The sequence below is a fragment of the Clostridium sp. cel8 genome (assembly GCF_014050525.1).
Taxonomy (GTDB): Bacteria; Bacillota; Clostridia; order Clostridiales; family Clostridiaceae; genus Clostridium_B.
Genome location: NZ_JACGAG010000003.1, coordinates 115,343 through 230,685, shown reverse-complemented (window position 1 = coordinate 230,685; position 115,343 = coordinate 115,343). Strand labels below are relative to the sequence as shown.

Sequence of the window (115,343 nt, the reverse complement as noted above, 5' to 3'; positions counted from 1 at the left end):
TCTTTTGCTGGAATGGCACCTTCTAGTAATCCTAAGATAACGCTTCTTGTGTCAATAGATGAGCCGGACCCTTCAAATTACTATGCAGCCCAGACAGCTGCTCCTGCAGCAAGAAAATTGTTTATGGATATATTTAATTATCTTGCTATGAAAAGCGATGCAAGTTCTGATAAAGTAGAAAATGATATGTTAAAAAATATTGTAATACCAGATGTTCGTGGAATGAAAGTTACAGATGCAGAAGAAATGCTTAAAAAGATGAATTTGGCACCTGAATCAGATAAAAAAGGTGATTATGTAGTAGATATGAGCCCTAAACCTGGTTATACTATTAAAGAAGGAAGTAAAGTAATTTTATATACATCTAAAAGTAAAGACTACAACAAGGTTGTAACAGTTCCAGATGTTAGTGGAATGAATAAAGATGATGTAATAAGTGCATTTAATAGTTTGGGCCTTAAAGCACAGTTTGATGGCAATGGAATAGCGGATACTCAAAGTGTGAAACCAGGTAGTGAAGTTGAAAAGGGAACAACTGTAGATATTCATACTGAGATACTTGGAGATTAAATTTAGGCATGCAGTGACACTAAAAGGTGTATTGCATGCCAATAACTTTAAATCTGTTTGATTTGTACCAATATATGTGTATAATAATTATGGTTGAATATAACAGGTAAATTGAGGAGTGATTGTTTTGAAATTAAGTGATATATTTTTTGGTGTAGATTATGAAGTTATTAAAGGAAATGAGAATATTGATGTAGGGGAAATTCAGTATGATTCAAGAAAAGTAAAAAATGGAGATCTATTTGTGTGCATTAAAGGGTATAAAACTGATGGTCATAAGTATGTTGAAAGTGCCTACAAAAATGGTGCGGCTGTAATAGTATGTAGTGAAAATTTAAAAAATTTACCTGATTGTACAGTTATAAAAGTAAAAGATAGTAGAAAGGCACTATCTGTGATGTCTTCAAATTATTATGGCAATCCTTCATCTAAAATGAAAGTTATAGGTGTTACTGGAACTAATGGGAAAACTACATGTACATTTATGATAAAATCTATTTTGGAAGAAGCAGGATATAAAGTTGGAATTGTAGGAACTATTGCAAATTACATAGGAGATAGAAAACTTCATTCTGATAGAACTACTCCTGAATCTTTGGAGCTTCAAAAATTGTTTAAAGATATGGTGGATTCTAAAGTTGACTACTGTGTAATGGAAACATCATCACATTCTCTATATCTTGATAGAGTGTATGGCGTAAAGTTTTCTGAGGCAGTTTTTACAAATCTTACTCGTGATCACCTTGATTTTCATAAGACTTTTGAAAATTACTACAAGGCAAAACTTATTTTATTTCAAAATACATTGAATTCAATAGTGAATATAGATGATACTTATGGTAGTAGAATTTATGAGGATGCAAAGGGAAATAAAATAACTTATGCAATAGAGAAAAGTGCAGATTTAAAAGCAAGTAATTTGAATATGCACTCTAGAGGAGTTGATTTTGATTTAACATATAAAGGAGAAAAGAAGCATATAAATTTAAATATACCAGGAAAATATAATGTTATGAATGCGCTTGGAAGTATAGGAGCCTGTATAAATGAAGGTATAAGCATGGATACTATAAAATCAGGACTTGAAAAGATGCTTTCTGTACCTGGAAGATGTGAAATAGTTACACAGAAATACAATTTGGGATATGAAGTTATAGTTGATTATGCTCATACACCAGATGGACTCGAAAATATACTTAAAACTGTAAGAGAGTTTACAAAGGGAAGACTTATAGCTGTATATGGATGTGGAGGTGACAGAGATAATACAAAGAGGCCTATAATGGGAAATATTGGCACAAAACTTTCTGATTTTGCAATAATCACATCTGATAATCCAAGGACTGAAGATCCTATGCATATAATAGATGAAGTAGTATCTGGAATTAAAACGGATAATTATATTGTAATTGAAAATAGAAGAGAAGCAATAAAGAAAGCTATGGAGATTGCAAAACAAGGGGATGTAATAGTAATAGCAGGAAAGGGGCATGAAGATTATCAAATACTAAAAGATAGAACAATACATTTTGATGAAAGAGAAATAGTAGATGATATTGTTAAAGAACTTAAAAATGAGAAAAAGGGAGTGTAATCCTTGGAATACATGAGTTTTGAAGAAATTGTAAATGCAGTAAATGGCAAGGTAATACTTAAAGGAATTTATAATGGTTTTAACAAAGTTAATTCTGATACTAGAGAAATAGAAGAAAAGGATATATTTATTGCTCTTAAAGGTGAAAAATTCAATGGGAACAACTATGTAAAGCAAGCAAGTGAAAAAGGCGCTTCAATATGTATAGTAGATGAAGTGAAGTATGTTGAAAGTGAAATAAAGAATACTACTACTATAATTCAAGTTGAAAATACAAGAAAGGCTCTTCTTGATCTTGCAGAGTTTTATAGAAGTATACTTGATTTAAAAGTAATAGGAATTACAGGGTCAGTTGGTAAAACATCTACAAAGGATTTAGTAGCAGCTGCACTTAGTTCCAAATTCAAGGTGTTTAAAACAGAAGGAAATTTTAATAATGAAATAGGACTTCCTAAAATGATATTTAAACTGGACAATAGTTATGATATTGCAGTTCTTGAAATGGGAATGAATGGACTTGGAGAGATACATAATATGGCAAAGGCTGCAAGGCCAGATATTGCAATTATAACTAATGTAGGTACTGCACATATTGGAAAATTAAAATCAAGGGAAAATATATTGAAAGCAAAGATGGAGATAACTGATTTTTTTTCAGAAAAGAATACTCTTATTATAAATATAGACAATGATATGCTATCTAAAGTAACAAGTGATTCCTATAAGATAAGGAAGGTTTCTATTAAAGAAAAATCAAATATTTCAGCTTTTAATATAAAACTTATGGAGGATTCAGTTGAATTCTATATAAAAGAAAACAACAGGATAACAGAAGAAAAGATAACAGCTCAAGTTCCAGGAAAGCACAGTGTTTTAAATTGTCTATTTGCAGTAATGGCTGGAAGAATTTTTAATATGAGCTATGATGAAATAAGAAGAGGACTTTTAAATTTAAAAACTACTAAGATGAGGCTTGAAACTATAAAAGGTAAAAGATTTACTATAATAAATGATTCATACAATGCAAATCCAGATTCTATGATTGCTGCAATTGATGTGCTTGCAAATTTAAAGGGAAAAAAGAAAATAGCAATACTTGGAACAATGAATGAACTTGGAGAAAATTCAGGTGAATTTCATAGGAAAGTTGGGAGATATGCATGTGAAAAAAATGTGGACTTTCTGGTTGCTCTTGGAAAATATACAGAAGATTATAAGGCTGGATTTGAAAGCTTTCATACATCAAAAAATAGAGGTAAGGTTTTGACATTTAAAGACTACGATAGTGCAGTAGATTTTCTTTTGAAAAATTGCCTTTCTAAAGGTGATGTAGTCCTTGTGAAAGCTTCAAGATCTATGAAATTTGAGGATATAGTTTCAAAATTGAAAGAGAGCATAAATAATTAGGAGGTGAAACTACTCTTTTAAAAGAGTACATATATGTATATATTAATTTATCCCGTATTGATGTCGTTTTTTATTACAATTCTACTTGGAAAGATACTCATTCCAGTATTGCATAGATTAAAATTTGGACAAAGTGAAAGAGAAGAAGGACCAAAGAGCCATAAGAAAAAAGCAGGTACTCCAACTATGGGAGGAATAATGTTTATCCTGGCATCTATTATAACAATGCTTGTAATAGTAAAAAGCCCAACTAATGAAGCGATGATAGCTTTATATGCTTTTGTAGGTTTTGGAATAATAGGTGCACTAGATGATGGACTTAAGATATACAAAAAGAACAACTTAGGATTAAGGGCTTATCAGAAGATGATTATGTTAATTGTTTTAGCTGTTCCATTTGCATACTATTGCATGGAAAATCCAAATATAGGTACAAGTATAATAATTCCATTTGCTAATAGAAGTATAGATTTAGGAATGATGTACATACCTTTTATAGTGTTTTTCTTTGCAGCAGTTACAAATGCTGTTAATCTAACAGATGGATTAGATGGACTTGTCAGTTCTGTTACATTGCCTGTAGTAACATTTTTTGCAATTGTAAGTTTTGCTATGGCACATGGTACTCTTTCAATATTTTGTGCGGTTATAGCAGGTTCACTACTTGGATTTTTGAGATATAATGTATTTCCCGCACAAGTATTTATGGGGGATACAGGTTCACTTGCTCTTGGAGGGGCAATTGCATTTATAGCAATGGTATTAAAATTGGAATTATTGGTTATAATAGTTGGTGGAATATATGTTTTGGAAACACTATCCGTAATAATTCAGGTTGCGAGTTTCAAACTTACTGGTAGGAGGGTATTTAAAATGAGTCCAATACATCATCATTTTGAACTTTCAGGCTGGCATGAAACAAAGGTGGTTTCCATGTTTTGTATAATTACGGTTATACTTTGTTTGCTAGGATTTCTATCACTTTAGAGGGTTTGTGGTAGTAATTGTTTCTGCATTTCATATGTGCCCACTGTAGTAATAGGGTAGGAGGATTATATGTATGTATAAATTAAATAAGAAAGTGGAGCCTAAAGGGTCAATAGATTTTATACTATTTTCAACTATAATGTTGCTTATAGCCATTGGTGTTGTTATGGTATATAGTGCTAGTTCATATATGTGTTTTTTTGATAAGAACATACAAGATAGTATGTATTATTTAAAAAGACAGGGATTATGGGCAATACTTGGAACAATTCTTATGTTTTTTGCAATAAAATTTGATTATCACAGAATAAAAAAACCAACAAAGTATCTTATGATGGGTAGTATAATACTTTTACTTATAGTATTCGCTTTTCCGGCTACAAATGGCGCACAGAGATGGATACAATTTGGCCCTATAGGGCTTCAACCTTCGGAAATAGCAAAATATATAATTGTGCTTTATATGGCAAAGAGTATAGAAACAAAAGGTGGCAGAAAAATAGAAAGTTTTTTATATGGTGTACTTCCCTATCTCCTCGTATCAGGATTTTATGCAGCACTTGTATTGGCGGAGAAAAACTTAAGTATAGCTGCTATAATTATGATAGTTACACTTATTGTACTATATGCTTCAGGAGCTAAAATTACTCACATAATTGGAGTTATGATGTTCGTATTTATAGGAGGAGTTGCAGGAATAATTTTTGAACCATATAGAATGAAGAGATTTACTAGCTTTTTGAATCCGTGGGCCGATCCAAAAGGAAGTGGATATCAACTTATACAGTCCCTTTTAGCAATGGGGTCAGGCGGGATATGGGGAGTAGGTCTTGGAAGGTCAAGGCAAAAGTGTTACTACATACCAGAGCCTCATACTGATTTTATATTTTCTATAATAGGAGAGGAACTTGGACTTATAGGATGTGTTATAATAATATCACTTTTTATAATTCTAATATGGCGAGGAATTGTAACTGCAATAAAAGCGAAAGATGTTTATGGTACTATTTTAGCTACAGGAATAACTTCTGTAATAGCAATTCAAGCTATAATAAATATAGCAGTTGTAACAGGATCAATGCCTGTAACGGGAGTTCCACTTCCATTTATAAGTTATGGAGGATCTTCACTACTTTTCAATATGATTGCTATGGGTGTTCTCCTAAATATTTCTCGGCAAAATAAAAGTTACTCAATTTAAAATAAATTGGTTTATTCTATAAACTTCATGTATTTTGAAAGTAACACTGCAAATTTATGCAGTGTTATTTGTGATTTCAGTTAATAAACGCGTAATAAAAAATATACATAAAATTAATGTTAAATTTGATGAAATTAATTTTATTAAGTGTTAATATAGATAGTGTTAAAAGATGATACTGATAAATTTATTATGAGTTGGTGTATATATGAGTAGTAAGTTAGCTAAAACAGACAATGAACTAATACTAAGAAGAAGAAAGAGAAATAGAATAAAAAAGGGAAGCTTATTTTTTATATTCCTTTTAGCTGTTCTTTGCATATTAGCTGTAAAGCTTCCTTACTTTAATATTAATAAAATTGTAGTTTATGGCAATAAAAATATACAAGATAGTGAAATTAAGAGTATTTCTAAAATATACAAGGGAAACAATATATTTTACATAAATTTAAATGAATCAAAAAGCTCAATAATGGAAAATCCATATGTTGAAAGTGTGACAATTGAGAGAAAACTTCCCTCTACTATAGTTATAAATATAAAAGAGAGAAATGCCGTATATTATATAAAATCTGACGACTTATTTTGCATAATAGATAAGAATGCAGTATTGCTTGAGAAGAAAAAAAGCATATCTAATATGAAACTAGTACAGTTAAAGGGTATAGATATTGGAAACTGCAAAATTGGAGATACAATAAAAAATGTTGACACAAAGAAAGTTACGGCAATTAAGGAGATTGGTAATTTAATTGAACAAAGCAGCACTTCTTTTGGTATCAATTTAGTAGATGTTTCAAATTCACTTGATATAAAGGCATATAAAAATAAAATGTATATAAAGCTTGGCAGTTATGATAATATGAGAGATAAACTAAATAAAGCTTTGAACATAATAGAACAGGAAAAGTTAAACAATGCAGAAGGTTATGTAGATGTCAGATTCAAAAGTAATCCTGTATTTTTTATTGATAGTAAGTAGGAGGTTAACGGTATGCACAAGATTAGTGCTCATATAAGTGTTTTTATAGTATGCCTGATTTTAGGATTTATGGTTGCCTATCAATTTAAAGTACTTATGAAACAAGATAGTACTTTAAGTTTGATTGGAAGCAATAATGATACAGATATTACTGTTGAAATACAAAGATATGAAAAAGAAAAAACTGAACTTGAAAATAAGATAAATGATCTTCAGTCGAAGATAAAGAGCTATGAAGATTCGGCAGCTAGTAAGAGTGTTGCTACAAAAAATTTATTAAATGAGCTTGAAGAAACTAGAATGCTTACTGGTGAAACTGATGTTGAAGGGCCTGGAATAGTTATAAATATTACCCCTAATAACAAAACATTTGGTAATGATTTAACAAGTAATGTATCTGATACAATAACTGATAAACATCTTGTGTATTTAGTAAATGAATTGAGATTTGCAGGTGCAGAAGCAATATCTATAAACGATATAAGAATTGTTGGTAGAACTGGAATAAGAACAGCGGGAAATTATATATTTATAAATGATGATGAAAAAATTTCACCAACTAGAGAAATTGTAATTAAAGCCATAGGAGATGAAAATCTTCTCTATAGCGATATGAGTTTTCCAGAAGTTTTTGCTGATTTTAAGAATTTAGCTGATATAAAATTTGAAAAACAGGACGATATATACATAAAGAAGTATCAAAAGACATATGATTTCAAATATGCTGAGCCAGTTGAAGATTAATTTTAGGAGTGATTGTATAAATGATAGGATTTATAGGACTTATATTGGGAATAATTGTTGGTGTGGTTTGGAATGTGAGTATTCCGGATAAATTTTCGCCATATATGTCTGTGGCTATTTTGGCATGTTTGGACTCAGTGTTTGGGGCCATTAGAGCTAGTCTTTCTAAGAATTTTAAAGCGGATATTTTTATATCTGGTTTTTTTGGAAATGCAGTTTTAGCAGTAGCGCTTGCATATTTAGGAGATAAACTTGGAGTTCCAATATATTTAGCAGCAGTTGTAGTTTTTGGAGGAAGAATATTTGATAATTTTGCTATAATAAGGCGTCTGTTGCTTGAAAAGGCAAAATCGCACAAGCAATGAGGTGTAATTAATGAGGAATAATGAAGCAAATATATTTATATTTATAGCATTTTGCACAATTGGAATACTTATTTCTATGAATATATCGATTTTTAAAGGTAGCGATAGTGATAAAAAAAATGTTTTTTTAAATTGGGAACAATACCAAAAAGCCTATAGTTATAAAAATAAGCTTCGAAATGATATATTAGAGGATATGGAACAATATAAAGATTACTCCGAAAAATTAAAAAAATATGAAAATAATGATAAAAATGAAGTTCAAGTAAAGGCAAATATAAATAAAGAATTGGAACAAAACAAGATTATACTTGGTAAAACTGCTGTACATGGTCAGGGATTGAAAATAACATTAAGTGATGGAAAAATAACTGACTCTATGGATTTTTTTTTAAAACAGATGAGAATTGTTCACAATACGGATATAATTCAGATTATAAATGACTTAAACAATGCAGGCGCTGAAGCTATATCTATAAATGGACATAGAATAGTTGACACATCTGAGGTATATTGTAGTGGACCATTTCTCAGAGTGAATGAAGTTAAAATAGCATCTCCATTTTTAATTTATGCTATAGGAAATAAAGAAGTGCTTTATAATTATATGATGTCTGATGAGAATTATTTAAAGATTATGATAACTAGAAAGACAGTAGTAAATGTAGAGATGATGGAAGACATAAAAATATCTGCTTATAATGGAAATTATAATATTAAGTTTATGAAAGAAATCAATTAATATATAATTATCTATTTTTTTATTAAATTTATCTAAAAATGAAGGATTTTTAATTTTAATGAAGAATAATTAATAGTAAGTTCATAGTGCTTTGATATAAATATTTATGCTTTTATAGGAATTTATCTCATTATAGTTTAGAGTGTGTCATATGAAGGAGACGATACTATTGTCAATAAAAGAAAATATAGATAATATAGTCAAAAATTTAAAAGATAATGTTACTTTATTAGCTGTATCTAAAACTAAACCTATAGAGGATATAAAAGAAGCTTATGATTTTGGAATAAGAGATTTTGGGGAAAATAAAGTTCAAGAGTTAATAAAAAAACAACCTGAGCTTCCAAATGACATAAGATGGCATTTAATAGGACATCTCCAAAGAAATAAAGTAAAGTATATTGTGGGAAAAGTCTATTTAATTCAGTCACTTGACAGTGTAAGACTTCTTAATGAAATAGAAAAACGCTATAGTTCAAAAAATTTAATTGCAAATACTTTAATACAGATAAATATAGGAGAAGAAGAAAGTAAGACAGGTATATATCTTAGAGATTTAGATAATTTGATAGAAGCTTGTGAAAAATGTCATAATGTTAAGGTTAAGGGGATTATGGCTGTAATTCCAAAAGGTAATGAAGAAAGTTCAAGATATTACTTCAAAAAACTAAATTCTATTTTTAATGATTTGAAAAAAAGAGATTTTAAGAATATAAAAATGGATATATTGTCTATGGGGATGACTCATGATTATAACATAGCTATTCAAGAGGGATCAAATTTGGTTAGAATTGGTGAAGGAATATTTGGAAAGAGAAATTATTCTACTTTGAAATAATAATTTTTTTATTAATGATAAAAATAAGAACATTAAACATAGGAGGGATTTCAAATGGCCGGTAAAATGTTAAATAAAATGATGGGATTTTTAGGTCTTGAAGATGATCTAGAAGATGAAATTGAAGAAACAGATGAGCTTGACAATAATAAAGTTGTAAATGAATTTTCAGAGGCTGAACCTGTAATAAGTTCAAAAAGACAAAATAAAGTTGTAAGTATACATACAACCATTGCAGCTAAAGTAAAAATAGTTAAGCCAACTAGCTATGAAGAAGCAGCCGATATATGCGATGAATTGAAAAGTAGGAAAATTGTAGTTATAAATACTACGGGTCTTGAAAATAGAATAGCACAAAGGTTGCTAGATTTTATGGGTGGTGCTAGTTACTCACTTGGAGGTAGTCTTGAAGAAATAGAAAAGGGAGTTTATATATTGTCTCCAGCTAATGTTGAAGTAAGTAATGATTTAAAAAGTGAACTTTCAGGAAAAGGACTGTTTAGTTGGAAATAAAGTATATTGGAGGAAGAGATGATAGTCAGTACTTTAAGAATTGCTATAGATTTGCTCTTTAGATTTTTAGAAGGAGCTATACTGTTAGATGTAATATTGTCATGGATTCCTAGTGGAATAGGATCGAGTGGATTTGTGGAACTTCTTCATATAATTACTGATCCCCTTATGAAACCAGGAAGAATAATTCAAGAAAAGCTAATGCCAGGACTTATGATAGATTTTTCACCTATAGTTGCCTTGGTCTTATTAGACATAATTAGAGGAATTGTATTTTCTATATTATAGTTATGAATAAGAGGGAATTTATAAAAGAATTTAGTTTTGCAAATGAAAATATGATATCTAACATATACGATAAAATGACTATTGCAAAAAAGACAGGTAAAAATGTATACACACAAGAATTCTATACTCCAAATATATGGAGTAAAATTGAAAATATGACACAGAAAATTGGACTTAAAGTGGTAAGCTATGGAATATTTGAAAATGCAGATAGAAGATGTGTTATGTTTTCTGAAAACTATGAGGAACAGAAGGATTTTCCTGTTGATTTAATAAAAATAAGTGCTAAATCTAAGTTTTCAAAACTTAAGCATAAAGATTATTTAGGTGCACTTATGTCACTTGGATTGAGAAGGGAAAAATTTGGAGATCTTTTAGTAAAAGGAGGAGAAGTATGTTATCTTGCATGTATGCGGGATATAAGTGAATATATAAAACTTAATTTTAATAAAGTTGGAAATTCAAATTGTTCTGTAGATATTTTAGATTTAAAATCACAAAATATACCAGATTATGAGTTTAAGTCTTTTACACAAGTGGTTTCTTCTATGAGGCTTGATTGTATAGTTAGTTCTATATGTAAAGTATCCAGAAATGACAGTGATATGCTTATAAAAAAAGGTAAGGTACAAGTTAATTATTTTGAATGTAAAAAGAAAAATATGATTTTAGATTGCAAATCTACTATAACTGTAAGGGGATATGGAAAGTTTAAGTTGATAGATATAAGTGGATTTACGGCAAGAGGAAGGATAAAACTTCTTGTAGAAAAATTTAGTTAATTTGAGGTGTTTGCAATATGTCAATAACAGCTACGGATTTGGCCAATAAGGAGTTTAAAAGATCACTTAGAGGTTATAATATGGATGAGGTAGATGACTTCCTATACAAGGTTTCAAGAGATTATGAAGAGATTTTAAGAGAAAATTCAAATCTAAAAGATAAAATAAAAACCTTAGAAGAAAGATTGAGTCATTACGATAAAATGGAAAAAACTATAAAAGATACACTTTTACTTGCACAGAATGCTTCTGAGCAGGCTAAAGAGAATGCTAAAAAGGAAAGTGAACTTATAATAAAAAATGCTAATCAAACTTCAAAAAAGATAATAGATAAGGCTCACGGAGATGTTATTCAGATAAATGATGAATTTGAAAAGGTAAAGCAAGAATTTAACAAATTTAGAGCTAGATATAGAAACTTTATGGAGTCTCAGCTTGAGTTATTTGATGATATGGAAAAAAACTTCGTAAAAAATTATAATATAGGTTTTGAGAAAAATGAAGTTTCAAAGGAAGAAGAATTTCCTGTAAAGGAAAAGGAAATTGAAGTGATGTCCAAGCAAGACCAAAATGATAGTGAAAACAATATGCAATTTGAGGGAAATACTGAAGATGAAATTTCAACTAATGATCAGGAGCTAGAAGAAATTAAAAATTTCTTTGTGAAAGGATAAAAAGTCCACTCTTAAGAGTGGATTTTTTACTAGAGATATTATAGTAAAATTTTAATATTTTAAGAGGTGAGATTTTGAAAGAGATAGATATAAATTTAAAAAACGATAGTTATAAAGTTTATATAGAAAGTGATCTTAAAGAGTTATATAATTTATTAAAAAAATATAAAGAAAATCATAATATGTTTTTGATTACAGATGATATAGTAGGTAGCATTTACTCTGATATTATAGATAATTTAGAGAATAATTTAGAATGTAAAGTTTTTAAGTTCAATCATGGGGAAGAAAATAAGAGTATAGATACTGTAAAGAATATATATGACTTTCTCCTTAAAAATGGTGCAAATAGAAATAGTATATTAATAGGACTTGGAGGTGGACTTGTAGGAGATATAGTTGGCTTTGCAGCTTCAACTTATATGCGGGGAATTAAATTCATAAATATACCAACTACAATGTTGTCTCAAATTGATAGTTGTATTGGAGGAAAAGTTGGATACAATTATGATGATATAAAAAATTTAATAGGAAGTTTTTTTAATCCTGAATTTGTATATGTTTGTCCAAGTTTTTTGAAAAGTTTAAATGATATGCTGTTTAGAGATGGACTTGGAGAACTTGTTAAATACTGTTTGATAGATTCAAAGGAATTTTTAAATTATGTAAATGATAACTTTGAAGACATACTTAAACGAGATGAAGGTGTGCTCATATATATAATAGAAAGATGTTTGAATATAAAAAAGGATGTAGTTACTAAAGATTTTAAAGATACAGGACTTAGAAACATACTTAATTTTGGACATACAATAGGACACGGAATAGAGATATGTTCAAATTTCAATATATCACATGGGGAAGCAGTTGGACTAGGAAGTTTGGCAGCTTTAAAGTTATCTGAATATAAATTTAATATGAGAAAGGATATATATCCTTTTGTAAAGGAACTTATTAAAAAGTTAGGTCTTCCAATAAGTTATAAGATAGAAGATTATGAAGCATTTTTATATGCAGTAAGCCATGATAAGAAAAATGATTCAAGCATAAGATTTGTATTGCTTCAGGATATAGGTAATTATAAAATAAAAGTAGACACAAAAAAGGACGAAATTGTAAAGGCAATCAGAGAATCTATTGACCTTTAAAGAATTGAATATTTTAAGATTCAGGTAATGAAAAGAAAGGATGATCATTTTATGACAATTGGAATTATTGCTGCTATGAATGAAGAATTAGAAATCTTGATTTCAAAAATGGATGTTCAAAATGTATCTAAAAAAGCAAATATGGAATTTAATTTTGGAAAGTTAGAGGGAAAAGATGTAGTGGCGGTTGTATGTGGTATTGGTAAAGTAAATGCAGCTATTTGTGCACAAATACTTATAGATGATTTCAAAGTGGATAGAATAATAAATGTTGGTATAGCTGGTGGATTAGCTGATAATGTATATCCTGGAGATATAGTGATTGCATCTAATTTGGTACAATATGATATGGATACAACAGCTTTTGGAGATAAGTTGGGACAGATTCCAAGACTTGATACATATGCATTTAAATGTGACGAAGAAATGATATGTAAAGCAAAGAAAGCATGTGATTTATTTGATGATAGGCACAGTTTTGTAGGTAGAATAGTTACAGGAGATCAATTTGTATCAAATAAAGATAAGACAAATTGGCTTTTAGAGAAATTTGATGCACTTGCATGTGAAATGGAAGGCGGAAGCATTGCACAGGTATGTTATTTAAACAATATACCATTTTTAGTTATAAGATCTATATCAGATAATGCTAACAATGGAGCACATATGGAATATGAAAAGTTTGCACCTATTGCAATAAAAAATTCTACTGAAATATTGAGATATATGCTTAAAAACTAAGATCTATTTTTTCAAATTAGGAGGAACTAAATGACAATACTCATAATAGCAGTTGGGCTCATATTTGATAGAATGACTAAAGTGTGGGCTGTAGGGACACTTTCTAAGACTTCAGAGATTCCTGTAATAAAAAATCTTTTTTCCCTTTTATATGCTGAAAATAATGGAGCAGCTTTTAGCATTTTTCAAGGTAAGACTATGCTTATAACTATAGCTACTGTGATTATAATGTTTTTTATAATATTGTATTTCATAAAATACAAACCGAAAGGAAGACTTATGAGGATAAGTTTAGCCCTTATAATAAGCGGGGCGCTTGGAAATTTAATAGATAGAATAAAATATAAATATGTAGTTGATTTTATATCAATCCACTATAAAAATATCTATTATTTTCCAATATTTAATTTGGCAGATGTTATGGTTGTAACAGGAACTTTTATTCTTATATTCTGCTTATTAAGGGATGAAAAATATGAAAATTAAGGAATTTTTATTTGAAGAAAATGAAAGTATGAGACTTGATGTGTTTTTGCATTATAAATTTAGGGAAAAATCTAGATCTTATATACAAAAATTAATAGAGAATGGATTTGTAGTTGTAAATAATAAGGTAAAAAAAAGTAATTATAAGCTTAGACTACAAGATAGAGTCTGTATAACTTTGAAAGATCCTGTAAAATTGGATATAGAACCAGAAGATATAAGTCTTGATATAGTTTATGAGGATTCTTATATTATAGTTGTAAATAAACCTCAAGGTATGGTTGTTCACCCAGCTGCCGGTGTAAGAAATGGAACCCTTGTAAATGCACTTTTAAGTCATTGCAAAGATCTATCTGGCATAAATGGAGTGGAGCGTCCTGGAATAGTACATAGAATAGACAAGGATACTTCAGGTATACTTGTAGTAGCTAAAAATGATTTTGCTCACAATAAACTGGCAGAACAGTTAAAGAATCATTCTATGACAAGAGAATACATAGCTTTAGTAGAGGGAGTATTAAAAGATGACTCAGGAGTTGTAGATCAGCCAATTGCAAGACATCCAAAAGATAAGATAAAAATGGCAGTAGTTAGAGGTGGAAAAAGAGCAGTTACCCACTATGAAGTATTAGATAGATTTAAAAACAATACACTTATAAAGTGTGTACTTGAAACAGGAAGGACACATCAAATAAGGGTTCATATGGCATATATAAGGCATCCACTTGTAGGTGATCCTGTTTATGGATATAAAAAGCAGAGATTTAATTTAAATGGACAGCTTTTACATGCAAAAAAGCTTGGATTTATTCACCCTAAAACTGGGGAATACATTGAATTTGAATCCGATATACCAGATTATTTTAAAAGAATAATAAATATTGTAAAAAATCAGAAATAAGAGAAACAGCCTGAAATGATTTACTTAATTTCAGGCTGGTTCTCTATATTAACCATAATTGGACAGTGATCAGAACCCATTACATCTGTAAGTATCTTTGCATCTTTTACATAAGGTAAAAGATTATTTGATACAAAGTGGTAATCTATTCTCCATCCAGCATTTCTCTCTCTTGCTTTGAATCTGTAACTCCACCAAGAATATTCTATTTTATCAGGATTTATATATCGATATGTATCGGTATATTTGTTTTCTATAAATTTATCTATCCAAGCTCGCTCAACAGGCAAAAATCCAGATCTCTTTGAGTTGGCTTTTGCATTTTTTATATCCATTTCAGTGTGAGCTGTATTATAATCTCCACATATTATTAGTTTTTTACTCTCAGCTACGAGGTTATTGCAAAAATCTAAAATTGCATCATAGAATTCAAGTTTGAAGTTAAGTCTTTCCTCATTCATTTGACCATTTGGAAAGTATATATTGAGTATTGTAAAAAAATCAAATTCTAGTATGAGTACTCTACCTTCAGCATCAAACTTTGGAATACCTAATGATGTTTTTACTGAGATTGGTTTTAATTTAGAGTATACTGAAACTCCGCTGTAACCTTTTTTCTGGGCAAAACTAAAATAGGAATAGTAACCTGGTATATTTTTTAATTTTTCATTAAGATTATTTTCTTGAAGTTTAGTTTCCTGTATGCACAATATATCAGGCTTTTCTTCATCTATCCAACTAAAGAAGTTTTTTTTAGAAATTGCCCTCAATCCATTTACATTCCAAGAGTATATTCTCATAAAAGTTCCTCCTGTGTTAAGCTCCCTTTTTCATATCATTAACTGATTCTGCTGCGCTGTTTTCAGGAAGTATAAGATTTAATATTATACCTATTATTGTTGCAAGAGCTACTCCGGATATTTCTACAGGTGAGCTTCCTACATTGAATTTTAGTGAAGCTCCACCAATTCCAACTACTATTATTACTGAAGCCAATATTAGGTTTCTGTTTTTACTAAAATCTATTTTTTCTTCTACAAATATTCTAAAACCTGAAGAAGCTATTATTCCAAACAGTAGAATACTTACACCGCCTATAACTGGCATTGGCATATTTTCAATTAATACAGCAACAGGTCCTATGAAAGATAAAATTATTGCAATTATTGCAGCACCACCTATAACCCAAACGCTGTATACTTTAGTTATTGCCATGACTCCAATGTTTTCACCATAAGTTGTAGTTGGAGGACCACCTGTAAATCCTGCAAAAATTGTGGCTACTCCATCACCTAGGATTGATCTATGAAGTCCTGGAACCTTAGTAAAATCTCTTCCTACAACATTGTTTGTTACATAAATATGTCCTATGTGTTCTGCAAGAGTTACAAATGAAATTGGTGCCATAAGAAGCATTGCATTTGTATTAAAAGTTGGAGTTACAAATGCTGGTAGTTTAAAAATGCTAGTATTTAGTATATTATTTATTGCCTGTTTAGGTACAACACCTAAAACTAAGGCTGATATGTATCCTACAATTATTGCGATTAATATTGGAATTACTCCAAAAAATCCTTTAAAAAACATGCTGCCAAGTACTCCTATACCTAAGGTTATTATAGCTACTGATATCCATGCCCATCTTGGAATACTTTGCATCTGTTCTGTTGTATAAGCTGGATTTAGGCCAGACCAATTTATAGCAGTGGCTGCAAGTCCAAGACCTATTACAATTACAATTGAACCTACAACTACTGGTGGAAGGGCTTTATTTAACCAATCTACACCGCAAAACTTTATTACAATTGATACAATTACATATACAAGTCCTGCGGCTATAACACCAGATAACATAGCAGATGTTCCATAATTATTTGAAGCTATGAGTATAGGGCTTATAAAAGCAAAGGAAGAACCTAAGTAAGCAGGAAGTTTTGCTCTAGTACACAGTATATATAAAAGTGTACCAACACCGCTACAGAAAAGGGCTATGGATGGGTTCATCCCTGTAAGTATTGGAACAAGTATAGTTGAACCTACCATTGCAAATAAGTGTTGAAAACTAAGTGGTATAGTTTTTAATATAGGCAATTTTTCTTCTACATCTATAAAATTTTTCATATATAAAACGCTCCTTTTAGTCTCTCTGGACTATTTTAAAGTTTTAGATTTCATAAATTTTTACTGAATCATTTTTATCTATCTCTTTAATTTCAACAGAAACCATTTCACTTTTAGAAGTAGGAATATTTTTACCAACATAATCTGCTCTTATTGGAAGTTCTCTGTGGCCTCTGTCTACAAGTACTGCAAGTTGTATGAGCTTTGGTCTACCAGAATGAATAATGGCATCTATTGCAGCTCTTGCAGTTCTGCCTGTATAGATTACATCATCAACTAATATTATCTTTTTATTTTCCACATTCATTAAGTCAGCTTGTTTTATAAGAGGACTTTCTGAAATATGAGTTAAGTCATCTCTATATAAACTTATATCAACAGACTCTACATTCAAATCAATTCCCTCTATATTTTTGATATTTTTTGCTATCCTTTTTGCAAGTGGATATCCTCTTCGCTTTATTCCCACTAATACTATATCTTCTATTCCTTTATTTTTCTCAATTATCTCATGAGATATTCTTGTTAAAGTTCTTTTTATAGCTTTTTCATCTAGTATAAGTGCTTTTAGCTTCAAAATTATCACCACCCTTCCCTGTAAATTATGCTTAAAAATATCTACAAAATTGCAAATTAAAAGCCCTTCTCAGTGAAGGGCATAGCAATCTCTCAATGTATGTTACCTTGCTGACCTCACTGGATCACTTAAAGGGTATTAATTTTATTACATTATAGACTATATATTTATAAATTGCAAGTTTTTTAATAAATGCTTTATTGAAGTCTTTTTATATTAGGTTCTTTAGGAGATATATATACTGTTTTATTTGTATAATAAATTACCATTCCAGGTTTTGAACCATTTGGTTTGTGTACATTTTTAACTTGGGTGTAATCTACTGCAACTTTTGAAGAATTGCGTGATTTGCTGTAATAAGCTGCAAGAGATGCTGCTTCTTCAAGAGTTCTGTCAGGAATTTCACCAAAGTTTTTGATTATAACATGTGAACCAGGAATATTTTTTGTATGAAGCCATATATCATGTTTTGAGGCAAATTTTAAAGTTAGATGATCATTTTGAAGGTTATTTTTACCTACATATATTTCTATTCCATCACTAGATATAAATTTCATAGGTTTTGAATTTTTTGGAGTTTTAGATTTTTTATATTTTTTGAATTTTATATAACCACACTCCATAAGTTCTCTTTTAATCTCTTCTATGTCTTCATAGCTATCTGCATTTTTTATATTTGAAAGCACGGAGTTTAAATACTCAATTTCTTCATTTGTAATTTTTAGCTGATTTAAAGATGCAGATTCTGTTTTCTTTAATTTATTGTATTTATTGAAATATTTTTGAATATTATCTGAAGGAGTTTTATTTTTATCAAGTGAAATATCTACATATTCCATATTACTGCTGTAAAAATTTTGAACAGATATGTGTGAATCTCCTTTTTTAATCTTGTAGATATTTGAAGTTAGTAATTCTCCAAGTATTCTGTATTTATCTTTACTTTTGGCATCTTCAAGGTTCTTATTTAAAATCTTTATTTTTTTCTTACACCTATCTAAATTTATATTTATCAATTTTTGGAGATCAGAGCTTCTGTTATTTAATCTGTCTGCTTTGTCTTTTTCAAAGTAGAATTCTTCTAGTAGCTTTGAAGGAGAAGTATATACTTTATATTCTTTCTCATATACATTAGATAATTTAAGGCAATAAAAGTCTTTTATTTTGCCATTTTTAAGATATGAGCTAAAGTGAAATTTTCTATCTTTAATTTTATTGAACACTTCAGTTGAGAAGTGAAATATATTTTCAGGTGAAATACTATCTTCTGTTTTATATTTTTTAGTAAACCTTAAATAGAGTTCTTTTGAAAATACTTTGCTCACTCCTGTAAATATGTTTGAAAAAAATCTTTCATCAAATTTTAGAGATTTGTTTGATAAATATATCTCTATATCTTTTAAGTTAAATGAAAAGGGATTTAATTTTGTAGAACAAGGAGGTAATTTGTATTCTATTCCTGGATATATTGATCTAACAGTATTTACTTCTTGTGTTAAATGTTTAATGCTGTCCATTATAATATTATCTCTTTTTCTAACAAGAGTTATATTGCTGTGCCTTCCCATAATTTCTACAATTAAAGTATACATACTTTGAAATCCCATTTCATCCGAGCTTTCAAAATCTAAAAATATTACTCTATCTGTATCCAATTGATGGATTCCTATTAATTTACTGGAATTTAAATGTTTTCTAAGCACCATGCAGAACATAGGAGCTTTTTGCGGATTCAATTTATTTATTTCTGTTATATGTATTTTTGGATAAACTGAACTTGCACTTATAGATAGCTTGAAATGTTTTCTATTCTTTTTTATTGTAAGAATTATTTCATCTTTTTCCGGTTGATTTACTTTTTCAACTCTACCGTCAAGTATATTTTCTGTCAATTCATTTAATATGCTACTTATAAAAATGCCGTCTAAAGCCATATAATCAATCCTCTCGTAAGCCTTTATATTTATAAATTATATCATTTTAAAATTTTAAAATAAAGTTTTATCATACTTGTTGATAAAAGGTTATCCAGGTAGTAAACTTAAAACAAATAATACTTTGTGAGAGGATGAAAATTGAAAATATGAAATTTACTAAGATTCATGGCAATGGAAATGATTTTATTTTAATAGACGATAGAAAGGGTGAACTTATAAAAAAAGAGTCTGATTATGCAATAAGGCTTTGTGATAGACATTTTGGAATAGGTGCAGATGGAATTATTCTCGTTAGAAATAGTGAAATTGCATCTATAAAAATGGAAATAATAAATTCTGATGGATCCTATGCTGCTATGTGTGGAAATGGAATAAGGTGTTTTGCAAAATACGTTTTTGAAAATAAATTTGTAGTAGAAAATCCACTTAAAATAGAAACAGGGGATGGGGTAAAGATAGCTTTTTTGAATATTGAAAATGGTATTGTGAAAAGTGTGACTATAAATATGGGTAAACCATCGTTTGAGTTAGATAAAATACCTGCAAAGTATGATAGAGAAATATTGAATGAAAAGTTTTATATAAATAATAGAGAATATAAACTGACTACTATGCTTATGGGAGTGCCTCATACAGTCATATTTGGAGCTTTAGATGATTACGATATATCTGAAGGAGAAAAAATTGAAAAGTATAGTATTTTCCCTCAGGGAACAAATGTAAATTTTTGTGAAGTAATAGATGCATTTCATATTAAAGTAAAGACTTGGGAAAGAGGAGCAGGTGCAACTCTTGCTTGTGGTACAGGGTGTTGTGCATCTGTAGTTGCTTCAAACAGGCTTGGATTTACAGGTAATAAAGTTGAAGTTAGTGCACCAGGTGGAAAATTATTTATAGAAATAAAGGAAGATGGAGTTTTTATGACAGGTCCTGCAGTTATTTCTTTTAAAGGAGAATGCGAAATTTAATGAAATACTTTTGCAGAGGTATCTTTTTTGTAATGATATTTTTTGTAATTAGCGTTTTTACGGGATGTGGAGAAGAAAAAAAGGAAGTAACAGCCACATTGATACCTTCATATTCTGACGCAATTGTAGTTGAAGAGAGTAACAAAGAAAGCCGAGTTTTCAATTTAAAAAATAATGTTTTAAAAGAAAGCGGAAAACTTCAAGGAGTTTCGGAAATAGTTTATAATTCTAAAAAACCTGTATATGTTTATTTGACTAAGAAAAATGAAAGTAGTTCAAGTAATGAGAATAAAATTGATATATTCTATAATAATTCTAAACTGGAGTTAAGCGATTTTTACTATGCAAGCGATATAAAGATGAATCCTTCTGGTGATAAAATAGCATTTAGAAGCTATAAGTCAAATTCTATAAGTAGCGCTGAAGGTATGAGGATATATGACATAAAAAATAAAGAGTATATTGACTTAAAGTCAAATGTTATGGTTTCTGGAAATTTATATAGTTGGATTGATGAAAATAAAATTTTGTATTATGGAACTATTCAGGGAAAGGCTAATTCAAGTAAGATATATGAATATGATATAAGTACAGGTAGAGAAAGTTTATATTTAACCAATATAAATGGATATTGTATGTATTTTTTGAATATAAATCACAATATTATGTATATATCTGGTATTGGAGATGATTTATCATTATACTATTATAATTCAGAAGATAATACAACTGAGATATTGAATAACAATATATTGAAAATATACAAATATGTAGATGATAAGCGAGATGGAAGTATATTTTTTACAGCAGTTCAGAAAAATAATATTTCAGCTGTGTATAAGTTTTCTTATAAAAATAATAATTTAAATAGAATTACTTATGATTTTCCAAAATCTATAGAAGTATCTTCAGGAATTACAGAAGATGAAAATGGAAATATCTATTTTGTAGGTGATGATATAGAAGATGATAAAAACAGTAATGATAGCATGGACGTATTTGTATATAATACGAAAGACACATCTATAAGTATGCTGTCTTCTCATAAAGGTAAATATAAAGTATATGGAAGTGAATAATTCATATTAATATTGTTGAAATAACCTTGAGCAAACTGTAAATAGAGTTTGTTCAAGGTTATTTAATTTATATATGATTATATATGAAAAAAATCTTTATTTATCTGTTTAAAAAGGGAAATTATGCTAATAATTTTAAATAGATACATTTGATAAGGAGGAAAGTTATTGGATGAAATAGACTTAAAAAAGGTATTGATTGATAGGAGTTTAGTTAATGTAATACCCGAAGACATAGCAAGAGAAAATTGCTTGACTGCTTTTAGAAAATTCAATGGGAAAATCTATATAGCTATAGATAATGTTCCTAATTTTCAGCTGAGAGAAAAACTAAAATTTGTAGTTAAAATGGACATAAGTTTTTTTAAGGCAGATAGAAAAGAAATATTTAGATTTATAGACAGTCTTTATTCTAGAGAAAAGTTAGATTGTGCTGTAAATGACATTGATATTGAAGATGTAAAAGTTGAAAGAGAAGATTCATCAAAATTTATTAATTCTCCTGTAGTTAAGGCAGTAAACTATATAATTGAAAGAGCAGTAAATGAGAGAGCAAGTGACATTCACATAGAGCCTTTTGAAAATGATGTAAATATAAGATTTAGAATAGATGGATCTATTTTAAATTACACTAGAATACCAAAGAGAATATATTCATCTATATGTACAAGAATAAAGATAATGGGAGATATGAATATAGCTGAGAAGAGAATACCACAAGATGGAAAAATATCTTTTTCAATAGGTAGAAAAAACTATGATATAAGGGTATCTATACTGCCTACTGTTTATGGTGAGAAGATAGTTCTTAGAATATTATACAAAGATAAGAAGATATTGAATCTTGAAAAGCTTGGATTTTTAAGTCAAGATGCAGATAAAATAATTGAAATGGCATCTAGGCCTAGTGGAATAATTTTAGTAGTAGGACCTACAGGAAGTGGTAAATCAACTACAATTTATTCATTATTAAATAACATGGATAAAGAGAGAAAGAATATAGTTAGCATTGAAGATCCTGTTGAATATACTATTGAAGGAGTTAATCAGGTAAATGTAAATAATAAGGTAGGTGTGAATTTTGCATCAGGACTTAGGGCTATTTTGCGTCAAGATCCAGATGTAATTATGGTTGGAGAAATAAGGGATGAAGAAACTGCAAGCATAGCTGTTAAAGCTGCAATAACAGGACATTTGGTATTGAGTACACTTCATACAAAGAATGCAAAAGAAGCAGTTTTAAGACTTGAAAGTATGGGAGTGCCATCCTATTTTATAAAAGATGCATTAATAGGTGTAATATCCCAAAGGCTTGTAAAAAAATTATGTATGAATTGTAGAAAAATGTGTAAAAACAATAGTAAAAATATATTTAATAAGGATGTAAATGATATTGTATACAAAAATGAAGGGTGTTCCAAATGCAATTATACAGGATATATTGGTAGAACGGTTTTGTACGAAATAAGTTTCATAGATCATGGAAATATTGATATAAATACAATTAGAAATAATTCAGAAAACTTGATAAATAATGGTATTACGAGCATTGATGAGATAAATAAATTCAGAGTATAAGATGGTGTATTATATGAAAATTATAAAATATTTAGGGAAGGATCTTAATGGAAAATCCTTTAGCGGAACTTGTAAATATGATGAATTAGATAAAATTAAAAAAGAATTTTCTGAAAAGGGATTATACATATATAAGATATCTAGAAAAATATTTTGGAAAAAAGTATTTTATGTAAAACCTAATTTATTGGATATAAGTATTATGTGTAGTAAATTAAATATAATGCTCAGTTCAGGTATATCAATATCAAAGGCATTTATGAGCCTTGAAAGTCAGAGTCAAAATAAATTATTGAAATATACAATTTCTGATATAATAGGTCAATTGATGCAAGGAAGAAGTCTTTATTTAAGTATTAAAAAATTCAAAACTATATTTCCTGATTATATGATAGAAATGATAGGTGTCGGGGAAGAAAGTGGGAATCTTGAAGGTGTATTAAAAGAATTGTCAGAGTATTATGAAAGAGAGTATAAAATACATTCTGATTTAAAATCTGCACTTGTATATCCAGCATTGACTTTTATAATATCAATATGTATTGTGATATATCTTACAAGTAGTATAATTCCCAAATTTATAGATATTATGAACTTTAGTAATATAAAGATACCACTAATAACTTCTTTTATTATAAGTGCATTTAAATTTTTAAATATATACTTTTTTTATATAATTTCAATAGTTTTTGCATTTATAACTATATTGTATAAATTTTTAAAAAGTAAAGTTGGAAAATATATTTTAGATAGTATGAAAATGAAATTACCATACTTTAATAAAATATATAGTGAAATTTTGATGTTAAAGATTGTATCTTCTATGAGAATATTAAGCCTTTCAGGAGTAAATATTTTAAGAGCACTTTATGTAACTTCTAAAACTATAGGAAATAATGTTATAGAGCAGAGAATGAACGATTCAATTAGTGAAATAAAAAGGGGAAAAAGTATTCATAATGCATTTAAAAAATGCAAAATAGGAAATGATCTTTTTCTATATATGATAAAAACTGGCGAGGAATCTGGAAACTTAGATTTTATATTTCATAAATTACAAATTATATTTGCAAGCGATGTACAAAGAAATTTAAAAGTTTTGGTAAAGGTTGTGGAACCTATTATTATAATATTTTTGTCATTTTTTATTGGAATTTTTATAGTGGCAGCTATTATGCCTATATTTAATATAATGGATTCAATTTCTTAATAGAATGGAGAGTATATTTATGAAAAGGAAGAAAAACTTAACTATGAAAGGATTTACTTTAATAGAGCTCTTGGTCGTTATCTCAATAATATTAATCCTTATGGGATTTGTAGTGCCTAAATTTTCAGGTTATCAAGATAAAGCAAAAACAACTAAAGCAATTAATGCAGGAAAGCAGATTGAAACTGCAGCAATGGCAAGTTATGGAGAAAATGAAGGACAATTTTTAGAAGATAATGTAGAAGAGTGCATTGAAGAGCTTACTACTGCAGAAAATCCTGAAGTAACTGCAATAGGATCAGACGGTAAATCTGTAAATATAACATATACTAGCGATGATAAAAATTATCAGATTAAAATAGATGCAGATAATGACAATTATTTAATAAGAGAATTTGATGAAGATAGTTCACATAAAATAATATTTTCTAATACACCTTAATTTGGGGCTGTTTTTATGAAATTTATTTTATTAAGCAAGAGAGGATTTACGCTTATTGAATTGCTTTTGGTGTTAAGCATAATTTCAATTGTATTTAGTTATAGTTTTATAAATTTAAGTTCATTTGGAAATTTTAAAAATCAAATAGATGTAGATGTGTTTGAAAATGAATTTCTTCATTTTACAAATATGACTAAGGCATATTGTAGAGATAGAAATATTGATGGCTATATACGATTTGATCCCAATAATAATATTATTACATTTAATAGCAATGTAAAAACTATTTTTGTAATTAAAATTCCAAGAGGTTTTGAACTAAAATTAAATGTAGATCATAACAGAATAGATATAAGTAGTAAAGGAGTATTAGAAGATGCTTGTAGCATAAATTTTATAGATAGAAAGGAAAATATTCATTGTATAACAATCTGTGTGGGAACTTTTTATGAAGATATTAAATATTAAAAATATTAAAAAAGAAAAAGGATTTACACTAATAGAAGTTTTATGTAGCATGGCAATATTTGCAATATTGTTTAGTTTGGCACTTCAGATACAACTTGATTCTCGTAATATAAAAAGATATAACCATAAATTGAAAAGCTATACTTATGAATTTAGCTATATAAAAGATAGTATAATTTATAATTTAAGTTATAATGATGTAATCAAACTTTGGGATGAAAATAAAAGATATGTAAATTTAACAGATGATTTTATAGATAAAAGTGTCCCTAAAAGTGCTAAAGAACTTTTTTTAGATAGAAATTCTACTAAAAATTATATAGAAATAGAAGTTGAAAAAGGAGAGATATTAAAAATATATTTGAAAATGAATGTAAATGTGTATGGAATTATGAAATCAAAGGAGTGTGAATTTTATAAAGGAAATTTTCAAAGATAAGATTAAACCTGGATTTACAATTATAGAAATACTCATAGTAATAGCTATGATATCAACAATTGTTTCAATTCAAGTCACTGTAATACTTAAATATATGAAAGTTAGTAAAGAAGAAATTTATTTTAGTAGAGATAATTTTTATGTTAATGAAGCTTTTGCAATAATTAAGTCTGAGATAGACAAAGCTAAGTATATAAATATTTCAAATAATATGATAGCTTTAAAAAGACATGACAATGGAGAATGGGATTATATAAAGCTAAGCGTAAATTCAAATATAGTTTTAGCATATGGAGGTCCAGGATTTAAAACTACTAATAATGTGCTTAAAAATGTTTCTGAGTTTACTGTTTTAAAGAGATATAACATGTGCTTTTTAACTATAAAGACTAAAAGAGGTAATGTATATAGAAAATGTTTTGGAATAAGTGCAGAACGTGTAAAAGAGGATTCATAATGATATATGTATTAATTATAGGACTTATAACTATGATGATTTCAATAGAATGTTATCATATGGAGAGCCTCCTTAAAAGTGATGTAGTTTATGGATATAAAGATATATTTAAAATTGAAAAAATTCAAAAGGATAGAGAAGTTCTAATTACAAGATTAAATTCTTTTATTGAAAAAAATGTTGATTATGTTGATGAAGATGATATATCTAAATATTTTTCGAATATAGAAGATTTTAGAATATATTATGGAAATAGTTATGTATATTATGACAGGAAAAGTGATCTATTTAAATTGGAATATGTTTTGGATAATAAGTATTATAAAGAGGAGTGTTATGAATATGCAATTAAAAATGGCAATATTAGATATGGATGTATAAACTATTCATTTTGATAGTTATTTTAGAGAGGTGTGAAGAATGTTTAAGACAGCACTTTTAGAAGTGGTAGATGGAAAGGTTATGTATTTGCAAAAGTCAAAAAATATATTGTCTAAAAATATGAAAAAATCTTTAAATGTTAGGGATATTCGCAATATAAATGTTAATTTAAAATATAGGAATATAACAGTATTAATACATGGGGAAGAGATATATATAGAAAATATGATTATACCAAAGGTGAGAAAAAAATATATATATAATTTAGTTGAAGATAGATTAAGAGAGAAATTTAAAGATATTAATAATATTATGTTTTCTTATGAAATAGTAAATAGCAGTAGAGTTAAGTTGGATATAAGAGTTATGTGTATAAATTCAGATTGTACACATTTAATTAAAAAATTTACAGAGAATAATATTGATATTAATGGTATAGTTCCTGTGCAATTGTATGTATTAAATAAATATAAAAATAAGATAAATAGTGATAATTATATATTTGTAACGGAGATTAGAAATTTAACCTATTTTATAGCATGCTCTAAAGATAAAGTTCTATTTAATGAGATATTTCATGTTGACTCTGGAGATGATTTTTTGTATTGTCTTGATGAATTCAAATTAAAGTTAAATCTACTAATACCAAATATAGATTTTAAACATATGGAGTTTTTAAATTTTCCCTACAAAGATGTAATTAAAAATATATCATGCAAATGTAGTTGTAATGATCTTGGAGAGATAGTTATATGAAATATGAAATGTATTTTTTACCTAAATGGTATGTAAAGTCAAGAAAAATAAAAGCAGGTAAAAGATTGAAACCAATAATTGGAATAATATTGATAGTAAATATAATAGTAACTAACTTTGTAGTATTAAATTACAATAAGCTTAATTTTTTAGAAAGAAAAATAAAAGAAAATACAGCTAGATATAGAGAAGAAAGTGAAGTAAATAGTAAAAATAAAATGATAGATTCTAAAATAGTTTTATATGATTTAATTGATAACTTTCATAATTATGGAGAATTCAAAGATATAGATGTAAATAGTAAAAATGTAACTTTTGAATTTATAGGTGAAAGTGGTTCATTTTTAAGTTTTATAGAGGCAATTGAAAAAAGTAGGAAATTCAACATATCCAACATATCCTATTTAAGTGATGTATATGAAAACAATGGAAGTAAAAATAATGGTAAGGTCAACATGGGAGAATGGAAAATAGTGCTTATGCATGTATAAAAAATGTATATATTAAAAAGGTTTAGGAGAAAAAATGGAGTATCTAAAGTATAGTATTTTTAATAATTTAAAGTATAAATTTTTAATAGTGATTCTCATTGTATGGTGCAGTTGTAGTGCTTTTATAAATTTGTCTTTAATTAAAAGTATAGATTATGCTAAAGTGAAAATAGATAAATTAAATAAACAAACAGATAGTTGTAAGATTGTTCATAGGATAGAAAACAGCGATATAATTAATAATTTGAAACAAATAGAAGGAATTAATATATTGAATTTTCAAAATACTTCCTCTAAAAATAAGATAATTGTAACTATTGAGGCCAATGGAAATGAAAAAAACCTTATAAATGTTATAAATAAAATTGAAAATATAAATGGATTTTATAATCTAGATAATATAAAAATCAGCAATTATAATGATAAAAAATTTACAACTTTATTTTATGTTAGTTTTATAAAATATATAAAGGAGTGATATCAAGGACTAATATTTGCAAATAGCTATAAGTTTTGATAAAATAACATTGTTTAGCATATAATAACTTGCTTTATATATCTAAGAATAATAAAATATGAATTGGATAGTATAGATATTGTAGAGGTCTGTTAAACTGATAGGAGGATTCTTTGTGTTTGAAGATAGAATTGAAAAGTTAAGAAGATCAATGAAAAGTAAAGATTTAGATGGTGTCTTATTAGTTGGAGATTCAAATAGAAATTATTTAAGCGGTTTTACAGGAGATGAAAGTTATTCTTTAATCACTAAAAACAAATTGTTTTTTATAACGGATTCAAGATTTACAGAACAGGCAAAGCAACAAGTTAAAGATTATGAAGTCCTTGAATATGGTAAAAGTAATCCATTTGTAGATTTTTTATCAAATTTAATAGATAAGGAAAATGTAAAAAAGCTTGGGTTTGAAGAAAATATAGTAACTTATAGTCAATATGAAAGCTATAATAATAAACTTAAATGTGAGCTTGTTCCAATGAATGGTATGGTTGAAGATATCAGGACAATTAAAGATGATGAAGAATTAAGTGTTATAAAGAGTGCAGCTGAAATTGCAGATAAGGCCTTTAGTCATATGCTAGATTACATAAAGGTAGGAATGACTGAAAGACAGGTAGGTCTTGAACTTGAGTTTTGCATGAAAAAACTAGGTGCATCTGATTTATCATTTCCATCTATAGTTGCATCTGGAAAGAGATCAAGTCTTCCTCATGGGCAGGCTACTGATAAAGTGCTAGATGAAGGGGATTTTTTAACATTGGATTTTGGATGTATATACAAAGGATATTGTTCAGATATGACAAGAACAATTGTAATTGGAAAACCATCTGATAAAATGGTTGAAATATATAATACAGTGTTAGAGGCTCAAGAAAAAGCACTAAAGGAATACAGACCAGGAGTAAAGGCTGCAGATGTTGATTCAGTTGCTAGAAATTATATTGCTGAAAAGGGATATGGAGAATATTTTGGACACAGTTTAGGGCATGGTGTTGGAATGGATATTCATGAATCACCAGTTATTGGCTATAAAAATAGTGAAGAATTAAAAGAGAATATGGTGGTTACTGATGAACCTGGCATATATATACCAGACTTTGGAGGAGTAAGAATAGAGGATCTTCTTATAGTTACAGAAAATGGAGGAGAAGTTTTATCAAAATCTCCTAAACAATTGATAAGTATTAAGTGAAATTGATATAATTTATTTTGGCTTTAATTTATTTATAAATTTTATAAATAAAAAGCGATTACATAATTATAATGTTTACTAAATTAAATATTAAACTAAATAGGTCAAATAATAAAGAGAAAGGGGTAAAAGCCGTTTTTATCAACATTTCACTTATGTTATGTTGATTCTAGGGTGTAAACCATCCGAATTTAAGCCCCTGGAGTGTGGGACCAATTAAAAGTAACATTAAAAATGTGAAATTATGCACTATGAATGGGGAAGCAAACTTGTTAGTTTGCAAGACGGCATATTATATGATATCAGCAGGAGATTTAAGAAAAGGAACAACTTTTGAGCATGATGGACAAGTGTATACAGTAGTTGATTTTTTACATGTAAAACCAGGTAAAGGAGCTGCATTTGTAAGAACTAAGCTTAGGAATGTAATAACAGGAGCAGTTACAGAAACTACTTTTAATCCTACAGCTAAACTTCAGGAAGCAGTTATAGAGAGAAAAGAGATGCAATATCTCTATTCTGATGGAGAACTTTACTACTTTATGGATCAAGAAACATTTGAGCAAATTCCATTAGAGCATGAAAAGGTTGCAGATGCAATAAAATTTTTGAAGGAAAATATGTTTGCTACTATCAAGTTCTATAAGGGAGAAGCGTTTTCTGTAGAAGCACCTAACTTTGTTGAACTTCAGGTAACACATACTGAACCAGGAGTTAAGGGAAATACAGCTACAAATGTTTTAAAACCAGCTACTTTGGAAACAGGAGCAGTTGTTCAAGTACCTATATTTGTAAATGAAGGTGAAATTATAAGAGTTGATACTAGAACTGGAGAGTATATGGAAAGAGTACAATAGAGAATATATCTTTAAGATTTGTGATATACTATAAGGAAAAGTTAAAATAATTTTAAGGATGTGTAATATTATGAGCTCTATAAATTCAAGAGTAGCGTACCTTAAAGGACTAGTTAATGGACTTAATATAGACAAAAGCACTAAAGAAGGCAGAGTACTTTTAGAAATTATAAATATACTCTATGATATTTCTGAAGAGGTTTCTAATTTATCTGAGGATCAAAAGGCTCTGCATAAGTATGTGGACGAAATTGATGAAGAAGTGACTGATTTGTTTGATTCTATAATGTGCGATGACTATGAATCTTTAGAAGATAGTTATGATAATTTTAAAGAGGTAAAATGTCCTAATTGTAGTGAATCAATTTACATAGATAAAGATATGTTTGGACAAAGAGAAGATATAACTTGTCCTAACTGTCATAAAAAGGTATCACTAATTCTTAAAGATAATGATATTGATTAAAATTTAATAGAGAATATTTTAATTGTATGGAAAATAACTATTTAAATAAAAATTTAAATAGTTATTTTTTTTATGGAATAATTTTAGAAAAATAGAAATAGAAATTAATATAAAGAGAGGAGATGAAAAATATGTGTACTAAAGAAATATTAAATATACTACCGGAAACAATTAAAAAGGTAGTTTTGAATTTTGTAAATTCAAGTGATTTACAAGAGATAAGGATAAAAATAAATAAACCACTGATACTTCAATTAGGAGATAGAGAAATACTTTGCAGGTATGTTTCAAGCAAAGAAGATCTAAATACCATAGTCAGAAGAATAAGTAATTATTCAATTTATGCTTTTGAAGAAGAAATAAGACGTGGATATATAACTATAAATGGTGGTCACAGGGTGGGGATTTGCGGAAGATGTGTAATTGAAAATAATGAAGTAAAGACGATAAAGGATATATCATCAGTAAATATCAGAATATGCAGGGAAATTATAGGATGTTCACAGGATATTATGAAGTATATAAAAGATGAAGAAACTGTATTAAATACTATAATAATTTCACCTCCTAAATGTGGCAAGACAACACTTATAAGGGATATAGCAAGAAACTTATCAAATGGAATGAAATCTCTCAAATTTAAAGGTATAAAAGTTTGCGTAATAGATGAGCGAAGTGAGATTGGTGCATGCTCCAGAGGAGTTCCACAGCTTGATGTAGGTGTAAGGACTGATGTGCTAGATGGATGTCTTAAAAGTGAAGGAATAATTATGGCAATAAGGAGCATGTCACCAGACGTTATTATATGTGATGAAATTGGCAGTTATAAAGATATGGAAAGCATAATTACTGCTTTAAATTCAGGAGTATATCTTATTACAACTATACATGGATATGGAATAGATGATTTATATAACAGACCTGTTTTTAAAGATATTGTGGAAAATAAGGTGTTTAAAAGGGCAGTAGTTTTAAGCAACAGAAAAGGGGCAGGAACTGTAGAATATATATATGATTTTGAAAAAAACAGCAAAATTTTAGGTGAATTCAATGATTAAGTTATTAGGATGTATTATGGTAATATTCTCAACTACGGCTATTGGATTTATATTAGGTGAAAAGTTAAAAAATAGGACTAGAGAACTTAGAGAATTACAAAGGTGTATATATGAAATCAAGACTAGAATACTATATTCCCATACAACTTTGCCTCAGGCTATAGCTACTGCATCAACTAAAGTTAAGAGACCTGTATCTACTTTATTTATGGAAGTTTCAAAGATGCTAAATAAAAACAGTGTAAATAATGTTTATCAGGCTTTTGAAAGTGTGTTTGCAGACAATAGAGATATATTTAATTTAAAAGATGAAGATATAAGCATAATTTTGGATTTTTCAAAATCCCTTGGAGAATCGGATTTAGAAGGGCAGAAATCAATATTTTCATTAACAATTGAGAACTTAAAAAAGCAAATAGATATGTCTGAAGTTATTTTAAAAAAGAACATAAAGATGTATAGATATCTTGGATTTTCTTTAGGTGCAGTGGTAGTTATACTTTTAATTTAATATGGAGAATTATGCATCTTAGATTTTAAAAAGATTATAAGGGGAGATACGAGTATGTTAGATGTGAGTTTAATATTTAAAATAGCAGCAGTTGGTATAGTTGTAATTGTGATAAATAAGGTTCTTGAAGCCAGCGGGAAAGGTGAGTATGCTGTACTTGCAAATTTAGTAGGTGTTGTAATAGTACTTATGATGGTAATAACTGTAATAAACACATTGTTTAATACAGTAAAAACTATGTTTCAATTTTAGGAGAGAATATGGAAATAATAAAAATAGTAGCATTTGCTTTTGTTGCTCTTTTTATATCTTTGATGTTTAAGGGAAAAAGAAGAGATGATTTTGCTGTATATGTAAGTATTGTAGCAGGAATTATGATATTTATATTCATGTTTACCAAAATAACAGCCGTGCTTCAATTTATAGAAAGATTAGCATTGAAAGCAAATATAGATTTTGTATACCTTAATACTGTATTTAAAATACTTGCCATTGCATATCTTGCATCTTTCTGTAGTGAAATATGCAAAGATGCAGGAGAAACTAGTTTAGGAACAAAAGTTGAATTTGCAGGTAAAATTTTGATTCTTGTTCTTGCAATTCCAATACTTATGGCTGTTTTACAGTCAATTTTGAAGATTATGTAGGTGTTCATATGAAAAATATTATATTGGGTTTGGTTGTTGTAATTATAATGAGCTTTAATGTACAAGCAACGTATGGATCTTTTCAAGACAGCCAAAATACTTCAAATGATAAAAGTAACTATGAAAGTAAAATAAATATAAAAGACAACAAAGATTTAGGTGAAGAGGTAAGTGGCGAAAAGGATAAAATAGATAAATTATATGATTACATATCCAACATAAAGACAAAAAATGAATTACTAAAGGATATAGATTTCAAAGAATATGTAAAGAGTTTTATAAAATCAGGAAATGGAAATATATCTACAAAGAAAATTATAAATGCTTGCATTATGTATATGATAAGGGAACTTACAGCATCTATAAAACTTTTAGCTACTTTGGTTGTTATAGCCATAATATGTGCCTTGATTACTAATTTAGAAAGAGCATTTAGTTCTGATAATCTATCGAATATAGCCTACTATGCTTGTTACTCTCTTTTAATAATAATAATGGCTAAGAGCTTTTATATAGGAGTAGATTTAGCTAGATCTACAATAAGGGAAATGTCTGACTTCATGCTTGCTCTTATACCAATTCTCATTATGCTTTTGACAGCCTCTCGGAGTATTGTAGAAGCTGCAGTTATGGATCCTATTATAATTGGAGCTATAAATATAAGTGCTCAATTATTTATAAATTTTATAATTCCAATTGTATGTATGTCTTTTGTGCTTCAATTTGTAAACAATCTGTCTTCAGAATATAAAATAGATAAACTTACTAAACTTTTAAGCCAAGCAGCACTTTGGGCACAGGGAATAATTATGACTGTATTTGTTGGAATAGTTACAGTGAGAGGCATAACATCTAAAACTATAGATGAGGTAACTGCTAAAACTGCAAAATTTGCTATAGATAACTTTGTTCCTATAGTTGGAAAAAGCCTTTCAGATGCAGTATCAACTGTAGCTGGTTATTCTGTACTACTAAAGAATTCTTTGAGTGTTGTTGGACTTATAGTTTTGGTTTGTATACTGCTATTTCCCATAATTAAGCTTCTAGTAATTGTAATATTATATAAATTGACAGCTGCACTTATAGAACCTATAAGTGATAGTAGAATGGTTAACTGTATAAGTTCAGCAGGAGATTCTCTTATGGTTATAACAGGATGTCTTATATGTGTATCTGTAATGTTCTTTATAATGATAGCAATCATTGCCGCATGTGGCACAGCTGCCGTATAGGAGGTGATGTATTGTTCCTTGATTCTTTGAGAAATTGGATTGTAAATATATGTACCGCAGTATTTTTTATAACAGCAGTTGAAATGATACTGCCGGACAATAGTATAAAAAAATATGCAAAATTTGTGCTTGGGATAATTTTAATAACTGTATTTTTGAATCCAATAATCAGTTTATTTAATGAAAACTTCAATATAAATACCTATGGTGCAAAAATTATGCAAAGCTTTAGCAAAAGTGATAGTTCAGATGACATAGAAAAATATAGAAAAGAGAATTTAAATGATACTATAAAGAATTTCAAGATAAACCTTGAAAAAAACTGTGAAGAAAAACTAAAAGAAGAGTATCCAAATGAAAATTGTACAGTAAAAGTTGATGTTAAATATGATGACAAAACAAACAATATAAATATAAATAGTATATATGTTACAGTGACCTCTGACAATGCAGGAAGTATAAAAAAGGTGATCATAGATACAAAAGATAATGAATATAATAGTGAGGAAAATTTGAATGATAAAAGGAGTGATGAGATAAAGTCATATTTGAGTAGCCAGCTTGATGTATCTGAAGATATTATACATGTAGTGAAAGCTTAATTGTTTATTTTAAAAGTAATTTAGAAATGGATAGGTGAAAAACTATGAATTTAAAAAAGTGGGTTTCATACATTAGTAAAAAGGTAGATGAAAGCAATTTAAAGAATAAGGGAAAAGTTGTAAATCTTATAATAATCTTTCTTATAGGGATACTTATGATTATAACTGTGGATTTTTTCAAAACTCCTCAGCTTAGCAATTCTCAATCTGTGGTAAGTACAAATTATAAGAGTGACACAGAAGAGGATACAACTAACTTAGATGAAAGTAGTGATTCTAGCGAATATGAAAGGTCTGTTGAAAATAAATTGAAAAATACTCTTGAGAAGATACAAGGTGTTGGGAATGTTGATGTAATGATCAACTTTAAAAGTGGTGAGGAACAGGTGCCAGCAGTTAATATAAATGACTCTACAAATGTTACAAATGAAAAAGACCAATCAGGTGGTGTGAGAACTACAACTCAAAGTAATAATGGAAGTACAGTAGTTGTGACAAATAATGGAGATAAATCCGAACCTCTTATAGTAAAGACTTATAAACCAAAGGTATCTGGAGTTTGTATTGTAGCAGAAGGTGCAGAAAATAAGATAACTGAACTTAGAATAGCAAAAGCCGTGGAAGATCTGTTTGATATAACAGATGACAAAGTAAATGTATATCCTATGAAGAAATAGTATATATATTAAATTAAGTGCATATAATTTCTTAAGAGAAGATAGAGGGGGAAATGAAAATGAATAAAAAACAAGCAGTGATTATTGTGACTCTTTTAGCATTAATAGTTTGTGTTGGTGTACTTGCTACAAAGGTAAATAGCCCTTTTAGTGTTGCTGAAAATCAGAGTAATAGCGGACAAAGCACAGTTTCTTTTAATAGCAATGATAGTAGTAAAACCCAATCTCAGTTTTTTGAAGAAGCTAGATTAAATAGGGATCAAAAAGACGGTGAAACTCTTCAAAAGCTGAAAAATTTAATTGATGACAAAAATGTATCTGCAGAAAATCGTTCAGTAGCTGAAAAACAATATACAGCTCTTGCTATGAATGCTGATTATGAATCAAAAATAGAAACTACTTTAAAGAGTAAGGGATACGATGATGTCATATGCTCTATAGAGGATAACAAGGTAAGAGTAATAGTAAAAAAGAGTGATGACTTGACAGATAAAGATACTAGGGAAATAAAAGATGTAGTAATGGGTGTATGTAAAATACAGGACATAGAAATAGAAACAAAAAAGTAAAATTTTACTATCAACATATTTATTTGTAAAAAAATTTTCCATTTGATATAATATAGATATAAGTCCTTTTAATGAATAAAAGTATAGGAGGTGCCATAGTGGAAGATAATTCAAATAATCAAAATGAAATAGATATGGGCATTGTAAAGATATCCGATGAAGTGGTAGGAGTTATTGCAGGACTTGCAACTACAGAAATAGATGGAATAGTTGGAATGAGTGCAAATCTTGTAGGAGGCATTACTCAAATATTAAGTGGTAAGAAGAACCTATCAAAAGGTGTAAAAGTTAGTGTAGGTGAAAATAGTGCAGCTATCGACTTATATGTAGTTGTAGAATATGGTGTGAGAATTCCAGATGTTGCATTTAAAGTTCAAGAGAACGTTAAAAAGGCAGTTGAATCTATGACAGGTTTAGAAGTTACAGCAGTAAACATACATGTTCAAAATGTTGTAATTTCTGATTCTGAAGAAAATGAGTATAAAGAAGAAGAGTAATATACACACCCTCATTTATAAGAGGGTGTTTTTTATATACTTGAACTACACTTAAGGTTTAAGTATAATATATCTGAAATGGCAATAATATATAACCAATATATCCACATGGAGGTCAGAATGAATAGAAAAAAGACAAGAGAAATGGCAATGAAGTTGTTGTTCCAAATGACTATAAACGATGAAAAGTTAGATGAGGTTATAGAAGGTTTGGAAAATGAGGAAAATAATAGTATTGATTTAAAAGATGCAGATATGGAATATTTAAAAAGAGTTATAACTGGAGTACAAAATAATAAAAATATGCTAGATGAAAAAATAGAGTCGTATTTAAAAGGATGGAAGATAAATAGAATTTCAAAGATTGACATTACTATTTTGAGAATATGCAGTTATGAATTCTTATATGAAGATGATATACCAAAGAATGTATCTATAAATGAAGCAATAGAACTTGCAAAGAAATATGGAGAAAATAAATCTCCTAACTTTATAAATGGAGTACTTGGAAGTATGATTGAAGATATAGATAAATAATGAACATATACAAAATATACAAAGTAAATAAAATGAGAGGATAACAGTATGAATATAAGGATATTGACAGTATCTGATATAAATAACTACATAAAAAGAAATTTTGATAATGATGTTATACTCCAAAATTGTTCAATAAAAGGTGAAATTTCAAACATAAAATTTCACAGTAGTGGACATATATATTTTTCTTTAAAAGATGAATTTAGCAAGATAAATTGTATAATGTTTAAAAGCTCTGCTAGAAATTTAAATTTTAATCCTGAAAATGGTATGAGAGTAGTAGTAAAGGGTAGAATATCAGTATATCAAAAGGGTGGCTCATATCAGCTTTACTGTAGTGAAATTAATCTTGAGGGAATGGGTAATCTCTATGAAGCATTTGAAAAACTTAAAAGAGAACTTAATCAAAAAGGTCTATTTGATGAAAAACACAAAAAGAGGATACCTCCATATCCTTTTAAAATAGGGGTAGTTACTTCACCAACAGGTGCTGCACTTAGGGATATTATAAATGTTACAAGAAGAAGAAATAAGTCTGTGCAGCTTGTTTTATATCCTTCTCTAGTTCAGGGAGCAAAAGCGTCAGATAATATAGTAGAAGGTATACATGTGCTAGATAGTATTGAAGATATTGATCTTATAATATTGGCAAGAGGTGGAGGTTCTATAGAGGATCTTTGGTGTTTTAATGAGGAAAAGGTAGCTTTGGCTATTTACAATTGTAATAAGCCAATAGTAACAGGAATAGGACATGAAATAGATTATACTATAGCAGATTTTGCAGCAGACAGGAGAGCTCCAACTCCATCTGCAGCTGCTGAAGTTGCAGTATTTGATTTAGAATCACAAATTCAGAAGATAAAATCCTATGAAACTGCACTTTCAAGAAATATAAATTTTATTTTAGACAGTAAAAAGGATAGATTTTTCTATTCAATGAAAAGGCTTAACTCAAATAGTCCTATTATATACATTGCAAATCAATATGTAAATGTAGATAGGCTAAAAGATATGCTAATTATGAAATTCAATACTAAACTTGATAAGAATAAGGAAAAATTAAAAAGGCTCAAAGGATTAATTGAAGCAAATAGTCCTTTTAAAATATTGGATAAAGGGTATTCTATAATTGAAAATAAAAGCGGGAATATAGTAAATTCTATAAATGAATTGGAAAGAGAAAGTCAGATTCAAGTTATAATGAAAGATGGTAAATCCAAGTTTAATATTTCAAAAATAAGTGAAAATTAATAAATAGGGGAGGTGTTATAGTGCCAAAGAAAAAAGAAAGTTATGAAGATATGATGGCAAAACTTGAAGATATAGTGAACAATATGGATGGAGATAAACTTACTTTAGATGAAAGTATGAAAAAGTATGAAGAGGGAATAAAGCTATGCAGTAAAATATATAAACTATTAAAAGAGGCTGAAGGAAAGGTAAGTGTTTTAACTGCTGAGGGGGAGAAAGATTTTGACTTTAAAGGTTAAAATTAATATATAGAAATGGGGAATGGATTATGGATAAAGAGAATGAAAGTATAATTGAAAAATTAAAAAAAGAAATAGACTCTTATCTACACAATTACATGGAGAATAAAGGTTCTTACAATAAGAAAATTTATGAGGCTATGCAGTACAGCTTAGATGCTGGAGGTAAAAGAGTAAGGCCTATAATGTTTTTGCTTACTTATATGCTTTATAAAGATAATTACAAGGATGTTTTAGATATAGCATGCTCTATAGAAATGATTCACACTTATTCGCTTATTCATGATGACCTGCCAGCTATGGACAATGATGACTTAAGACGTGGTAAACCTACAAATCATAAGATGTTTGGCGAAGCTATTGCAGTACTTGCAGGAGATGGACTACTAAATGAAGGCATGAATATAATGTTTAAACATTGTCTGAAGAATAATGACAAAAATAAAATAAGAGCATGTAAGATTATTGCTGAAAGCAGTGGTGTAGAGGGAATGGTTGGTGGGCAAACCGTTGACATACTAAGTGAAAATACCAATATTCCAATAGATCAGCTCTATTATATGCACAGCAAAAAGACAGGTGCACTTATAAATGCATCAATTATATCTGCAGCAGTGTATGCGGGGGCAAAACAAGATGAGCTTGAACTTTTAAAGTATTATGGTAAAAAAATAGGATTGGCATTTCAAATAAAAGATGACATATTAGATATAACTGGAGACACTAAAAAGCTTGGGAAAAAAGTAAAAAGAGATATAGATAAAAATAAGACAAATTTTATAACTACCTATGGTTTGAATAAATGTATTGAAATGTGTAACTCTATTACAAGTGAATGCATAGATGTGCTTAGAAAGTTAAAAAGAAATACTAAAGATCTTGAATACATTACTCTTTTATTGTTAAATAGAGAAAAGTAGACTTTAGGATTTATTTTGAATATCAAAAAGACCTGTGGTATAATTATTAACTGTACTAAACTACTCCTGAAGATTTACAAAACTTCAGGTTTTTATTATGTAAAGACAAGCTGCGACTTTATCACAAATTAATTTATGTGGAGATAGATAAGTATGTATAATTTATTGAATAATTATAAAGATATAAATGATATAAAAAAGATGAGCTTTGAATCTAAAGTGGAACTAGCTCATGAAATAAGAGAGTTTTTAATAGATAAGGTTTCAAAAACAGGTGGACATCTTGCATCGAATTTAGGAGTCGTAGAACTTACAATGTGTCTGTTTGATGTGTTTGATTTTAATCAAGATAAGATAGTATGGGATGTTGGACATCAATCCTATGTACATAAAATATTGACAGGCAGAAAAAGTGGATTTGATACTTTAAGGCAATTTGGTGGAATGAGTGGATTTCCAAAGTCAAGTGAGAGTAAATATGACTTTTTTCAAACTGGACACAGTAGTACATCTATATCTTCAGCTCTTGGAATGGCTAGATCAAGAGATATTAAGAAGGAAAATTATAATGTAATAGCAGTAATAGGAGATGGTGCTCTTACTGGAGGAATGGCTCTTGAAGCTTTAAATGACTTGGGATATAGAAAGACCAAGCTAATTGTAATATTAAATGATAATCAGATGTCAATAGCTCAGAATGTAGGTGGAGTTTCAAGATACTTAAATAGGTTGAGGCTTGATCCAAAATATAATAGATTGAAACAAGATGTTGAAAACTTAATAAAGAAAATTCCAAATATAGGTAAAGGAATGGCGAAATATTTGGAGAGAATTAAAAATGGAATAAAGCAGATGGTAGTTCCAGGCATGTTTTTTGAGGATATAGGATTAAAATATTTAGGACCTGTAGATGGCCATGATATTAAAGAATTGACTAAAGTACTTACATTTGCTAAAAACATAGATGAACCTGTAGTAATACATGTAATAACAAAAAAAGGAAAAGGATATAAGTTTGCAGAGAATAATCCTGGTAAATTCCATGGCATAGGTCCATTTAATTGTAGTAGCGGAGAGAGTGAGTCATCTTCTAAGGAAACTTATTCAAAAGCTTTTGGAAAAGAGATGGTGCGTCTTGCTGAAGGCAATAGTGACATAGTGGCTATAACTGCAGCAATGAGAGATGGAACTGGTTTAAAAGACTTTTCTAAAAGGTATCCAGATAGATTTTTTGATGTGGGAATAGCAGAGCAGCATGGAGTTACACTATCAGCAGGTATGGCAAAGTCTGGATTAAAGCCGGTATTTGCAGTTTATTCTACATTTCTTCAGAGAGGTTATGATCAACTTATTCATGATGTATGTATACAAAATCTCCCTGTAGTCTTTGCAGTTGATAGAGCAGGAATTGTAGGAGCAGATGGAGAAACACATCAAGGTATATTTGATATGTCCTATCTTACTCAAATGCCAAACATGACTGTAATGTGTCCAAAGTCTGTAAAAGAGATATCAGCTATGCTGAAATTTGCACTTAATCATAATGGACCAATAGCTATAAGATATCCTAGAGGAGGAGATATTGTTTCACTTAAGCCTCAATTAGAATTTTCTCTAGGGAAATGGGAAAAAATCTATAAAAATGGAACTGTGGCATTAGTTGCACAAGGAAAAATGCTCCAATATGCTTCACTTGCAAGAGAAAAACTTTTAAAATGTGGAATTGATGCTATGCTAATAAATGCTTGCTTTGCAAAACCTATAGATAAATTTATGATAGATGATTTGATAAAAAATGATATAGATATAGTTACTATAGAAGATAATATATTGAGAGGCGGATTGGGATCATATATACTAGAATATATAAATAATGTAGATGGCAAAATTCGTGTATTGAATTTAGGATTTAAAGATGAATTTATCCAGCAGGGAAAACCTGAAATAATTTATAAATTATATGGACTTGATGCTGAAGGAATAAAAAATAGTGTATTAAATTTTGTAAATAAAGGAGTTAAGTATGTCAAGTAGTAAAGAGAGATTGGATTTGCTTTTGGTAAACAAAGGAATGTTCGAATCAAGACATAGAGCACAGGCAAGTATAATGGCAGGAGAGATATTTGTAAATGAAAGGAGGGTTGATAAATGTGGTGAAAAAGTAAAAATTGATTCTAATATTGAATTTAGAGGAAATAAACTTCCATATGTAAGCCGTGGTGGATTAAAATTAGAAAAAGCTGTCAATAATTTTAACATAGATTTAAAAGGAAAAATATGCATGGACATAGGAGCTTCTACAGGAGGCTTTACAGATTGTATGCTCCAAAATGGTGCAGCTAAAGTATATTCTATTGATGTTGGATATGGACAATTTGCATGGAAGCTTAGGACAGATGAGAGAGTAGTATGTATGGAAAGAACAAATATAAGATATGTAAAGTTTGAGGATATAGGAGAGTATTCAAATTTTGCAAGTATAGATGTTTCTTTTATATCATTGAAAAAGGTTATACCAACTGTTTTAAATTTACTAGATGAAAATGGTGAAATAATGGCACTTATAAAACCACAATTTGAAGCTGGAAGAGAAAAGGTTGGGAAAAAAGGTGTTGTTAGAGATAGATTAACGCACATAGAAGTAATAGAAGGCATTGTTAAATTTATACATAGCTGTGGACTTAAGATAATATCTCTTGAATATTCTCCAATTAAAGGACCAGAAGGTAATATAGAATATTTGATCTATTTCACAAAAAAATCTGGGATTGATGAAACTTTTAAAAGTGAAGACATTGAGCAGACTGTTAATTTAGCACATAAGGAGCTAAATGGAGAAAAATTATGAAGAGCATAGGAATTAATATAAATACTACAAAGGATCCAAAAAATAAAATGCTGGATTTTATCATAAAAACTATATATGATATAGATAAAGATGTGAATATAAAAGTATATAGAGATTGTATAGGACTTGATACAAAAGAAAGTGATAAATTAGATGTTATAATAGTTCTTGGAGGAGATGGAACTATACTTAATACTTCAGGAAATATAGTTCAATCAAAAACTCCTATACTTGGAGTAAATATAGGACATCTTGGATTTTTAGCACAAGTTGAGATAAATAGTATAGAAACAGCACTTAGAAAACTATTCAAAGGAGATTATACAATTGAAGACAGAACTATGATACATTGTAGTTTTCATGATGGAAATGCAGTAAGGTCTTATGATGGATTGAATGATGTAATATTATATAAGGGTATTAGAAATAGAATTGAAAGATATGATATATTCATAGATAATGAATTTTACAATACTTTTAGTGGAGATGGTATAATTATTTCTACTTCTACTGGATCTACTGCATATAATTTATCTGCAGGTGGTCCTATAATACATTCAAATTTAGATGCCTTTTGTATAACCCCAATGTATTCTCAGTTTTTAACTGCTAGAACTATTGTACTTAATAATAGTAGTCATATAACTATAAATATGAGAAAAAATAATGAAAATGCATTTTTGTCTGTTGATGGACAGAAATGGATAAAAATAAATGGACCAATATCTATAAACATAGATAAATCAATGTACAAGAGAAAATTGATTAAATTTGATAACAGTTCCTTTTTAAAAACACTTAGGGACAAAATTACTTCTGGTATGAAGGAATGTGAAGGTGAGATATATGAAGGTGACAAGACACACCAAAATACTTGAAATTATCAATTCAAAAGATGTGGAAACACAGGAAGAATTGGCAGAAGAGCTTAGAAAAGATGGAATGAATGTGACTCAAGCCACTGTATCAAGAGATATAAAGGAATTGAAACTTATAAAGGTATTATCCGAAAATGGAAGATATAAGTATGCAACTATAAATAATAGTAATAAGTTTTTACCAAATAAGCTTACAGCTATTTTTTCGCAAACTGTTACAAGTGTTGAAAATGTAGATAATTTTATAGTAATAAAGACTATGCCAGGATCAGCACAAGCAGCAGCAGAATCAATAGATTCACTTAACTTTAAAGGAATTGTAGGAACTATAGCAGGTGATAACACTATATTTGTCTTGGCACGAGATAAAGAAAAAGCTATAGATATAACCAAAAAAATGAAGAAAATGATTTCTACTTAGGAGGTTTAATCATGCTTCTTCAGTTAAATATAAAAAATTTTGCACTTATAGAAAATTTGACAATTTCATTTAGTTCAGGATTTAATGTGCTTTCAGGTGAAACAGGTGCAGGTAAATCCATTTTAATTGATGCTATAAATTATATAATTGGAAATAAATTCAACAAAGATCTTATAAGAACTGGACAGAAAAAAACATTTGTAGAAGCTGTATTTACTATTGAAAATGAAAAGACAAGAGAAATTTTGAGTCAGAAGGACATAGATTTTGAAGAAGATCTTGTTATAATAAGTAGAGAAACATTTCAATCTGGAAGAAGTATTGCAAAAATAAACGGTAAATCAATATTGCTTTCAGATTTAAAAAATATAACTTCAACTATTTTGGATATACATGGTCAACATCAGAATCAAAATTTGCTTTTGCCGGAAAACCATATCAGTTATTTAGACGATTATGGTGAGGCATTTTTACATAGATTAATTGAAAATTACTATGAAGACTATATTGAGCTTAAGAATATAGAATCAAATATAAATGAGCTTTCTGGAAATGATGAAAATAGAAAAAAGATGGCAGATTTTCTAAAATATCAGATAGATGAAATAAATTCTTCAAATTTAAGTGAAAAAGAGGAAATTGAGTTGAAGAAGAAATTTGAGGTGCTCTCAAGTTCCGAAAAGATAAGCAATATTTTAAATAGTGCATATGAAAGTTTAAGTAGTAGTTTTGAAAGTAAAAGATCAATACAAGATGAACTTGGCAATATAGTAATTAACCTTGAATCAATTTATGAAGTATCTAAAGATATAAAAAATATACATAAATTGATTCAAGATGCTTATTATAATATTGAAGAAGCAGTAGATGAAATAAGAAATTTAAAGGACAATATAAGTTATGATGAAGGAGAATTGGAGAGAATAAATAGCAGAATATATGAAATTAGCAGATATAAGAAAAAATATGGGAGTACTATAAAGGAAATATTAGAATATAAAGATAAGATTGAAAATAAATATGAGGAAATAGTAAATAGTGAACACATAATCGAGGAATTAGAAAAACATAAAAATGAAATTGAAAAAAAGTTAATAGACAAGGCAGCTAAAATACATAAAGTTAGGTCTAGTGTAGCACAAAAGCTTGAAAAAGACATAAAAAGAGAACTTGACTTTATAGGTATGGAAAAGAGTACTTTTAAAATAAAAGTAGAACTTCAAGATAAATTTATGAAAAATGGAATGGATTTAGTTCAATTTTATATATCTACAAATCCAGGTGAGCCACTTAAACCACTTGAAAAAATTGTATCTGGAGGAGAACTTTCAAGGATAATGTTGGCACTTAAAACTGTATTTGTAGATAAAGATAAAATACCTTCTGTAATATTTGATGAAATAGATACAGGAATAAGTGGAAGAGTTGCACAGCGTGTAGCTGAAAAGATGTATGCAATATCTAGAAAAAGACAAGTGCTCTGCGTTACTCATCTTCCCCAAATAGCCTGTATGTCAGATTTCCACTATTTAGTTTTAAAAGAAGTACATAACAACAAAACATATACTAAAGTACGAAAGCTAAATGCGAAGGAAAAGCAGTATGAAGTGGCGAAGATGGTTGGTACTTCAAATGTTACAAAAATAACACTGGCTCATGCTGGAGAACTTATAAATATGGCAAATTCAAAGAAAAAGGAAATTCTATGACAATTGAATGATTATATATGAATATAAACTATGGATTGATTTAAAATAATATTATAATATTTTAAATCAATCCATAGTTTTTTTGCAAAAAATTAGATTAAAAATCAATACATTTACTTAAAATGAAAGTATCTAATAGCATAATAAAATATTTAAAAGGGTAACTTAAACGTAGAAAAAGTAATGCAGACAGGAGGCAATAGAGCATGAGAAAAAGTTTTAGAAATATGTTGTGTTATATTTTAATCCCTATCCTGTTTTTTATTATGTTATTAAGTTGTTATGAATTTAAGAATATACCTACAATTATATTTTTAAGGGAAGATCAAAATATAAATCAAGGTACAAAACAAAATGTGTTTTTAAAAGTAAAAGATGACAAAAGTAAAAATACAACTAATGTTGCTAGTATAAATTTATTAGGTGTTTTGCCTTTACGTTCTGTATCCGTAAAACCAGTGAAAAATAATATGGTTGTATATCCAGGTGGGAAACCAATAGGTGTAAAGTTGAACACCACAGGAGTATTGGTAATTGCACTTTCAGATGTTATTACAAATAGTGGTAGGGTAATAAGTCCTGCTGCTAAAGCTGGAATAGAAATAGGTGATGATATATTAAAAATAAATGATGTTAATGTAAATGGAGCTGAAGAAACTAAAGAAGAGATAAATAGAAGTGAAGGAAAAGATATTAAATTGCTAATAAACCATAAGGGAAAATATATAGAGAAAAATGTTAAACCTGTAATGAGTTCTGAAGACAATAATTATAAAATAGGACTTTGGATAAGAGATTCAACGGCAGGTGTTGGTACCTTAACTTTTTATGATAACCAAAGTAACACGTTTGCAGCATTAGGTCACCCTATAACTGATATTGATACTGGAACTATATTAAATGTTAATTCTGGAGAAGTTGTTTCATCTTCTATTGTATCCGTAAGAAAGGGTGTCAAGGGTAATCCGGGGGAATTGAAAGGAATATTTGTAAATGAAGATTATGTGCTTGGAAATATATATAAAAATACTGAATGTGGTGTATTTGGAAAGGGAAAAGAAGAACTAGAAACAAAAGGTTTTCCTCCTATGAAAATAGGACTTAGAAGTGAGATAAAAGAAGGACCTGCAAAAATATTAACTACTATAGATAAAGATGGAGTAAAAGAATACGATATAGAGATTAAGAAACTTCTTCAGCAAGATAAACCAGATTCTAAAAGCATGGTTATAAAAGTAACAGATAAAAGATTACTTGAAAAAACTGGAGGAATAGTTCAAGGTATGAGTGGAAGCCCTATAATTCAAAATGGAAAAATAGTAGGAGCAGTAACGCATGTCCTTGTGAATAAACCTGATATAGGTTATGGAATTTATATAGAATGGATGTTGAATGATGCAAATTTATTCAACAATAATAGTAAATAAATATACTTTTAGCTATGATTTAATAAAATATTAATATACTATATAGATATTGCAGAATATAGAAATTATAATCATACTGTAATATCTATATTAGTATAAATATAGTAAAAAGTTTTTTTTATAGCAGGAATTGAAACTTCTTTGTCGAATTAGATAATTGTTAACTTATGGAACTTATTAGTAAAAGGGGAGTAGAGTTTATGGAAGAATCAAAAATAAGTGTAGTTATTGCAGATGATAATAAGGAATTTTGTAATATACTCAATGATTATTTATTAAGTCAGAGAGATATTATAGTTACAGGGACTGCAAAAGATGGGCTCGAAGCTTTGGATTTGATAAAAGAGAAAAAACCTGATTTAGTGGTACTTGATATAATTATGCCTCATCTTGATGGACTTGGGGTTTTAGAGAGGCTTAATAATATGGATATTGATCCGATGCCAAGAATAATTGTACTTTCAGCAGTTGGACAAGATAAAATTACACAGAGAGCAATAAACCTTGGTGCAGATTATTATGTAGTAAAACCATTTGATATGGATGTATTTGCAAAAAGAATAAGACAAATGTTTAATAATGTAATAACTGACAGCAGTGAAGTTAAAAGAAGAAGTTCATTCATTACAAATAATATTGGTATAAGAGAATTTGATAATAATCCCAATAATTTGGAACAGGAAATTACTAATATAATCCATGAAATAGGAGTGCCAGCTCATATAAAGGGATATATATATCTTAGAGAAGCTATAACTATGGTAGTTAATAATATGGAACTTTTATCTGCAGTTACAAAAGAATTATATCCTTCTATAGCAAAAAAGTATAATACTACTGCAAGTAGAGTTGAAAGAGCTATAAGACATGCCATAGAAGTAGCTTGGTCAAGAGGACAAGTAGATATTATAAATAAGATATTTGGTTATACCGTACATAATGATAAAGGTAAACCAACGAATTCAGAATTCATAGCGATGGTTGCAGATAAACTTAGACTTAAAAATAAAGTAAGTTAAATGGTCTATTTTCCAATAATCAATAAATAATGAATATATTCATTATTTATGAGCTGTCGAACTAAAAATTTAGTGCGGCGGCTCTTTTGCTTAAAAAATAAATCTTTTACTCAGTTTAGCAATTATTAATGTACTTTTTTATTATTTTCACTTTTATTATATCGATATTTTTGCTACAATTTATTAAATAGAAAATATTTGAATAATAAAAATAAATGTAGAAATATATTTAAAATTATTGAGATAGGGGGTTATATAAATGAGCAAAGTAAAAATAGAGTTGGAAATAGAAGAGATTAAAAATATAAATAACTTAATTAAAAGCAGAATTAACGAACTAAGATATAAGATGTCAAATGATCCTGAAAGAGAGGATGAATTAAAAAGCATTATAAGGTATTATAAGCAGGTTATAAAGAAAATAAATGATCAGATAAACTGAAATTAAAATGGAGGATACAGAATATGAACTTTGAAGAAAAGACTATAGATAAAAAACTTATATATAAGGGTAAAATTATTGAATTGAATATGCATAGTGTTCTTTTGCCAGATGGAAAAAAGTCAAAGAGAGAAATAGTAAATCATCCTGGAGGTGTTGCAATTTTAACATATAAAGATGAAGATACATTGATATTTGTTGAACAATTTAGAAAACCTTTTGAAAAAATGCTTTTGGAAATACCAGCAGGGAAAATAGAAAGTGGTGAAGAACCTGAAGTATGTGGTATGAGAGAACTTGAGGAAGAAACTGGTTATAAAGCAAAAAGTTTTAAATATTTAGGTAAAGTAGTTACAAGTCCTGGATTTTGTGACGAAGTAATATATATATATGAAGCAAAGGATCTATTTAAAGGAAGAGATGATATAGCAGATGAAGGTGAATTTATAAATTTAAAAGAGATAAAGATAGATAAGGCAAAAGAAATGATAAAATCAGGTGAAATAGTAGATGCAAAAACTATAAGTGCATTTACGTTTATGTTTATCTAAAATGGTATATAACTCTTTTGTTTATCATAAATATAGAAAAGAGATTAACAAAAGGGGGATGAGCCATGCAAGATAGCAAAATATCAAATTTAATAAATAAACATATTCAGAATAATTTTTGGCTGTATGTAATAACTTTGTTGTGTTTTTGCACAGGAATTGTTCTTGGAGTATATAGCGTGAGGTATATGGGTGGCTTTGAAAAAAATGATCTTTTAAGCTATTTGAATAGTTTTAAAAGTTCTATAAATTCAGGTAATATAGATTATAAATCCATACTTGTAGAAGCTTTGAAGATAAATATTCCAATGATTGTAATTATGTGGTTTTTAGGTCTTACTATGATTGGAACACCTGTAATACTTGTAATAGATATTCTTAAAGGATTTACTCTTGGGTTTTCATCTAGTTTTGTAATAAATTCACTTGGAATTAATGGAATATGGTTTGATTTACTTGGTATATTGCCTCAAAATATAATATATGTACCCTGTATAATATTTTTATCTGTTATGGCTATGGAGTTTTCTCTTACTATATTAAAAGATAGATCAAATGTCCAATGGAAAAATCATGTACTTATTAAATTGACTTCCTATTCTATAACTTTTATATTTGTAATAATAGTAATGTGTATTGGACTTATTATGGAAGTGTATGTTACTCCGAATATAATTAAGTTAATAGCAGTAATAATATAATTGTAACTAGGGAGCAGTTTATGAAATTATTATTTGTAATATTAAAGTGTTTTTTGATACTTGTTTTATTTGGATTGTTTTTGCCAAAGTTTATGGATTATGTGTTATACTATTTTATAATTAAGCCACATGTATATCAAAATAGTCTATTTGTATACAATGTGTTTAATAAAGACTTAACTATAATATATAATTATATTATTGTAGTCAGGGAGTTTTTAAAATTCTAGCTAAATTTTAAAGTGTGGTGACTTTTTTGAATAAGTTTTTACCTGATTATATCCGTGAACTTCAAAAAAAGCATGTTTCGAAAAATACATTGGATGCCTATGTTAGGGATATAACTAAGTTCTGTGATTTTATAAGAAATAGAGATGAAGATATAGAAAATGTAGAAGTAGTATCTGTTATGGCCTATGTTCAGTATCTCCATAAAGAAGGTAGAGCTGTTTCATCTATAGTTAGAAATATAGTATCTCTAAGAAGTTTTTATAAATATCTTATGTTAAAGGGTATTGTAGATGAAAATCCAATTCTATACTATGATATTCCTAAGGTAAAGCACAATATACCTAAAATACTTACAGTAGATGAAGTTGACAAGTTGCTTTCAGCACCTGATACAAGTAAAGATAAGGGTATAAGAGATAAGGCGATGCTTGAAGTTATGTATGCATCAGGAATGAAAGTTATGGAACTTTTGAATTTGAATATATACAATGTAAATTTGAAACTTTCTTATATAAGGTGTAAAAATTCTAAGAATAAGGAAAGAATAATACCTATTGGATCTGTAGCAGTCAAATATTTAAAGGAGTATCTTAAAATAAGACCTAAATTAAATATATATAATTTAGATTTTGTATTTTTAAACTTAAGAGGAGTTCAGATGAGTAGACAGGGGTTTTGGAAGATAGTAAAGCACTACGCAAAAGTAGCAAATATAGGTAAAAATATAAATGCATTTACACTTAGACATTCATTTGCAGTACACCTTCTACAAAATGGTGCAGATATAAGATCGGTTCAAGAACTTCTTGGACATAAGGATTTGTCTGCTACTGAAATATATGAATCAATTGTAAAGAAAAATAAAATTGCGGAAGTTTACAAAAAATTTCACCCAAGAGCATAATTGTAAATAAGGATCAAGAATTAAAGTATATACTTTGATTTATGATTCTTATTTTATTTATTTTTTGTAAAAATTGCCTGTTTCCCTATGAATAATTGATATGTTATGTTGAGAATAATAAGGATAATATTATTATAATTTTAATGAAATAGTATTTGAAAGGAGAGAATTAAATGATAGGGAAATACAGGATTTTTTTAAGTAAGGTACTAATTTTTGTATTTACAATTGGAATATGCAATGTATTCGGATTTAATGTAAAAGCATATGAAAAGTCTATAGATGAAAATAGCGTGAATAGTGTATATAGTGAAGAAGATGATAGTAATACTGAAGATAGTGGAAATATAAATGTAAATGCAAAATCTGCACTTCTCATGGAGCCTTTATCTGGTAAAATAATATTTCAAAAGAATGCACATGAAAAATTTGAACCTGCATCTGTGACAAAAATAATGACTATGCTTTTGACTATGGAAGCTGTGGATTCAGGAAAGATAAGTTTAAAAGATAAGGTAACTGTAAGTGAAAATGCAAAGAAAATGGGTGGAAGTTCAATGCTTCTGGACACAGGAGAGGTTAGAACTGTTGAAGATCTTATAAAGGGTATAGGAATAGCGTCGGGAAATGATGCAGCAGTGGCTATGGCTGAATACTTAGGAGGAACGGAACAGGCTTTTGTTAATATGATGAATAAAAGAGCTAAGGAGCTTGGAATGAAGGATACTACTTTCAAAAATTGTACTGGGCTTACAGCGCCAGGGCATTTGACCACAGCTTATGATATATCTATAATGTCAAGGGAACTTTTAAAACACCCTAAAATATTGAAGTACACTGGAACATATATGGAAACTATATCTGAAGGTAGAAAAACTCCAATAGAACTTGTAAATCACAATAAACTAGTTAGATTTTTCAAAGGATGCGATGGGCTTAAAACAGGATTTACAGATGCAGCTAAGTATTGTATATCAGCAACCTCAACTAGGGATAATGTAAGAATGCTTGCAGTTATTATGGGATCACCTTCTTATAAGATAAGAAATAAAGATGCAAGTATGCTTATGAATTATGGATTTTCTAAATATAAATCTTTAGATGTAATTAAAAAAGGTGATAATATAAAAAAGATTAACTTAAATAAAAAAGGCGATAAATTTTTCTACGCAGTTGCAAAAGATGATTTAAATGTTGTTATGGATAAGACTAGCAATGAAAAGGTAACTACTAAGTGTGTTCTCAATAAGGATAAGAAAAGGTATAAGAAAAATGATATAATAGGCTATTGCAATGTTTTTGTAAATGGTAAATTAGTTGGAAAAGTTCAATTGTATTGTGATAGAGATGTAAAATTGCCAGGAATTATTGAAAACTTAAAAAATAGTCTTACTAATATAATAAATAAGGGAGTATAATAGAGTGTAATTAGGTTGATTTTTGAGAAAATTTCTTATTTATTAATATACAATGGTATAATAAAGGCAGAAAATAATTTTTGATTTTCTGCCTTTAATTAAACAGGAGAGATAAAAGTGGATATATTATATAAACTTGATCCCAAAGAAAGATATGCCATAGATTTGATAAAAGATGTGTGCAAATTAAAACATATAGATGTGTATATAGTGGGAGGAGCAGTTAGGGACATATTAATGGGTATAAAAGTACATGATATTGATATATGCTTAAATGCAAATCCAATGATTGTTATTGAAAATATAAGTGAAATTGAAAGTTTTAAATATCACGAAAAATTTCAAACTGCTTCTGTAAAGTTTAAAAATGGTGTTAATATAGATCTCATAAGGTGTAGATGTGAAATATATGAGTTTTCTGGGGCACTTCCTAAAGTAGAGCCTTCTGATATAGTACATGACCTTTATAGAAGAGATTTTACTATAAATGCACTGGCATATAATTTGAATTCAAAACAGCTTATTGATCTGTATGATGGGATTTCCCATATAAAAAAAGGGATTATAAAAAAAATACATATAGAAAGTTATAGAGAAGATCCAACGAGAATATTTAGAGCTATAAGATATGCTGCAAGGTATGGATTTTCCATTGAAGATAGAGATGAAATAGCAGGTTGTTTAGAGGATAAAGTTTTAAAAAGCATAAGTAATGATAGAATAATAAGAGAAATATATCTTATTTGTAGTGAAGAAAAATGGACAGATTCATTTATACTTTTAGGAAAATTTAATATATTTTTAATCGATTATAATTTCATAGGAAAACCAAATTCAATAGCAGAATATAAAGATATAAATATGAGATTTTTAAACTTATTTTATTCAGTTAAAAATAAGAGTGATATAGTTTCTCTTATGGATAATTCTATTTTGGATAGCGACTTAAAAAAATCAATAATCTATTTGTCAAAAAATGAACAAATATTGAAACAATCACTAAAAGATTCAAAAGACAACTATAGCATTTATCTGGTATTAAAGGATATACCAAAGTATAGCATGTCATATTTAGGATGGAACTGCGAATTTAAATATAAATTATATAATTATATAAATAATATATCTAAGTGTACTTTAGATATTGATGGAAATAAAATAAAATCATTTGGAGTAGATAGTGGAAAATGTATTGGAAATATACTGAAAGATATATTAAAATTAAAATTAAATACTGGCATAGAAGTTGGTGAAAATCTGGAGGAAATTGAAGATGTCTTTGAATATAAAAATAGAAAATTTTGAGGGTCCATTTGATTTGCTTCTCCATCTTGTAAAAAAGAACAAAATGGATATATATGATGTGAAAATTCATGAAATAACTAATCAATATATAGAATATATAAGTAGAATGAATGAAATGGATCTTGAATTGACTTCTGAATTCATTGTTATGGCTTCAACTCTTCTTGAAATAAAATCTAAAACACTATTGCCAAAAAGTGTTTCTGAAAATAATGATGAAGATGAAGATCCTAGAACCGAACTTGTAAACAAGCTTTTAGAGTATAGAAAATTTAAAAAGGCTGCTGAGTTTTTGAGAAAACGTGAAAAAGAGATAGGAATAAGCTTTAGTAAAAAACCAGAAATAATAGTTACGAAAAAGGATAATTCTAAAAGTGATGATATCCTAAAAAATGTAACAATACTTAGATTATATAATATATACTCTAAATTGATGAAATTATATATGGATAAGTTGAATATAGAAAATGAATTTATAAAAGATATACCAATGGATAGATTTAAAGTAGAAGATAAAATGCAATATATTAAGGAAAGTGTGAAAACTGGACAAACAATTCGATTCTCAAATATATTGAATAAATGCAAATTTAAAATTGAAAAAGTAGTTACTTTTGTGGCACTTTTAGAGCTTGCAAAACGAGGAATAGTTACTATAGCTCAAAGATTTGCTTTTGATGAAATTTATGTAGAAGGGACAGTTAAATTTGGACAATAAAAAACACTGTAATATTACTGAAATAGATAAACATAAAAACAATCATAATATATATTTTTCGGTAATTGAATCACTATTATTTGTATCTGGTGAAGCTATGGATATAGGAAAAATTGCTAAAATAATAGAGTGTAGCATTGAGTTTACTAGAAGTATTATGGATGAAATGATAGAGTTGTATAAAGCTTCAGATAGAGGAATAAAAGTTATATGTTCAGAAGGTAAATATAGTTTGGTTACTAAAAATGAAAATAGCAAATATGTTGAGAAACTGCTTGGACCAAATTCGAGACAGTCGTTATCTCAGGCATCTCTTGAAACATTGTCTATAATTGCTTATAAGCAACCAATAACAAGGGTTGATATAGACGAAATAAGAGGAGTAAAAAGTGATAGAGCTATATATAACTTACTTCAAAAAGGTCTTATAAAAGAAAGTGGTAGATTAAATGTCCCAGGAAGGCCTATACTTTATAGTACAACAGAAACTTTTTTAAAGCATTTTGGATTTGAAAATATAGATATGATACCTACTTTGGATCAACTTTTAAAAGAGTAAATTATATTTTCATAAAATAAAAATCAAAAGGAGGACAATTATGGATAAAAATGAAATGTGGGTAAAGGAACAAAAAATTTTAAGGACTATCAAATCTCTTGAAAAGAATAATATGGAAGGATTTTTAGTAAATGACGAGAAGGAACTTCTAGAGAAGTTAAAATCTCTTATAAAAGAAGGGGATACTGTATCAGTAGGAGGTTCAATGACACTTTTTGAAACCGGAGTAATAGACTTTTTAAGAAGTGGAAATTATAATTTTCTAGACAGATATAAAAAAGGACTTAAGCCTGACGAAATAAAAGATATATTTAGAAAGAGTTTCATGTGCGATGATTATATAGTGAGCAGTAATGCTGTAACAGAAAATGGAGAACTGTATAATGTAGATGGAACTGGAAATAGAGTAGCTGCAATGATGTATGGACCAGATCAAGTTATTGTAATAATTGGGGTTAATAAGATTGTACGAGATGTTAAGGCTGCAATAGACAGAGTAAAATATAATGCAGCACCTGCAAATACAAAGAGATTGGATTCAAATACACCTTGTACTAGACTTGGTTATTGTGTTGATTGCAAAAGTGACAATAGAATTTGCAATGAATATTCTCTAATAAAAAGGCAGAAAATAAAAGGTAGGATAAAAGTTATTATTTTAAATAAAGATTTGGGATATTAAAATAATTTTAAGGTTGGCACAATGTGTCAACCCTAAAATGTTTTATCATATTTTTAAATAGCTATTTCCATCAAGTGGAATAAGAAGTTGCATATTTAAAGGATCTGTTGAATTTCCAACTGCATAAATGCTGTAAAATCTATTTGGTGTCAATGTCATTTGAGGTACAGTAAGTAGTTTTTCTCCTTTGTTTTTAGCTATATAGATTGTGTATGTTCCAGGTTGAAGGGATTTATAAGTAGAAACACCTGTATATGGAACGTCTTTGAACAAAGTTTTGCCATCGCTTAAGATTACATCTAAATTTATAGTACTGTTAAATAAGTTTACAAATTTAATTAGAGCCTTATTTGGAAGTTTTGGCCTTATGACATCTTCTATGGGAATAATATTTATATTTGGATAATTTCCTGAAACTGCCACAGTCCATATTTTACTTGGTGGTAAAAATACACTTCTATTAAATAATGCATTTTTAGTAGTACCAGCAGGAAATATTGTTATGTCATAAGTACCAGCAGGAAAAGGCATGTAATCTGAGAATGATTTATATTTCAGATTTTTAAAAATTAGTCTATCGTTGAAGTATATATCCACTGGAGTTGAATTTACACTTGAATTTAGCATTCTAACATAGGAAATAGGGTTAATTGCCCTATAGTAATTTTTGAAAAATGGATAAGGAGAAATAAACATTACGCGCCACCTTTTATTAATTGATTCACATTATATAATATATGTGTACTCTTTATTCTGTGATACAATTATATAGTATAAAATTATTGCTTAAATACATAGTTTCCTAAGTTATATAAATTTAAAGATACAGGTATTTTACTTGTATCTATGTAGTCCATGCTGTAAATGCCATCCCAGGGATATACTGATATATAATTTTCATTGTATACATTTATAAGCAGTTTTTCTTCTTTGAAGGTTAGAATTATTTTATATTTAGGTTTTGAAGGAAGATTTTTAACGCTTTCTATAAAGTTTTTTTCATCTAAAGATTTGAACATAGTTTTTATGTCTTCAACAGTTTTAGCATCTAATTGTTTTTCTTTGTGAAAATTAGTTTCTGACATAATGCATTTTGAAGGCTTTTCTTGATTTATATATTTTAGAAGTTTAGCTGTATAGTAGAATTTATTTGGTTTTTTTGAGTTTAGATTTAATAAATTTAAATTATTAGTACATCCTGTAAGTAAAATAAATATTGTAAATATTATGGTAGCATATAATAATATTTTTTTCATTTTTAACACCTTAATGTAATTACTATATATTAAAGATATGTTTTAAAATATAGTTTATTACTAATTTTTAGATTCTATAAATTTTTTTAGGAGGTTTTTTTGTGAAATATAAACTTATAGCTGTAGATTTAGATGGAACACTTTTGAATGACAAAAAATTAATATGTGATTATAATATGGATAGAATAAATAAAGCTTTAAATATGGGAGTGAAATTTGTACTTTGTTCTGGAAGGCTTCCAAGTGCACTTAGGGCTTATTCGGAAATGACTGCAAAAGGTCAGCCAGTTATATGTAGTAATGGTGCTATTTTACTTGATGGTGATGGCGGAATTATTTATAAAAGTTGTATAGATAAAAATAGAGTACTTGAAATGATAGATATATTTAGAGAAGAAAAAGATGATACATATTATCATTTTTATGATGAAAATACTATTTATACAGAGCAATTTACAATGTCAGCTAAAAATCTCTATGAATTTAGTCGCAAACTTGATAGAAAACTTAGAATAGAAATAAGGGTAATGCCTGATTTAAAATCAATTGCAAATGAAAAAGATATAGATATCAATAAAATAGTTGTAATTGATGAGGATTTGAATTATTTGAGCAGGCTAAGAGAAAAATTAAAGAATGTACAAGATATAGAGATAACAAGTTCAGAAATTACAAATATTGAAATAATGAATAAGGGAGTATCTAAAGGAAGTGGTGTAAATCTTTTGGCAAGATATTATAATATACCAATAGATGAATGTATAACTATTGGAAATGATGAAAATGATATAAGCATGATTGAAAGTGAGGCATTTGGTGTTGCAGTATCAAATGCTAAAGATCCTGTAAAACAATGTGCTGATTATGTAACTTCAAAAGATAATAATGAGGGAGCTATAGGTGAAGTTATAGATAAATTTATATTAAATTAACAAAATAGGAAGTGGATATTTTGGAGGAAAAATTAGTTACAAATAAAGATATTCAAGTAAGACTTAGAAGAGTAGAGGGACAGATAAAGGGAATTGAAAAGATGATTGAAAGTGAAAGCTGTTGTAAAGATATTCTCATACAGATTGCAGCAGTTAGAGCAGCGATAAATAAAGTAGGTGGATTGATTCTTCAAAACTATGCAAAAACATGTTTTGTTTCTAAAGAGGACAATAGATCTGAAGAGAAAAAGATAGAAGAGCTTATTTCAATACTTACTATGTTTCTTAAATAGGTATAATATTAATTATATTTTAGGGTGGACTTGTTTTTAAGTCCACTTTTTATCTAGAATTATTTGTTTTAAATTTATTCTTCATAATTTTAAGTTTTTGCATGTGTATTTTTCTTTTGAACAAAATATAGGCTTTTGATATGGAAGACACTGAAAATACTCCAACTGCTATTGTACCTGCTATTGCAAGAGTTTGTATGCCTGTTTCAATTGATCCATCTATATTTCCTTGGACAGTTTCAAACATTGTATTGTACATTCCACCTCCAGGAACAAGAGGTATTATAGCACCTATTACAAAAGAAGTTACAGGTGTTTTAAGAACACGAGCCATTATTTCCGAGTATAAAGATCCAATTAATGATGCCATAAAGTAGGCAAATATTATAGAAGAATGAAAATAATGGAAAGTTAGTAAATAGATAAACCATGTGATACCTCCACCTATTGAAGAGAATATCAAATCTCTGCCTCTTATATTTGAAAGCACACCAAAGCATAAAGTGGCAATTAAAGCATATATAGAACTAACTATCATAATCTCATACCTCCTGTAATAATCCAAAGCCTTATTATAATTCCAGTTCCAACTGCAATTGCTACTGCAACTAGAAGTGCTTCTATAGCTCCTAAAATTCCTGATAGAAGATCCCCTGCTATAGTATCTCTTATTGCATTTGTTATAGCTATTCCTGGAACAAGAACCATAATAGAGCCTATTATTATAGTGTCTGTATGTGTTCCAATGTTAAGAAATGTACTGGAAAGAGCTATTAAGGCAGTAACTGCACCACATATTGTATTTATGAAAAACTCATTAGATTGAAAATATTTTAATGTTGAGGAAATTAAATTTATAAGACAGCCTATAATAAATGACACAATAAAGTCCTCTATGTTTCCTCCAAAAACAAGGCAAAAAAATCCAGAAACTCCTCCAGAGGAAAGTACATTTGTCTTTATGCTATAGGGCTTTAAATTATCAATTTTTATAAGCATATTTTTAATATCGCTAAGGGTATAACCTGAATCCTTTATATGTCTTGAGATATTGTTTACCTGAGATATTTTTTCTAAATTTTGACCTTTTCTTTTAGCTCTTTTTATCAAGGATATATTTTGTCCAAATTCATTTTTTGCAGATATTATTATTACGTTTATAGTGACGAAAGTGTCGACATCCATAACTCCACAGGAATTACATATCCTCTTCATTGTTTCTTCTATTCTATATATCTCTGCACCACTTTCAAGGAGTATTTTTCCTGCATAAACAGCTGTATTTAATGTATTATTAACATCCATTTTAATCTTTCCTTATTTAAATTTATAAATGCACAATTATTATAGTATAAGTTCAATCTATTTACTATAACTAATTATGAATTTTTTTGTTAAATCTATAATTAAATTGATTATGTATAGTATAAGCTGTATAATAAATAGCAATAATATAAAATAATGCAATAATAAATAAAATATAAGGGGGAAATCTAAATGAATTTTGACAATTTAAAAAATACGGATAGTGACATATTTAATATTATAAATCAAGAGAGGGAAAGACAGGAAAATGGAATAGAATTAATTGCATCTGAAAACTTTACAAGTAAGTCCGTAATGGAAGCAATGGGATCATTTTTAACAAATAAGTATGCTGAGGGATACCCTGGGAAAAGGTATTATGGAGGATGTTATATTGTAGATAAAGCGGAAGACTTAGCAAGAGATAGGATGAAGAAATTGTTTGGTGCAGAGCATGTAAATGTACAACCTCATTCTGGTTCTCAGGCAAATATGGCAGTTTACATGTCAGTTTTAAAACCTGGGGATACTGTTATGGGAATGAATTTAAGCCATGGGGGACATTTGACTCATGGAAGTAAAGTAAGTTTTTCAGGAAAGTTATATAACTTTGTATCCTATGGAGTAAACAAGGAAACTGAAACAATTGATTATGATGAAATGAGAAGAATTGCGCTTGAATGCAAGCCAAAGATGATAGTTTCTGGAGCAAGTGCATATCCTAGAGAAATAGATTTTAAAAAGATAAAAGAGATCTGTGATGAAGTAGGAGCATATATGATGGTTGATATGGCACATATTGCAGGACTTGTTGCAGCTGGTGAGCATATGTCTCCAGTACCATATGCAGATTTTGTAACTACAACTACACATAAGACACTTAGAGGCCCTAGAGGTGGAGCTATTATATGCAAAGAGAAGTATGCAAAAGCTTTAGATAAAGCTATATTTCCTGGAGTTCAGGGAGGACCTCTTATGCATATAATTGCAGCAAAAGCTGTATGCTTTGGAGAAGCTCTTTCAGATGAGTACAAAGAATACATAAAACAGGTAGTTAAAAATGCTAAAGTATTAGCAGAAGAGCTAAAAAATTATGGATTTAGGCTTATAAGTGGAGGAACAGATAATCATCTTATTTTAATAGATCTTACAAATAAAGATATGACAGGAAAAGAAGCAGAAAAACTTCTTGGAGATGCAGGAATTACAGTAAACAAGAATGGTATACCTTTTGACAAATTGGGACCTAATATAACAAGTGGAATTAGAATAGGAACACCTGCAGTAACTACAAGAGGATTTAAAGAAGAAGAAATGAAAAAAATAGCGTACTTTATGAACTATGTAATTGAAAATAGAGATAAGGACTTATCAGGTATAAGATCAGAAGTAAAGGAACTTTGTGACAAATACCCTATTTATAAGTAAGAGTTAATAGTTAATAGTTAAGAATTACGAGTTAGGGAGTCATAATCAATATGATTATGGCTCTTTTTATGTTGACTGATTTAAATAATATATTCATAATATAAAGTAACTTTTGAAAATAAATGTAATTATACTATGAATTAAAGAGGAGGGTAAAATGGAACATATAAGTGTATTTTTAGTGTTTGTAGAAGGAGTGCTGTCACTGTTTTCACCATGTATAATTCCATTACTTCCAGTTTATCTAAGTGTACTATCTGGAAGTAACTATAATGATTTAAAAAGTGGAAAAAATGAGGAGCAAAATAGGAATTTATTTAAAAATACAGTACTGTTTTTACTAGGTATATCAACTACATTTTTTATATTAGGCTCATCGGCAAGTGTGCTTAATTATTTCTTAAGATCTAACAAAAAAATAATTCTCATAATAGGTGGAATAGTAGTTGTTATTATGGGAATTTCATATATGGGATATTTAAAAATACCATTTTTGCAAAGAGAAAAGAAATTTAATATAGAAATAAATAAGATGAATCCACTAAAAGCCTATGTACTGGGATTTGTATTTAGTTTTGGATGGACTCCATGTGTTGGTCCAATGCTTTCTTCTGTTTTAATTATGGCATCAACTTCAAAAAGTATATTCATTGGAAACATGTTGATTTTAGTATATACTGCTGGATTTATGATTCCTTTTATAATAATTACTGCTTTTTATAAAAAATTACTTAGATTACTCGATAAAATAAAATTTCATATGAATGTTATTGAAAAAATTGGTGGTATTATTCTTTTAATAACAGGACTTGTTATGATACTTAGTGGAGCAGGTTTTAAAATTAATAATATAAACAATTCAGAGTCATATGCAAATGAACAAAATGAACAGTTTGAAAATAATAAAGATGATTCTAATACAGAAGATGATGAAAGTGAAGCTCCAAACTTTGAATTAGTTGATCAGTATGGAAATACTCATAATTTAAGTGATTATAGGGGTAAAGTTGTATTTTTGAATTTCTGGGCTACTTGGTGTCCTCCATGTAGAGCGGAATTACCTAATATAGAGAAAGTTTATAAAGAATATAAAAATAATACTAAAGATGTTATAATTTTGGGAGTGGTTGCACCTAATCTTGGGAGAGAGGGAAGTCGTGAGGATATAAAAAAATTCCTTAATGAAAATGGATATACATTTCCAGTACTTTTTGATGATGGAAGTATTATGTATAAATATGGTATAGGAGCTTTTCCTACAACCTTTATAATAGACAAAAATGGTAGAATATATGAAGGTATTTCAGGAGGTTTAGAGAAAACTATGATGGAATCATTAATAGATAAGGCTAAATGAAAATATAATAAAACTATTTAAAACAAATGTAAATAAATTAAATCATCCCATCATATAGATTAGTAAACTATAAATTTATATGGTGGGGTGATTTTATGATAAAAAAAGGAAGTCTAGTTGAAGTTGAAAGTACTGGGAGAAATGGTATAAAGGTCATATTTAGAGGGCTTTGTAGAAAAAATTGTGATATAGGAGAATATGTAAGCATAAAAATTATGTCTGGACATATAATATCGGGAATTGTGTATAGGGATATGAATTTTTTATATAATGTTCACCACTTATCAAAAAAAGCTAAGCAAATTATAATGATCAAAAGTTTTTAGCTTAATTTCACAGTAGTTATTCCCCAAAATAGCTAAGTATGATATAATAAATACGAATAATTTTATTAAAAGTATAATAAATGTTCGAAAAATGTTTAAAAAATATGATTAGGGGAGATAACAGGATGAGTGTTAGAAGATTATTTGTGGAAAAGAAATCTGGATTCGATGTAGAGGCCCATAATCTTTTAAAAGATATAAGGGAAAGTTTAGGCATAGAGGCTTTAAAAAACATCAGGATACTAAACAGATATGACATTGAAAATATGGAGGATTGTGAATATGAAAAATCAAAGTACACTGTGTTTTCAGATAAGACTGTGGACACCGTATATGAAGAGGATATACCAAATATAGGACAAAATAGAATTTTTGCAGTTGAATATCTTCCAGGTCAGTATGACCAGAGATCTGATTCAGCATCTCAGTGTATTCAGATATTGACACAAAAAGAAAAGGTAAATATTATATCTTCTAAAGTATACATAATAGAAGGGTGTATAACAGATGAAGAGTTTAGTGCTATAAAACAATATTGCATAAATCCTGTTGATTCAAGAGAAGCTTCCCTTGAAAAATTTGATAAATTGCATAAGGAAGTTCATATTCCAGAAGATGTGGAAGTTTTAGATGGATTTACAGAAAGTTCAAAACAGGAACTATTAAAGTTTATAGATGAAAAAGGCCTTGCAATGAGTTTAGATGATTTGGAATTTTGTAGACAGTACTTTAAAAATAAAGAGAAAAGGCAACCTACAATAACTGAAATAAGAGTAATAGATACATATTGGTCAGATCATTGTAGACACACTACTTTTATGACAGAACTTGAAAATATAAAAATTGAAGATGGAAAATTAACAGTACCTATTAAAAATGCATGCAATGATTATTTTAAATTTAGAGATGAACTAGGAAGAGATGAAAAACCAGTTTGCCTTATGGACATTGCAACTATTGGAATGAAAAAGTTAAGGGCAGAGGGAAAACTTGATGATCTTGATGAATCTGAGGAAATAAATGCTTGTAGCATAGTTGTTGATGCAAATGTAGATGGAAAATTAGAAAAATGGCTTGTGATGTTTAAAAATGAAACACATAACCATCCAACGGAGATAGAACCCTTTGGAGGAGCAGCTACATGTATTGGAGGAGCTATAAGAGATCCGCTGTCTGGAAGATCTTATGTGTATCAGGCAATGAGAGTTACTGGAAGTGGAGATCCTACAGTGGATTTGAATTCAACTTTAGAGGGGAAACTTCCACAGAAAAAGATAACTACAGGTGCAGCACAGGGATATAGTTCCTATGGAAATCAGATAGGACTTGCAACTGGACTCGTAAGTGAAATATATGATCCTGGTTATGTGGCAAAGAGAATGGAAATTGGTGCTGTAGTTGGTGCAGTGCCTAAAAAAAATGTAGTTAGAAAAAGACCGGAAGAGTCTGATGTTGTAATACTTTTAGGTGGAAGAACAGGTAGAGATGGATGCGGAGGAGCTACAGGTTCTTCTAAGAAACATACTGAAAAGTCAATATTTACATCAGGTGCAGAAGTTCAAAAGGGAAATCCAGTTACTGAGAGAAAACTTCAAAGACTTTTTAGAAAACCTGAGGTGAGTACTCTTATAAAAAGATGTAATGATTTTGGAGCTGGAGGAGTATCTGTTGCCATAGGAGAACTAGCAGATGGACTTGATATAAATTTAGATCTTGTACCTAAAAAATATGAAGGACTAGATGGAACTGAACTTGCAATATCAGAATCACAGGAACGTATGGCAGTTGTGGTTTCTAAAGATGACAAAGATAAATTTATAAAATATGCAGAAGAAGAAAATCTTGAGGCAACAGCTGTTGCAGTTGTTACAAATACTAATAGAATGAGATTCTATTGGAGAAAAAAATTAATTGTAGATTTGAGTAGAGAATTTATAGATACAAATGGAGTAAGAGCAAAAACTGAAGTGCATGTAAAATCTCCAGATGAATTGTCTGCATATTTTAAAACAAAATCAAATGTAAAAAATAAGAATATAAGAAGTAACTGGTTAGATATGCTAAAGAGCTTGAATGTATGTAGTCAAAAGGGACTTGTAGAAAGATTTGATAGTACAATAGGAAGTTCTACAGTGCTCATGCCATATGGTGGGAAATATCAATTTACTAAAATAGAAGCTATGGCAGCTAAAATACCAGTTAGATACGGCGATACAGATACAGCGACTATTATGAGTTATGGATATAATCCTAAAATATCAAAATGGAGTCCATTTCATGGAGCTGTATATGCAGTATGTGAATCAGTAGCTAAAGTTGTGGCAACTGGAGGAAGAGCTGATAAAATAAGGCTTACATTCCAAGAGTATTTTGGAAGCCCACAAAATGAACCTGAAAGATGGGGAAAGCCATTTTCAGCACTAATTGGTGCACTACATGCACAAGAAAAACTTGGCATAGCTGCAATAGGAGGAAAAGACAGTATGTCTGGAACTTTTAAAGATAAGGATGTACCTCCAACATTAGTGTCATTTGCAATTACGACTGAAAGTGCAGATGTAATAATATCTCCTGAATTTAAGAAAATTGGAACTAGTATAGTATTTATACCTGTTGATATAGATGAATACTATATGCCTGATTTTGATAAAATGAATAAAAATTATAAAATTATACATTCTCTTATTGAAAGTAAAGTTATAATATCAGCAGAAACAGTGAAAGACAGTGGTATAGCTCAGTCTATAAGCAATATGAGCTTCGGAAACAAGATAGGTATGGAATTTTCAAAAGACTTTAACTTGAAAAAGCTTTTTTACCCTTATTATGGTTCTATAATAGCTGAAATAGATAACAATGTTAATTTAGAAGATGCACTAAAGGATTTGAATTATGAGGTAATTGGTTTTACGCATGCAGATAGAACTATAAATGTAGGAGATGAAATAATAGATATAGATGATATGATAGATAGCTGGGAAAGTACTCTAGAATGTGTATTCCCTACAACTACAGATGATGATGAAAGAAGTATAGAAACTATAAGTTTCAACAAAAAATCCAAGTTATCACCTTCTATTAAATTTGCAAAACCTAGAGTATTTATACCAGTATTTCCCGGGACTAATTGTGAATATGATTCTGAAAGAGCCTTTATAGATGCAGGTGCTGAAGTTGATACTCTCGTACTAAAAAATTTAAGTGTGCAACAGATAGAAAATTCTATAGATGAAATGGCAGATAGAATAAAGAAATCCCAAATAATTATGCTTCCAGGAGGTTTTAGTGCAGGTGATGAGCCTGATGGCTCTGGAAAATTCATAGCAGATGTGTTTAGAAATCCAAAAATAAAGGAAGCTGTCCAAGAACTTTTAAATAATAGAGATGGACTTATGCTTGGAATATGCAATGGCTTTCAAGCACTTATAAAGCTTGGACTTGTACCTTTTGGAGATATAAGAGAAATAAAAAGTAACTATCCTACACTTACTTATAATAAAATAGGAAGACATATTTCACGCATAGTAAATACAAGAATATCATCCAATATGTCACCTTGGTTTAGCAATGTAAAAGTAGGAGATATTCACTCAATTGCAATATCTCATGGAGAAGGAAGATTTATATGTGAAGAAAACATGATGAAAAAGCTTATAGATAGAGGTCAAATAGCAACACAATATGTTGATTTTGAAGGCAGACCTAGTTATGATGATAAATTTAATCCAAATGGCTCATTCTATGCAGTTGAAGGAATAACAAGTCCTGACGGAAGAGTACTTGGAAAAATGGGGCATTCAGAGAGAATAGGAAGAAATGTTATAAAAAATATACCAGGCGATAAGGATCAAAAAATATTTAAATCAGGAGTGGACTATTTTAGATATTAGCTTTGTAGTATTAATCCCTTATTAATGATATACTAAATGTGGATGTATTATATAGTAATTTTTTTACAATACATTGGATTATTAAATTAATATTATAATAAGGGGAGATTACATGTGGTAGAACCTATAATTATGACGGATGCTAGTTGTGACATGCCTGAAGATTTTATGCTTCAGAATAATGTTCCCTTTCTTGGCCTTATATGTCATTTTAAAGGAAAAGAGTATGAAGATGATTTTGGACATTCATTGAGTTATGAAAAGTTTTATACTGGACTTAAAGATGGTGAAATGCCATATACAACTCAAATAAATCAATATAGGTTTATGGAAAAGTTTAGAGAACTTTTAAAAGAAAAAAGGCCTATAATCTATATAGGAATGTCATCGGGAATAAGTGGTACTTATAATAGTTCCAAATTGGCAAGAGAAGAGCTAATAAGGGAGTATAGTGATGCAGATATAACTGTTATAGACAGCAAAGTAGCATCAATAGGGCTTGGACTTTTAGTATATCATGCAGTGAAAATGGCAAAACAGGGATATAGTGCTAAGGATATTGTGAATTGGGTAGAAGAGAATAAGAATAAAATGAATTGTTGGTTTTTAGTGGATGATCTTAAGCATTTAAAAAATGGAGGAAGGATATCATCATCAAAAGCAGTTATGGGAACACTTTTAAATGTAAAGCCAATAATAACCATACAGAGGGATGGAACTTTAAAAAACGTAGCTAATATAAGAGGGAAAAAGAAAGCCTTTAGATATCTTATAGAGAAATTTAAAAGTATTACAGATGCATCGGAAAATAAAGTTATAGGAATTTCTCATGGGTATTGTCTTGAAGATGCACAGACATTAAAGAATATGATGGAAGATGAATTCAAAAATAATAAATTTATTGTAAATCCACTTGGACTTGGAATGGGAACTCACTGTGGAAATGGAATGGTATCATTGTGTTTCTTGGGGAAAAATAGAATATTGTGATTGAAAAAGGGTAGAAATGGAAATGTATTCTACCCTTTTTTTAAAATTAAGTAATAAATTATTTGATTTTTACTTAACTAGTATATATTATAGTGATATAATAAAATCATAAAAATAATAGATAATAATTAATACATTATACTAAATGTTGAAGGAGGATACACATGGCAAGATTTACATTACCAAGAGATATTTATTTTGGAGAAAATTCTTTAGAAGAACTAAAGAAATTGGAAGGTCATAAAGCTGTAATAGTTGTAGGTGGAGGATCCATGAAAAGGTTTGGATTCTTAGGTAAAGTTCAGGAATATTTAAAAGAAGCAGGAATTGAAACTAAATTAATAGAAGGTGTTGAACCTGATCCATCTGTTGAAACAGTAATGAATGGAGCTAAGGTAATGAGAGAATTTGAGCCTGACTGGATAGTAGCAATAGGTGGAGGTTCACCAATTGATGCGGCTAAAGCAATGTGGATATTCTACGAATACCCTGATTTTACTTTTGAAAAAGCTGTTGTTCCTTTTGGAATTCCAAAGCTCAGGAATAAGGCAAGATTCTTAGCAATACCTTCAACAAGTGGAACTGCAACTGAGGTAACGTCATTTTCAGTAATAACAGATTATAAAACTAAGATTAAATATCCTCTTGCTGACTTTAATTTGACTCCAGATGTTGCAATAATAGATCCAGCTCTTGCACAGACTATGCCAAAAAAACTTACAGCACATACTGGAATGGATGCATTAACACATGCAATAGAGGCTTATGTAGCAGGATTACATTCAGATTTTTCAGATCCTCTTGCTATTCATGCAATAGAGATGATTCATAAATACCTTCTTAAATCTTATGAAGGAGATAAAGAAGCTAGATCACAAATGCATATTGCTCAATGTCTTGCAGGAATGGCATTTTCAAATGCTCTTCTTGGAATAACTCATAGTATGGCTCACAAGACTGGTGCAGTGTTCCACATACCACATGGATGTGCAAATGCAATATTTTTGCCTTATGTAATAGACTTTAACAAAAAAGCTTGTGCAAAGAGATATGTTGACATAGCAAAGGCACTTAAACTTTCAGGCAATACTGATGATGAAATGATAGACTCATTAACATCTCTTATTAAAGATATGAATAAAAAGATGAATATTCCATCTACATTAAAAGAATATGGAATAAGTGAAGAAGATTTTAATAATGAATTAGATTTTATAGCACACAATGCAATAGAAGATGCTTGTACTGGAGCTAATCCTAGAAAGATAACTGAAGCTGAAATGAAAAGATTATTTCAGTATGTTTATACTGGGGATAAGGTTGATTTTTAGTTTTAAAACAAAGATAAGTAAAATTTTAAGTATGGAAAATGAAGAGCTGAGAATAAAAACTCAGTTCTTTTTTTATAAATTTTCTAATAAAATAAAAAAACTATTGAATTTTAATCTTAAATCTGATAAAGTATCACTATAACGATTTATCACTTTATCATGATAAATTATGAAATAGGAGGACTTAGATGGAAAATTGGAAAAGATATATACCTGAAGGGGCAAAAGATTTTATTTTTGAAGAGTGTAGCAGAAAATTTGAAATACAAAGTACACTCAGGAAGACATATATAGATGCCGGATTTTTGGAAATTTCATCACCTCTTTTAGAATTTTATGATGTATTTAATTATGAAAAAACTATTTTTAAGCAGGAAAATATGTATAAGCTATTTGATAATCATGGGAGAATGATGGTTTTAAGACCTGATATGACAACGCCGGCAGTTAGGATATCAGCTACTAAACTTAAAAGAGCACCTCATCCTCTAAAATTGTGTTATACAGAAAATATATACAGACAAAATGAAAATTTAAATGGAAAAGATATTGAAATTACTCAATCTGGAATAGAGATAATAGGTGCAGAGAGTATAAAAGCAGATGTTGAAATTGTGACTACAGCAATAAGAGCACTTTTGAAATGTGGACTTAGAGATTTTAAAATAGAACTTGGACAAATTAATTTTTTCAAAAATATAGTTAATGAATCTGGATTAGATGATGAAAAAAAGACAAAATTGAAACAATGTATTGAAAATAAAAACTTTACAGCTCTTGAAAGTTTTATAGATGAAAATAAGGATATAATGAATGAAAAAAGTATATGTATATTTAGAGAAATACCTAGATTGTTTGGTGATATTGAAGTATTAGATAGAGCTTCTTCAATGACAAATAATAAAGGTGCACTTGATGCTATTGACAATGTTCGCAAAGTTTATAATTATGTTTGTAGTGCAGGATATGGTAAGTATATATCTGTTGACCTTGGAATGGTTCAAAATATAGATTACTATACTGGAATAATTTTCAGAGGATATGCACAAAATGTGGGAAACAGCATATTAAGTGGTGGAAGATATGATAATTTGTCAGAGCAATTTGGAGATGAAGAAAGTGCAACAGGACTTGCAATAGATGTAAATAGTATAATGAAAGCTTCAAGTGAAATATGTGAAAATGAAGCCAAAAAGAAAAGAGTTCTTATATACTACAATGGTGAAAATTATCAAATTGCTTATAAAAAAGCGGAAGAGCTTAGAAGGCAAAATGTAATAGTTGAGATGAGTATTTTTGACAGTGAAGATGAAGCTAGAGAATATTTTGAGAGTAAAGATATGGATGATTTTATAGTGATATGAAGTAAGAGATTATCGTAAGTTGGGAGTGAAAATTTTGGATATTAGAAAACCTTTGAAAATAGCTTTGACAAAAGGAAGAATAGAAAAAAGTGCAGTGCAGATGTTTAAAGCCATAGGTGTAGATTGTACTGAAATTGAAAATAAGGGTAGAAAACTTATATTCCATGATGATAAATACAATGTGGATTTTGTACTTGTAAAGGCACCAGATGTAATTACTTATGTTGAGCATGGGGCTGCAGATATAGGTATAGTTGGAAAAGATACTATTATGGAATTTAATAAAAATTACTATGAACTTATGGATTTGAAATTTGGAAAATGTAAGTTTTCACTAGCAGGTCCTAAGGGAAAAAATTTTTATGAAGGATATAGAAGAAAAAAGATTGCAACTAAATATCCAAATGTTGCAAGAAACTATTTTAAAAAAATTGGATACGATATTGATATAATAAAAATAGAGGGATCTGTAGAGCTTGCTCCAATTCTTGGATTATCTGATGCAATTGTTGATATAGTGGAAACTGGAAATACATTAAGAGAAAATGGACTTGAAGTGTACAGTGATATATGTAATATAAGTACAAGGCTTATAACAAATATAGCAAGCTTAAAAATGAAGAAGTTTGAAATAGAGAGTATAGTTGATAAATTAAGAGAAGAAGTTGAAAAAAGGGAAGAAATGCAGAAGTTTAAGGGGGCTTTAAATTGATTAATATAATTAAAGGAAGTAAGAATGCAAAAGAAGAGTATCTAAAGCTACTTAGAAGTAGAAGAACTGAAACTGACACAAATGTTGTAAAATCTGTATCGAATATATTGAGTGAAGTTAAAAAAGATGGAGATAAAGCCTTAATTCAATATACAAATAAATTCGATTCTAAAGAGTTAAATACGGATAATATTTTAGTTACAAGAGATGAAATAGATAGAGCGTATACACAAGTTGATAAAAGTTTTATTGAATCCATAAAGCAGGCAAAGAAAAATATTGAAAAATTTCATAAAAAGCAAACACATAATTCTTTTGTAATTGCAGATGAACCTGGAAAGATAATGGGTCAGAGATATATTCCACTTGAGAGAGTTGGAGTATATGTACCTGGAGGAACTGCTGCATATCCATCATCTGTAATCATGAATATAGTTCCTGCAAAAATTGCTGGAGTAGATGAAGTTATAATGGTAACTCCAGTAAGGGAAAATTTAAGTATAAATCCAAGTGTGCTTGTAGCAGCAGACATTGCAGGGGCAGATAAGATATATAAAATAGGAGGAGCTCAGGCAGTTGCAGCACTTGCATATGGAACAGATACAATACCTAAGGTGGACAAAATTGTAGGTCCTGGAAATATATATGTAGCCACTGCTAAAAAACTTGTTTATGGAGAAGTAGACATAGATATGATAGCAGGTCCAAGTGAGATACTTGTAATTGCAGATGAAACTGCAAATCCAAAATTTATAGCAGCAGATTTAATGTCTCAAGCAGAGCATGATGAGCTTGCATCATCTGCACTTGTAACTACATCTTTAGATATTGCAAAGAAGGTTAATGAAGAAATACAAATTCAGATAGATAAACTTGAGAGAAAAGATATAATAGAAGAATCACTTAAAAACAATGGAATAATTGTTGTGACTTCAACAATAGAAGAAGCTATAGATATGGGTAATGAAATTGCACCAGAACACTTAGAGCTTTGTGTTAAAGATCCATTTTCATATCTTCCTGCTATAAGAAATGCAGGATCTGTATTTTTAGGATCATATAGTCCAGAACCACTTGGAGATTATTTTGGTGGACCCAATCATGTATTGCCAACAAGCGGTACTGCAAGATTTTTTTCGCCTCTTTCCGTAGATGATTTTGTTAAAAAGTCCAGCTATATATATTACTCAAAAGAAGAACTTCAAAAGGTAGCAGATAGTATTATGATTATTGCAGAAGATGAAGGACTTACTGCACATAAAAATTCAATATATGTTAGAAAACAGTAAAGGGGTGGAATAAATGGATAAGGATAATGAGAGGAAAGCTTCTATTAAAAGAAGTACTTCAGAAACAAATGTAAGTGTTGAGTTAAATATAGATGGTGATGGAAATTATGAAATTGATACAGGAATAGGTTTTTTTGATCATATGCTTACTATGATAGCCAAGCATGGAAATATAGATTTAAAAATAAAAGCAGAAGGAGATTTAAATGTGGATTTCCACCATACAGTAGAAGATGTTGGAATTGTAATTGGACAGTGCATAAAAAAGGCCCTTGGGGATAAAAAAAGTATAAGAAGATATGGAACCTTTTTCCTACCAATGGATGAAAGCCTTGAAATGGCATCTATTGATTTAAGTGGAAGAGCATATATAGTCTTTGATGCAGAACTGAAAAGTGAAAAGGTAGGGAATATGGATACTGAACTTATAGAAGAATTTTTTAGGGCAGTTGCTTTTAATTCTGATATGACCCTTCATATAAAATGTCTTTATGGGAAGAATACACATCATATTATAGAAGGTATGTTTAAGGCATTTGGTCATGCATTTAGAGAAGCTTACAGTATAGATGAAAATATAAAAGGAGTACTATCAACTAAGGGAACTATATAGCTAAAATCTACAATGAATTATTAAATGAAAAGAGGATATAAAAATGATTTCTATTATAGATTATGGAATGGGAAATTTAAGAAGTGTTCAAAAAGCATTTGAATTTATAGGAGCTAAGGCAAATATAACTTCAGATAAAAATGAAATACTTAATAGCAGAGGAATAATACTTCCTGGAGTTGGGGCATTTCCCGATGCAATGGAAAATATAAAGAAGCTTCAACTTGATATAGTTCTTAAGGAAGCTGTAAAAAATGGAATACCACTTATGGGAATATGTCTTGGAATGCAGCTATTATTTAATGAAAGCTCAGAAGTTAGAAAAACAGCAGGACTTGGATTCTTAAATGGGAAAGTTACAAAGTTTAATGTGGATTTGAAAATACCACATATGGGATGGAATAATCTTATTATAGATAGACAGTGCAAAATATTAGATGGTATAAAAGAAGGAAGTTATGTTTATTTTGTACATTCTTACTATGCTAAAATTGAAGATAGTGAAGTGCTAAATGCACATAGCTTTTACGGAGTAGATGTGCCTGCAATTGTAAGTAAAGGTAATGTATTTGGACTTCAGTTTCATCCTGAAAAAAGCGGAGAAGTTGGTATAAAAATGTTAAAAAATTTTTGGGAGCTGATAAAATGATAATACTTCCAGCTATAGATTTAAAAGATGGAAAATGTGTACGACTATATCAAGGAAATTTTGAAAAATCTCAAGTAGTTGCAGAAAACCCTGTAGAAGTTGCAAAAAGTTTTAAAGATAGTGGAGCAGAATATATTCATATGGTAGATCTCGATGGAGCCTTAAATGGTAAAGTTAAGAATTTGAAAGTTATAAAAAGTGTAGTTGAATCTGTAGAAATTCCAATTGAACTTGGCGGCGGAATAAGGAAAATGGAAACTGTAGATATGCTTATAGAAGCTGGAGTATCTAGAGTGATACTTGGCAGTGCTGCTCTTAAGGATCCAACTTTTGTTAAAAATTCAGTGAAAAAGTATGGTGAAAAAATAGCTGTTGGAATAGATGCTAAAAATGGGAATGTAGCAGTAAATGGATGGGTAGATGTAAGTAATGTTTACTATATAGATTTTGCAAAACAAATGGAGGATATAGGAGTTTCTACTATAATATTTACAGACATAAGTAAAGATGGAACTTTAGAAGGACCTAATTTAGAACAACTCTATAATATCCAAAATAGTGTAAAATGTAACATAATAGCATCTGGAGGAATAAAAAATCTTAAAAATCTAAAAGATATAGAAAATATGGGTATATACGGTGCAATTACCGGTAAGGCTATATATTCTGGAAATATAGATTTAAAACAGGCTATAGAGGTGTGCAGATAATATTTAATTGAAAGGAGATTTTTGTATGAGTAAATATTGGAGTAGAGTTACTAAAAATGTAGAACCTTATGTATGTGGAGAGCAACCTAAAGATAAAAAATACATAAAATTGAATACAAATGAGAATCCGTATCCTCCATCACAAAAGGTGTTAAATGCAATTAAAAATGCAGCAAATTCCGATTTAAGATTATATCCAGATCCAAATTGTGATAAACTTAGGAAAACTATTGCAAATTATTATAATTTAAATGAAGATCAAGTATTTATAGGAAATGGTTCAGATGAAGTTCTTGCTATGTCATTTCTGGCTTTTTTTGATAACTCTGAAACTATATTGTTTCCAGATATAAGTTATAGTTTTTATCCTGTATATGCAAATTTATATAATATAAAATATAAAAATATAAAATTAAATGAAGATTTCTCTATTCCAGTTGAAAAGTTTTTAGGTGAAAATGGTGGTATAGTTTTGCCAAATCCAAATGCACCTACAGGAATATGTTTAGATAGACAGTCTATTAAAAATATTTTAGAGAAAAATTCAGACAAAGTAGTTATAATTGATGAAGCTTACATAGATTTTGGAGGAGACTCTGTAGTTTCTCTTATAAAGAATTATAAAAATCTCTTAGTTATTCAAACACTTTCTAAGTCACGTTGTCTTGCAGGTGTCCGTGTTGGATTTGCACTTGGTAACACAGAGCTTATAGAAGGATTAAATAGGATAAAAAATTCATTTAACTCCTATACTGTAGATAGAATTGCAAGTGAAGCTGCAGTGGCTGCTATAGAAGATGAAGATTATTTTAAAAAATGTACAAAGAGAATAATAGACACAAGGGAGTCAACAGTTAAAAAGCTTGAGAATATTGGCTTTAAAGTTATACCTTCAAAAGCCAACTTTATATTTATAACTCATCCTAAATATTCTGCAAAAGATATATTTTTGAGTCTTAGAAAAAAAGGAGTTCTTGTAAGATATTTTAATAAAGAGAGAATAGATAACTATTTGAGAGTAAGTATAGGTTCAGAAGAGGAAATGGAAATTTTCATAAAAAGACTTGAAGAAGTTCTAAATGAAATTAAACTTTAAAAGGGGATGTAGCAGTTGCTTACAAAAAGAATAATACCATGTCTTGATGTTAACATGGGAAGAGTTGTTAAGGGAGTAAATTTTGTAAATCTTAAAGATGTAGGTGATCCTGTAAAAATAGCAAAAGAATACAATAGACAAGGAGCCGATGAAATAGTTTTTTTAGATATAACAGCTACTCATGAAAAGAGAAAGACTGTGATAGATGTAGTTAAAAAGACAGCAGAACAAGTATTTATACCACTTACAGTAGGTGGCGGTATAAGAAATTTAGATGATTTTAAAAATATTTTAAGAGCAGGAGCAGATAAAATATCAGTTAATTCGGCAGCTATAAGGGATCCAGAGATTATAAAAAAAGCGGCAGAGAGATTTGGAAGCCAGTGCGTTGTTGTTGCAATTGATGGAAGACAGAGAGAAGATAAAACTGGCTGGAATGTAGTTATAAATGGGGGAAGAATAGATACAGGATTAGATGCACTAAAATGGGCTAAAAAGGCAGAAGAGCTTGGAGCAGGAGAAATTCTTCTAACAAGTATGGATGCTGATGGGACAAAAAAAGGATACGATTTGCCTTTTACTAAAGCAGTTTCAGATATAGTTAATATTCCAGTAATTGCATCTGGGGGATGCGGCTCTATAGAAGATTTTTATGATGTTTTTAAAGAAACAGGAGCTGATGCAGCACTTGTAGCATCACTTTTTCATTACGGTGAACTTACAATAGAGGAAGTTAAAGACTATCTAAATAAAAAAGATGTTCCAGTTAGATTTTAAGAGGTGGAGTATGGATAAACTGAATTATAATAGTGAAATTTTAAAAAAAGTTGATTTCAAGGGAGGACTTATCCCTGCAGTAGTTCAAGATTTTCAAAATAATCAGGTGCTTATGGTTGCATATATGAATGAAGAATCATTAAAAAGGACACTTGAAAGTGGCACTACATGGTTTTGGAGCAGGTCAAGACAGGAGTATTGGAACAAAGGTGCTACTTCAGGCCATTTTCAATATGTAAAGAGCATAGATGTAGATTGTGACTATGATACAATTTTGATAAAGGTAGAACAAATAGGAGCAGCATGCCATACAGGAAACAGAAGCTGTTTTTTTAACAAACTAACGAAATAAAATTAAAAATTTATAATTCACAATTAAGAATTCACAATGAAGGAGGATTTTTCTAAAGAAAAATCTGAAAACTAATAATTGTAAACTGTGAATTGTGAATTGTGAATTGTGCATTGTGAATTGTAATTTGTGCATTGTGAATTGAAAAACTCTTGGAGGGATAGTTTATGGAAATTAAAAGTGTTATAGAAGAACTTTACAATGTTATACAATCTAGAAAAAAATATCCTGAGGAAGGGTCCTATACTAATTACTTATTTACAAAAGGACTTGATAAGATACTAAAAAAAGTTGGAGAAGAGAGTACAGAAGTTATAGTTGCAAGTAAAAATGGAAATAAAGATGAAGAAATTCCTGAAATATGTGATCTTATATATCATGTAGTTGTTCTTATGGTAAATCAAGGAATAACCTTAGATGAAATAGAAGCTGAGCTTAAAAATAGGAGAAAGAAGATAAAGAATAAAAAGCCTGAAAGAAGGAGTATTGAAGAAATTTAACTTTACTAAAATTCTAGTGCTTACTGTATTAAATTAGCACAGTAAGCACTAATTTTGTGCTTTAATTCTAAAACAACATGTAATTTGAATTTATTTGATGGTATAATATTGAGTTAGATTATATATTATTTTTTATTTGAGATTGTATAAAATATCTACTATAATACATTAATATTTTTACTTTTGGGGGTATTTTTTTGAATTACAATGTAATAGACGAAGTATTGATTTTATCAATTATCATGGCAGTAGGTGTATTTGCAAGAAAAAAAAATATGATAAGAGAAAAAGCAGTAACAGATCTTTCAAATCTCCTCATAAATATAACACTTCCGGCACTTCTTATATCCTCTTTTAATTATAATTATTCTTCTAATATGTTTATAGAAGCAAAACGAATATTTTTTTATTCAACTTTACTGAATCTTATTTTAGTGTTTTTAAGCAGATTTTTTACTTTGAAGTATGATAAAGATTCAAGTAAGATTATAAGGTTTGCTACTGTATTTTCAAATAGTGGATTCATGGGATATCCTGTGTTGGCGGGATTATTTGGTAAGGTAGGTATATTCTATGGCGCTGTTTTTAATATACCGCTTAATATTATAATGTTTAGCCTTGGAATCATGATGTATACTGGTAAAAGTGATATTAGAGCTTTAAAGGGAGTTATTTTAAATCCTGCAATAATTGCAACTGTAATTGGGTTTTTGATGTTTTTGTTTTCTGTAAAAATTCCTAATGTGCCAAGAAATGCTATAAGTACAATTGGAGATATGACTACTCCTCTTTCAATGATTATAGTTGGATGTATGTTAGCGGAAATGAAACTTAAGGATATTTTTAATGGAAGTATAGCATATTATATATGTTTTTTAAGATTGCTTTTAATTCCAGTCATAAGTTTTATAGTGTTGAAACTTATACAAGCTGATAGCCTTATGCTTCAAATATCTGTAGTAATAGAAGCTATGCCAGTTGCAGTGCTTTCTCCAATACTAGCTCAAAAGTACAATTCAGATGAAAAATTGGCATCTAAAAGTGTTTTTATAACTACAATGGTATCTATGATAACTATACCTATCATTGTAATTTTACTTCAATATTTTAATAATTTGTTTTAATTTTTAAATAGTATGAATATATATTATGGAATATTAATAATGTGAGGTGAATTTTATGTTTGATACCCATGTACATACTACTTTTTCTACGGATTCTAAAATGAATATAGAAAATGCACTTAAATCTGCAAAAAAAAGAGGAGTAGCTTTAATATTAACAGAGCATATGGATATAGGATATCCTAATCAAGGAGAATTTATATTTGATACAAATAAGTATTTTAAAAGCTATTCTAAATTTAGAGGAAAAAATCTTCTTTTAGGAATAGAAATAGGAATGAAAAATGACTGCATAGATGAATCGAGGATTATAGTAAATAGTAATCCATTTGATTATGTTATAGGGTCTATTCATCTTGTAGATAATTTAGATTTGTATTATAAGGACTATTATGAGGGGAAAAGCAAGAAAACTGCTTATTTAAAATATCTTAATTCTATGCTTGAAAATTTAAAGAAATTTGATTTTATAGATAGTTTAGGTCATATAGATTATATATGTAGATATGCAAAATATGATGACAGTGAACTTTATTATGATGAATTTTCAGATATAATAGATGAAATATTTAAGATTTTAATAAGTAGTGGAAAATGCATTGAATTAAATACTAGAAGACTAAAAAATAAATCCTCTATAGATCCCTTGCTTAAAATATATAAAAGGTATAGAGAACTTGGAGGTAAATATATAACTATTGGTTCAGATGCTCATGATGAGAAGAGTATAGGAGGTAATTTTTCTATAGCAAAGGAAATGGCTTCTCAGTGTGATTTAAAGATAGTTTATTTTAAAGATAGAGAAATAAAATACATGTCTAGTTATTGTTGACAACTTTACTCTGATTTGATACTATAAAAACATAGATAATCTATAAGTTGAGTGTCAAAGGAAATGGTTAAGTGAAGCTATCCACAAAGGGAAGATACGGAGTTAAAGCAATGGTTGATTTAGCTGTTCACTATGGAAGTGAGCCATGCTCAATAAAAAGTATTTCTCAAAGACAGGGCATATCTGAATACTATTTAGAGCAATTGTTTTCATCTCTTAGAAAAGCTAATTTAATAAAGAGCATAAGAGGAGCACAGGGAGGTTATATACTTAGCAGACATCCTAATGATATAACTGTAGGTGATATTATGAAGGTGCTAGAAGGTCCCATTGAAATTTCAGAATGCATAGATGACATTAATGGGAATTCCTGTAATAATGCTGACTATTGTGCAACAAGACTTTTGTGGTCAAAGATTAGGGATAGTATAGATAGCGTTATGGATTCTACTACACTCCAAAATATTGTAGATGACTACAAAAATATTCAAAAAAATAAGAGAATGGCTAAAAAATAGATATTTATAAGAATATAACTCTTGGGGAATTTTTTACATAGAGTTATATTTTTTTATTTTTTGGGAAAACTAAATTCAAGTGATAATCCACAGTTCACAATTCACAATGCAGAATTAAGGATGATTTTTCTGAGAAAAATCTAAAATTGTGAACTGTGAATTGTGCACTGATAATTGATAATTGATAATTGTGAACTGTGAATTGTGAATTGTGAATTGATAATTGATAATTGTGCATTGTGCATTGTGCATTGTGCATTGAAAAAGGGTGTTGTTATTGTATAGAATACGAAATTTTATTTTTACAGAAGTTGTTAGCTTAAATGGAAAGAATCTAGGATTTGTAGGAGATATTATAATAGATTTTAATCGTAAACTAGTAAAGGGGTTTAATGTTATTTCAAATAGTATATTGAAAAAGGATATAAATGTATATATAAAAGATATTTTAAGCTTAAAACCCACAATTATTGTAACAAAATTTAACAGAGAACATGAACTTAAATTTAATGATATAAGATCTGTAGATGTGGTAGATAAATGTGGAAAGATAATTGGTCATCTTGAAGATATAGTTTTTTATGAAAATAGTTTTAACATAAGGGCGTTTATACTGTCACGAGGACTAATATATGATATTCGATTTGGAAGAAGAATACTTCCAGCCAAAAGCTTAATGCTTGGAGAAAAAAATATTCTATATAAGGAAATATGCAAATGATAAAAAAAATGCAAATTAAATGGAATAATATTTTAAAATATATAGTTATTATTTTAATAGCAATTTTAATAGTATTTTTATTTATAAAGATTTCTATTTTAAAAGAAATTTTATATTTATTTGTTGTATCTTTTTTTATAACATATGCACTTAAACCATTTCATGAAAAACTAGTTGATATGGGAGTGAACAGATCGGTAGCAGCTATTATTCTCGTTTTTGGAATAGCACTTGTATTTATAGGAGCATTTTTGTTTGTAATTCCATATTTTTTTAGAGAAAATCTCAATTTGAAAAATGCACTTAATGACATACAAAATTTAATAGATAATATATATTTTAGTTTAAAACCAAGTAAGAGTAGTGGAATACTTAATATGCTTACGAATAACTTGTACTATAAAATACATAGTGTAGTGATTAGTTTCTCTGGAAGAGTATATGATAGCCTTATGAAATTAAGTAGTATACTTATATATGCAGTAATAGTACCAATAGTAGTATATTATTTTTTATCTGATGAAAAATATATAGAGCATAATATTCTAAATCTGTTTCCAATAAAAAGTAGAAACACTGTGTACAATATAAGTTGTCATATAGATAAAATACTTGGAAGATATATAATAAGTCAACTTATTCTAAGTTTATTTGTAGGAATAGTTACATTTGTGATATTATTGGTATTAAAAGTGGATTTTCCTTTTATACTATCTTTAATAAATGCGTTTTTTAATATAATACCATATTTCGGACCTATATTTGGAGCAATTCCAGCTATATTTGTAGGATTTATAAAATCACCTAAAACAGCAATTGAAATAGCAATATGGCTTTATGGACTTCAACAAATAGAAGGGAATATTTTAAGCCCAAAGGTAACGGCAGATAGTATAAGCATGCATCCTCTTATTGTAATTTTATTGTTGCTTATAGGGAATAAAGCTGCAGGATTTATAGGAATGGTAGCAGTAGTGCCTCTAGCTGCAGTTGTAAAGATAATTTATAAAGATTTGATTTATTATATATTTTAAATGTGAAATTAAAATTTGTTATATTGACATTAAAGAGCATTTTAATTATAATTTTATAGTAATAAAATATTTTAGACAATGATTAGAATGAGTAGATATATTTTTTATAAAGAGAAGAAGTGGTTGGTGAAAACTTCTATTTAAAATATATTGAAGCTATCTATGAGTCATATAAGCATTGAGAGACATAGATTATGTTTTAAATTTATGTAATTAGGGTGGTACCACGGAGTAGCTTTCGTCCCTTCAGGGATGGTGGCTTTTTTTATTTGTACTGCCTTTTTGAATATAATAAGGAGAGATGAGTGTATGGAAAAATTAGGATTAAATCAAATAAGAGAGATGTATTTGAAATTCTTTGAAAGTAAGGGACATCTGAGATTAAAAAGTTTTTCTCTAGTACCAAAACATGATAAGAGTTTGCTTCTAATAAATGCAGGAATGGCACCTCTTAAACCATATTTTACAGGACTTCAGATTCCTCCTAGAAAAAGAGTTACTACATGTCAGAAGTGTATAAGAACTGGTGATATAGAAAATGTAGGTAAAACATCTAGACATGGTACATTCTTTGAGATGCTTGGAAATTTTTCTTTTGGTGATTACTTCAAATCTGAAGTTATACCTTGGGCATGGGAATTTATAACAGAAGTTATGAAACTCCCAAAGGAAAGACTATATGTTACTATATATCTTGATGATGATGAAGCCTATGACATATGGACTAAAAAGACAGATATAGATCCTAAAAGGATATTTAGACTTGGAAAAGAAGATAATTTCTGGGAACATGGTGAAGGACCATGTGGACCATGTTCTGAAATCCATTTTGATAAAGTAGGTCTTGATATAAAAACAAGTGAAGATTTTGTGAAAGCTGGGGATGAAGATAAGATAGTTGAACTTTGGAATCTTGTGTTTACACAGTTTGATAAAGATGAAGATGGAAACTATAATAAACTTCATGCTCCAAATATAGATACAGGTATGGGACTTGAAAGAATTGCTACTGTAATGCAGGGAAAAGACAATATTTTTGAAATAGATACTATACAAAATATATTAAATGAAGTGTGTAAAGTAGCAAAAGTAAGTTATGGAAAGGATGAAGAAAAAGATGTATCTTTAAGGGTAATAACTGACCATATAAGAAGTATTACATTTATGATAAGTGATGGAATACTTCCATCAAATGAGGGAAGAGGTTATGTATTAAGAAGACTTTTAAGGAGAGCTGCAATTCATGGAAAAGCTTTGAACATAAATAAATCTTTCCTTTGGAGTCTAGTAGATGTAGTAGTAAGAAATTCACTTGAAGGTTATCCAGAATTAAAAGAGAAAAAGGAATATATAGAAAAAGTAATAAAACTTGAAGAAGAGAGATTTGATGAAACTATAGATAGCGGTATGACAATACTCAATTCATTTATAGAAGATATGAAAAGAGAAAAAGTTAAAAAACTTTCAGGTGAAAGGGCATTTAAGCTCTATGATACATATGGATTTCCAATAGAACTTACTAAGGAGATTCTTGAGAAAAATGGCATGACTGTGGTTTTGGAAACATTTAAAGAGGAAATGAGAAAGCAGAGGGAAAGGGCAAGATCTGCAAGAGAGCATACAAATTATATGGGAGCAGAAGACACAATACTAAATAAAATATCACTTGATATTAATACAGAATTTAAAGGCTATGAAACACTTAAAGCTAAGTCTAGTGTCAAGGTTCTTATAAAAGATGAAGAAATGGTTTCTAGTTTATGTGAAGGTGATAGAGGAGTTATAGTTACTGAAGTCACTCCATTTTATGCAGAAATGGGAGGACAGGTTGGAGATCAAGGGATAATATACAATGATAAATTTAAAGCTGAAGTTTTTGATTGTAAAAATAATGTTGCAGGAAAGATAATGCACTTTGTACATGTAGTATCAGGTAAGTTAAATTTGGAAGATGAAGTTAATCTAGAAGTTAATAAATCAAGGAGAAATAATATAAGAAAGAACCATACAGCAACTCATATTTTGGATGAAGCTTTAAGAAGAGTACTTGGAGAACATGTACATCAATCAGGTTCTTATGTAGATGATAAGAGGCTTAGATTTGACTTTAACCACTTCGAAGCAGTAGACCATGATAAAATTATGAAAATAGAGAATTTAGTAAATGACGTTATAATGAGAGCTGAAAATGTTAATACAGATATAATGTCACTTGATGAGGCAAAAAAAAGTGGTGCAATTGCATTATTTGATGATAAATATAAAGATAAGGTAAGAGTTGTTTCAGTTGGGGATTTCAGTAAAGAACTTTGCGGAGGAACTCATGTTAGAAATTCTGGAGAAATTGGAATGTTTAAGATAGTTAGTGAAAGTGGTATAGCTGCAGGTATAAGAAGAATAGAAGCTATAACAGGAAAATATGCACTTGAATATATTGAATCAAAATGTGATATAATAAATAATATATCGCAGAAACTTAAATGCGCTGAACCAGATATACTACATAAATTAGACTCTATTATAATGGAATTAAAGAATAAGGAATCGAAAATAGAGGAACTTAAAACAAAAGTTGCAGTTGGATCTGAAAATGAAATAATTAATAGTGTAAAAAATATAGGAAATGTTAATTTGTATACAGGGGTACTAAATGATATAGATGGAAATACTCTTAGAAGTCTAGCAGATGACATAAGAAATAAAGATGAAAAGTCTGTTGTTGTATTGGGAAGTAGGGTAAATGGTAAAGCACAATTAATTGCTATGGCATCTAAATTAGCAGTAAAAGAAGGAATCCATTGTGGAAAGATAGTAAAGGAAGTTGCAAAGATCTGCGGTGGAGGTGGTGGTGGAAGACCAGATATGGCTCAAGCAGGTGGAAAAATGCCAAATAAATTAGAAGAAGCCATAAATAGTTCTTTCTCTATAATTCAAAATATAGTTAAGTAGTATACAATTTATAAAATATGTTTTATAATATATTTATTAGAATTGTTAGTGGGGTGATATAAATGAGTGATGACAATACTATCCAGTTTAATATTCCTAATAATAAGAAGGCTCTTACTAAGGAAATACTAACAGAAGTTTATGATTCACTAATTAAAAAAGGATATAACCCAGTAAATCAACTTGTTGGATATTTGATTTCTGATGATCCGACTTATATAACAAATTATAACGGTGCAAGATCGCTTATAAAGAAACTCGAGAGAGATGAAATATTAGAGGAAGTATTAAAGGCTTATTTGGATATAAAATAAAAGTGTCCTTTGGGACATTTTTATTTTGATCATATTATTATACAGGAGAACATAGATGAGAATATTAGGTTTAGATATTGGAGATAGAACTATTGGAATAGCTATTAGTGATCCTCTTGGAATAACCGCTCAGGGAATTACTACTATAAGGAGAAAAAATGAAGATAGGGATATAGAAGAATTAAAAAAGATATGCAATAGTTATAATGTTGAATTAATTGTATCTGGTCTTCCAAAGAATATGAATGGAACACTTGGACCACAGAGTGAAAAAGTTATTGACTTTTGCAATATAATTAAAGAACAAATAAATCTTCCAATAAAGATGTGGGATGAAAGACTCACCACTGTCGCAGCACATAGAGCAATGTTAGAAGCGGATTTGTCTAGAAAAAAAAGAAAAAAGATAGTAGATAAGTTAGCAGCTACATATATATTGCAGGGATATTTGGATAGCATTTATAGAAAAAATACCCAATAATGTATTTAATACAGTTGATGATTAAGGAGAACTTGTTGAAGTAGCCAAAGCTTATGAAATGCTTTTTGAAGATGATATTTAGAATGAAATAATTTAAATTTATTAATATCAAAATTAAAAGCTATGAGCTCATAGCTTTTAATTTTAATATTAATTGATTTTCAATTGACTCTTACTCTATTGAGTATTAAACTATGATTAAAGTGGATTTCAGTTATATGTTATAGAATTGAAATTTCCATTTTAAATTTAAGTGAAATGAGGTATTATAATGTCAATACTTTCGTCTGGAGAAATAGATAGGTTAAAAAATAGTTTAAAAGAAAAGGGATATAAACTTACACCGCAGAGGAGAGCTATAGTTGATATAATAATAAAAAATGAAGGAAAACACCTTACTACGGAACAAATATATGATTTAGTTAAAAAAGAGTGTCCTGAAATAGGATTAGCTACAGTATATAGAACAGTTCAATTGTTGGAAGATATTGGAGTAATATGTAAATTGGATTTAGATGATGGATGTAGTAGATATGAAATAGTGCACGAAGAAGAGGTGCATCATCATCACCATCTTATATGTACTAGATGTTCAAAGATAATTGAAGTTCCAGATCATCTTCTTGAAGGTTTGGAGTCCCAAATAGAGAGTAAATATAAGTTTAAAATTTTAAATCATAGTCTAAAGTTTTACGGAATATGTAATGAATGTTTAAAAAAGTTAAAAGAATAAATATTAGAAAGGAGGATTTTTTTGCGTAAGGAAAAGGATAAAGTAAAGATTATTCCATTAGGTGGTCTAGGTGAAATAGGAAAAAATATGACAGTTATAGAATATAAAAATGAGATAATAGTAATTGACTGTGGACTTAGTTTTCCTGATGAGGAAATGTTGGGAATAGATTTGGTTATACCAGATATTACTTACTTAAAGAAAAATGTTGATAGAGTAAGGGGGATATTTCTGACTCATGGCCATGAAGATCATATAGGAGCACTTCCATATGTACTCAAAGAAATAAATGTGCCTGTATATGGTACTAAACTCACCTTGGGAATAGTTCAAACTAAATTAAAAGAACACAAACTTTTAGACAAAATTAAACTTGTAACTGTTGTTCCATCGGATGTTATAAAGCTTGATAATATGTCAATTGAGTTTATAAAAACTAGCCATAGTATAGCGGATTCAACTGCTATAGCTATTCATACACCTATTGGAACAATATTACACACAGGTGATTTTAAAATAGATTATACACCAATTGATGGAAGTGTTATGGATTTTGCAAGGTTTGCCGAGCTTGGTAAAAAAGGTGTTCTTCTAATGATGGCAGATAGTACAAATGTTGAAAGACCAGGATATACAATGTCTGAAAGCACAGTTGGAGAAACTTTTCAGAAATTGTTTGCTAGCGCAAAAAATAGGATAATAGTAGCAACATTTGCTTCCAATATTCATAGGATACAGCAAATAATAACTGCGGCAGAAAAGTATAATAGAAAGGTTGCTATATCAGGAAGAAGTATGGAAAATATAATGGATGTGGCAACTAATCTTGGTTACATTAATGTGAATAAAAATACACTTATAAATATAGATAGTATTAATAAATACCCAAATAATAGATTAGTCATAATTACCACTGGAAGTCAAGGAGAACCTATGTCAGCGCTTTCTAGAATGGCAGCTTCAGAGCATAGAAAGGTAAATATAATACCTGGAGATAAAATAATAATTTCTGCAAGTGCAATACCTGGAAATGAAAAATTGATATCTAGAGTTATAAATCAACTTTTTAAGAAAGGTGCAGAAGTAATATATGAGGCTCTTGCAGATGTTCACGTTTCAGGTCATGCTTGTCAAGAAGAACTTAAACTAATGCATACTCTTGTAAGACCTAAATTTTTTATGCCAGTTCATGGAGAATATAGACATTTAAAGCAACATGCCGATTTAGCAATGAAGCTTGGTATTAAATCAAATAGAATTTTGATAGCAAATACTGGAGATGTTGTAGAAGTTTCTAAAGATTCTATAAGGAAAAATGGTACTGTTGTATCAGGACAGGTATTTGTTGATGGACTTGGAGTTGGAGATGTTGGAAATATAGTTTTAAGGGATAGAAAACATCTTTCTCAAGATGGTATACTTACAGTAGTTGTCACTATTGAGAAGGAAAGCGGCAATGTTATTGCAGGACCTGATATAATTTCAAGAGGATTTGTATATGTGAGAGAATCAGAAGATCTTATGGAGGATGCAAAAGAGCTTGTGCGTGGTGTGCTTAAGGATTGTCAAGAAAAGCATATAACAGAATGGTCAAATATTAAATCCAATGTAAAAGATGTTTTAAGGTCATTTTTATATGAAAGAACTAAGAGAAAACCAATGATACTTCCAATAATTATGGAAATATAAAATTTTATAGAAAGGATTTAATATAAAATGAGTATATATGATAAAGCTCATGAGCTTGCAGCAGAATTAAAAAAATGTGATGAAGTTATTAATTTAAAAGAAGCAAGTAAAAGTATACAACAAAGTAAAACAAATATTAAAATAATTGATGACTTTAGAAGTGTACAAATGGATGCATATTCAGAACAAATGAAAAATGGTAAGGTATCTGATGAAACAATGAAGAAGTTTAATGATATAGCTGACATTATAGCCAATAATAGATCTGTAAATGAGTATGTACAGGCAGAGCAAAAATTTAGTGTTATGTGGCAGGATATATTAAAGATATTAAATGATGCTATAGGAATTGATTTTTCATTTGGATTGGATAAAGACAAAAAATAATTTGATAAAACTTTAAATTGATTACAGTAAGTTGACTTTTTTAGACTATGATATTAAAATAGATATGTTAACTTTAATTGGATACTTTAAAGTATCCAATTTTTTTAAGTGTTTATAATTATAATATATTTTAGTGCATTTGATTAGTTTAAGTGTAAAATTGGAGGAATAATAATGGATTTAGTTACAAGAAATGATATAAGAAATGTGGCAATAATTGCTCATGTAGACCATGGTAAAACCACATTGGTTGATGCATTGCTTAAACAAAGTCATGTGTTTAGAGCAAATGAAAAAGTTGAAGAAAGGGTTATGGATTCAAATGCTCTTGAAAAGGAAAGAGGTATAACTATACTTTCAAAAAATACTTCCGTCATGCATGATGGAGTAAAGATAAATATTGTAGATACACCTGGACACGCTGATTTTGGTGGAGAAGTTGAGCGTGTGCTTGAAATGGTAGATAGTGTACTTCTATTAGTAGATGCCTATGAAGGACCAATGCCACAGACAAAATTTGTATTGAAAAAAGCATTAGATCTAAAGCTTAATCCAATAGTTGTTATAAATAAGATAGATAAGGCAAATGCAAGACCAGATGAAGTTTTAAATGAAGTATTTGATTTATTTGTAGAACTTGGAGCAAATGATGAACAGCTTGATTTCCCTGTTGTATACTGCTCTGCAAAAGCTGGAATAGCAAAAATGGAAATAGATGATGAATCAGTTAATATGGATCCTTTATTTGATACAATAATAAAAAATGTTAAAGCTCCTCAAGGTTATATAGATAAGCCACTTCAAATGCTTATTACTACTATAGATCATAATGACTATGTAGGACGAATAGGTGTTGGAAAGATAACAAGGGGAACTATAAAGAAAAATCAACAGGTTGCATTGATAAAAAGAGATGGAAAAATTGAAAATGTAAAAGTATCAAATTTATATGTATATAATGGCCTTAAAAAAGAAGAAACAGATAAGGCAAATCTTGGAGATATAGTTGCAGTATCAGGAATACCTAATATAAATATAGGTGAAACAATAGCAGATCCGTCAAATCCTGAAGCTCTACCTTTTGTAGATATAGATGAACCAACTCTTAGTATGTACTTTATGACTAATGATTCACCTTTTGCAGGAAAAGAAGGAGATTATGTAACTTCTAGACATTTAAGAGATAGACTTTTTAAAGAGCTTGAAACAAATGTTTCACTTAAAGTTGAGGAAACTGATTCCCCAGACTGTTTTAAAGTTAGTGGAAGAGGAGAACTTCATCTTTCAATATTGATAGAAACTATGAGAAGAGAAGGATATGAATTTCAAGTTTCAAAGCCAACAGTTATATTTAAAGAAGAAAATGGTCATAAATTAGAACCTATTGAATATTTGACAATAGATGTGCCAGAAGAGTTTATGGGAGTAGTTATGGAAAAGCTTGGACCTAGAAAAGCAGAGATGGTAAATATGACTTCAGCAGTTAATGGATATACGCGACTTGAATTTAAAATACCTGCAAGAGGACTTATTGGATTTAGAAATGAGTTTATGACTGATACAAAGGGAAATGGAATAATGAATCATGTATTAAATGGATATGAACCTTATAAAGGAGATATACCTGAAAGAACTAAAGGATCACTTGTAGTATTTGAATCAGGAGTATCTATAACATATGGACTTTTCAATGCACAAGAAAGAGGAACTCTTTTTATAGGACCTGGAGTTGAAGTATATGAGGGAATGATAGTAGGAGAATGTTCAAGACCAGAAGATATAGAAGTAAATGTATGTAAAAAGAAACATCTTTCAAATACTAGATCTTCTGGAGCAGATGAAGCATTAAAACTTGTTCCAGTTACTAATATGAGTTTGGAAAAGTCATTGGAATTTATAGCATCAGATGAATTAGTTGAAGTTACACCTAAAAATATAAGAATGAGAAAGAAAATATTAAAAACTGACCTGAGAAAAAAAGCAAGTAGAAAAAAGTAAAAATATAGGAAGGATTGTCCATATTGAAAAATAATTTAACAAAAATTTTTCTAGTCTGTGGTTTTACTTTTATAGTTTTTATCTCTGGAATATTGTATGTAGGATATAGATCAATACAGTATCCTCTAAAGAAAAATAATGATAGAGTTACTTTTACAATAAAAAAAAGTGAAAATATAAATCAAGTAATTGATGAATTATATAAAAGTGGAGCAATTGCTAGAAAAAATTTGTTAAAATGGTATTTAAATAGAAATTACCAAAATATATCAGTGAAAGCTGGTAAATATTCATTTAGTTCAAGTATTAATCTAAGCAGTTTTATAGAATACTTAAAAAATGGAATTAAAGATGATAGACCTGTGAAAGTTACGATACCTGAAGGATATGATATAGAGCATATAGCTATAAAACTTGATGAAGAAGGAATTATAAATAAGGAAGATTTTTTATCAAGTTGTAAAAGTTATGAATATCCTGAATTTGTGACTGTAGATAAAAAGAGAAGATATGTTTTGGAAGGATACCTATTTCCGGACACTTACGAATTTTTAAAGGGAAGTAGTGGAAATATTATAATAGAAACTATGCTTGACAGATTTTCTCAAGTAATATCTGATATTGAGAAAAAATACAATAAGAAATTTACCAATAGTCAATTAGATGAAATAATAACTATTGCATCTATTGTAGAAAAAGAAGTGAAAAAACCAGAAGAAAGAGGAAAAGCAGCATCTGTTTTTTATAATAGATTGAATAAGAATATGAAACTTCAATCCTGTGCTACTGTTCTATATGCTTTAGATGTGCATAAAGATAAACTTTACTATAAAGATTTAAAGGTAAAATCAGTTTATAATACATATATGGTTAATGGACTGCCAGAAGGCCCTATATCAAATCCAGGAAGAGGTTGCATTGAGGCTGCAGTAAATCCTGATAATACTAATTATTTATATTTTGTATCTGAAAATAATGGGGAGCATTTTTTTACAGATGATGAAAAGAAGTTTTTAAAAGTAAAGGAAGTTACACAGGGAGATTGATTTCGGAGGAAAAAATGAGCAGTGGAGTTAGTCTTGAATATGTAGAGGATTATATAAATTCATTAATTGAAGAACATTCTGGAATTTTGAAGGAAATGGAAGATTATGCTAAGAAAAATTCCGTACCAATAATAAAAAGAGAAATTGGGAATTTTTTGGAGCTTATGGTAAATATAAAAAATCCAAAGAGTATACTTGAATTAGGTACAGCTATAGGATATTCTTCTATTCTCATGGCATTTGCTTCTAAGGGAAATTCTAGAATAACTACTATAGAAAGAGATCATAGGATGGTTAATTTAGCAAGATCCAATATAGAAAGGTCTGGATTAGCTAATAGAATAAATATAGTAGAAGGTGAGTGCATGGACACAATATCAAATTTAAATGATAAATTTGATATTATATTCATAGATGCTGGGAAAGGTCATTACAATCATTTTCTTCCAGAATGTCTGAGATTGCTTAATAAAGATGGAATAATAATAGCAGATAATGTTCTTTTTAGGGGAATGGTTGCCAGTGATAAGCTTGTTTTAAGGAGAAAGATAACTATAGTTAAGAGAATGAGAAAGTATTTAGAACTTGTGTCAGATAATAAAAAATTTATAACTTCTGTTATACCAATGGGCGATGGAATTTCTATAACTGTCAGGAGGAGTTAATATGAAAAAACCAGAACTTTTAGCACCAGCTGGCAATATTGAAAAATTGAAAACGGCTATTAATTTTGGTGCAGATGCAGTATATTTGGGAGGTAGTAAGCTTAATTTAAGGGCTTTTGCAGATAATTTTACAAATGATGAATTAAAAAGAGGAGTAATGTATGCTCATGAAAGAAATAAGAAAGTATATGTTACTGTAAATGTATTCCCACACAATGAAGATTTTAATGGACTTTCAGATTATCTTAAGGAATTATATGATACAGGAGTAGATGCAATATTGGTGTCTGATCCAGGTATAATAATGACTGCAAAAGAGGTAGTACCTGAATTGGAACTTCACTTGAGTACTCAGGCAAATAATGTAAATTGGAAATCTGCTCAATTTTGGCATAATCAAGGAATAAAGAGAATAGTTATGGCAAGAGAGATATCACTTAAAGATATAGAATACATAAGAAAAAAACTTGATGATAATTGTGAAATTGAGGTATTTGTTCATGGTTCTATGTGTATGTCATATTCTGGTAGATGTGTAATGTCAAATTACATGACTGGAAGAGATGCAAATAGAGGGCAGTGTGCACAGCCATGTAGATACAAGTATTATCTTATGGAAGAAAAAAGACCAGGAGAGTATTTTCCAGTCTTTGAGGATGAAAGAGGAGCATATATACTAAATTCAAAGGATTTATGCATGATAGAACATATTCCAGAATTAATTAATACTGGAGTAGATTCTTTAAAGATAGAAGGAAGAATGAAAAGTTCATATTATGTGGCAGCAGTTGTAAAATCTTATAGGCAGGCAATAGACGAGTATTGTAATGATCCAGAAAAATATGTATTTAAGAAAAAATGGATGGATAATTTATTAAAGGTGAGTCATAGAGTTTACTCTACAGGATTTTATTTTGGAAAACCTAATGCTCAAGTATATGAAACATCATCTTATATAAGGGATTATGATATAGTAGGTATAGTTAAAGATTATGATAGAGAGAAGAAGATAGCTACTATAGAACAAAGAAATAAGGTATATAGTGGAGATAAAGTAGAAGTATTAAGTCCAAAAGGTGATAATTTTATCATTACTCTAGATGATATGAGAGATGAAAATGGAGAGAAAATAGATTCTGCACCAAGAGCTCAAATGATATTTACTGTTCAGACGGATTCCGATTTGAAAATAGATGATATGCTTTTGAAACCTAAATCAAAATTAAAAAAATAATATACTGACATTTTGAATAAAACATCTCGTTTTTGGATAGAAATTACTTTAGACGAGGTGTTTTTATGTTGGAAATAAATAGAAATAGAATAAGTAAACGTCAATATATAGTATTTTTAGTATTTATTATAGCATTTTTATTTTTAAGTCTAAAGATATTACAAATTCAACACTTTGATTATAAAAAGCTAAGTGTAATGGCTAACTCGCAATATTCTTATAGTGAAAATACAACTGATGCCAGATTTTTGTTATTTGACTGTACAGGAAAGGAATTACTAAACTATAACAAAAAATATTATGCTGTTATATCACCTAATATATTCCGAAATGATAATAAGGATTTAAAATCAGAAGACATTCTTACACTTGTATATACTCTTAGAAATTATAATAGAGATTATGATATTTCAAAGAGTGGGGAATTAAATAGTAGTCAAAAATTATACTATGAAGTTGATGAGAGTACATATGAAAAGTTAAGAAAATTAAATGGAATAAAGGGATTTTACACTTATGAATATGATCCTGTAGATAAATCTGGTGTGTGGAGTATAGAAAATCTTCTTATAAATCCAAATAGAACTAAAGATAGCTCTAAAAAATCGAAAGATTCAATAGAGATGCAGTTATATGAAAAGACAAAAGATAACAAAATACCACAAATTGTTTTTAAAAAAGATGTTAATAACAAGATAATAGGTAAATACAAAAATACACAAGACAGCAATGTAAATGTACGGCTTACACTAAATAAAAAAGTAGAAGATAGTATAAAAACTATATTGAACAATAGTTATAATAGGAAGTATAACCAAATAGGTGTAGTCTTAATGGAAGCAAATACAGGGGCTATCCGTGCTATAGTGCAGAAGGATGATACAAAACCAAATGTTAATTTAGGAGTAGCTACAAATCATGGCTTTTTCCCTGGATCTATATTTAAAGTTTTAGTTGAAGAATCTGGATTGGATAAAAATAAAATTTCAGTTTTAGATAAATTTGTATCTAGAGGATTATATGAAGAGGAAGAGGAGGAAAAAACTAATAAAGGAGCTACATTTACTCCTAAAGAGGCACTTATTGCTTCAAATAATGATGTGTTTGCCCAAATAGGTGATAAAATTGGATTTCAAGATATTTATAATAATTTAAAGGCACATGGACTTTTAAAAAAGGTACTTAACTTTGATCAAGAAAAAGAAGGGGAACTTGAAATGAAGAATCCCAAGATATCAGATGGAACTTTAGGCCTTACATCTATAGGTCAGAATATTAGAATAACTCCAATTGAAGCCATAAGTATTCCAAATACAGTAGTTAACTCTGGTGTGTATGTAAAACCTCATATAATAGATGCTTATGTAGATAACAACAACAGAATAATAGAGAAAGAAAATTATAATAGTAGTCAAATTATAAAACAGTCAACAGCTGATGAAATGAAAAGTCAGATGATAGATGTTGTAAAAAAGGGCACTGGAACTTTTGCTTATTTAGACGATGTTGAAATAGGAGGTAAAACAGGAACAACTCAGAGAATGGAACTATCAGAGAAAACTAATTCTGTAGTTGAACACTCTGATGGATGGTTTGTAGGATTTTTTAATCTGAAAGGCAAAAATTATTCTATGGTAGTATTTGTTGAAGATATAAATAAAAATACCCAAAGTGGAGGAAACACAGCAGCACCAATTTTTAAACAGATAGTATTACAACTTAAAAATAGTATGGAAAATAATTAAATTTACTTATATATGCACTTTTTTTTGGCAAGTCTCATAATATATTAATAAGCACTATTAGGAGGAGCAGCTGTGTTTTTAACAAATTGCTTATTAGATATTATTAGTAACGTATTATTCATGACTGGATACGTTACAAATAACAGTTCATTTCCACAACCTCTAAATGACGAGGAAGAAAAATATTATTTAAAGAAACTAAAGGAAGGAGATTTGTTAGCTAAAAGTGTTTTAGTGGAAAGAAATTTAAGATTGGTAGCTCATATTGTAAAAAAATACTCGTACCCTGGAAAAGATATAGATGACTTGATATCAATTGGAACAGTAGGATTAATAAAGGCAATAGATTCATTTGATCAATCTAAGGGTACTAGACTTGCAACTTATGCCGCCAAGTGTATTGATAATGAAATACTTATGCTAATAAGAAACAATAAGAAAATTAAAAGTGAAGTTTATTTACAAGATCCTATAGGAGTTGATAAAGAAGGAAATGAAATATCACTTATTGATGTTTTGGGAAGCGATGAAGACTCAATAGTTGAAATTGTAGAACATAAAATGCAGGTGAAGAAGTTGTATTCAAAAATAAATACATGTCTTACTAGTAGAGAAAAATGTGTAGTTGAAATGAGGTATGGGCTTTCACAGGATAAACCTAGAACTCAAAGAGAAATAGCTAAATTTCTTGGGATATCAAGATCTTATGTTTCAAGAATAGAAAAAAAGGCACTTAAAAAACTGTATAGAGAAATGAATTATGGAAAAAACAAGTAAGTAGGAATTTCACCTGATATATATTATAAAAGTAAATTCGCTCAAATATAGCTTAAATATTTAAAATAGTATACGAATATTAAATATGGGAAGATTTAAATTAAAATATCATTGAAAGGGGAAATAAGGTGAAATCACTAGAAGATTTATTAGAAGTAACAATTAAAGAAAATGCATCAGATTTACATTTGACTGTAGGAGCGCCCCCTGTTATACGAAAGAATGGTAAATTAAAATCTATATCAAAGGAAAAATTGAAACCTGGAGATACGGAAAGATATGCAAGGGAAATACTTGAGAACAATTACGATAAATATATTAAAGAAGGGGAAATTGACAGCTCATTTTCAGTGTCAGGACTTGGAAGATTTAGAGTAAATGTATTTAAACAAAGAGGGACTAGTGCAATTGCTATAAGGGTAGTTGGACTGAAGATACCAACTTTAAATGAGCTTAAATTTCCTCAGATATTTAAAGAATTTACGTCTTATACTAGGGGATTAATTCTTGTTACAGGACCTACAGGATGTGGTAAGAGTACCACTTTAGCTGCGATGGTAAATGAAATAAATTTAACAAGAGCGGCACATATAATAACATTAGAGGATCCAATTGAATATCTTCACAAACACAATAAATCAATAATAAGTCAACGAGAAATTGGAAATGACACAAGTAGTTATTCAGTTGCATTAAAATCTGTTCTTAGAGAAGATCCAGATGTGATCTTAGTTGGAGAAATGAGAGATCTTGAAACTATATCTATTGCACTTACTGCAGCAGAAACAGGTCATTTAGTCTTCTCTACATTACATACTATAGGAGCTGCTAAGACAATAGATAGGATAATAGATGTCTTCCCTCCATATCAACAGCAACAAGTTAAGATACAACTTGCAGCTGTTATAGGAGGAATAATATCGCAACAGCTTATAACAAGTATCAATGGAGAAAATAGAGTAGCAGCTTTTGAAATAATGGTAGCTAATGAAGCAATAAAAAATATGATAAGAGAGGGTAAAACTCATCAAATACAGTCTTCTATGCAAACTGGTGCAAAATATGGTATGAGGACTATGGATATGTCTTTAGCAGAACTATATAAAAAAGGAATTATATCAATGCAATCTGTGCTTGCCTATGCATCAGATAGAGAAATGATTAAAAGAATTATAAGTTTATAGTAACTATGTATATGAAAACTTAGATTATAAAGTTATTTAATAGGATATAACTTCATTACTATACCCCTTATTCTACTAAAATTATTTACTAATTATATTAACACTATAGTAATTGATAAATATTTGTGTTAAAATAACCTTAAATTAGGGGGGATTAAATTGGGCATTCTTAAGGAAGTAATTCACGATACCTCTCGTATTTTAACTTATGTTGTTTATATAATATCAATGTACTATTTATGTATATCTTTTTTTGGTCTGTGGAGAAAAAATGATAACAAAGAGGTAAAGAAAAAATTAAGTTTTGCACTTGTTGTAGCTGCCCATAATGAAGAGGTTGTAATAGGTGACATAGTAGATAGTTTGAAATCGCTTAATTATCCAAAAAATCTGTATGATATTTTTGTAGTTGCGGATAACTGTAATGATAACACTGCAAAGAAAGCTAGAGAAAAAGGAGCTATTGTGTGTGAGCGATTTAATAAAGATAAAAGAGGTAAAGGATATGCTTTAGAATGGATGTTTAATAAACTATTTAAAATGGATAAAAAATATTCAGCTGTTGCTATATTTGATGCAGATAACTTAGTACATAGAGATTTTTTAACTGAAATGAATAAAAAACTTAATGAAGGTTATAAAGTAGTTCAGGGGTATCTTGATAGTAAGAATCCAGTTGATACATGGATTACAGGAAGCTATTCTATAGCATTTTGGACTAACAATAGGATGTTTCAGCTTGCAAAAAGTAATATAGGATTATCTACTCAACTTGGTGGTACAGGTTTTTGCATAGAAACAAATATACTAAAAAAATTAGGATGGGGTGCTACTTGTCTTACTGAAGACCTTGAATTTACATGTAAGTTAATACTAAACGGATATAAGGTAGGCTGGGCACATGATGCTATAGTGTATGATGAAAAACCTCTTTTACTTTCCCAATCTTGGAAACAGAGAAAGAGATGGATGCAAGGATTTGCAGATGTGTCAAGTAGATATTTTTTTAAGCTTGTTAAAAAAGCCATAACTAGTTTCAACTTTATACCTTTAGATTGTGCACTTTATAGTATCCAACCTATAATTACTATTTTAATAGGTATATCTGCTATAAGTGGTTTAGTTCAACAATTTATGATAACATATAATATAATATCTAATTTTAATACTGTTGTATATTCTATAAACTTTGATTTGCTTACTATTTTGGCTGTGATATTTTCTATATTACAATATATATATACACCTCTTATACTCATAATAGAAAAAAAATTAAGCTATAAGGTGTTTTTATATTATATAATATATCCAGTATATGTTATTACATGGTTTCCAATTTCAATTCTTGGAATTTTAAACAAGAACAATAAGGAATGGAGTCATACTATTCATACAAGAAGTGTAAACATTAATGATTTGCGTAATGTCAATTGATTGAACTATCATGGAAAAGGATTAATCCTTTTCCTTTTATTGTATATTAATAATGTAGTTAATTATATTTTAGAATTTATTAAAATATGATAAAATATAAAGAGGAAATTCCAATTTCTTGTTGAATATATATTTTGATGGTTCTGTTATAAGGAGGAAAATATTTGATGAACGAATATATTATAGGAATAGATGTTGGATCATCTAATATATGTGCTGCAGCAGGTAAATTAGATAAATATGGTGAGATGCAAATAATGGGAATTACATCATCAGAGTGCACTGGTGTAAAAAAAGAAGTAGTAATTGATATAGATAGTACCTCCGAGTCAATAAAAAAGTGTGTATATGATTTGGAAAGAATGATAGATATTAAAATAGAAGAAGCCTATATTTCTCTACCAGGAGGATTAAGTGAACTTGTAGAAACAAAAGGGGTAGTTGCTGTGTCCTCAGAAGATGGAGAAGTTAAAGAAAGTGATGTAAGAAGAGTTTTAAAAGCTGCTAAGATTATGACTATTCCAAATGATAAAGAAATAATAGGTGTACTTCCAGAACAATATATAATCGATGGATATGATAAAATAAAAGATCCTGTGGGAATGAGTGGAACGAGATTAGAAGTAGATGCACAGGTTATATTAGCCCAATCTAGTGTAATAAATAATTTTTTTAAAAGTGTAAATAAAGCTGGAATTAAAGTGCTTGGACTTGTGTTTGAACCTACAGCTATATCTCAAGTTGTTCTAAAAAATGAACAAATTCAAAGAGGAGTTGTTCTTGTAGATGTAGGTGGAGATTCGATAAGTATTTATAACTATGATTCTGGAAAGTTAAGTAATATGGAAACTGTATTTATTGGTGGAAATAGTATAACTAATGATATTTCAGTATGTCTGAAGCTTCCAGTATCATCTGCAGAAAGTTTGAAGAAGAAATACTCCTGCGTTGGACAGGTTTCTAAATCAGAATCTTTTAATATAGAGGTAAATACGGATTATAATAATAAAGTTCAAGTGGACTATAATATTTTACTTCAAATAATAGATGCAAGAGTTGAAGAATTATTATATATTATAGATAATAAGATTAGATCATTTAGCAATTATGAAAATATATCTGAAATTGTTTTAGTAGGTGGGGGATTATCTCAAATAAAAGGAATTCGTGAGTTTAGCGAGAATATATTAAATAAACAAGTTAGAATTGGTGTTCCAAATTACATAGGTGCTTCAAGCTCTATATATGTAACAGCTGTTGGTGTAGTAAAAGATGTATCAAATTCCATGAAAGGCAAATATGAAAAAGTAGTAAATGAGTATAATGAGAGAAATTCAGGTGATTATGAAAAACTTAAAAATAAAAATACTGAATTTAATAATGGAAATTATGAAAATGGTGGTTTTGTATCAAAAATAAAAGAGTTTTTTACAGATTTTTTCTAATGAGGAGGGTATTATTGTGCTAGATTTTGACGTTGATATTCAGCAGTTTGCTCAAATAAAAGTAATAGGATGTGGTGGAGGAGGAAATAACGCTGTAAATAGAATGATAACTGAAGGACTTAAAAATGTAGAATTTATAGCAATAAATACAGATAAACAAGCTTTAATGCTTTCACAGGCATCTCAAAAAATACAAATAGGAGAAAAGATTACAAAAGGATTAGGTGCAGGGGCTAATCCTGAGATTGGACAAAAAGCTGCAGATGAGAGTAAAGATGAAATAGCTCAAGCAATAAAAGGTGCAGATATGGTATTTATAACTGCAGGAATGGGTGGTGGAACAGGTACTGGTGCAGCTCCCATAATTGCAGAATTGGCTAAATCTATGGGAATACTTACTGTAGGGGTTGTCACTAAACCATTTCCATTTGAGGGAAGAAAGAGAATGATTCATGCTGAAATGGGAATAAAGAACTTAAAAGATAGAGTGGATACTCTTGTAACAATTCCAAATGAAAGACTTCTTTCTATAGTTGATAAAAAGACTACTCTCGTTGAATCATTTAAGTTTGCAGATGATGTATTAAGACAAGGTGTACAAGGTATATCAGATCTTATAACAATACCTGGGCTTGTAAATTTGGACTTTGCAGATGTTAGAACTATTATGATAGATAAAGGACTTGCACATATGGGTGTTGGAAAAGGAAATGGTGACAATAGAGCACAAGATGCTGCAAAACAAGCTATATCAAGTCCACTTCTTGAAACTTCTATAGTTGGAGCAACTGGAGTGTTATTAAATATAACTGGAGGAGCTGATCTTGGACTTCTTGAAATAAATGAAGCTGCAGAAATTGTTCAAGATGCTGCTGATCCAGATGCCAATATAATATTTGGAGCAGTTATAGATGAAGATATAAAAGATGAAATAAGAATTACCGTAATAGCAACAGGATTTGAAGAGAAGAATAAAAAAAATAAGCCAGAAGATAATAATTTTAAGAATAGAAATTTAGGTAATGGTTTCAAAAATATATCAGATAGTAAAAATGAAGCTGCGGCTACTTCTGATTATAGAGATTTCAATGATGAAGATCTAGAAATACCTGCTTTTTTGAGAAGACAAAGAAAATAATAAAGTACATATTTTACTTTATTTAGGCTACTGACAAATATTTGTCAGTAGCCTTTCTTCATTTTTAAATTTTCATATCTAATTTACATTTCTTGGTGTTTATATACACATATATTAATTTAATTCCATATTATGCATAAATTTAAACTGCTTGACATATTATAGAAGATAAAAACATTGTATAGAATTATAAAATGACAAAATTTTAGATGATGTAAGTATATAATAAAAGTAAACATATAAAACAATATATGGAGGAGATGGTTAATATTTGATTGTATTTTTAGATGTGCTTATTATGGTTAATGTGGTAGTTAACTTCTTTATCATGTATATTACGGCAAAGACTATGAGAGTTATAGTAAAGCTTAGATATATGATTTTATCATCTTTTCTAGGCGGAATATATGTTATAACAATGATATTTCCACAGCTTGCAGTTTTTTCTAATTTATTTTTTAAAATATTTACAGCTGCCATTTTGGTATTTATAACTTTTAGAAATAAGAGTATTATTTTTAATTTAAAGGCTCTATCAATATTTATAATGTATTCAATGCTTCTTGCAGGAATATGTATATTTATTCAATATAACAGTCAAGGTTATTTATTATATAATTTTTCATATAAATGGCTAATGATGGCAATTATGATTATATATATAATTATTGACAGATTAGTAGTTTTTATAAAGGATAGAAAGACTTTATCTACTTTGATATTTAATGTTGATATTGTATTGAATAATGGCAGTAAGAGGGTACGAGCATTTTTGGATACTGGAAATGAGTTAAAAGAACCTGCTACTAATCTTCCAGTAATTATAGTTGAAAAATCTGTATTTTCTAATATAGATATAGATAAATATGATAGATTTTATATACCTTATAAAGTTATAGGTGGTAAAGGTGATAAACTCATAGGATTTAAACCAAAAGCTGTAAAAATAGGACAAGGAGATAATATGGAGTTTAGAGAAGCTATAATTGCATTTTGTGAAACTAATTTAAGTGAATTCAGTGATTATCATGCGCTACTTCCTAGAGGAGTAATTTAATATGTAAAGTTATTTAAAAGGAATATATAGTTTAAAATTAAAAAATAGGGATAATTGGAGGGAAAATTGTGAATAAAATAAATATTGTATTGAATAGATTGATGCTAAAATTCAAGATTTTTTTTAAAAATTTATATTACATAGGTGGAAGCGATGTACTGCCACCTCCTCTTACAAAAGATGAGGAACAAAATTTAGTATTAAAATTGGTGTCTGGAGATGAAAAGGTAAGATCTATATTAATTGAAAGAAACCTAAGGCTTGTTGTTTATATAGCAAGAAAGTTTGAAAACACAGGAGTAAATGTAGAAGACTTGATATCAGTAGGAACTATAGGACTTATAAAGGCAGTAAATACCTTTGATCCTAATAAAAATATTAAGTTGGCAACTTATGCATCAAGATGTATTGAAAATGAAATATTAATGTACCTTAGAAGAAATAATAAAGTTAAAGCAGAAATATCATTTTATGAACCACTCAATATAGACTGGGATGGAAATGAATTGCTTCTTTCAGATATACTGGGTACAGAAAATGATGTAGTATATGATTCTATAGAAGATGAAGTGGACAAACAACTTCTTGTAATGGCAATGGAAAAATTAAGTGAGAGAGAAAAGAAAATAGTAAATTTAAGATTTGGACTTAATGGAAACAATGAAAAGACCCAAAAAGAGGTAGCAGATATGCTAGGTATATCACAATCTTACATATCAAGACTTGAAAAGAGAATAATAAAACGATTGAAAAAAGAAATAAATAAAATGTTATAAGTTTGTCCTTAGTATAAAATTCAGCTTCTTAGTAAATACTTAAAATGCTATATATTCTAAAGGGGCTGATTGCATGATAATTAACAAAGTTGAAATTTGTGGCGTAAATACATCAAAACTGCCAGTTCTTAAAGAAAGTGAAATGAAGGAACTTTTAATTAAGACTAGGGATGGAGATCTTAAAGCAAGAGAAAAATTTATAAAGGGAAATTTAAGACTTATATTAAGCGTAATACAAAGATTTAGCAATAGGGGTGAAAATGCAGATGATCTTTTTCAGGTAGGATGTGTTGGGCTAATAAAGGCAATAGATAATTTTGATTTAAAGCAAAATGTAAAGTTTTCTACTTATGCAGTTCCTATGATTATAGGTGAAATAAGAAGATATTTAAGGGATAATAATTCAATAAGAGTAAGTAGATCTTTAAGGGATATAGCTTATAAAGCACTTCAAGCTAGAGATAGACTTGTACGAAAAAACAATAAGGAGCCAACAATATCACAGATATCTAAAGAGCTTGATATGCCAAGAGAAGAAGTAGTATTTGCACTTGATGCAATTCAGGATCCAGTATCACTATTTGAGCCAATATATCGTGATGGTGGTGATGCTATATATGTAATGGATCAGATAAGTGATAGAAAAAATGTTGATGAAAACTGGCTTCAAGATATATCTATAAAAGAAGCTATGAAGCAGCTAAATGATAGAGAAAAACTTATATTAAATTTGAGGTTTTTTGATGGAAGGACTCAGATGGAAGTAGCAAATGAAATAGGAATATCACAGGCTCAGGTGTCAAGACTTGAAAAAACTGCATTAAAGCATATGAGAAAATATATATAAACTTATTTGTAATATAAATAATTTTAATGGGGGGATTACATATATGGAAAATAACATGGAAGAAGAGGTGTCATTGTATTCACTTGCGAGTTTGAGATCTATGGAAATTATAGATATAAATACTGGAGCTAAACTTGGATTTATGAAAGACTTAAAGATAGACTGCGATAGCAATAAAATACTGTCTATAATACTTCCATCTCAAACAGCTAAAATAAGTTGGTTTGGCAAAAATGATGATATTGAATTACCTTGGTCAAATGTAAAAAAAATAGGCATAGATGTATTACTTGTGGATGCGAAAAATTTTTTGAATTAGTAATTACTTTCGAAATAGCCTGATATCACTTGAATTTTATTATATCTTGTATTTTAAATAAATATGAACTAATGCAAAGTTACTAAAAGAAGTGTATAATATATACAAAATATAAGATATGAAAAGGACGTGAAATAAGATGAAATGCCCTTATTGTGGCTATGAAGAAAGTAAAGTTGTGGATTCTAGATCTACTGAGGACAATAGAGCTACAAGAAGACGAAGAGAATGTCTTAGGTGTAAGAAGAGATATACAACTTATGAGAAAGTTGAAGATATTCCAATACTTGTGATAAAGAAAAACATGGATAGAGAGTATTTTGATAGAAATAAGATATTAAATGGCCTTATAAAAGCCTGTCAGAAAAGGCCTGTGTCAAGACAACAACTTGAAAGCATAGTGGAAAATATTGAAAAGGACATAAATAACAGAATGATAACAGAAATAAGTTCTTCCGATATAGGTGAAATGGTTATGGAAAAACTTAAAGATATTGATGAAGTTTCATATGTGAGATTTGCATCTGTTTATAGACAATTTAAAGATATAAATACGTTTATGAAGGAGATAAAGAATCTTATTTCGCAAAAATAGATGACAGATGGCGTTATAGGCGCTATCTGCCATCTGTTTTTCTGTATTTATGTTAAATTTATGTTAATAAGTTTAAATTATAGATTCAAAGTTCAATTTATATATAAACAATGTTAAAATATATTTTATAGTATTGATTATTATGTTATTGGAGGATATATATGAATATTGTTAATATAGAAGGTTATGAATTTATTATAGTAGATATGGATGGTGCAAAAGCAGTATTTTCAACTGCAAAAAATGGACTTGACTTTAATAAGGCAAAAGACTTTGGAATAAATAATATTCAAAATTTAAAGAAGTGGTTTAATCTAAAAGATGTTGGTTATTTAAACCAAGTTCATGGAAATAAGGTTATAGATTATAAAAATAAAGTAGAAAATGCAGATGGAATTATTACAAAAGATGAGGCTTGTGCAGTAGGGGTATTTAATGCAGATTGTGTACCAATACTTCTATATGATAAAGAAAATTCTGTAATTTGTGCTGTGCACAGTGGATGGAAGGGAACTTTAAGTAGAGTTCTATCAAAGGCAATTGAAAAGATGAAGCTAGAATATGGAAGTTTGGCAGACGATATATTGGTATGTATAGGACCACATATACAGGTTTGTTGCTATGAAGTGGGAAAAGAAGTAATAGATAAATTTAGAGAATCTGATTTTTATAAAGATAAAGAAATATTCCATGGAAATAATTTGGATCTTAAAAAATGTCTCATGTATCAACTAAGTTATGAGGGAATTCAAGAGAAAAATATAAAATATTTAGATATTTGTACAGCATGCGAAACAAAGTATGAGATGTATTCTTATAGGAAGAATAAAAATTGTGGCAGAATGTTCTCATTTATCTATTTCAAATAGGTATAAAAATGTTTTGGAGGTAGTTATGTCTAAAGAAAAAGTTCTAATAGTTGACGACGAAGAACATATATGTGAATTAATTAAATTTAATCTTGAAAAAAGTGGTTATGATACAATAATATCTACTGATGGACTTGATGCTCTGAATAAGGCGAAACATGAGAGGCCTGATTTAATATTGCTTGATTTAATGCTTCCTGGAATAGATGGATATGATGTGTGTAAAGAGATTAGAAAAGATAGTTCAATATCTTATATTCCAATTATGATGATAACTGCAAAAGGAGAGGAATTTGACAAAGTTCTTGGACTTGAACTTGGTGCAGATGATTATATTACAAAGCCATTTTCTGTAAGAGAACTTGTAGCAAGGGTAAAAGCAATACTTAGAAGAAGCAATATAGATATCGTAGATAAATATTTTAAATTTGGTAAGTTGAGTATAGATTTTGATAAACATGAAATATTTAAATCAGATAAAAAAATTGATCTCACATTAAAGGAGTTTGAATTACTGCGTATACTTGTAGAAAATGCTGGAAGAGTTGTTACAAGAGATTTTTTGCTTGATAGAGTATGGGGATATGAATATGTTGGGGAAACAAGAACAGTAGATGTTCATATAAGGCACTTAAGACAAAAAATTGAAGAAGATGATAAGAAACCAAAGTATATTGAAACTATTCGAGGAATAGGATATAGATTTAATGCCGAAAAATAATGGTGATTTTATGAAAAAACAATTGATTAAATCCATGCTTAGTGTACTGATTTTTAGCTTAACAATTATGACGGTTTTATTTGTATTTATTGAGAATCATCAGTATATAGAAAACATAAAGCATACATTAGAAACAAATGATAGAATTATAATAAATTCTATGGAAACATATAATGGTAAAAATAAAGCTGAAATTTTTAAGGACTATTTTAAAAATACAAATCTTAGAGGAACTTATATAGATAAAGATGGAAATGTTATAAGCGATTCTGAAGAATATGGTAAAAAACTTGAAAATCATAATGGAAGAAAAGAAGTAATAGATGCCAGAAAGTATGGAACAGGATATAATATAAGATTAAGTGATACTACTAAAAAAAGGACTCTATATTTTGCAATTGCTACAAAAGATGGACATATAGTTAGAACTGCAATGACTATGAATAGAATAGAGGGCATAGAAATCCAATATTTCAAATATTATGTATTTATAATGATAATGTCTATAATAATATCTATGTTTTTTGCAATAAGATTGTCAAATTACATGGTTAAACCGGTTAAGAAACTTCAAGAGATAACTGCAGCTATAGCAAATGGAGATTTAAATAGAAGAGTTAAAATTAACAGAGATGATGAAATTGGGAAACTTGCAAAAACATTTAATAATATGGGAGAAAAACTTCAGTATACTTTAAATGAGTCTATGGAACAAAATAATAAACTTCAAGCTATACTTACAAGTATGGATAGTGGTGTTATTGCTATAGATATAAATTATAGAATAATAATGATAAATCCTTATGCAAGAAAGATATTTGGAATAAATGAAAATATAATTGGAAATAATTTAATGGACAGCATAAGAAATTTTGAACTTGAAGATATATTCAAGGAAGAAAAAAAAGAACACAGAGAAATAAAGATAATATGGCCAAGAGAGAGAAATCTTAGGATAAAAACTGCTGATATAATAAATGATTCCAATAATAAAATTGGAACAGTGGCAGTAGTGCAGGACATAACAGATATAAAAAGGCTTGAAAATATGAGGTCTGAATTTGTAGCAAATGTTTCCCATGAGCTAAAGACTCCACTTACATCTATAAAGGGATTTTCAGAAACACTTAAATATGTTGATGATGATGAGAATAAAAATAAATTTTTGAATATTATAAATGATGAGGCGGATAGACTTACTAGGCTCATAGATGATATTTTAACACTTTCTCATATAGAAAATTATAAGAATTTTGAAAGAGAAAGGATAAATATTAAAGAAGTTATAGAAAATGTTTGTTATCTTATGAAAGATACTGCAAAAAAGAAAAATATAGAAATAAAATCATATGCTTCAGATGTTCTTAACATATGCGGGAACAAAGATAGATTTAAACAAATGTTATTGAACCTTGTGGATAATGCAGTAAAGTATTCAAATGAAGGTGGACTTGTAGAAGTTGGTAATAAATTGGAAGGTAAAAATCACATTATATGGGTGAAAGACAATGGAGTTGGAATATCAAAAGAACATCAAGAGCGTCTTTTTGAAAGATTCTACAGGGTCGATAAGGCAAGGTCAAGAAGACAGGGAGGTACAGGGCTTGGGCTTGCTATAGTAAAACATATAGTAATGGAATTTAACGGTACTATAAAAATAGATAGTAAAGTTGGTATGGGAAGTAAATTTACAGTATTTATTCCTGTTTCTAAAAAGGATTTATAAAATAATTTAAAGGAGAGGATTTTTATGAAGGAAACTTTAATTGATTTGAAGACAAGAAGAAGTTGCAGAAAGTATAAAAGTCAGCAGATAAAGAAGGAAGAACTAGATGCAATTTTAGAAGCTGGCACTTATGCTCCTACAAGTATGGGAAAGCAATCTCCGATAATTGTTGCCATACAGGATAAAGCCACTATAGATAAGATTTCAAAACTGAATGCTGCTGTTATGGGGACAGATTCCGATCCGTTTTATGGTGCTCCAACGTTAGTTGTAGTTTTTACCAATAAAGATAGGGCAACATATATTGAAGATGGAGCTCTTGCTATTGGAAATATGTTAAATGCAGCCCATGCTCTTGGAGTTGGTTCATGTTACATATACAGGGCACGAGAATCTTTTGATACTAAAGAGGGAAGGGCTTTTATGAAAAAATGGGGACTTCCAGACAATTATGTAGGAGTTGGAAATTGTATACTTGGTTATGCAGAAGATGGAGGAATACAGGAGGCGGCTCCGAGGAAAAAAGATTATATTATAAAAGTATAAATTTAAACTTTGGGGCTGTCGCATTAGCATAAAAAAATTTGCTAACGCGACAGCCTCGTTTTTTATATCAAAATTTAAAACTTTTTTCAAGTGTTTTCTACAGATACTTTTGTTAATTTTATTTAACATTAGAGTAATAGGAACTTAACTTTATTGGAATAATATATTATGTGTAGTGTGAAACGTAATTATATCTAATTAAAAAATTTTAGGAGGTCTATTATAACTATGAAAAATGGAAGATTGAAAGCATTTGTTGTATCGATGGCTATGGTTATGACTGTGGGATTATTTGCTGGATGTGGTTCTACAAAAAGTGGAGATGCTTCAACGAGTAATGGTCAATCAAATGAATTGTCAGGATCAATAACTTTAGCTGGTTCTACAGCACTTCAACCACTTGTAGAACAACTTGGAAAGACTTTCATGGAAAAAAATGAAGGAACTACAATTAATGTGCAAGGAGGAGGAAGTGGTACAGGATTAAATCTTGCATTAAATGGTACTGCTGATATAGGTAATTCTGATGTACCTGCAGAATCAAAACTATCTGCAGATAATGCAAAACAGTTAGTAGATCATAAAGTATGTGTTATAGGATTTGCAGTTGTAACTAATTCTGGAGTAAAAGTTGACAACTTAACAAAAGAACAAATCCAAAAGATATTTACAGGAGAGATAACAAATTGGAAAGAAGTAGGCGGAGATGATATGCCTATAAGTGTGATAAATAGAGCTAAATCATCAGGTACAAGAGCTACATTTATAAAAACTGTAATGGATGGAAAATCTGAAAAAGAAGGACTTGGTACAATACAGGATTCAAATGGAAATGTAGAAAATTCAATAAAGGAAACAGAAGGTGCTATAAGTTATTTGGCTCTATCATATCTTACAGATGAGGTTAAAAAAGATGTTAAGGTACTTAACATAGATGGTGTTGAAGCTACGGATGAGAATATAGAAAATGGTAAATATCCATTTTGGTCTTATGAACATATGTATACTAAGGGAGAAGGAAACGAACTTTCAAAGGCATTTATAGATTATGTATTGGAAGATGAAAACAAAGATACAATAAAGAAACTTGGATATATACCAATGGGTGACATGAAGATAAAATAAATTTGAGGTTGATTAAATGAATAAAAAGTCGTTGTGGAAAAATTTGAAGAATGAATATATAGGTAGATTGTTTTCAATGTTTTGTGGACTTGCAATAATAGTCCTTACCTTTACTATTATAATATTTATAACTTCTAAAGGATTAAATACATTTTTTAAACATGAATATCCATTAACAAAATTCTTATTTACATCTAGTTGGAATCCAGATGGCAGTAGTCCAAAGTTTGGAGCATTGGTATTTATTGCAGGATCTACTTTTGTTTCTATTGGAGCAGTTTTAATAAGTGCACCTATTGGAGTAGCGCTTGCTATATTTATGCATTATATTTCTCCAAAGTTTGGATTTAAAGTACTTCAACCTGCCTTGGAATTATTTGTGGGTATACCTTCCGTTGTATATGGTTGGGTTGGCTTTAGTGTACTTTTGCCATTTTTAAAATTTAACTTTGGAGGAATTGGATTTAGTCTGCTTGCAGGTATATTGGTTCTTAGCATAATGATACTCCCTACTATTGCTAGCATATCAGCAGATGCTGTTAAAATTGTACCAAAGGGATATTTAGAAGCTTCTTATGGACTTGGAGCTACTAGATGGCAGACTATATCAAAGGTTATATTGCCTTCTGCTAAAAATGGAATACTTACAGGAATTGTACTTGGACTTGCAAGGGCATTCGGAGAAGCATTAGCAGTTCAAATGGTAATTGGAAATTCCATAAGATTTCCAAGCAAGTTAATGGAGCCTACAGCTACACTTACAAGTATACTTACAATGGATATGGGAAATACGGTGTCTGGCAGTGCTTGGAATGATGCACTATGGTCACTTGCACTGTTGCTGCTTACTATATCATTTCTATTTATTATCATAATAAGACTGATTGGAAAGAGAAGTGAGGTTAAATAGTGAATGCCAAGATGAAAGACAAAATTTGGACTGGAGTTTTATATGGAATATCTATATTTATAATAATATTTCTAGCTTCTTTAATATTGTACATATTGATAAAAGGTAGAGGGTTTTACCATCCTTCATTTTTATTTGGAAATGCTAAATTTGGAGAAGTTGGAGGTGGAATAGGGCCTCAACTTTTTAACTCTTTTTATATGTTATTAGTTGCCCTTGTAATAAGTGTTCCATTTGGAGTAGGTGCTGGAATATATTTAAGTGAATATGCTCGAAAGGGAATATTTTTAAATATAATAAGATTGTGTATAGAAACTATGGCATCTCTTCCATCTATAGTTGTAGGTTTATTTGGTTTACTTGTATTTGTTAGTATGACAAATTGGGGATTTACACTTTTATCTGGTGCACTGGCTATATCAGTGCTTAATCTTCCAGCACTTACGCGTGTTAGTGAAAATGCAATACGTGAGGCTGCAAAGCCAGTTAAGCAAGCAAGCCTTGGACTTGGAGCTACTAGGTGGCAGACTATATGGAAAGTAGTACTTCCATCTGCTATACCAGAAATTTTAACTGGAATAATACTTGCATCAGGTAGAATATTTGGAGAAGCTGCAGCACTTTTATATACAGCAGGAATGAGTGCTCCAAAATTAAATTTTACTACTATAAGCCTTACAAATAGTGCGTCGTCTTTTAGTTTGTTTAGACCAGCTGAAACATTAGCTGTTTATATATGGAAGTTAAATTCAGAAGGTATGGTGCCAGATGCAGCAGAAATCGCCAATAAATCATCTGCTGTTTTAGTTGTAATGGTATTGTTATTTAACATTTTGGCAAGAATATTGGGTAAAAAAATATATGAATCCTATACTGGCAAGAGATAAGGAGGGAATCAATGTATATAATTCAAACTAAAGATCTTGATTTATACTATGGAAATGTTCAAGCACTTAAAAAAGTGAATTTAGATGTAGAAAAGAATACAGTTACAGCACTTATTGGCCCATCTGGATGTGGAAAATCAACTTTTTTAAGAACATTAAACAGAATGAATGATCTGATTGATTCAGTAAAAATAGATGGGAAAGTATTATTTGAAGGAAAGGATATATATGAAAATTATGATGTTATAGATCTTAGAAAGAGAATAGGTATGGTGTTTCAAAGTCCTAATCCATTTCCTATGTCTATATATGATAATGTTGCATATGGACCACGAATACATGGAATAAAAAATAAAAGCGATTTAGATGAAATTGTAGAAAAAAGTTTAAAAGGTTCTGCAATATGGGATGAGGTAAAGGATAGATTGAATAGAAGCGCTCTTGGTTTGTCTGGTGGTCAGCAACAGAGAATTTGTATAGCAAGAACTCTTGCAGTAGAGCCAGAAGTTCTTTTAATGGATGAGCCAACATCTGCTTTAGATCCTATATCCACTTTGAAAATAGAAGAACTTATGGATGTACTTAAAAAGAAATATACTATAATAATTGTAACCCATAATATGCAACAGGCAGGAAGAATATCTGATAATACTGCTTTTTTCCTAAATGGTGAAATAGTTGAAAGTGGAGAAACTGAAGCTATATTTTATAATCCAAAGGATAAGAGAACAGAGGATTATATAACAGGAAGATTTGGATAAATAGTAAATGTATTTGTACTTAAAGTAAATTATAAAGAGAGGGTGATATTTATGACAAGGACTGGTTTTGATTATGCTTTAGATGAGATGCACAATGATGTTTTGAGAATGGGTAGTATAGTTGAAAAACAACTTCACCAATGTATAGAAGCTTTAATAAATCATGATGAAAAGTTAGCTTCTGAAACTATAAAAAATGATGATTTAGTTGATAATCTTCAAAAAGAGATAGAAAATAAGTGTATAATGTTAACAGCTAAAGAGCAGCCTTTAGCTATAGATTTAAGGATTATATTTACAACAAGTAAACTTGTAACTGACCTTGAGAGAATGGCAGATCATGCAGTTGATATTTCTAAAGTGGTACTTAGGGTGAAAAATGAAAAGTATCAGAAGGAGCTAATAGATATACCTAAAATGTCTGAAATGGTAAATAAAATGATAAAAGGCGCATTAGATGCTTATGTTGCTAGAGATGTTGAAGCTGCATATAGGGTATGTCATATGGACAATGAAATAGATGCTCTTTTTAAAAAATTATTTGCACAGATGCTTGAAATTATGATTAAAGACAGTAGTAAAATAAATCAGATGACACAGTTTTTATTTGTGTGTAAATATCTAGAGAGAGTAGCTGATAGAGTAACAAATATATGTGAAGGGACAATATATTTGGTTACAGGTGAACAGAAAGATTTAAATGAATAATTTATTGATTATTATTTAAAAATTAAGAGTAGCATAAAGTATAAATTCGCCTATTAAAAAATATAATTATAAGAGATCAAAAAAGTAAAAAATAAAGGGCGGTTTAAATATGGTTAAAACTTTAAATATTGCACATAGAGGATTTAGTGGACTATATCCTGAAAATACCATGCTTGCATTTAAAAAAGCAGTAGAAACAGGTGCAAGTGGAATAGAAACAGATGTTCATATGACAAAAGACAATATTATAGTTATTTGTCATGATGAAACTATAGATAGAACCACTAATGGAAGCGGATTTATAAAAGATTACACATATAGTGAGCTGAGAAAATTTGATGCTGGAAATGGACAAAAGATCATAAGTTTAGATGAACTTTTAGACTATTCTAAGGATAAAAATATACTTGTAAACATTGAATTGAAAAATAATGTTATAACCTATAAGGGTATTGAGAAAAGGACAATAGATAAGATATATGAGTACAATATGAATGATCATGTAATTTTATCATCATTTAACCACAATTCAATGAGAAAAGTAAAAGAGTATGACAGTAGTATAAAAACTGGACTACTATATGGGACTCAAATTTATAACCCATGGGAATATGCGAAAAAGATGAAGGCTGATGCAATTCATCCACTTTTCACTTTAATTATGAACAGAGATATAATTAAAAATACTAAAGAGCATGGAATTTCTATAAACACATATACAGTTAATGATAAGGCTAATATGAAGAAACTTATGGAATTTGGAGTAGATGGTATTATAACCAACTATCCAAATATATTTAAAAAGCTTATATAAAGTATTTGAGGGTTAATATTAAAATATGTAAAAGTGTTTTTTTTAAGTAATAATTAAGGAATATATAGAGATGACTGCTTACAAAAAATATTTTGAGAGCAGTTTTTTAATGTAGACTTTTAAACACTTTAGAATTATAAATTATATTGATATTTATGCGACATAATTGTAAAAAGATGTAATATATTGTTGTAAAATAAAATACTTTGCTTAAACTATTATAAGTTTATATTTTAATATTCTTAACTTTATGTTATACTTTATTGGGTTAGATGTGCACATTTTCACTAAATAGGAGGGAATATAATGTTTAGTTTTACTCCAAAAGAGGACAAGTTTTACAATCTTTTCATAGATGATGCCAATATAGTATATAAAGCGGCTGATTTGTTAGTTCATTTTTTGGATGATATTTCTAATGCTGAAGAGAACATGGAAAAAATTAAAGATGTCGAGCATGAAGGTGATGTAAAGCAGCATGAAATACTAAAAGAGTTGAATAAAACATTCATTACTCCATTTGATAGGGAGGATATCTACAGTATAGCTAAGGGAATGGATGATATTGTTGATTTAATAGAATCCACTGCTAGCAGGTTTGTTATGCTGAATGTTAGCTCATGTACAGATGAAGCAAGAAGGCTTTCAAATATGATTTTGGATTCATGCAGAGAAATAATAATTATAATGAAAGAATTAAAAGGTATGAAAACAAGTAAAAAACTCTCTGAAAGAATAATAAAGGTCAATGGTATAGAAGAACAGGGAGATACAATCTCAAGGGAAGCTATTAAAAAGATATTCAGAAGTGACATGGAAGTTATTGATATTATAAAATGGAGAGAAATATATCAATATTTAGAAGATACACTGGATTCTTGTGAAGATATAGCGAACATTGTTGAAGGAGTAGTAATGAAAAATGCTTAGTAGTACTTTGATGTTAACTGGTTTAATAGTCATAATTGCCATAGTATTTGATGTTATCAATGGATTTCATGATAGTGCAAATGCTATAGCATGTTCTGTATCAAACAGGGTATTATCCATGAAACAAGCTGTAATTATTTCTGCTACTTTGAATTTTACAGGGGCATTTATGAGTGTTAAGGTTGCAGAAACAGTAGGAAGTGGTATAGTTCATCCCAATGATATAACGCAAAAGGTAATTATAGCTGCGCTTTTAGGAGCTATAGTTTGGAATTTAATAACTTGGTATTTTGGAATACCAAGTAGTTCTTCACATGCCCTTATAGGTGGACTTATTGGTGCAGCTGTAGTATATAAGGGTTCATTTCTAATTATTTATTGGTCAAATCTTTTTTGGAAAGTCATAATATGGCTTATACTATCACCTATAATAGGATTTATAATAGGATTTATTTATATGAATATATTGAATTTGTTTTTAGCAAAGTCAAGACCTAGTACTGTAACAAAGATATTTTCAAAATGTGAAATAGTGTCTACTATGTTTTTAGCATTGAACCATGGAGCAAATGATGCACAAAAAACTATGGGAATTATAACTATGACACTAATGAGTGCAGGTTTTATTAAAGAATTTTCTGTGCCTATATGGGTAAAGATAACTTGTGCACTTGCAATGGCAGTTGGAACAGGACTTGGAGGTAAAAGAATAATTAAAACTATGGGATCTAAAATGGCAAGAATAGTACCAGTAAGTGGATTTGCAGCTGAATTTGGAGCCTCAAGTGTAATTCTTACAGCTACTATGTTTGATGCTCCTGTAAGTACCACTCATATAATAACTACTGCTATAATGGGAGTAGGCGCATCAAAGAGATTTTCTGCAGTTAGATGGACTGTAGCAAAAGATATAGTTATAACTTGGATTATTACCATACCTGGATGTGCACTTATAGCAAGTCTTATTATGCACTTGTTAAGTTTAATATAATAATAAGTATATATAACACATTGATTGGCAAAATATACAGTAATAGTACTATTTAAAGTAAGTTGTATATTTTGTTAATTAATTTTTATTATATATTTTATCTAAAAATTAATTTTTTATACAATTATTATTGTAAAAGTATTATTGCGAAATTTGACTAATTTTCAATATTGAGATATATTCTAATGGTATAATGCCCTTTTATATAAAATTATAGATGGGAGTTTTTTTAAATGAAAAATCAAATATCACAAGTTAAGCCTGGAAGTATAGCAGAAGAAATGGGTGTAGAATCAGGAGATGTTCTTCTTTCTATAAATGGTAATAAAGTTAATGATATTATAGATTATAAATTTTTGATGACTGATAATTATGTAGAAGTTGACATAAAAAAGCCAAATGGGGAAATATGGAATCTTGAAATAGAAAAGGAATATGATGAGGATCTTGGAGTAGAATTTAAGGAATTTATGCTTGATAAGCCTAAAAGCTGTCATAATAAGTGTATATTTTGTTTTATAGACCAACTTCCTTCTGGAATGAGAGATACACTTTATTTTAAAGATGATGATTCAAGGCTTGCATTTCTACAGGGGAATTTTGTAACTCTTACAAATATGACTGAAGATGACATAAACAGGATAATTAAATATAAAATAAGTCCTATAAATGTGTCGGTACATACAAC

The 115,343-nt window shown here is 29.1% G+C and carries 127 protein-coding genes and 1 other annotated feature (2 of these 128 running past the window's edge); of the genes, 119 read left to right on the top strand and 8 right to left on the bottom strand.

The genetic code is table 11. The features are described from left to right. The 18 genes from H2684_RS04900 to H2684_RS04815 all read left to right on the top strand — a co-directional run. On the top strand, nt 1-570 hold the end of the coding sequence (locus H2684_RS04900; protein WP_182088281.1) for a stage V sporulation protein D. 1,620 nt of this gene lie to the left of the window's left edge; 570 of the gene's 2,190 nt are visible here — the last part of the coding sequence; its start codon lies off the left edge, out of view; its stop codon occupies nt 568-570. 127 nt (nt 571-697) lie between these two features. After that, nucleotides 698-2,164, top strand: a complete 1,467-nt coding sequence (locus H2684_RS04895; protein ID WP_182088280.1) for a UDP-N-acetylmuramoyl-L-alanyl-D-glutamate--2,6-diaminopimelate ligase — start codon at nt 698-700, stop codon at nt 2,162-2,164. Nucleotides 2,165-2,167: 3 nt separating this feature from the next. Further along, nucleotides 2,168-3,571: a UDP-N-acetylmuramoyl-tripeptide--D-alanyl-D-alanine ligase gene (gene murF, locus H2684_RS04890; protein WP_182088279.1), complete on the top strand. Its 1,404-nt coding sequence runs from the start codon at nt 2,168-2,170 to the stop codon at nt 3,569-3,571. Between the two features lie 33 nt (nt 3,572-3,604). Continuing rightward, entirely contained in the window at nt 3,605-4,558 is a 954-nt protein-coding gene (gene mraY / locus H2684_RS04885; RefSeq protein ID WP_182088278.1) for a phospho-N-acetylmuramoyl-pentapeptide-transferase, read from the top strand. A 73-nt stretch (nt 4,559-4,631) separates the two neighbouring features. Further along, nucleotides 4,632-5,759 carry a stage V sporulation protein E gene (gene spoVE, locus H2684_RS04880; protein ID WP_182088277.1) on the top strand — a complete coding sequence of 376 codons (1,128 nt, stop codon included), beginning with the start codon at nt 4,632-4,634 and terminating at the stop codon, nt 5,757-5,759. Nucleotides 5,760-5,967: 208 nt separating this feature from the next. Beyond that, nucleotides 5,968-6,741, top strand: coding sequence for an FtsQ-type POTRA domain-containing protein (locus H2684_RS04875; RefSeq protein WP_182088276.1), 774 nt, complete (start codon nt 5,968-5,970; stop codon nt 6,739-6,741). A gap of 12 nt (nt 6,742-6,753) precedes the next feature. Beyond that, a complete protein-coding gene (locus H2684_RS04870; RefSeq protein ID WP_182088275.1) occupies nt 6,754-7,485 on the top strand; it encodes a DUF881 domain-containing protein in 732 nt (243 codons plus the stop codon). 20 nt (nt 7,486-7,505) lie between these two features. Continuing rightward, nucleotides 7,506-7,850 carry a small basic family protein gene (locus tag H2684_RS04865; protein WP_182088274.1) on the top strand — a complete coding sequence of 115 codons (345 nt, stop codon included), beginning with the start codon at nt 7,506-7,508 and terminating at the stop codon, nt 7,848-7,850. Between the two features lie 10 nt (nt 7,851-7,860). After that, the gene (locus H2684_RS04860) at nt 7,861-8,592 is read left to right on the top strand and encodes a DUF881 domain-containing protein (RefSeq protein ID WP_182088273.1); all 732 of its coding nucleotides are present in this window, start codon (nt 7,861-7,863) and stop codon (nt 8,590-8,592) included. 169 nt (nt 8,593-8,761) lie between these two features. Next, on the top strand, nt 8,762-9,430 hold the full coding sequence (locus H2684_RS04855; RefSeq protein ID WP_182088272.1) for a YggS family pyridoxal phosphate-dependent enzyme: 669 nt from the start codon (nt 8,762-8,764) through the stop codon (nt 9,428-9,430). Between the two features lie 54 nt (nt 9,431-9,484). Continuing rightward, entirely contained in the window at nt 9,485-9,943 is a 459-nt protein-coding gene (gene sepF / locus H2684_RS04850) for a cell division protein SepF (protein ID WP_182088271.1), read from the top strand. Between the two features lie 18 nt (nt 9,944-9,961). Continuing rightward, on the top strand, nt 9,962-10,231 hold the full coding sequence (locus tag H2684_RS04845; RefSeq protein WP_182088270.1) for a YggT family protein: 270 nt from the start codon (nt 9,962-9,964) through the stop codon (nt 10,229-10,231). A 2-nt stretch (nt 10,232-10,233) separates the two neighbouring features. Next, nucleotides 10,234-11,013, top strand: a complete 780-nt coding sequence (locus H2684_RS04840) for a YlmH/Sll1252 family protein (protein ID WP_182088269.1) — start codon at nt 10,234-10,236, stop codon at nt 11,011-11,013. 17 nt (nt 11,014-11,030) lie between these two features. Further along, nucleotides 11,031-11,687, top strand: coding sequence for a DivIVA domain-containing protein (locus H2684_RS04835; protein ID WP_182088268.1), 657 nt, complete (start codon nt 11,031-11,033; stop codon nt 11,685-11,687). A gap of 74 nt (nt 11,688-11,761) precedes the next feature. Continuing rightward, complete coding sequence (gene aroB / locus H2684_RS04830) at nt 11,762-12,835, top strand: 3-dehydroquinate synthase (protein ID WP_207719377.1); 1,074 nt, start codon at nt 11,762-11,764, stop codon at nt 12,833-12,835. Nucleotides 12,836-12,886: 51 nt separating this feature from the next. Beyond that, nucleotides 12,887-13,576: a 5'-methylthioadenosine/adenosylhomocysteine nucleosidase gene (locus H2684_RS04825; RefSeq protein ID WP_182088267.1), complete on the top strand. Its 690-nt coding sequence runs from the start codon at nt 12,887-12,889 to the stop codon at nt 13,574-13,576. A 30-nt stretch (nt 13,577-13,606) separates the two neighbouring features. Next, on the top strand, nt 13,607-14,062 hold the full coding sequence (gene lspA, locus H2684_RS04820; protein WP_182088266.1) for a signal peptidase II: 456 nt from the start codon (nt 13,607-13,609) through the stop codon (nt 14,060-14,062). Beyond that, a complete protein-coding gene (locus H2684_RS04815; protein ID WP_182088265.1) occupies nt 14,043-14,963 on the top strand; it encodes an RluA family pseudouridine synthase in 921 nt (306 codons plus the stop codon). Before lspA ends, H2684_RS04815 begins: the two co-directional genes overlap by 20 nt. 20 nt (nt 14,964-14,983) lie before the next feature. Here the strand turns inward: H2684_RS04815 and H2684_RS04810 are convergent, their stop codons facing one another. The 4 genes from H2684_RS04810 to H2684_RS04795 form a co-directional block, all read right to left on the bottom strand. Beyond that, entirely contained in the window at nt 14,984-15,763 is a 780-nt protein-coding gene (locus H2684_RS04810; protein WP_182088264.1) for an exodeoxyribonuclease III, read from the bottom strand. Nucleotides 15,764-15,779: 16 nt separating this feature from the next. Continuing rightward, nucleotides 15,780-17,084: a uracil permease gene (uraA, locus tag H2684_RS04805; RefSeq protein WP_182088263.1), complete on the bottom strand. Its 1,305-nt coding sequence runs from the start codon at nt 17,082-17,084 to the stop codon at nt 15,780-15,782. A gap of 43 nt (nt 17,085-17,127) precedes the next feature. Further along, on the bottom strand, nt 17,128-17,670 hold the full coding sequence (gene pyrR / locus H2684_RS04800; RefSeq protein ID WP_347707517.1) for a bifunctional pyr operon transcriptional regulator/uracil phosphoribosyltransferase PyrR: 543 nt from the start codon (nt 17,668-17,670) through the stop codon (nt 17,128-17,130). A 188-nt stretch (nt 17,671-17,858) separates the two neighbouring features. Beyond that, complete coding sequence (locus tag H2684_RS04795) at nt 17,859-19,595, bottom strand: NFACT RNA binding domain-containing protein (RefSeq protein ID WP_182088261.1); 1,737 nt, start codon at nt 19,593-19,595, stop codon at nt 17,859-17,861. Nucleotides 19,596-19,744: 149 nt separating this feature from the next. Here H2684_RS04795 and dapF point away from each other — a divergent pair, with 149 nt between their 5' ends. The 44 genes from dapF (at nt 19,745) to H2684_RS04575 (ending at nt 55,455) form a co-directional block, all read left to right on the top strand. Continuing rightward, nucleotides 19,745-20,566, top strand: coding sequence for a diaminopimelate epimerase (gene dapF / locus H2684_RS04790; RefSeq protein WP_182088260.1), 822 nt, complete (start codon nt 19,745-19,747; stop codon nt 20,564-20,566). Beyond that, the gene (locus H2684_RS04785; protein ID WP_182088259.1) at nt 20,566-21,645 is read left to right on the top strand and encodes a hypothetical protein; all 1,080 of its coding nucleotides are present in this window, start codon (nt 20,566-20,568) and stop codon (nt 21,643-21,645) included. The genes dapF and H2684_RS04785 overlap by 1 nt, the downstream gene beginning before the upstream one ends. 168 nt (nt 21,646-21,813) lie before the next feature. Further along, the gene (locus tag H2684_RS04780; RefSeq protein ID WP_182088258.1) at nt 21,814-23,223 is read left to right on the top strand and encodes a GspE/PulE family protein; all 1,410 of its coding nucleotides are present in this window, start codon (nt 21,814-21,816) and stop codon (nt 23,221-23,223) included. A 13-nt stretch (nt 23,224-23,236) separates the two neighbouring features. Beyond that, nucleotides 23,237-24,433, top strand: a complete 1,197-nt coding sequence (locus H2684_RS04775; RefSeq protein WP_182088257.1) for a type II secretion system F family protein — start codon at nt 23,237-23,239, stop codon at nt 24,431-24,433. 19 nt (nt 24,434-24,452) lie between these two features. Further along, nucleotides 24,453-24,875, top strand: a complete 423-nt coding sequence (locus tag H2684_RS04770; RefSeq protein WP_182088256.1) for a type II secretion system protein — start codon at nt 24,453-24,455, stop codon at nt 24,873-24,875. A 15-nt stretch (nt 24,876-24,890) separates the two neighbouring features. After that, nucleotides 24,891-25,343 carry a type II secretion system protein gene (locus H2684_RS04765; RefSeq protein ID WP_182088255.1) on the top strand — a complete coding sequence of 151 codons (453 nt, stop codon included), beginning with the start codon at nt 24,891-24,893 and terminating at the stop codon, nt 25,341-25,343. Further along, nucleotides 25,324-25,782: a type II secretion system protein gene (locus tag H2684_RS04760; RefSeq protein WP_182088254.1), complete on the top strand. Its 459-nt coding sequence runs from the start codon at nt 25,324-25,326 to the stop codon at nt 25,780-25,782. The genes H2684_RS04765 and H2684_RS04760 overlap by 20 nt, the downstream gene beginning before the upstream one ends. Continuing rightward, the gene (locus tag H2684_RS04755; protein WP_182088253.1) at nt 25,751-26,239 is read left to right on the top strand and encodes a type II secretion system protein; all 489 of its coding nucleotides are present in this window, start codon (nt 25,751-25,753) and stop codon (nt 26,237-26,239) included. The genes H2684_RS04760 and H2684_RS04755 overlap by 32 nt, the downstream gene beginning before the upstream one ends. Further along, nucleotides 26,239-26,634: a hypothetical protein gene (locus H2684_RS04750; protein WP_243159276.1), complete on the top strand. Its 396-nt coding sequence runs from the start codon at nt 26,239-26,241 to the stop codon at nt 26,632-26,634. The genes H2684_RS04755 and H2684_RS04750 overlap by 1 nt, the downstream gene beginning before the upstream one ends. Before the next feature lie 25 nt (nt 26,635-26,659). After that, a complete protein-coding gene (locus H2684_RS04745; RefSeq protein WP_182088251.1) occupies nt 26,660-27,376 on the top strand; it encodes a hypothetical protein in 717 nt (238 codons plus the stop codon). Beyond that, nucleotides 27,373-27,867, top strand: a complete 495-nt coding sequence (locus H2684_RS04740; protein WP_182088250.1) for a hypothetical protein — start codon at nt 27,373-27,375, stop codon at nt 27,865-27,867. Before H2684_RS04745 ends, H2684_RS04740 begins: the two co-directional genes overlap by 4 nt. Nucleotides 27,868-27,997: 130 nt before the next feature. After that, nucleotides 27,998-28,345: a hypothetical protein gene (locus H2684_RS04735; protein ID WP_182088249.1), complete on the top strand. Its 348-nt coding sequence runs from the start codon at nt 27,998-28,000 to the stop codon at nt 28,343-28,345. 154 nt (nt 28,346-28,499) lie between these two features. Further along, a complete protein-coding gene (locus H2684_RS04730) occupies nt 28,500-29,576 on the top strand; it encodes an aminopeptidase P family protein (protein ID WP_182088248.1) in 1,077 nt (358 codons plus the stop codon). Nucleotides 29,577-29,872: 296 nt separating this feature from the next. Next, nucleotides 29,873-30,433 (top strand): elongation factor P, encoded by a 561-nt coding sequence (gene efp, locus H2684_RS04725; protein WP_182088247.1) that lies wholly within the window; start codon nt 29,873-29,875, stop codon nt 30,431-30,433. Between the two features lie 70 nt (nt 30,434-30,503). After that, nucleotides 30,504-30,899, top strand: coding sequence for a CD1247 N-terminal domain-containing protein (locus H2684_RS04720; protein ID WP_182088246.1), 396 nt, complete (start codon nt 30,504-30,506; stop codon nt 30,897-30,899). A 131-nt stretch (nt 30,900-31,030) separates the two neighbouring features. Beyond that, on the top strand, nt 31,031-31,957 hold the full coding sequence (spoIIIAA, locus tag H2684_RS04715; RefSeq protein WP_182088245.1) for a stage III sporulation protein AA: 927 nt from the start codon (nt 31,031-31,033) through the stop codon (nt 31,955-31,957). Continuing rightward, nucleotides 31,950-32,468: a stage III sporulation protein SpoIIIAB gene (spoIIIAB, locus tag H2684_RS04710; protein ID WP_182088244.1), complete on the top strand. Its 519-nt coding sequence runs from the start codon at nt 31,950-31,952 to the stop codon at nt 32,466-32,468. Before spoIIIAA ends, spoIIIAB begins: the two co-directional genes overlap by 8 nt. 54 nt (nt 32,469-32,522) lie before the next feature. Then, entirely contained in the window at nt 32,523-32,720 is a 198-nt protein-coding gene (gene spoIIIAC, locus H2684_RS04705; RefSeq protein WP_182088243.1) for a stage III sporulation protein AC, read from the top strand. Nucleotides 32,721-32,728: 8 nt separating this feature from the next. Beyond that, nucleotides 32,729-33,115: a stage III sporulation protein AD gene (gene spoIIIAD / locus H2684_RS04700; protein ID WP_182088242.1), complete on the top strand. Its 387-nt coding sequence runs from the start codon at nt 32,729-32,731 to the stop codon at nt 33,113-33,115. A gap of 8 nt (nt 33,116-33,123) precedes the next feature. Continuing rightward, nucleotides 33,124-34,347, top strand: a complete 1,224-nt coding sequence (spoIIIAE, locus tag H2684_RS04695) for a stage III sporulation protein AE (RefSeq protein WP_182088241.1) — start codon at nt 33,124-33,126, stop codon at nt 34,345-34,347. 11 nt (nt 34,348-34,358) lie between these two features. Further along, nucleotides 34,359-34,949 carry a stage III sporulation protein AF gene (gene spoIIIAF, locus H2684_RS04690; RefSeq protein WP_243159275.1) on the top strand — a complete coding sequence of 197 codons (591 nt, stop codon included), beginning with the start codon at nt 34,359-34,361 and terminating at the stop codon, nt 34,947-34,949. 44 nt (nt 34,950-34,993) lie between these two features. Beyond that, a complete protein-coding gene (gene spoIIIAG / locus H2684_RS04685; protein ID WP_182088239.1) occupies nt 34,994-35,626 on the top strand; it encodes a stage III sporulation protein AG in 633 nt (210 codons plus the stop codon). A gap of 59 nt (nt 35,627-35,685) precedes the next feature. Beyond that, nucleotides 35,686-36,195 carry a SpoIIIAH-like family protein gene (locus H2684_RS04680; protein ID WP_182088238.1) on the top strand — a complete coding sequence of 170 codons (510 nt, stop codon included), beginning with the start codon at nt 35,686-35,688 and terminating at the stop codon, nt 36,193-36,195. A 71-nt stretch (nt 36,196-36,266) separates the two neighbouring features. Next, the gene (locus H2684_RS04675) at nt 36,267-36,692 is read left to right on the top strand and encodes an Asp23/Gls24 family envelope stress response protein (RefSeq protein WP_182088237.1); all 426 of its coding nucleotides are present in this window, start codon (nt 36,267-36,269) and stop codon (nt 36,690-36,692) included. A gap of 120 nt (nt 36,693-36,812) precedes the next feature. Beyond that, nucleotides 36,813-37,229 carry a transcription antitermination factor NusB gene (nusB, locus tag H2684_RS04670; RefSeq protein WP_182088236.1) on the top strand — a complete coding sequence of 139 codons (417 nt, stop codon included), beginning with the start codon at nt 36,813-36,815 and terminating at the stop codon, nt 37,227-37,229. Nucleotides 37,230-37,277: 48 nt separating this feature from the next. After that, nucleotides 37,278-38,483 (top strand): exodeoxyribonuclease VII large subunit, encoded by a 1,206-nt coding sequence (gene xseA / locus H2684_RS04665; protein WP_182088235.1) that lies wholly within the window; start codon nt 37,278-37,280, stop codon nt 38,481-38,483. Between the two features lie 20 nt (nt 38,484-38,503). Then, a complete protein-coding gene (locus tag H2684_RS04660; RefSeq protein ID WP_182088234.1) occupies nt 38,504-38,722 on the top strand; it encodes an exodeoxyribonuclease VII small subunit in 219 nt (72 codons plus the stop codon). A 29-nt stretch (nt 38,723-38,751) separates the two neighbouring features. Next, a complete protein-coding gene (locus H2684_RS04655; RefSeq protein WP_182088233.1) occupies nt 38,752-39,642 on the top strand; it encodes a polyprenyl synthetase family protein in 891 nt (296 codons plus the stop codon). A gap of 153 nt (nt 39,643-39,795) precedes the next feature. After that, entirely contained in the window at nt 39,796-41,676 is a 1,881-nt protein-coding gene (gene dxs, locus H2684_RS04650; RefSeq protein WP_182088232.1) for a 1-deoxy-D-xylulose-5-phosphate synthase, read from the top strand. Beyond that, the gene (locus H2684_RS04645) at nt 41,666-42,490 is read left to right on the top strand and encodes a TlyA family RNA methyltransferase (protein WP_182088231.1); all 825 of its coding nucleotides are present in this window, start codon (nt 41,666-41,668) and stop codon (nt 42,488-42,490) included. The genes dxs and H2684_RS04645 overlap by 11 nt, the downstream gene beginning before the upstream one ends. After that, on the top strand, nt 42,487-43,368 hold the full coding sequence (locus tag H2684_RS04640; protein ID WP_182088230.1) for an NAD(+)/NADH kinase: 882 nt from the start codon (nt 42,487-42,489) through the stop codon (nt 43,366-43,368). Before H2684_RS04645 ends, H2684_RS04640 begins: the two co-directional genes overlap by 4 nt. Beyond that, nucleotides 43,337-43,789, top strand: coding sequence for an arginine repressor (locus H2684_RS04635; RefSeq protein WP_182088229.1), 453 nt, complete (start codon nt 43,337-43,339; stop codon nt 43,787-43,789). The genes H2684_RS04640 and H2684_RS04635 overlap by 32 nt, the downstream gene beginning before the upstream one ends. Before the next feature lie 11 nt (nt 43,790-43,800). Next, nucleotides 43,801-45,498 (top strand): DNA repair protein RecN, encoded by a 1,698-nt coding sequence (gene recN, locus H2684_RS04630; RefSeq protein ID WP_182088228.1) that lies wholly within the window; start codon nt 43,801-43,803, stop codon nt 45,496-45,498. A gap of 206 nt (nt 45,499-45,704) precedes the next feature. Further along, nucleotides 45,705-46,925, top strand: a complete 1,221-nt coding sequence (gene spoIVB / locus H2684_RS04625) for a SpoIVB peptidase (RefSeq protein ID WP_182088227.1) — start codon at nt 45,705-45,707, stop codon at nt 46,923-46,925. 200 nt (nt 46,926-47,125) lie between these two features. Continuing rightward, nucleotides 47,126-47,944 (top strand): sporulation transcription factor Spo0A, encoded by an 819-nt coding sequence (gene spo0A / locus H2684_RS04620; RefSeq protein ID WP_182088226.1) that lies wholly within the window; start codon nt 47,126-47,128, stop codon nt 47,942-47,944. 259 nt (nt 47,945-48,203) lie between these two features. After that, on the top strand, nt 48,204-48,386 hold the full coding sequence (locus H2684_RS04615) for a hypothetical protein (RefSeq protein WP_182088225.1): 183 nt from the start codon (nt 48,204-48,206) through the stop codon (nt 48,384-48,386). A gap of 23 nt (nt 48,387-48,409) precedes the next feature. Then, complete coding sequence (locus H2684_RS04610; RefSeq protein WP_182088224.1) at nt 48,410-48,937, top strand: NUDIX hydrolase; 528 nt, start codon at nt 48,410-48,412, stop codon at nt 48,935-48,937. 65 nt (nt 48,938-49,002) lie between these two features. Next, on the top strand, nt 49,003-49,638 hold the full coding sequence (gene spoIIM / locus H2684_RS04605) for a stage II sporulation protein M (protein WP_182088223.1): 636 nt from the start codon (nt 49,003-49,005) through the stop codon (nt 49,636-49,638). Between the two features lie 256 nt (nt 49,639-49,894). Further along, nucleotides 49,895-50,773 (top strand): site-specific tyrosine recombinase XerD, encoded by an 879-nt coding sequence (xerD, locus tag H2684_RS04600; RefSeq protein WP_182088222.1) that lies wholly within the window; start codon nt 49,895-49,897, stop codon nt 50,771-50,773. A 173-nt stretch (nt 50,774-50,946) separates the two neighbouring features. Continuing rightward, nucleotides 50,947-52,191: a D-alanyl-D-alanine carboxypeptidase family protein gene (locus H2684_RS04595; RefSeq protein ID WP_182088221.1), complete on the top strand. Its 1,245-nt coding sequence runs from the start codon at nt 50,947-50,949 to the stop codon at nt 52,189-52,191. A gap of 117 nt (nt 52,192-52,308) precedes the next feature. Next, nucleotides 52,309-53,496, top strand: a complete 1,188-nt coding sequence (locus H2684_RS04590) for a CCA tRNA nucleotidyltransferase (RefSeq protein ID WP_182088220.1) — start codon at nt 52,309-52,311, stop codon at nt 53,494-53,496. After that, nucleotides 53,465-54,214: a segregation/condensation protein A gene (locus H2684_RS04585; protein WP_182088219.1), complete on the top strand. Its 750-nt coding sequence runs from the start codon at nt 53,465-53,467 to the stop codon at nt 54,212-54,214. Before H2684_RS04590 ends, H2684_RS04585 begins: the two co-directional genes overlap by 32 nt. 13 nt (nt 54,215-54,227) lie before the next feature. Continuing rightward, nucleotides 54,228-54,773 (top strand): SMC-Scp complex subunit ScpB, encoded by a 546-nt coding sequence (scpB, locus tag H2684_RS04580; RefSeq protein WP_347707520.1) that lies wholly within the window; start codon nt 54,228-54,230, stop codon nt 54,771-54,773. Between the two features lie 40 nt (nt 54,774-54,813). After that, entirely contained in the window at nt 54,814-55,455 is a 642-nt protein-coding gene (locus tag H2684_RS04575; RefSeq protein ID WP_182088217.1) for a lactate utilization protein, read from the top strand. Nucleotides 55,456-55,500: 45 nt separating this feature from the next. On the opposite strand, the gene H2684_RS04570 is transcribed toward H2684_RS04575, so the two are convergent. Both H2684_RS04570 and H2684_RS04565 read right to left on the bottom strand, forming a co-directional pair. Then, nucleotides 55,501-56,151 carry a DUF4397 domain-containing protein gene (locus H2684_RS04570; RefSeq protein WP_182088216.1) on the bottom strand — a complete coding sequence of 217 codons (651 nt, stop codon included), beginning with the start codon at nt 56,149-56,151 and terminating at the stop codon, nt 55,501-55,503. An 83-nt stretch (nt 56,152-56,234) separates the two neighbouring features. After that, entirely contained in the window at nt 56,235-56,711 is a 477-nt protein-coding gene (locus tag H2684_RS04565; RefSeq protein ID WP_182088215.1) for a DUF4883 family protein, read from the bottom strand. Between the two features lie 101 nt (nt 56,712-56,812). Between H2684_RS04565 and H2684_RS04560 the strand changes: the two genes are divergently transcribed. Both H2684_RS04560 and H2684_RS04555 read left to right on the top strand, forming a co-directional pair. Further along, entirely contained in the window at nt 56,813-57,643 is an 831-nt protein-coding gene (locus tag H2684_RS04560; RefSeq protein WP_182088214.1) for a Cof-type HAD-IIB family hydrolase, read from the top strand. A 20-nt stretch (nt 57,644-57,663) separates the two neighbouring features. Then, the gene (locus tag H2684_RS04555) at nt 57,664-57,936 is read left to right on the top strand and encodes a metal-sensitive transcriptional regulator (protein WP_182088213.1); all 273 of its coding nucleotides are present in this window, start codon (nt 57,664-57,666) and stop codon (nt 57,934-57,936) included. A gap of 49 nt (nt 57,937-57,985) precedes the next feature. Here the strand turns inward: H2684_RS04555 and H2684_RS04550 are convergent, their stop codons facing one another. After that, nucleotides 57,986-58,474: a threonine/serine exporter family protein gene (locus tag H2684_RS04550; protein ID WP_182088212.1), complete on the bottom strand. Its 489-nt coding sequence runs from the start codon at nt 58,472-58,474 to the stop codon at nt 57,986-57,988. Further along, nucleotides 58,471-59,241 (bottom strand): threonine/serine exporter family protein, encoded by a 771-nt coding sequence (locus tag H2684_RS04545; RefSeq protein ID WP_182088211.1) that lies wholly within the window; start codon nt 59,239-59,241, stop codon nt 58,471-58,473. The genes H2684_RS04550 and H2684_RS04545 overlap by 4 nt, the downstream gene beginning before the upstream one ends. A gap of 192 nt (nt 59,242-59,433) precedes the next feature. Between H2684_RS04545 and glyA the strand changes: the two genes are divergently transcribed. From glyA to H2684_RS04270, 55 genes are all read left to right on the top strand, one after another. Further along, complete coding sequence (gene glyA, locus H2684_RS04540) at nt 59,434-60,669, top strand: serine hydroxymethyltransferase (protein WP_182088210.1); 1,236 nt, start codon at nt 59,434-59,436, stop codon at nt 60,667-60,669. A gap of 157 nt (nt 60,670-60,826) precedes the next feature. Then, the gene (locus H2684_RS04535; RefSeq protein ID WP_182088209.1) at nt 60,827-62,026 is read left to right on the top strand and encodes a cytochrome c biogenesis protein/redoxin; all 1,200 of its coding nucleotides are present in this window, start codon (nt 60,827-60,829) and stop codon (nt 62,024-62,026) included. Between the two features lie 95 nt (nt 62,027-62,121). Beyond that, nucleotides 62,122-62,352, top strand: coding sequence for a hypothetical protein (locus tag H2684_RS04530; RefSeq protein ID WP_182088208.1), 231 nt, complete (start codon nt 62,122-62,124; stop codon nt 62,350-62,352). Nucleotides 62,353-62,477: 125 nt separating this feature from the next. Then, a complete protein-coding gene (locus tag H2684_RS04525) occupies nt 62,478-66,242 on the top strand; it encodes a phosphoribosylformylglycinamidine synthase (protein ID WP_182088207.1) in 3,765 nt (1,254 codons plus the stop codon). Nucleotides 66,243-66,374: 132 nt separating this feature from the next. After that, nucleotides 66,375-67,232, top strand: a complete 858-nt coding sequence (locus H2684_RS04520) for a DegV family protein (RefSeq protein ID WP_182088321.1) — start codon at nt 66,375-66,377, stop codon at nt 67,230-67,232. Between the two features lie 164 nt (nt 67,233-67,396). Next, nucleotides 67,397-68,563: an iron-containing alcohol dehydrogenase gene (locus H2684_RS04515; RefSeq protein WP_182088206.1), complete on the top strand. Its 1,167-nt coding sequence runs from the start codon at nt 67,397-67,399 to the stop codon at nt 68,561-68,563. A gap of 188 nt (nt 68,564-68,751) precedes the next feature. Continuing rightward, on the top strand, nt 68,752-69,927 hold the full coding sequence (locus H2684_RS04510; protein WP_182088205.1) for an ATP phosphoribosyltransferase regulatory subunit: 1,176 nt from the start codon (nt 68,752-68,754) through the stop codon (nt 69,925-69,927). A gap of 34 nt (nt 69,928-69,961) precedes the next feature. Next, entirely contained in the window at nt 69,962-70,639 is a 678-nt protein-coding gene (gene hisG, locus H2684_RS04505; RefSeq protein ID WP_182088204.1) for an ATP phosphoribosyltransferase, read from the top strand. Further along, complete coding sequence (gene hisD / locus H2684_RS04500) at nt 70,636-71,928, top strand: histidinol dehydrogenase (protein ID WP_182088203.1); 1,293 nt, start codon at nt 70,636-70,638, stop codon at nt 71,926-71,928. The genes hisG and hisD overlap by 4 nt, the downstream gene beginning before the upstream one ends. A 13-nt stretch (nt 71,929-71,941) precedes the next feature. Further along, complete coding sequence (hisB, locus tag H2684_RS04495; RefSeq protein WP_182088202.1) at nt 71,942-72,541, top strand: imidazoleglycerol-phosphate dehydratase HisB; 600 nt, start codon at nt 71,942-71,944, stop codon at nt 72,539-72,541. 43 nt (nt 72,542-72,584) lie between these two features. Beyond that, entirely contained in the window at nt 72,585-73,190 is a 606-nt protein-coding gene (gene hisH, locus H2684_RS04490; RefSeq protein ID WP_182088201.1) for an imidazole glycerol phosphate synthase subunit HisH, read from the top strand. Further along, nucleotides 73,187-73,900 carry a 1-(5-phosphoribosyl)-5-[(5-phosphoribosylamino)methylideneamino]imidazole-4-carboxamide isomerase gene (gene hisA / locus H2684_RS04485; RefSeq protein ID WP_182088320.1) on the top strand — a complete coding sequence of 238 codons (714 nt, stop codon included), beginning with the start codon at nt 73,187-73,189 and terminating at the stop codon, nt 73,898-73,900. Before hisH ends, hisA begins: the two co-directional genes overlap by 4 nt. 25 nt (nt 73,901-73,925) lie before the next feature. Then, entirely contained in the window at nt 73,926-74,996 is a 1,071-nt protein-coding gene (hisC, locus tag H2684_RS04480; protein ID WP_182088200.1) for a histidinol-phosphate transaminase, read from the top strand. 15 nt (nt 74,997-75,011) lie between these two features. Beyond that, the gene (hisF, locus tag H2684_RS04475; protein WP_182088199.1) at nt 75,012-75,773 is read left to right on the top strand and encodes an imidazole glycerol phosphate synthase subunit HisF; all 762 of its coding nucleotides are present in this window, start codon (nt 75,012-75,014) and stop codon (nt 75,771-75,773) included. Nucleotides 75,774-75,783: 10 nt separating this feature from the next. Next, a complete protein-coding gene (gene hisI, locus H2684_RS04470; protein ID WP_182088198.1) occupies nt 75,784-76,125 on the top strand; it encodes a phosphoribosyl-AMP cyclohydrolase in 342 nt (113 codons plus the stop codon). Nucleotides 76,126-76,292: 167 nt separating this feature from the next. Further along, nucleotides 76,293-76,625, top strand: a complete 333-nt coding sequence (gene hisE / locus H2684_RS04465) for a phosphoribosyl-ATP diphosphatase (RefSeq protein WP_182088197.1) — start codon at nt 76,293-76,295, stop codon at nt 76,623-76,625. Between the two features lie 197 nt (nt 76,626-76,822). Next, nucleotides 76,823-77,749, top strand: coding sequence for an AEC family transporter (locus H2684_RS04460; RefSeq protein ID WP_182088196.1), 927 nt, complete (start codon nt 76,823-76,825; stop codon nt 77,747-77,749). A 55-nt stretch (nt 77,750-77,804) separates the two neighbouring features. Then, nucleotides 77,805-78,581: a histidinol phosphate phosphatase gene (locus H2684_RS04455; RefSeq protein WP_182088195.1), complete on the top strand. Its 777-nt coding sequence runs from the start codon at nt 77,805-77,807 to the stop codon at nt 78,579-78,581. 71 nt (nt 78,582-78,652) lie between these two features. Beyond that, nucleotides 78,653-79,099 carry an Rrf2 family transcriptional regulator gene (locus tag H2684_RS04450; RefSeq protein WP_182088194.1) on the top strand — a complete coding sequence of 149 codons (447 nt, stop codon included), beginning with the start codon at nt 78,653-78,655 and terminating at the stop codon, nt 79,097-79,099. Between the two features lie 268 nt (nt 79,100-79,367). Next, a complete protein-coding gene (locus H2684_RS04445) occupies nt 79,368-79,820 on the top strand; it encodes a PRC-barrel domain-containing protein (protein WP_347707516.1) in 453 nt (150 codons plus the stop codon). Continuing rightward, nucleotides 79,817-80,854, top strand: coding sequence for an AI-2E family transporter (locus tag H2684_RS04440; protein ID WP_243159274.1), 1,038 nt, complete (start codon nt 79,817-79,819; stop codon nt 80,852-80,854). The genes H2684_RS04445 and H2684_RS04440 overlap by 4 nt, the downstream gene beginning before the upstream one ends. A 69-nt stretch (nt 80,855-80,923) precedes the next feature. Further along, nucleotides 80,924-81,103, top strand: a binding site (T-box leader). Between the two features lie 60 nt (nt 81,104-81,163). Beyond that, a complete protein-coding gene (alaS, locus tag H2684_RS04435) occupies nt 81,164-83,803 on the top strand; it encodes an alanine--tRNA ligase (RefSeq protein WP_182088192.1) in 2,640 nt (879 codons plus the stop codon). A gap of 62 nt (nt 83,804-83,865) precedes the next feature. After that, nucleotides 83,866-84,117: an IreB family regulatory phosphoprotein gene (locus tag H2684_RS04430; protein WP_182088191.1), complete on the top strand. Its 252-nt coding sequence runs from the start codon at nt 83,866-83,868 to the stop codon at nt 84,115-84,117. A 55-nt stretch (nt 84,118-84,172) separates the two neighbouring features. Further along, nucleotides 84,173-84,598, top strand: coding sequence for a Holliday junction resolvase RuvX (ruvX, locus tag H2684_RS04425; RefSeq protein WP_182088190.1), 426 nt, complete (start codon nt 84,173-84,175; stop codon nt 84,596-84,598). Nucleotides 84,599-84,869: 271 nt separating this feature from the next. Then, nucleotides 84,870-85,331 carry a Fur family transcriptional regulator gene (locus H2684_RS04420; protein ID WP_182088189.1) on the top strand — a complete coding sequence of 154 codons (462 nt, stop codon included), beginning with the start codon at nt 84,870-84,872 and terminating at the stop codon, nt 85,329-85,331. Nucleotides 85,332-85,352: 21 nt separating this feature from the next. Continuing rightward, nucleotides 85,353-87,020, top strand: coding sequence for a ribonuclease J (locus tag H2684_RS04415; protein WP_182088188.1), 1,668 nt, complete (start codon nt 85,353-85,355; stop codon nt 87,018-87,020). A gap of 27 nt (nt 87,021-87,047) precedes the next feature. Next, nucleotides 87,048-87,407, top strand: coding sequence for a YlbF family regulator (locus tag H2684_RS04410; protein WP_182088187.1), 360 nt, complete (start codon nt 87,048-87,050; stop codon nt 87,405-87,407). A gap of 174 nt (nt 87,408-87,581) precedes the next feature. Further along, on the top strand, nt 87,582-89,405 hold the full coding sequence (gene typA, locus H2684_RS04405; protein ID WP_182088186.1) for a translational GTPase TypA: 1,824 nt from the start codon (nt 87,582-87,584) through the stop codon (nt 89,403-89,405). A 23-nt stretch (nt 89,406-89,428) separates the two neighbouring features. Then, nucleotides 89,429-90,451: an endolytic transglycosylase MltG gene (gene mltG, locus H2684_RS04400; protein WP_182088185.1), complete on the top strand. Its 1,023-nt coding sequence runs from the start codon at nt 89,429-89,431 to the stop codon at nt 90,449-90,451. Nucleotides 90,452-90,465: 14 nt separating this feature from the next. Next, on the top strand, nt 90,466-91,116 hold the full coding sequence (locus H2684_RS04395; RefSeq protein ID WP_182088184.1) for an O-methyltransferase: 651 nt from the start codon (nt 90,466-90,468) through the stop codon (nt 91,114-91,116). A gap of 1 nt (nt 91,117) precedes the next feature. Continuing rightward, entirely contained in the window at nt 91,118-92,350 is a 1,233-nt protein-coding gene (locus tag H2684_RS04390) for a U32 family peptidase (RefSeq protein ID WP_182088183.1), read from the top strand. Between the two features lie 65 nt (nt 92,351-92,415). Then, the gene (locus H2684_RS04385; RefSeq protein ID WP_182088182.1) at nt 92,416-94,095 is read left to right on the top strand and encodes a penicillin-binding transpeptidase domain-containing protein; all 1,680 of its coding nucleotides are present in this window, start codon (nt 92,416-92,418) and stop codon (nt 94,093-94,095) included. Nucleotides 94,096-94,167: 72 nt separating this feature from the next. Beyond that, entirely contained in the window at nt 94,168-94,872 is a 705-nt protein-coding gene (gene sigK / locus H2684_RS04380; protein WP_182088181.1) for an RNA polymerase sporulation sigma factor SigK, read from the top strand. A 128-nt stretch (nt 94,873-95,000) separates the two neighbouring features. Beyond that, the gene (locus H2684_RS04375) at nt 95,001-96,056 is read left to right on the top strand and encodes a type IV pilus twitching motility protein PilT (RefSeq protein ID WP_182088180.1); all 1,056 of its coding nucleotides are present in this window, start codon (nt 95,001-95,003) and stop codon (nt 96,054-96,056) included. Between the two features lie 159 nt (nt 96,057-96,215). Next, entirely contained in the window at nt 96,216-97,490 is a 1,275-nt protein-coding gene (locus tag H2684_RS04370) for a glycosyltransferase family 2 protein (RefSeq protein WP_182088179.1), read from the top strand. 167 nt (nt 97,491-97,657) lie between these two features. Beyond that, nucleotides 97,658-98,935 carry a cell division protein FtsA gene (gene ftsA, locus H2684_RS04365; RefSeq protein WP_182088178.1) on the top strand — a complete coding sequence of 426 codons (1,278 nt, stop codon included), beginning with the start codon at nt 97,658-97,660 and terminating at the stop codon, nt 98,933-98,935. A 16-nt stretch (nt 98,936-98,951) separates the two neighbouring features. Then, nucleotides 98,952-100,073 carry a cell division protein FtsZ gene (gene ftsZ, locus H2684_RS04360; RefSeq protein WP_182088177.1) on the top strand — a complete coding sequence of 374 codons (1,122 nt, stop codon included), beginning with the start codon at nt 98,952-98,954 and terminating at the stop codon, nt 100,071-100,073. A 271-nt stretch (nt 100,074-100,344) separates the two neighbouring features. After that, nucleotides 100,345-101,130, top strand: coding sequence for a sigma-E processing peptidase SpoIIGA (gene spoIIGA / locus H2684_RS04355; RefSeq protein WP_182088176.1), 786 nt, complete (start codon nt 100,345-100,347; stop codon nt 101,128-101,130). Between the two features lie 65 nt (nt 101,131-101,195). Then, complete coding sequence (sigE, locus tag H2684_RS04350; protein WP_182088318.1) at nt 101,196-101,906, top strand: RNA polymerase sporulation sigma factor SigE; 711 nt, start codon at nt 101,196-101,198, stop codon at nt 101,904-101,906. 73 nt (nt 101,907-101,979) lie between these two features. Beyond that, entirely contained in the window at nt 101,980-102,753 is a 774-nt protein-coding gene (gene sigG / locus H2684_RS04345; RefSeq protein ID WP_182088175.1) for an RNA polymerase sporulation sigma factor SigG, read from the top strand. A 55-nt stretch (nt 102,754-102,808) separates the two neighbouring features. After that, nucleotides 102,809-103,072 carry a YlmC/YmxH family sporulation protein gene (locus tag H2684_RS04340; protein WP_182088317.1) on the top strand — a complete coding sequence of 88 codons (264 nt, stop codon included), beginning with the start codon at nt 102,809-102,811 and terminating at the stop codon, nt 103,070-103,072. 139 nt (nt 103,073-103,211) lie between these two features. Beyond that, nucleotides 103,212-103,667 carry a transcriptional regulator NrdR gene (gene nrdR, locus H2684_RS04335; protein WP_182088174.1) on the top strand — a complete coding sequence of 152 codons (456 nt, stop codon included), beginning with the start codon at nt 103,212-103,214 and terminating at the stop codon, nt 103,665-103,667. A 161-nt stretch (nt 103,668-103,828) separates the two neighbouring features. Then, a complete protein-coding gene (gene pgeF / locus H2684_RS04330; protein ID WP_182088173.1) occupies nt 103,829-104,536 on the top strand; it encodes a peptidoglycan editing factor PgeF in 708 nt (235 codons plus the stop codon). Between the two features lie 25 nt (nt 104,537-104,561). Further along, nucleotides 104,562-105,257, top strand: a complete 696-nt coding sequence (locus H2684_RS04325; RefSeq protein WP_182088172.1) for a response regulator transcription factor — start codon at nt 104,562-104,564, stop codon at nt 105,255-105,257. Nucleotides 105,258-105,267: 10 nt separating this feature from the next. Continuing rightward, on the top strand, nt 105,268-106,983 hold the full coding sequence (locus H2684_RS04320; RefSeq protein ID WP_182088316.1) for a HAMP domain-containing sensor histidine kinase: 1,716 nt from the start codon (nt 105,268-105,270) through the stop codon (nt 106,981-106,983). A 24-nt stretch (nt 106,984-107,007) separates the two neighbouring features. Beyond that, the gene (locus tag H2684_RS04315; RefSeq protein WP_182088171.1) at nt 107,008-107,529 is read left to right on the top strand and encodes a nitroreductase; all 522 of its coding nucleotides are present in this window, start codon (nt 107,008-107,010) and stop codon (nt 107,527-107,529) included. A gap of 228 nt (nt 107,530-107,757) precedes the next feature. Next, nucleotides 107,758-108,654: a phosphate ABC transporter substrate-binding protein gene (locus H2684_RS04310; protein WP_182088170.1), complete on the top strand. Its 897-nt coding sequence runs from the start codon at nt 107,758-107,760 to the stop codon at nt 108,652-108,654. A 16-nt stretch (nt 108,655-108,670) separates the two neighbouring features. After that, nucleotides 108,671-109,564: a phosphate ABC transporter permease subunit PstC gene (gene pstC, locus H2684_RS04305; RefSeq protein ID WP_182088169.1), complete on the top strand. Its 894-nt coding sequence runs from the start codon at nt 108,671-108,673 to the stop codon at nt 109,562-109,564. Continuing rightward, the gene (gene pstA / locus H2684_RS04300) at nt 109,564-110,451 is read left to right on the top strand and encodes a phosphate ABC transporter permease PstA (RefSeq protein WP_182088168.1); all 888 of its coding nucleotides are present in this window, start codon (nt 109,564-109,566) and stop codon (nt 110,449-110,451) included. The genes pstC and pstA overlap by 1 nt, the downstream gene beginning before the upstream one ends. An 11-nt stretch (nt 110,452-110,462) precedes the next feature. Continuing rightward, nucleotides 110,463-111,212, top strand: a complete 750-nt coding sequence (gene pstB / locus H2684_RS04295; RefSeq protein WP_182088167.1) for a phosphate ABC transporter ATP-binding protein PstB — start codon at nt 110,463-110,465, stop codon at nt 111,210-111,212. Between the two features lie 51 nt (nt 111,213-111,263). Next, nucleotides 111,264-111,920 carry a phosphate signaling complex protein PhoU gene (phoU, locus tag H2684_RS04290; RefSeq protein ID WP_182088166.1) on the top strand — a complete coding sequence of 219 codons (657 nt, stop codon included), beginning with the start codon at nt 111,264-111,266 and terminating at the stop codon, nt 111,918-111,920. A 109-nt stretch (nt 111,921-112,029) separates the two neighbouring features. Further along, complete coding sequence (locus H2684_RS04285) at nt 112,030-112,734, top strand: glycerophosphodiester phosphodiesterase (RefSeq protein WP_182088165.1); 705 nt, start codon at nt 112,030-112,032, stop codon at nt 112,732-112,734. A gap of 306 nt (nt 112,735-113,040) precedes the next feature. After that, nucleotides 113,041-113,664: a DUF47 domain-containing protein gene (locus H2684_RS04280; protein ID WP_182088164.1), complete on the top strand. Its 624-nt coding sequence runs from the start codon at nt 113,041-113,043 to the stop codon at nt 113,662-113,664. Next, the gene (locus H2684_RS04275; protein WP_182088163.1) at nt 113,657-114,655 is read left to right on the top strand and encodes an inorganic phosphate transporter; all 999 of its coding nucleotides are present in this window, start codon (nt 113,657-113,659) and stop codon (nt 114,653-114,655) included. The genes H2684_RS04280 and H2684_RS04275 overlap by 8 nt, the downstream gene beginning before the upstream one ends. 233 nt (nt 114,656-114,888) lie before the next feature. Then, a protein-coding gene (locus tag H2684_RS04270; protein ID WP_182088162.1) for a DUF512 domain-containing protein crosses the window boundary here: on the top strand, nt 114,889-115,343 show its beginning. Its footprint extends 886 nt past the window's final position; the window shows 455 of its 1,341 coding nt (coding positions 1-455); its start codon is at nt 114,889-114,891; its stop codon lies beyond the right edge, outside the window.

Excerpts from the sequence above, each read along its gene's own strand:
- mraY (WP_182088278.1), top strand. The coding sequence starts at position 3,605 with ATGTATATATTAATTTATCCCGTATTGATGTCGTTTTTTATTACAATT.
- spoVE (WP_182088277.1), top strand. The coding sequence starts at position 4,632 with ATGTATAAATTAAATAAGAAAGTGGAGCCTAAAGGGTCAATAGATTTT.
- H2684_RS04875 (WP_182088276.1), top strand. The coding sequence starts at position 5,968 with ATGAGTAGTAAGTTAGCTAAAACAGACAATGAACTAATACTAAGAAGA.
- H2684_RS04870 (WP_182088275.1), top strand. The coding sequence starts at position 6,754 with ATGCACAAGATTAGTGCTCATATAAGTGTTTTTATAGTATGCCTGATT.
- H2684_RS04865 (WP_182088274.1), top strand. The coding sequence starts at position 7,506 with ATGATAGGATTTATAGGACTTATATTGGGAATAATTGTTGGTGTGGTT.
- H2684_RS04860 (WP_182088273.1), top strand. The coding sequence starts at position 7,861 with ATGAGGAATAATGAAGCAAATATATTTATATTTATAGCATTTTGCACA.
- sepF (WP_182088271.1), top strand. The coding sequence starts at position 9,485 with ATGGCCGGTAAAATGTTAAATAAAATGATGGGATTTTTAGGTCTTGAA.
- H2684_RS04845 (WP_182088270.1), top strand. The coding sequence starts at position 9,962 with ATGATAGTCAGTACTTTAAGAATTGCTATAGATTTGCTCTTTAGATTT.
- H2684_RS04840 (WP_182088269.1), top strand. The coding sequence starts at position 10,234 with ATGAATAAGAGGGAATTTATAAAAGAATTTAGTTTTGCAAATGAAAAT.
- H2684_RS04835 (WP_182088268.1), top strand. The coding sequence starts at position 11,031 with ATGTCAATAACAGCTACGGATTTGGCCAATAAGGAGTTTAAAAGATCA.
- H2684_RS04825 (WP_182088267.1), top strand. The coding sequence starts at position 12,887 with ATGACAATTGGAATTATTGCTGCTATGAATGAAGAATTAGAAATCTTG.
- lspA (WP_182088266.1), top strand. The coding sequence starts at position 13,607 with ATGACAATACTCATAATAGCAGTTGGGCTCATATTTGATAGAATGACT.
- H2684_RS04815 (WP_182088265.1), top strand. The coding sequence starts at position 14,043 with ATGAAAAATATGAAAATTAAGGAATTTTTATTTGAAGAAAATGAAAGT.
- H2684_RS04810 (WP_182088264.1), bottom strand. The coding sequence starts at position 15,763 with ATGAGAATATACTCTTGGAATGTAAATGGATTGAGGGCAATTTCTAAA.
- uraA (WP_182088263.1), bottom strand. The coding sequence starts at position 17,084 with ATGAAAAATTTTATAGATGTAGAAGAAAAATTGCCTATATTAAAAACT.
- H2684_RS04795 (WP_182088261.1), bottom strand. The coding sequence starts at position 19,595 with ATGGCTTTAGACGGCATTTTTATAAGTAGCATATTAAATGAATTGACA.
- dapF (WP_182088260.1), top strand. The coding sequence starts at position 19,745 with ATGAAATTTACTAAGATTCATGGCAATGGAAATGATTTTATTTTAATA.
- H2684_RS04785 (WP_182088259.1), top strand. The coding sequence starts at position 20,566 with ATGAAATACTTTTGCAGAGGTATCTTTTTTGTAATGATATTTTTTGTA.
- H2684_RS04775 (WP_182088257.1), top strand. The coding sequence starts at position 23,237 with ATGAAAATTATAAAATATTTAGGGAAGGATCTTAATGGAAAATCCTTT.
- H2684_RS04770 (WP_182088256.1), top strand. The coding sequence starts at position 24,453 with ATGAAAAGGAAGAAAAACTTAACTATGAAAGGATTTACTTTAATAGAG.
- H2684_RS04765 (WP_182088255.1), top strand. The coding sequence starts at position 24,891 with ATGAAATTTATTTTATTAAGCAAGAGAGGATTTACGCTTATTGAATTG.
- H2684_RS04760 (WP_182088254.1), top strand. The coding sequence starts at position 25,324 with ATGAAGATATTAAATATTAAAAATATTAAAAAAGAAAAAGGATTTACA.
- H2684_RS04750 (WP_243159276.1), top strand. The coding sequence starts at position 26,239 with ATGATATATGTATTAATTATAGGACTTATAACTATGATGATTTCAATA.
- H2684_RS04745 (WP_182088251.1), top strand. The coding sequence starts at position 26,660 with ATGTTTAAGACAGCACTTTTAGAAGTGGTAGATGGAAAGGTTATGTAT.
- H2684_RS04740 (WP_182088250.1), top strand. The coding sequence starts at position 27,373 with ATGAAATATGAAATGTATTTTTTACCTAAATGGTATGTAAAGTCAAGA.
- efp (WP_182088247.1), top strand. The coding sequence starts at position 29,873 with ATGATATCAGCAGGAGATTTAAGAAAAGGAACAACTTTTGAGCATGAT.
- H2684_RS04720 (WP_182088246.1), top strand. The coding sequence starts at position 30,504 with ATGAGCTCTATAAATTCAAGAGTAGCGTACCTTAAAGGACTAGTTAAT.
- spoIIIAA (WP_182088245.1), top strand. The coding sequence starts at position 31,031 with ATGTGTACTAAAGAAATATTAAATATACTACCGGAAACAATTAAAAAG.
- spoIIIAB (WP_182088244.1), top strand. The coding sequence starts at position 31,950 with ATGATTAAGTTATTAGGATGTATTATGGTAATATTCTCAACTACGGCT.
- spoIIIAC (WP_182088243.1), top strand. The coding sequence starts at position 32,523 with ATGTTAGATGTGAGTTTAATATTTAAAATAGCAGCAGTTGGTATAGTT.
- spoIIIAD (WP_182088242.1), top strand. The coding sequence starts at position 32,729 with ATGGAAATAATAAAAATAGTAGCATTTGCTTTTGTTGCTCTTTTTATA.
- spoIIIAE (WP_182088241.1), top strand. The coding sequence starts at position 33,124 with ATGAAAAATATTATATTGGGTTTGGTTGTTGTAATTATAATGAGCTTT.
- spoIIIAG (WP_182088239.1), top strand. The coding sequence starts at position 34,994 with ATGAATTTAAAAAAGTGGGTTTCATACATTAGTAAAAAGGTAGATGAA.
- H2684_RS04680 (WP_182088238.1), top strand. The coding sequence starts at position 35,686 with ATGAATAAAAAACAAGCAGTGATTATTGTGACTCTTTTAGCATTAATA.
- H2684_RS04675 (WP_182088237.1), top strand. The coding sequence starts at position 36,267 with ATGAATAAAAGTATAGGAGGTGCCATAGTGGAAGATAATTCAAATAAT.
- nusB (WP_182088236.1), top strand. The coding sequence starts at position 36,813 with ATGAATAGAAAAAAGACAAGAGAAATGGCAATGAAGTTGTTGTTCCAA.
- xseA (WP_182088235.1), top strand. The coding sequence starts at position 37,278 with ATGAATATAAGGATATTGACAGTATCTGATATAAATAACTACATAAAA.
- H2684_RS04655 (WP_182088233.1), top strand. The coding sequence starts at position 38,752 with ATGGATAAAGAGAATGAAAGTATAATTGAAAAATTAAAAAAAGAAATA.
- dxs (WP_182088232.1), top strand. The coding sequence starts at position 39,796 with ATGTATAATTTATTGAATAATTATAAAGATATAAATGATATAAAAAAG.
- H2684_RS04645 (WP_182088231.1), top strand. The coding sequence starts at position 41,666 with ATGTCAAGTAGTAAAGAGAGATTGGATTTGCTTTTGGTAAACAAAGGA.
- H2684_RS04640 (WP_182088230.1), top strand. The coding sequence starts at position 42,487 with ATGAAGAGCATAGGAATTAATATAAATACTACAAAGGATCCAAAAAAT.
- H2684_RS04635 (WP_182088229.1), top strand. The coding sequence starts at position 43,337 with ATGAAGGTGACAAGACACACCAAAATACTTGAAATTATCAATTCAAAA.
- recN (WP_182088228.1), top strand. The coding sequence starts at position 43,801 with ATGCTTCTTCAGTTAAATATAAAAAATTTTGCACTTATAGAAAATTTG.
- spoIVB (WP_182088227.1), top strand. The coding sequence starts at position 45,705 with ATGAGAAAAAGTTTTAGAAATATGTTGTGTTATATTTTAATCCCTATC.
- spo0A (WP_182088226.1), top strand. The coding sequence starts at position 47,126 with ATGGAAGAATCAAAAATAAGTGTAGTTATTGCAGATGATAATAAGGAA.
- H2684_RS04615 (WP_182088225.1), top strand. The coding sequence starts at position 48,204 with ATGAGCAAAGTAAAAATAGAGTTGGAAATAGAAGAGATTAAAAATATA.
- H2684_RS04610 (WP_182088224.1), top strand. The coding sequence starts at position 48,410 with ATGAACTTTGAAGAAAAGACTATAGATAAAAAACTTATATATAAGGGT.
- spoIIM (WP_182088223.1), top strand. The coding sequence starts at position 49,003 with ATGCAAGATAGCAAAATATCAAATTTAATAAATAAACATATTCAGAAT.
- H2684_RS04595 (WP_182088221.1), top strand. The coding sequence starts at position 50,947 with ATGATAGGGAAATACAGGATTTTTTTAAGTAAGGTACTAATTTTTGTA.
- H2684_RS04585 (WP_182088219.1), top strand. The coding sequence starts at position 53,465 with ATGTCTTTGAATATAAAAATAGAAAATTTTGAGGGTCCATTTGATTTG.
- H2684_RS04575 (WP_182088217.1), top strand. The coding sequence starts at position 54,814 with ATGGATAAAAATGAAATGTGGGTAAAGGAACAAAAAATTTTAAGGACT.
- H2684_RS04570 (WP_182088216.1), bottom strand. The coding sequence starts at position 56,151 with ATGTTTATTTCTCCTTATCCATTTTTCAAAAATTACTATAGGGCAATT.
- H2684_RS04565 (WP_182088215.1), bottom strand. The coding sequence starts at position 56,711 with ATGAAAAAAATATTATTATATGCTACCATAATATTTACAATATTTATT.
- H2684_RS04550 (WP_182088212.1), bottom strand. The coding sequence starts at position 58,474 with ATGATAGTTAGTTCTATATATGCTTTAATTGCCACTTTATGCTTTGGT.
- H2684_RS04545 (WP_182088211.1), bottom strand. The coding sequence starts at position 59,241 with ATGGATGTTAATAATACATTAAATACAGCTGTTTATGCAGGAAAAATA.
- glyA (WP_182088210.1), top strand. The coding sequence starts at position 59,434 with ATGAATTTTGACAATTTAAAAAATACGGATAGTGACATATTTAATATT.
- H2684_RS04535 (WP_182088209.1), top strand. The coding sequence starts at position 60,827 with ATGGAACATATAAGTGTATTTTTAGTGTTTGTAGAAGGAGTGCTGTCA.
- H2684_RS04530 (WP_182088208.1), top strand. The coding sequence starts at position 62,122 with ATGATAAAAAAAGGAAGTCTAGTTGAAGTTGAAAGTACTGGGAGAAAT.
- H2684_RS04525 (WP_182088207.1), top strand. The coding sequence starts at position 62,478 with ATGAGTGTTAGAAGATTATTTGTGGAAAAGAAATCTGGATTCGATGTA.
- H2684_RS04520 (WP_182088321.1), top strand. The coding sequence starts at position 66,375 with ATGACGGATGCTAGTTGTGACATGCCTGAAGATTTTATGCTTCAGAAT.
- H2684_RS04515 (WP_182088206.1), top strand. The coding sequence starts at position 67,397 with ATGGCAAGATTTACATTACCAAGAGATATTTATTTTGGAGAAAATTCT.
- H2684_RS04510 (WP_182088205.1), top strand. The coding sequence starts at position 68,752 with ATGGAAAATTGGAAAAGATATATACCTGAAGGGGCAAAAGATTTTATT.
- hisB (WP_182088202.1), top strand. The coding sequence starts at position 71,942 with ATGGATAAGGATAATGAGAGGAAAGCTTCTATTAAAAGAAGTACTTCA.
- hisH (WP_182088201.1), top strand. The coding sequence starts at position 72,585 with ATGATTTCTATTATAGATTATGGAATGGGAAATTTAAGAAGTGTTCAA.
- hisA (WP_182088320.1), top strand. The coding sequence starts at position 73,187 with ATGATAATACTTCCAGCTATAGATTTAAAAGATGGAAAATGTGTACGA.
- hisC (WP_182088200.1), top strand. The coding sequence starts at position 73,926 with ATGAGTAAATATTGGAGTAGAGTTACTAAAAATGTAGAACCTTATGTA.
- hisI (WP_182088198.1), top strand. The coding sequence starts at position 75,784 with ATGGATAAACTGAATTATAATAGTGAAATTTTAAAAAAAGTTGATTTC.
- hisE (WP_182088197.1), top strand. The coding sequence starts at position 76,293 with ATGGAAATTAAAAGTGTTATAGAAGAACTTTACAATGTTATACAATCT.
- H2684_RS04455 (WP_182088195.1), top strand. The coding sequence starts at position 77,805 with ATGTTTGATACCCATGTACATACTACTTTTTCTACGGATTCTAAAATG.
- H2684_RS04440 (WP_243159274.1), top strand. The coding sequence starts at position 79,817 with ATGATAAAAAAAATGCAAATTAAATGGAATAATATTTTAAAATATATA.
- alaS (WP_182088192.1), top strand. The coding sequence starts at position 81,164 with ATGGAAAAATTAGGATTAAATCAAATAAGAGAGATGTATTTGAAATTC.
- H2684_RS04430 (WP_182088191.1), top strand. The coding sequence starts at position 83,866 with ATGAGTGATGACAATACTATCCAGTTTAATATTCCTAATAATAAGAAG.
- ruvX (WP_182088190.1), top strand. The coding sequence starts at position 84,173 with ATGAGAATATTAGGTTTAGATATTGGAGATAGAACTATTGGAATAGCT.
- H2684_RS04420 (WP_182088189.1), top strand. The coding sequence starts at position 84,870 with ATGTCAATACTTTCGTCTGGAGAAATAGATAGGTTAAAAAATAGTTTA.
- H2684_RS04410 (WP_182088187.1), top strand. The coding sequence starts at position 87,048 with ATGAGTATATATGATAAAGCTCATGAGCTTGCAGCAGAATTAAAAAAA.
- typA (WP_182088186.1), top strand. The coding sequence starts at position 87,582 with ATGGATTTAGTTACAAGAAATGATATAAGAAATGTGGCAATAATTGCT.
- H2684_RS04395 (WP_182088184.1), top strand. The coding sequence starts at position 90,466 with ATGAGCAGTGGAGTTAGTCTTGAATATGTAGAGGATTATATAAATTCA.
- H2684_RS04390 (WP_182088183.1), top strand. The coding sequence starts at position 91,118 with ATGAAAAAACCAGAACTTTTAGCACCAGCTGGCAATATTGAAAAATTG.
- H2684_RS04385 (WP_182088182.1), top strand. The coding sequence starts at position 92,416 with ATGTTGGAAATAAATAGAAATAGAATAAGTAAACGTCAATATATAGTA.
- ftsA (WP_182088178.1), top strand. The coding sequence starts at position 97,658 with ATGAACGAATATATTATAGGAATAGATGTTGGATCATCTAATATATGT.
- sigG (WP_182088175.1), top strand. The coding sequence starts at position 101,980 with ATGATAATTAACAAAGTTGAAATTTGTGGCGTAAATACATCAAAACTG.
- H2684_RS04340 (WP_182088317.1), top strand. The coding sequence starts at position 102,809 with ATGGAAGAAGAGGTGTCATTGTATTCACTTGCGAGTTTGAGATCTATG.
- nrdR (WP_182088174.1), top strand. The coding sequence starts at position 103,212 with ATGAAATGCCCTTATTGTGGCTATGAAGAAAGTAAAGTTGTGGATTCT.
- pgeF (WP_182088173.1), top strand. The coding sequence starts at position 103,829 with ATGAATATTGTTAATATAGAAGGTTATGAATTTATTATAGTAGATATG.
- H2684_RS04325 (WP_182088172.1), top strand. The coding sequence starts at position 104,562 with ATGTCTAAAGAAAAAGTTCTAATAGTTGACGACGAAGAACATATATGT.
- H2684_RS04320 (WP_182088316.1), top strand. The coding sequence starts at position 105,268 with ATGAAAAAACAATTGATTAAATCCATGCTTAGTGTACTGATTTTTAGC.
- H2684_RS04315 (WP_182088171.1), top strand. The coding sequence starts at position 107,008 with ATGAAGGAAACTTTAATTGATTTGAAGACAAGAAGAAGTTGCAGAAAG.
- H2684_RS04310 (WP_182088170.1), top strand. The coding sequence starts at position 107,758 with ATGAAAAATGGAAGATTGAAAGCATTTGTTGTATCGATGGCTATGGTT.
- pstC (WP_182088169.1), top strand. The coding sequence starts at position 108,671 with ATGAATAAAAAGTCGTTGTGGAAAAATTTGAAGAATGAATATATAGGT.
- pstB (WP_182088167.1), top strand. The coding sequence starts at position 110,463 with ATGTATATAATTCAAACTAAAGATCTTGATTTATACTATGGAAATGTT.
- phoU (WP_182088166.1), top strand. The coding sequence starts at position 111,264 with ATGACAAGGACTGGTTTTGATTATGCTTTAGATGAGATGCACAATGAT.
- H2684_RS04285 (WP_182088165.1), top strand. The coding sequence starts at position 112,030 with ATGGTTAAAACTTTAAATATTGCACATAGAGGATTTAGTGGACTATAT.
- H2684_RS04280 (WP_182088164.1), top strand. The coding sequence starts at position 113,041 with ATGTTTAGTTTTACTCCAAAAGAGGACAAGTTTTACAATCTTTTCATA.
- H2684_RS04275 (WP_182088163.1), top strand. The coding sequence starts at position 113,657 with ATGCTTAGTAGTACTTTGATGTTAACTGGTTTAATAGTCATAATTGCC.